This window comes from Saliphagus sp. LR7 (assembly GCF_003344565.1).
Lineage (GTDB): Archaea > Halobacteriota > Halobacteria > Halobacteriales > Natrialbaceae > Saliphagus > Saliphagus infecundisoli.
Map to the genome: position 1 here is coordinate 110878 of NZ_QPND01000007.1, position 103515 is coordinate 214392.

A 103515-nucleotide genomic window follows, 5' to 3' on the forward strand; every position below is an offset into this window, starting at 1 on the left:
CGTGTTCGCGCTCAAAGCCGGCCTCGTCCCCTTCCAGTTCTGGATCCCCTCGGCCTACCGGGCGGCGCCGCCGCCGATCACCGCCCTCCTCGCGGGCGCGACGAAGAAGGTCGGGATCTACGCGATCATCCGGCTCTCCTTTACCGTCTTCGCCGGCGCCGACGTCCCCGTCTCGCTCTCGGTCCCCGGCACCGACCTCGGGATCGCGGGTGCCTCCCCGCTCGCGTTCGTCGGCCCCGTCCTGTTCGCGATGGCCGCGGCGAGCATCGCCGTCGGGGGGCTGGGCGCGATCGGCCGGCCCTCGATCGAGGGCGTCTTCGCGTACTCCAGCATCGGCCAGGTCGGCTTCATCGCGCTCCCGGTCGCGCTCGCGGCCGCGGCCACGAGCGAGCAGTTCCGCCGGCTCGCGGTGCTCGCGGCGCTGGTCTACGCGCTCAACCACGCGCTGGCGAAGGCGCTGCTCTTTCTCGCGGCGGGCGCCGTCAGGTCGGCGACCGGAACGATCGCCTTCGACGATCTGGGGGGGCTTGCCGAGCGCGCGCCCGCGCTGTCGATCGCGGTCTTCGTCGGCTCGCTTGCGCTGGTCGGGATGCCCCCGCTGTCGGGCTTTTTCGGGAAGTTCCTCGTCTTCGAGGCGGCGATCCGAGCGGAGGCCGGCGGCGCCCTCGTCGTCCTGCTCGCGGGTTCGCTGCTGACGATCGCCTACGCGACCCGGGTCTGGAACCGCGGCTTCTGGGGCGCCCCATCGACGGCGGTCACTGACGCCCGGATGGACCGGGTCCAGGTCGCCGCGGTCGTCGCGCTCGCGGCCGGCGTCCTCGCGGTCGGGATCGGCTTCGATCCCGTCTACGAGTTCGCCGAGGTCGCCGCCGAGGCCGCCCTCGACGCCGAGGGGTACGCCGAGGCGGTCGATCCGGGGGGTGAGGCGGCGTGAGCGTCCAGGTTCGGACCTGGCCGGTCGCGGGCTGGATCTTCGCGATCCTCTGGATGTTCGTTCGGGGCACCACCCTCGCCCCGATGGCCCTCCTCGGCCAGCTCCTCCTCGGGCTCGCGGTCGGGCTCCCGATCGCCTACCTTTTCCGGCGGCTCTACCCCCGCTGGATCGGGCTCGGGCGGGCCGGGGTGGTGCCGGCGGCGGGACGGTACCTCCTCGACTTCCTCCGGGAGGTGGTGCGTTCGAACGTCGACGTCGCCTACCGCGTGCTCGCGCCGTCGCTCCCGATGGAGCCCGAGGTCATCCTGATCCCGCTTCGCGTCGAGTCCGCCCCCGCGATCACGCTGCTCGCCAACAGCATCACGGTCACGCCGGGGACGATAACCCTGGACTACGCCGAGGAGGCGAACGCGCTGTACGTCCACGTCGTCGACGGCCGCGACCCCGACGGAATCGTCGATCCTATCAGGCGCTGGGAGGACTACGCACTCGAGATGTTCGACGAGGAGGCGTCGTCGTCGGAGCCGGCCCCCGAGATCGTCGTCAGCGGCGGCGACCGGTGGGGCGAGCGGAGTCGCGGAGACCAGGTCGGCCGCGAGAGCCCGGGCGACCCGGGACACGACGGGGGTGACGGGCGTGACGGCGAGTAGCGACCCCGCCGTCCTCCTGGTCGCGATCGACGCGGCGCTGGTCGTCGTCGGTGCGCTCTGTGTCCTCTGTAGCTACCGGGTCATCCGCGGGCCGACGGTCGCCGACCGCGTGGTCGCCCTCGACGCCATCGCGACGAACGTCGTCGCCATCGCCGTCCTCTTTGCGCTCCGGACCGACCGGGGGCTGTTCGTCACGATCAGCCTCGTGCTCGCGATCATCGGCTTCATCGCGACCGTCGCGGTCGCCAAGTTCGTCGATCGCGGGGAGGTGATCCAGTGATCCGGGCCGCCCTCCTCGTCGCCCTGATCGTCGTCGGGGTTTTCTTCCTCACCGTCGGCACGATCGGCCTGCTCCGGTTTCCGAACGTCTACAACCGGATGCACGCGACGAGCAAGCCCACGACGCTCGGCACCGCCGCCGTCTTCCTCGCCGCCGTCGTCGAGTTCGGTCCCGGCAGCGAGGGGCTGACGGCGCTCGTCGGCATCCTCTTTCTGTTCTTGACGGTGCCGACTGGCGCCCACATGATCGCCCGCTCGGCCGAACGGGTCGGCGTCCCCTTCGTCGGGAGCGTTACCTGGCCCGACGAGTCGGCACTTGGGCGCGAGGGCTCGGAGACCGACTCGAACCCCGGTCAGGACGAAAGCGACTGAGAATACGGGCGACTACTCGTCGGCCAGGTCGCCGACCGCGGCGACGGCGGCCTCAATCACGCCCTCGCGCTCGCCGACGAGGAAGGCGACGTAGCCGTCGGGGCCGCCGACGACCCGGACGCCACCCTCGGGGACCGCCGACTCGATCGCCGCGCCCAGTGCGCGGACGTCCACGGGGTCTGTGCTCCGGACGTGGAGTTCGTCCTCGTCGACGCCGATCGTGACCGTCTCCTCGCCGTGCTCCTCGCGTTCGACTCGCGAGAGGGCGTCGAGTAGAAGGCCCGTCGGCGGGAAGTCGAAGCGGTGGGTGTAGGCGTCGGTGTCGAGGACGGTGACCGGAACCCCCTCGGCCTCGCGGCGATCGACGTTCGAGCGGACGGTCTCGAGTTCGTCGCCCAGCTTGTCGCGGAACTGCTCGGAGATGTGGCCCGCGAGCCCGCTCCCGCCGTCGAACAGCAGGTCGGCAATGAGTTCGCGCTTGTCGCTGTAGGACTGGTAGTGTGCCTCCAGAGCGATCGCCTCCCGGCGCTCCGAGCGGGCGGTATCGTCGTAGCCCGCCTCGCTCGCGAGGTCGGCGTACGCCTCGGGGACCCCCTCCCAGTAGCTGATCGCGGGGAGGTGTGCGAGGTCCTCGCGGGCGTCGTCGTTGACGTGGGCAGCGACGTTCGCCGCGAGGGCGGTCGTCGTGATCTCGGCGTCGCCCTCGGCGGCCTCCGAGAAGGCCGGACCGACCGCGACGGAGACGGCCTCGGCGACGGCGCCGTCGCCCCGGCCGTCGTCGATCACGAGCCGGTCGGCGCCGTAGTTCTCGAGGAGCTCGTAGCCGTCGGCGGACTCCGCGGTGCTGCCGGCGTCGGCGAGCACCACGAGGGGGAGCTGTTCGCCGTGGCGGTCGCGGGCCTCGAGCATCGAGGTCGCGTCGCCGGTCGCGGCGTCCATGTCGTAGACCGCGTCGTCGAGCGGGCGCCGCTCGAAGTAGTGGTACTCGGCGTCCTCGCGGGCGTGTTTTGCCCGGATTAGCGGGAGGATCGCCCGTTCCAGGCCGGCGCCGGCGACGTAGCCGTCGGCGGTCGCCGTGTGGCGGACGACGATCGGCCGGGCCTCCATCACCGCCCGGCGAATCGCGGTCGCGGCCTCGACGACTTCCTCTTCGAGGTCGGCGACGGCGTCGTGGTCGGCCAGCAGGGAGACGGCGGCGGGCCGGGCCTCCCGTTCGACGGCCTCGACGAGGCGGTCGGCGACGGTCTCGCGGTCCTCGCCCGAGAGGGGCTCCAAGCGTTCGGTCTCGACCTGGAGGTCGCCGTGGTGGCGCTCGACCTCGCCCTCCAGAGCGACGATCTCGTCGACGTCGACGTCGGGGTAGGCACGGACGCCGGCCTCCTCGAAGGCCGCACACTCGACGGCGCCGGTCTCGTCGCGGAGTTCGAAGACGGTCGGGCCGGAGGTCTGGCGGACGCTCGTGATCTCGCCTTCGAGCCGGACGATCGCGCCGACCTGGTCCGCCAGCGAGTCGACCGTGGTCGGATTGAGCGTCGGCTCGCCGTCCTCGTCGGTCGGATACCCCTCGGCCTCGGGATCGCTCTCGGGCGGGGTCTCGGTCGGCTCGCTCTCGACGTCGACTGCCTCCTCGGGCGTGGCCGCGGTCTCGACTTCCGTGCCGCCGTTTGCGACGGGGTCGTCCGGCCCCGACGTCGGGTCGCCGGCCGCGGGCGAGTCGGCGTGGGTCGTGGGTTCCTCGTCTTCCTCCTCGCTCCCGTCGTCCTCGGGGAGGCGGTCGCCGTCGGGGGCATCGATCACCGTCCCGCGGAACTCGCGGTCGTCCTGGCGGATCGACCAGCCGAGGTCGACGTTGCCGTTGTCCCGGACGTCCAACACCTGGACGTAGACGCTGTCTCCGGGCTCCCAGTCCAAGCTCTCGAGTCGTTGCTTCAGTTCGCTTCGGTGCAACAGGCCCGTGACGTGGTCACCGACGTCGACGAAGACGCCGAAGTCGGCGTAGCCGTCGACCGTCCCCCGGTAGTAGCGCTCGGGGGTGAGCTGTGACGCCGAGGTCCCTTCGAACTCGAAGGCGACGTCCTCCTGATGGCTCGTACAGACCACGCCCTCGACGGACGTGCCGCAGATGATACAGTTACCCATATAGTTCGTCCAAGCAGGTTCGGCCTAAAACGGTTGTCGAAACGCGCCCGCGACGAACGCCGACGCCGACGTTTATAACGCCGCCCTCGAATCGACCGCCATGGAGGTCTTACTCGTCGCCGACGACCTCACCGGGGCCGTAGACGCCGGTCACGGCTTCGCCCGGCGGGGCCACCGGACCGTCGTCGCCGTCTCCGAGCGCGACATCGCTCCCGACGCCGACGATCCCGCCGTCCTCGCCGTGAACACCGATAGCCGCTACGCGGAGGACGACGACGCCCGGGAGGCCGTCGCCCGCGCCCTCGGCGGCCGGGAGGCCCTGGTCGTCTACAAGAAGGTGGATTCGACGCTCCGGGGCAACGTCGCGAGCGAGGTAGAAGCCGCCATCGAGGCGTCGGACGCCGATCTCGCGGTCGTCGCGCCCGCCTTTCCGGCCGCCGGCCGGACGACCCGCGAGGGGATTCACCGGGTCGAGGGCCGCCGGCTCTCGGAAACCGGGTACGCGGACGACGCGAACCCGCCCGGAAGCGACCGGCTCCCCGCGCTCTTCGAGCAGGCCCGGTACCCGGTCGAGCACGTCCCCCTCGAGACGGTCGCGGAAGGCGTCGGCGCGATCCACGAGGTTCTCGAGTCTTCCGGCGAGGGGCCCCGGATCGCCACCTTCGACGCCGCGGACGACGGCCACCTCGCGACGATCGCACGGGCGGGTGGGGAACTCGGCGAGCGGGTCCTCTACGTCGGCAGCGGCGGGTTGGCGGCTCATATCGCGGTTCCAGAACGGGGAGTCGGCGTCGCGGGGGGCGCGGTCGGATCGCCGGACGGATCGGGCGTCCTCGCGGTCGTCGGCAGCGTCGCCGACGCCACGCTCGCGGGGATCGAGCGGGTTCCCGACTCGACGGTGATCGAACTCGACGGGGAGGAGCTGGTCGCCGAACCCGAGCGGGTGGGCCGCGCGGCGGGCGAGCGCGCGGCCGCCCGCCTCGCCCGCGGCGAGCACGCGCTCGTCACCGCCGCGCGGTCGCGCGCCGACGTCGCCGCGACCCGCGATGCGGGAGCGAGGGCAGGCCACGACGAGAACGAGGTCGCGGCGCGGGTCCGGCGCGCGCTCGCGGCCGCGGCGGGCGTCGCGCTCGCGGAAGGCCGACCCTCCGGCCTCTTTCTCACCGGGGGCGACGTCGCACTCGCTGTCTGCGAGGAGGTCGGGATCGACGCGATCCGGCTCTCGGGCGAGGCGGTCGCCGAGGGCGTTCCGTGCGGGCGGGTCGCGGGCGGACCGCTCTCGGGGACGCCACTGGTGACGAAGGCGGGCGGGTTCGGCGGGGAATCGACAATCGTTACGGTCCTGGGACGTCTCGATGGGGGCAGTTGACATGGATCGCTACACCGTCGCCCTGACGATGGGCGACCCGGCCGGAGTCGGCAGCGAGGTGATCGTAACGGCCTGGCCCGAACTCTTCGAGGACGGCCGAACGATGCCCCTGGTCGTCGGGGACGCGGGCGTCCTCCGGGCAGCAGTCGAGAACTGCGGGGTCTCCCCCGAGATCGTTCCGGTCGATCGTCCCGCAGAGGCGGCCGACGTCGGAGGACCCGACACGGTCCCCGTCATCGACCTCGCGAACGTCGACGGGCTCGAGTACGGCGTCGTCCGCGAGGCCTACGGCCGGGCGAGTCTGGACTACGTCGAGCGTGCGATCGACCTCGCGCTCGCGGGCGAGATCGACGCGATGACGACCGCGCCGATCAACAAACAGGCCACGCGGCTCGCGGGCAGCGACCACGCCGGCCACACCGGGATGCTCGCCGACCGAACCGACACCGACTCCTACGCGATGCTGCTGATCGAGGGCGATCTTCGGGTGAGCCACGTCACCACCCACGTCCCGCTCGCGGAGGCCTGCGAGCTGGTCACTCGAGAGTCGGTTCTCGAGACGATTCGGGTCACCGACGAGGCCCTTCGGGAACTGGGGATCGCCGAACCCGGGATCGCGGTCGCGGGGCTGAACCCTCACGCGAGCGACGGCGGCCTCCTGGGGGAGACCGAACGCGAGGAGATCGAGCCCGCCGTCGCGGACGCCCGCCAAGAGAGAATCGCGGTTGAGGGCCCGAAGTCACCCGACACCGTCTACCCTGCGGCCGCGGGCGGCGCCTACGACTGCGTCGTCTCGATGTACCACGACCAGGGCCACATCCCGATCAAGATGCTCGGGTTCGCCGAGGGCGGGCAGGTGTCGGGCGTGAACGTCACGATCGGGCTCCCGATCGTCCGGACGAGCGTCGATCACGGCACCGCCTTCGACATCGCCGGCGAGGGGATCGCCTCCGACCGGAGCCTCCGGCAGGCAGTCTCCGTCGCGACCGAGATGGCGGCGAGCCGCGCGGACGGTCCGGATGGTACTGACGGAACCGATGCGAGAGGTGGACCGAAGTGACCGAGATCCCCTTCGAGGTCCCCGACGCCGGGGCGTTGCGAGCGGCGACCGACGCGACGGTCGGGGACCTCCCCCGGGTCGCGTCCGTCACCCGACACCGCGACCACGACGAGGTTGAGGACGTCGAGCGGGCGACCCGCGAGGCCGTCGGCGACATCGGCGGGTTGGAGGACCTCCCTCCGGGATCGGAGGTCGGGATCACCGCGGGGAGCCGCGGCATCTCCGACATGCCGACGATACTCGAGACGGCGGTCTCGGAACTCCGGTCGATGGAACTCGAGCCCGTGATCCTCGCGGCGATGGGAAGCCACGGCGGCGCCACCGCGGAGGGTCAACGCGAGACGCTCGCAGCGCTCGGGATCACTTCTAGTACCGTGGGCTGTGAGATCCGATCCTCGATGGCCGTCGATCGTGTCGGCGACGATAGTTTGGGACGGCCGGTGTACGCCGCCCGCGACGCCCGGGAAGTGGACGCCGTCGTCCTCGCCAACAGGGTCAAGCCCCACACCGACTTCTCTGGACCGGTCGAGAGCGGCCTCTGCAAGATGGCGGTCATCGGCCTCGGTAAACACCGCGGCGCAGAGTCGCTTCACAACGCCGGACTCGCCGCCGACTTCTCGAGCGTGATCCGGGAACGAGCGGAACTGCTCGTAGAGGAACTCCCGATCATCGGCGGGATCGCCCTCGTCGAGAACGCCCGCCACCGGGCCGCCCACGTCGAGGGGATCGACGCCGGCCGAATCCTCGAGCGAGAACCCGAACTCCTCGAGACGGCCAGAGAAACGCTCGCGACCCTTCCCGTAACCGACCTCGACCTCCTGGTCGTAGACGAGATCGGCAAGGAGATCTCGGGGACGGGAATGGACACGAACGTGCTCGGTCGGACCTACTTCCACGGCGAGGACGAACCCGACGAGCCGTCGATCGCGCGGGTGTACGCCCGATCCGTGACGCCGGCCTCCCACGGCAACGCCCTCGGGATGGGCCTGGCGGACTTCGTGCATCGAGACGTCGTCGCCGACCTCGCGGTCGAGGACATGTACGTCAACGTCGTCACCAGCGGCGAGCCCCGCCGGGCGAAGCTCCCGTTCGTCGTCCCCGACGACGCGACGGCACTCCTGGTTGCCCCCTCGACGACCGGCGTCGCCGACCCCGGCGAACTCCGGTTCGCGCGGATCCGAAACACCCTGGAACCTGACGACCTCGTCGTTTCGGAGCCGGTCACCCGCGAGCTCGAGGACAGGCCCGACGTCACCGTAGGGAAACTCCGCCCGATCGAGTTCTCGGAGGGCCGACTGGAGACGGCGCCGTACGACTGATAGGGTCGGTTACAACGATGTACCGTTCGGTCGCAGTACCGTGTTGTGATCGACGGTGCAATGACTTGTAACCGACCCTATGACGTCCCGATCCGCTCGGCTCTCGGTATGCCGGCAGTAGCCCTTTGGCCGCGTCGTCCGAACTCCGCCCATGACCCTGACCGTCACCGTCGCGGACGTCCACCGGATGACCCCGGACGTCACACAGTTCCGGCTCGTCGCCGACGACCACACCTTCGAGTACGAGCCCGGCCAGCATACCGCGATCCATTTCGAGGACGATGGCGAGGATGTCGAACGTCCCTACACGGCGGCCACTCTACCGGGAACGAATCAGCTCGTCCTGGCGATCAAACGCTACGACGACGGCACCGCCTCGGTCTACATGCACGACCGCGAGCCCGGCGACGAGATCGAGATCGAGGAGGTCTCGGGCAACCTCCACGTCCGCGACCTGGATCGGGACGCGGCCTTCCTCGCGACCGGCACCGGGATCACCCCGATCTACCCGATGCTCAGACAGTACGCCAGAGAGGGTGGCGGGACGGCCCGGCTGGTCTTCGGCGAGCGCGATCAGGAACACCTGATCTTCCGGGAGAGCCTGGATCAGATTCGGGCCGAGCACCCGAACCTCTCGGTCGAGTACGTCCTCTCCGACCGCGAGGACGACCGGGCCTGGAACGGTCGGACGGGCCACGTTCAGGACCACCTCCCGGAGGCCATCGAGGGCCTAGACGATCCCGCCTGCTACGTGTGTGGCGTCCCCGAGATGGTCGTCGAGACCGAAGAGCTCCTCGACGAGGAGGGGATCGACGACGACCCGATCTACACCGAGGGCTGGGAGCGAGACGCCGCCGAGGACTGATCCTCACTCGTCGTTGCCGTCGAACACCGGCGACCCCGCCTCGAGTTCCGCGAGCCCCTCCCGGATCTGCCTCGCCTCGTCGGGAAAGAGCGCGACCTCGACTGCGTTTCCCTCGCCGTCCTCGAAGGCGAGTTTGACGCGCTTGTCGCCGAACTCCCGCGCTTCGGCGCTCTCGACCCCGAACAGCTTCGCGGTCGCGGCCTTCGTCGCCGGCCCGACGTTCTTGAACGCGCCCTCGTCGATCTCTACCATGAACCGGTCGATGTCGATGGTGAACACGCCGGCCCTTCGGCGGGACAGGGTAAAAGCTGGGGCAGTCGTCTGAGAATCCGAACCGAGGCCTCGGCTCGTCAGCCATCTCGGGCGCGTTCGACGACTCTCCGGTGGACCGATCTCTCACTCCCGGTGCGGTGTGTCACATTGGTAACGGCTTCTAGTCGTCTTCCGCGCTCCACGTTTCAAGCAGTCGCCGCGTGGACGGATACAGCCGTTCGTCGGCTGGTGGGGTGGCGAACCATGCCGCTCCGTTCAGTTCGCCGGGTTGGATCGCGATCGAGCCGTCCTCGTAGTCGGCGTGAAAGAACACCCGGAGCACGTGGAGGCGCTCGTCGTACTCCTCGCAGGTCGCGATCTCGTGGCGCATGTGGCCGATCCCCGACGGAGAGATGGACATGCCGACCTCCTCGGAGACCTCGCGAACGACGGTTGACTCCATGGTTTCGTCGTCCTCCCGTCCGCCACCGGGGACGCCCCACTTGGACCCGCCTCGCCCGACGATCAGGAGGACCCGCTCCTGCTCGGTCCCGTCGACCGCCATCGACTCCGTGAGCGGCGGGAGTTGATCGGGCGTCCGTCGGACGAGGGCGTACGCGCTACCGATGTACCCGTCGCGGGACATCTCGAGCCACTCCGCGAACTCGCCGTCGCTCGGCGTGTCGTGGCGCTCGTACACCGGCGCATCGCCGAAACGGTCCAACAGCCGATCGCGCCGGCGTTCGACCTCGTCGCGGTTGATATCCCGATAACCCATATCACCTACCTCCGGCCAGGCCGACAAAACGCTTCGGAGACCCATCGCGTCGGCGCCAGCTACCGGACGACTCCCTACGCGAGCGGGACGGATCGGCGGCTGGTCGGCCGACGTTCGATCGAAAGCGGGGTAACGGTCGGATCCGGAGGCGTACTCGACTGCGCTTTCGTATCGTCGTCTCGTCCTGCCGGGTTACGCTTTAGTAGCCCACGACTGTACCACCGCCCGCTATGGAGCTCACCTGGCACGGCCACTCGACGGTCGCGGTCTCGGTCGGCGACACCCGCTTGCTGATCGACCCCTTTTTCGACAACCCGCAGACGGACGTAGAGCCAGCCGAGGTCGAGGAGCCCGACTACGTCCTCCTCACACACGGCCACGCCGACCACGTCGGAAGCGCGGGGGCGTTTGCCGACGCGACGCTCGTCGCGGTGCCCGAACTCGCCGCCTACGCCCAGGAGGAGTACGGCTTCGAGGAGGTCGTCGGCGGGATGGGGATGAACCTTGGGGGCACCGTCGAGTGTGGCGACGCCTACGTCACGATGCATCGTGCGGACCACACGAACGGCATCGAGACCGACTACGAGTATTCGGCGGGCCCGCCCGCCGGCTTCGTGATTAGCGACACGAAGCCCACCCAGGTTTCGGACGACGAATCGACGACGTTCTACCACGCCGGCGACACCGGGCTGATGACCGAGATGCGCGAGGTGATCGGTCCCTACCTCGAGCCCGACGCCGCCGCCATCCCGATCGGCGACCACTTCACGATGGGGCCGATGCAGGCCGCGATCGCGGTGGACTGGCTCGACGTCGATCACGTCCTTCCGATCCACTACGACACGTTCCCGCCCATCGAACAGGACCCCGCCGATTTCGAACGGGAGGTCGAGGCCGCCGGCAGCGACGCCGAGGTCCACGCGCTTTCGGGCGACGAAGGTCTCGAGATCTAGAAGGGCAGCGCCGCCACGAGTCGCGCGACCAGGCCCTCCTCGTCCCCCTCGTTGCCCCCATCCGAGAGCTCCCAGTCAGCCTTTTCGGCCGCTTCGGTGACGCGAACGAACTCCCAGCCGGTGTGGCCGGCGACCCGTTGGTGTTCGTCGGACGTGCCCACGAGGACGTACCGGGGGGTGTCGGCGGCCGCACGGACGTCCTGGGCGGCGAGCCAGATATCCCGGTCGCCGAGGTCGAAGTCCTGGCGGAGGTCGTGGGTTTCGACGACGGCGGCGACCTCCTCGGTGTGATTCCCCAGCACGCCGACGTAGTGGGTCCATGTTGCCGCGTCCTCGAACGCTGCCCGTGGGTCTTCGAGCCGGGAGACGGCCGAAGGGGTGACCGCGAGGGTCACGTCGCCCGGTCCCGGGTCGGCCGAGCCGTCGATGCTCATCGCCCCGTTCTTGGGGACCCTCCCGGATAACCGCTGTCCCACAGCGGAAACGTTTACCCGCCGGGCGTCGACGGTGGGGACGCAATGACGAAGGAAGTGACCACCGTCTCCGAGGAGGGGTTCAGCGCGACGAACGAGATCCGCGACTTCGACGTCGAGATCGACGCCGAGGGCGAGTCGGCTCCCGACACCCTCGAAAGCCTGCTCGCCGCCTACGGCTCGTGTTACGTTCCCGCGCTCAGAGTCGGCGGCCAGCAACGCGGCGTCGACGACCTCGGGCGCGTCGAGATCGACGTTTCGGGCGATCTCAACGACGACGACAAGCTCGAGTCGGTCGCCTTCGACATCCGGGTCGAGAGCGACGTCGACGACGAGACCGGCGAGGAAGTGATCGAACGCGCGTTCGAGCTCTGCAAGGTCCACGACGCCCTCAAAGAGAGCCTCCACGCCGACGCCTCCATCGAGGGCGGCGCCTTCTAAACGCGGGGTTTCGTTCGGCCGTTTCGATGACCGGTTTCGCCGTCGAACGCGTGGACCGAGCCACCGGCGGGCGCTCGAGGGAAATCCTGATACCGCCGCTCCTCCAAGCGACCGTATGTCAGAGAGTGACTGGACCGACCGGATCGTCGGCGAGCGGATGACCGTCGACCGGGAGTTCACCTCGCGGATCGCCGGCTCGCGGTTTTCGAACCAGGAGTGGAGCCTGATCATGACCGCGACGGAGTTCGAGATCGAGAACGCCGACGACCCCGAGGCCGCCCGGATCGTCGCCAACACCGAGAAGGTCGAGCAGATCCTTCCGGAACTCGAGAACGTCCGCTCGCAGGTCGGCGCGATGGGTGGGGCCACAGGTCCTGAGGGCGGGGACGACCGGGGGTCGGGCGGCGGGATCGTTGACTCGCTCAAGGGTGCCCTCGGGATGGGCGGCGGAGGTGGCGGTTCGGACGCAGAACGGGAGGCCGCCGAGGAACTCACTCGAGAGTACGCCGAGGCGCTGCAGTCCGAACTCGAGTCGAAGGGGCGTTGGGAGTCGGTGCGGACGGCCGCCACCGAGTAGCCGCCCGCGGTCGCCGGCTACTCGCTGCCGGCGTGAAACAGCGTGAACTCGCCCGCCTCGTAGATATTTATCAATTCGTTTATTAGCTCGTCGTATGACTCGTCGTCGACCCGAAGGGCGTCGAGCCGTTCGACCGTCTCCTCTGCGAGTTCGATCTCGGTCGTGGGCATGGGGGGAACCGTAGGTCACGAACCGGAATAAACCCCAACCGTCGCGCGACCCGAGAAGGTTTATGTCGGCCCGTCCAGGTGGCGGTATGGCAAGCGAAGACGTCGAGACGATTGCGGTCAGCATCGAAACCGACGAGGGCAGCGACGAGATCGCCGTCCCCGCGACGCTCGTCGACCTGCTCGCCGAGGAGGGCCAGGGGTCCGCGGAGGCCGTCGCCGACGTCACCCTGCTTTCCTTTGCGAGCCGCGCCCATCATCTCGCCCACCACGGGGAGGCAGACGACCCCGACCTCGAGGCCGCCGAGGGCGAGATCATGGACCGATTCGAGGACCGGTTCGGCGTCACGTTCGGCGAGGCGACGGGCCACCAGCACTGATCGCCAGCCGGCGGTGAGGGGCAGGCGATTACCGGGGTAACGCAAATACCGGCCCACCCCATAACGGGGGCGTGAACGAGACGGAGAGCCGCGGTGGAACCGATCGACGGGCGATCGGGCGGCGACGGCTGCTCGGCTCCGGGCTCGCTCTCGCGGCGGGCGCCACGTTCGTCGAGGGGATCGACGACTACGTCGACGACGAGTTCGGGACGATCACCTACGCGTTCGCCCGCCCAGACGGCGCACCCGAGCGGGGGGCGCTGGAACCGCGGACGAGGGAGGTCTCTCCCCGCTGGCACGCGAGCGTGGAGCTTGCGCTTTCGGCCCGGGACCGGATCGTCGAGGCCGCCCTCGACCCGATCATCGACGCGGCGGTCGTCCCGGGGGAGTACGGCGAGGCGACGGCGTCGCTCGACGTCACCGCGACTGAGGCCGTCGGCGAGGCCCTAGAGGAGCTGGTGGCGCCGGTCGCCGCCGGGAGCGGGGCGGACCTCGCCGTAGACGTTTCGGTGATCGACGAGCTCTCGCCGCGGGTCGAACTCGCCGACGGCGGCGGGACGCCTGCGGGCTACCAGCTCCGGGAGCTCTCTCCCGAGGGCATCCCCGGCGGCGTTCTCTGTGTGACGGAGGTGGGCTCGGGAACGCTCTCTCCGGCGGTGATCGACGCCGACAGCGGCGAGCGCTTCTTCGCGACGTCAAACCACGTCTACGGCTCCGGGGGCGCCCGCGAGCACAGCCACCACGGAGCGGAGTTCGGCGTCCTCCACGGCGACCAGGTGTACCGCATCGGCAGCGTCGGCGAGGGGTATCCCGGGGCGGATCTCGTCCGGGTCGAACCCGAGGGGTGGTACCGTCCGGCCTCCCGGATCGAGCGGGCCGACCCCGCCCAGGTGATCGGCCAGTACACGCGGGTCGGACTCGCCGACCTCGCGGCGAGAGGCGAGCCCCTCACGAAGGTCGGCGCGCTGTCGGGGCGGTCGTCGGGACCGATCCACGGCGTCGGCGCGGTCACCTGTTACGCCGGCGAGGTCTGCAAGCGCGGCCAGTTGAAGTGGGGCGGCGCGGAGGACCTCGCCGACGGCGACAGCGGCTCGGTCAGCTTCCACGAGGACCCCGAGAACCCGGATGCCCTGCTGGTCGCCGGGATCAACAACGCGCGGACCTGGTGGCCCGGCGGCGACTTTACCTGGGGGACCGCGGCCCACCACCTCCGCTCGGAGTACGGACTCCACTTCTAGAGGCGTTCGGAGGTCGTCCCGCTCGCGTTCGGAACCGTCCTCCGCCGCCAGGGCGTAAACCGAAGATTGATTTCAGTTTACGAGAGAGGGCGGGTATGGAAACCGAAACGGAAGGGGTCGATCTCGTCGAGGGGCGGGTCGTCAGGCAGTTCGCGCGCGCGGCGCTGCTGGCGGCGCTGATGGGCGCGACGGCGATCGTCGCGATCCCGATCGCCGGGATCCCGGGGACGCTCCAGCCGCTGATCGTCTTTCTCGCCGGGATCTATCTGGGACCGTACTGGGGAGCCACGTCGATGGGGCTCTATCTGGCGGCGGGGATCGCCGGCGCACCCGTCTTTGCGGGCTGGGCCGCCGGCCCGGGCGTCGTCGTCGGCCCGACCGGCGGTTTTCTCGTCACGTTCCCGGTCGCCGCGTTCCTGATCGGGTACGCGATCCACCGCGGGGGCGACCTGCGGGACCCGGCGGAACTCTCCCCGCTTTACCTGGGAGGCGTGTTGCTCGTCGCCACTGCCGTGCTCTATGCGGTCGGGGTATCGTGGTACGCCTGGGTCGTCGGGATCGAACTGGGCGAGGCCGCCCTCGCGGTCGCGGCCCCGCTGATCCCGGGTGATCTCGTCAAGATCGTCGTCGCGGTCGCGATTGCTCGATCCGGCCGGATCGACACCGTCTGAGATGATCGAGTTCCGGAACGTCACTCACCGGTTCGGCGACGTGACCGCCATAGCGGGACTCTCGCTCACCCTGGGCGACGGCGAGTTCGTCGTGCTCGCGGGGACGAACGGGAGCGGGAAGACCACTCTTCTGGGCCACTGCAACGGCCTCCTGGTTCCCGACGAGGGACGGGTGCTCGTCGACGGCCACGACGTCGCCGACGAGCCCGTGGCCGTCCGCCGGCGCGTCGGGATGGTCTTTCAGCATCCCCGCGACCAGTTCGTCGCCGCGACCGTCGGCGAGGACGTCGCCTTCGGCCCCGCGAACCTCGGCCACCCCCGCGAGGAGATAGATCGGCGAGTCGAGCGCGCGCTCGCCGCGGTCGGGATGGGGAGTCGAACCGAGGAGGCGATCGAGGCCCTGTCGGGGGGCGAACAGTCGAGAGTCGCCATCGCGGGCGCGCTCGCGATGGAGCCGACCCACCTCGTCCTTGACGAACCGTTCGCCGGCCTCGACGAGCCCGCACGACGGTCGGTGCTCGCCCGTCTCGAGGAGCTCTCGGCTTCGGGAACCGCGATCCTCGTCGCGACCCACGACCTCCGGGACGTCCTCGAGCTCGCCGATCGCGTCGTCGGGATGTCCGAGGGAGCGGTCGTCCTCGACCGTGCGCCGGCCGACGGGCTCGGGGATCTCGACGGGATCGGCGTCCGGGTTCCCGGATGCTGAGCTACGCGCCCGGCGACTCGATCGCCCACCGGCTCGACCCGCGCTCGAAGCTCGCGGTCCAGGCGGGTTTCGCGGCGGCCGCGCTCGCCCACACCTCGCCGGCCGGACTGGCCGCGCTCACCGCCGTCGCTACGGGGATCGGGGCCGTTTCGGGACTCTCCTTCCGGCGGACGGCCGCCGCGCTTCGCTACCCGGCCGCCCTGCTCGCTGCGGGGCCGCTGATCGCAGCGCTCGCCGTCGGCCCGCCCTGGATCGACCCCGCCGCGGCCGTCGAGCCGGCGCTGGGGGCCTACCGGGTCCTGCTCGTGCTCGTCGTGAGCGGGGCCTACGTCCGGACGACCCCGGTCTCGGAGTCGCGGGCGGCGATCCAGCGGGCGATTCCCGGAAAACCCGGCCAGCTTCTCGGCGTGGGGATCGCGCTCGTCTTCCGGTTCCTGCCGGTGATCCGGGCGGACCTGCGGCGGATCCAACGGGCCTCCGCCGCCCGGCTGGGCACCGAACGCGGGGCCGTCGAGCGGGCGACGACGGTCGGGGTCCTCGGGCTCGAGCGGACCTTCCGCCGGGCCGACCGACTCTCGCTCGCGCTCGAGGCGCGGTGTTTCTCCTGGGAGCCGACGCTTCCGGCGCTCTCGCTTTCGCGGCGGGACCTCCCGGCGCTGGCAATCGCCGCGATTCTGGCCCTCTCGGCGCTCCTACGCGGCGCCCGAGCCGTAGGTCTCCTCTAGGTACTCGACGATGTCGCTGCTCTCGGGCATCCCCTCGACGCCGTGGGCTTCGTCAGTGAGTACGGGGACGCCGGTCTGGCCGCTTACCTCCTCGACCTGCTCGCGCTCGCCGTGTGCGCGGGGGACCTCGATCGAGTCGTACTCGAGGTCGAGTTCCTCCAACTTGGACCTGACTTTCGCACAGAACGGACAGCCGGGGAGCTCGTAGAACGTGATCTCAGCCATCGGCGGGCGTAGGAGGTCGGGCCGTATGAGCCCACCGGTCGCGCCGACGGGGCGTTCGTCAGCCGGGTCTGACTCGGAGCCCCGCGTTTCTTTGTCCCTGCCGACGACTGCCCGCCATGACCGACTCCGACCGGACCCGCGCACACGTGTTCGTCTCCGGGACCGTACAGGGCGTCTACTTCCGTGCGACGACCCGCGACGCCGCCCGCGAGGCGGGCGTCTCCGGCTGGGTTCGAAACCTCGCGGACGGCCGCGTCGAGGCCGTCTTCGAGGGTCCCGAGGAGGGTGTCGACTCGATGGTCGAGTTCTGTCACGAGGGCAGCCCGGCCGCCGACGTCTCCGACGTGGCGGTCGAGTACGGCGACCCCGAGGGGGAGTCGGGGTTCGAGATCCGGCGGTAGTCAGGGGGAATCGAGGGTCGGTTCCCCGTCCGCGTCGTCCCCTCCGTCGGTGGCGTCGTACTCGCCGAGCCACGGCGGTTCCTCCGTGTGGGCCCACGTCGCCCAGTCGGCCTTCTCGCCGGCGTAGTACGCCCGGTAGGCCGAGACGGTGTCACCCTCGCGACGGTACTCGTCGGGCATCGCCTGGGACCGGGCCGTCGGCTCCTCGCCCGGAAAATCGATCCCCGTACCGTCGATCCGGGCGATGACCTCCCAGGAGGCGTAATTGCCGTCCTTGTCGTAGCGTTTGACGAACTCCGCGTTCAGCGCCTCGGCGTGGGCGCGAAGCCGGAGCCAGTTCGCCCGCGACTCGCTCGCCCAGCGGGTGATCGGGTGGCCGGTGTGGGTCGGCGCGTAGAGGAAGTCGGCGTCGGCGCCGTTCTCGCGGGCCGCGGTACAGAGCACCTGGGCGGCATCGAGAAGCAGCTTGTTGACGTGCTCGTCGCAGTGATAGCGCGCGGCGAGCCGGGGGTCCTCGTCGAGCCAGAAGACGTTCATGGCCGAGGTAGGTGTCCGGGCCGGTTTGCACTTTCGTCCACAATCTTCAACGCCTCGCCGGCCGAACCCCTCGCCATGATCACCGGCGAACGGATGGGTGCCGTAGACGAGAACGCCGCCGCGCTGGGCGTGGCGCGAAAGCAGCTGATGGAATCGAGCGGGAACGCCATCGCGCGTGTCGTCCGCGAGGTCGCCGATCCCGGTTCCAGGATACTGATCGTCGCAGGCCGGGGCAACAACGGCGGCGACGCGTTCGTGGCGGCGCGCTTTCTCGACGATTACGACACCACGACGCTACTTCTGGGCCGTGAGGACGCCATTGGCACCGGCATCGCCCGCGAGAACTGGGAGGTCCTCGGCGAGGCGGGCTACGACCGCCGGGAGGTGACCGACTCCCGGGCCCTGGAACTGCCCGACGCCGACGTGGTCGTCGACGCGATGCTCGGCACCGGGATCTCGGGAGAACTCCGCGAGCCGGCGGCGACGGCGGCGAGGGAGATCAATGCGGCCGACGCGACGGTCGTCTCCGTGGACGTCCCGTCGGGGTTCGACGCCGACGAGGGCGAGAGCGCCGACAACGGCGTCGAGGCCGATCACGTGGTGACGTTCCACGAGGAGAAACCGGGTCTGGCGGAGCTCTCCGCCGAACTCACGGTCGCCGACATCGGCATTCCGGCGGCCGCGGAACGCGTTCTCGGACCCGGTGACCTCGCGCTCGCCCGCCCCGATACCCGCGAGGGCCGGGCGTTCGTGATCGGCGGCGGCCCCTACACCGGCGCACCGGCGCTCGCCGCCCAGGCCGCCCTCCGGTCGGGCGTGGAACTTGCCTTCGTCGCTGCTCCCGATATCGTCGCCGGCGAGATCCAGGGCTACGCCGAGGATCTCATCGTCCAGCCCTACGACGGCGACCGGCTGACCCCCGACCGGGCCGAGGAGCTGGTCGAGACCGCCGAGGGGTACGACGACGTCATCGTGCTGGGGCCGGGGCTCGGAAACGCCGAGGAGACCCTCGAAGGAGCCCGAGTCTTCCTCGAGTCCTACACGGGCCCGATGGTCGTCGACGCCGACGCGCTGTCGATCGTTCCGGACGTCGAGACCGAGGCGACGCTTCTGTGTACCCCCAACCGGGCGGAACTCGCTGAGATGGGGGGCCCCGAGGTGACGGATCTGCGGGAGGCGACCGACGAGATCGAGGCGTTTGCCGACGACCTCGGCCACACAGTCCTCGCGAAGGGGGTCGACGACGTGGTCTCCGACGGCGAGCGCACCCGGGTCGCCCGGGTCGGAGTCCCCGGAATGGCCGTCGGCGGCACCGGCGATCTGCTCGCGGGGATCTCCGCGGCCCTTCTGGAGCACGCCGAGCCCTTCGAGGCCGGCGCGGCCGCGGCCTACGTCAACGGTCGGGCCGGCGAGGTCGTCGCGAGCGAGCAGGGCGACGAGAGCGGACTCGGGATCTACGCCTCGGACCTGCTCGAGGAGATTCCGCGGGTGATCCGGGGCGAGGCCGGCCGGGTGAGCGGCGATGACTGAGAACGAGGACGCCGAGGACCTGACCCACACCACGAGGGAGGGCGACGTCCAGATGGTCGACGTCGGGGACAAACCCGACAGCGAACGACGGGCCGTCGCCGCCGGCGAGATCTCCCTTCGAGAGTCGACGGTCGGGGCGATCCGGGCCGACGAGGTGGGCAAGGGCGACGTGCTGGCGACCGCCCGGATCGGCGCGATCCAGGCGGTCAAACACACCTGGGAGACGATTCCGATGTGTCATGGGATTCCGATCACGAACGTCGAGGTCGGCTTCGAGCTCCGCGAGGACCGGATCGACTGCGAGGTGGCAGTCGAGACCACTGGCAAGACGGGCTGTGAGATGGAAGCGTTGGAAGGGGTGACGACGGGGCTGAACGTCGTCTGGGACATGGTGAAGGCGATCGAGAAAGAGGACGAGGGCGGGTATCCCGAGACGGAGATCGGCAACGTTCGGGTACTCGACAAGGAAAAGCGGGCGCTCGAGTAGCTCCCGATCGGGTCTGCCGTCCCGAGGATGGTGTGATCGACGATCGGAATCCCGGTTAAATCGTTTCGCGACGTCTACGAAGAAAACTATTTCCCGTCGGCGGTCGTCTGTCGGTCCGAGTGATGGTGTCGGAACCGCTACTCGTCCTCGGGGTCGCGGTGATCGGATCGCTCGTACTCGCCGGACTCTGTCTCTGCTATGCGGTCGCGGCGGACGCGAACGCCCGGGACGCGAACGGGCGCCTCTGGGGGGTGTTCGTCCTCGTACTCGGTCCGGTTGCCGTTCCCGCGTATCTGAACCACCGGCGGGACCTTCCAGGCCGGGCCGAGACCGCGGATCGCCTCGAGCGGACTGCGGGATCGGTCGGCATCGGCGTCGGTATCGCGGCTCTGGTCGGTGGCGTCGTCTCGCCGCCGGACCCGTTCACGATCGCCCTCTACACGGCCCCGCTGATCGTCGTCTCCGTTCCTCTCGCGTTCGCGTGCTGCTACGATCCCGGCTGGCGGGCGCTCGTCCCGAATCGTTTCGCGGAGTAATGCGTTTTAGAGGTCCATCCCGCCGTTGACGTCGATCACTTCGCCGGTGACGTAGGATGAGTCCTCGCTCGCGAGAAAGCCCACGACGGCGGCGACGTCCTCGACCTCGGCGAGCCGTTCGAGGGGGATCTCGGCGACGATCCGCTCGAGGACCGTCTCGGGGACGCTCTCCAACATATCGGTCTTCGTAAACCCCGGCGCGACGCAGTTGGCCGTCGAACTCCCCTGGGCGAGCTCGAGGGCGATCGTTCGAGTGAACCCGAAGAGGCCGCTCTTGGCGGCGGCGTAGTTGGCCTGGCCGAAGTTGCCCTGCTTGCCGACGACGCTCGAGATGTTGATGAGCCGGCCTTCGGGCGCGTTCCAGACGTCGTCGTAAAAGACCTGGGTGCAGTGAAAGGTGCCCCCGAGGTTGACCTCGAGGACGCTCTCCCACTCCTCGGGGCTCATCTCGACGAACTGGGTGTCGGCGGTCATCCCGGCGTTGTTGACGAGCACGTCCGCGGGGCCAAAGGCCTCGTGACACCGCTCGCGCATCGCCTCGACGGCCTCCCGGTCGGTGACGTCGGCCCGGGCCGCGATCGCCCGTCCCCCGTGGTCCTCGATCGCTTCGACGGCCTCGCGGGCGGCTTCCTCGGAGCTCCGGTAGTTGACCACGACGTTCGCGCCCTTCCGGCCGAGGTGTTCGGCGATCCCCCGTCCGATGCCTCGTGCCGATCCGGTGACGACGCAGGTTCGCCCCTCCATGAAAGACCGTAACGAACTCCGACGGTAAATAACGAGGTGGCGTCTCGCGGGACGTGAGCCCCCCCCGATCGGCGCGGTCAGCGGTCGCCGGCGCGATCGATCCACTTCTGGAGCCCGCTCGGCGAGATTCCGGTCTCGGCGGCGAGGTCGGCGGCGTCCGCGTTCGCGAGGCCCTCGACGGTCGTGATACCCGCCTCCGAGAGTCGCCGTGCATAGGCGGATCCGATGCCCGAGATCGCGGTTAGCTCCTTGCCCTCGTCGACGGCTTCGCCGTCCCCGAGATCGGCGTCTTCGTCGCCATCGCCGATTCCGTTCTCGCCGTCCAGATCGTCGGCTCCGGTCTCGTCACCAGCGACGTCCTCGGCGAGACCGGCGTCGACCTCCTCGGGTTCGGGCGCGTCGGGTTCGGCGTCGGTCTCGCTTTTCGAACGCTCCTCGAACCAGTCACAGACCTCGGGCCAGAGTTCGGCGTGGGAACGCGAGGAGACCGACATCCCGATGTGGCCCGTCGCGAACTCCATGACCTCAGTGTCGTCGCTCGGGATCGCCTCGTTGAACGGTTTGGAGGCTCCCGGCGGCACCAGGTGGTCGTACTCGGCGACGATCTGGAGCACCGGCATCTCGATGTTGTCGAGGTCGACGCGCTCGCCGCCCAGAGACAGGTCGCCGTCGATCAACCTGTTCTCCTGGTAGATGTCGGCGATGAACTGCTCGTAGGTCGCGCCCGCGACGTCGATCCCCTCGTCGAGCCAGCGCTCCATGCGCGCGAAGTTCTCGACGAACTCCTCGTCCTCGACGTTGTCGTAGAAGCGGACGTACTTCGTCACGTTGTTCGCGACGGGATCCATCAGCGCGAACCCCACGTCCAGAAACTCCGCGGGGACGTTGTCGAAGGTGTCGGTGACGACCCCGGGCTCGTAGTAGTCCTCGGCGCCCCAGAGCTCGAGGACGCCGCCGTCGCCGGCGAAACAGAGACCGGCGGCCATCAGCCCCAGGTTGCGGACCTTTTCGGGGTAGAGCGCGGCGTACATCGCCGCCATCGTCCCGCCCATGCAGTAGCCCAGCAGATTGATCGCGTCCTGGTCCGAGCGGTCGCGGACGACGTCGGCGCAGTTGTCGATGTAGCGGGTGACGTAGTCCTCCAGGGTGAGCGAGCGGTCGAGTTTGGAGGGCTCGCCCCAGTCGATCATGTAGACGTCGAACCCCGCCTCGAGCAGGCGCCGGACGACCGAGCGGTCGGGCTGGAGGTCCAGAATGTAGGGCTTGTTGATCAGCGCGTAGACGATCAGAATCGGGACGTCGTGTTGCTCCTCGGTTTGGGCCTCGTAGTGGAGCAGCCGGAGCTTGTTCTCCTCGTAGACGACCTCGCTCGGCGTCTGCCCCACTTCGGCGTCGCCGAGAGTCTCGGCGCGGTCGGGCGCGACGCCCGCCTTCTCGGCCATCTCGGCGGCGCCCTCCCAGGCCTGGCGCTGCATGTCGAGACCGACCGTGAACGGGTTCTTCATTCGAGTTCCTCGAGAACTCGATCGAGTTTCTCCTCGACCGCGTGCTGGCGCCGCTCGAGTTCGACGAGGCGGTCGCCGACCTCCGTCACCCCGCTCTCGGTGGCGAAACCGAGCGTCGAGAGCGTGCTCTCGGCGGCCTCCTCGGCGTCCTGTTGGGCTTCCATGAGGTCGCCGACGGTCTCGCCGGTCATCCGGGCGAAGGCGGTCGTCGACATGACCTCCTTGAACGCGTCGTTTGCGGTGTCGAGCCAGATGTCCCGGAACTCCTCCATCTCGACCTCTTCGCCCTCTAACTGGTCGTTCATCCGTTCGACCATCCGCTCGGAGGCGTCCATCCAGGCCTCGTAGGCACGAGCATAGCCCTGGACGCCCTCGCTCATCTCGGCGTCGTCGGTCGTCGCTTCGACGGTCTCGGCCCAGCTCTCGACGAAGCGGGCCTGTGCCTCCATGTTCTCCTCGACGGAGTCCATGAACTGCTCGTTCCACTGTTCGACGAACGCGTTCCAGTTCGCGGGTTCCGTGGGTGTCTCTGTCATGAGTAATGGTTGTGTCGCGTATGAAATAAAGCTGTGTGGCTGGGTGGGAGAGCCGGGGGACCCGGCGGTCGAGTTCGATTACGCCGAGGCGTCGAACTCCTCGCCTGCGTCCTCGACGGCGTCGGCCATCCCGCTGACGCTCTCCTCGACGTTCTCGTGGGCGTCGAGGTAGGCGTCGAACGAGGAGTCGACGGCCTCGGCGTAGGTGTCGGCGACGCCGTCGTAGGCGGCTCCCGACTCCTCGACCATATCGGCCATCGCGGCGAGGGACTCGAGCTGGCTCTCGCTTGCGGTCTCGACGCCCTCCTCGACGACCGCCCGGAGCTCGTCGGTATCGACGGCGCCCTCGGGGAAGGCCGCTTCGAGGGCGTCGAAGTAGGCGCCGACGGCGCCGGTCGTGAGCTCGGCGTTTTGCTCGGTGAGCCGCTCGGAGGCGGCCAGCATCTCGCCGGCGGCGTCGAAGGAGGCCCGCTGGGCCTCGATCGTGTCGTGGGTCAGTTTCCGGCTCTGCTCGACGGCGGTGCGCTGGGCGTCGAAGACTGCGGTGAGTGGGTCGTTGGTCATGGTAGTAGGGTTGGGTGTGGGTCGTATCGGGTCGTTACTGTTCTCCGTCCTCGTCGTCGCGCGAGCGTTTGACGGGGACGACGATGGTCTGGACGATGTCTCCCTCCTCGATGTCGAGGGCCTCGCGTTCGGGTTCGGGAACGCTGATCCGGCCGCCGCTCTGGACGCGTGCCTTGAACGTCGCAGTCGAGGTCGACAGCGGGTTGGTCATCGGATTGACCCCCGAGCTCTCGGTCGGGGAACTCGCCTCGAGGAACTGCCGGAACAGCTCCTGTTGGGACTGGGCGACCTGCTCGCTCGCGTCCTGCATCTCCGCCATCTGCTCGGAGAACAGCGCAGGCAACCACGGCGGCTGGGAGTCGTCCGTCATCACTCCTACCGAACGGCCCCGAGACAATAAATGTTTCCGTCTGACACCATCTGATACCGTCTGATGGCGATAAATGTCTGATTCGGGTTTCAACCCCCGATCGGGGCGTCTGGGGGTTCGATTGGGGACCACACCCGATCGAATCCGGCTGATCGCCCCCATCAAAGGAGTCATAACCGTCTCGTCCATACTCCGGAGGTATGAGCGGAAACGAGGCCGGCGAGAACGCGTTCGCGGCGATGACCGAGGCGTGGACGACGATGGCGAGTAGCTTCTTCCAGGGCGCGACCGCCGCGAACCGGGCGGCGGCCTCCGCGATGTTTCCTCCGGGGGCAAACGGGGACGGAGAGTCAGGGCTCGTAGGCACGAATGGCGACGACACGGTCGCCCCCTCGGTCGACTCCCTCTCGTACGAGCGCCTCGACTGGACGTTCGAGCGCACCGCCGACGACCCCGCTGACCTGGGGGTCGGCGACAGCGTCACCTTCGAGAAGAGCCTCGTCGACGAGGACGTCCGCGCGTTCGCGCGCGCCAGCGGCGACACGAACCGCCTCCACCTCGACGACGAGTTCGCCCGGACCACCCGTTTCGGCGGCCGGATCGTCCACGGCACCCTCGCCTCGGGGCTCATCAGCGCCGCCCTCGCACGCCTCCCCGGGTTGACGATCTACCTCTCTCAAGACCTTGAGTTCCGGGGGCCCGTCGGGGTCGGCGACCGGGTGTCGGCCCGCGTCGAGGTCGTCGAGGAGTTGGGCGACGGGAAGTTCCGCCTCGAGACGACGGTCGAAGACGAGAGCGCGGGCGAGACGGCGGTGGCGGGCGAGGCCGTCGTCCTGATCGACGACCTCCCCGGGGCCGGCGACTGACCCCGACCACCATGACGCGCTTCGGAACCGCGGGCATCCGCGGCCCCGCCGAGGAGACGGTGACGCCCGAACTCGCCCTCGCCGTCGGGCAGGCCGCCGGCGCACCCGGCGAGACGGTCGTCCTGGGGCGAGACGGCCGGGAGACCGGCCCCGCGCTGGCCGCGGCGATGGAGGCCGGCCTCGAGAGCGCGGGCAGTGACGTCCGACGGCTCGGCACCCTGCCGACGCCCGCGCTCGCGTTCGCTTCGCGGGGACGGCGGGGCGTGATGCTCACCGCGAGCCACAACCCGCCTGCCGACAACGGGATCAAACTGTTCGAGGACGGCGTCGAGTACGACCGCGCGGCCGAAGAGCGGATCGAGTCGCGCCTGGAATCTGGCCCCGGGACCGCGACCTGGGACGAGTGGGGTCGCGGGGAGCGAGTCGAGATCCTTCCGGACTATCGCCGGGGCGTCGCCGACTACGTCCACGACCGGTTCGGCGAGGATCCCCTCGAGGGGCTGTCGGTCGCCGTCGACTGTGGCAACGGCGTCGGCGCGCTCGCGACCCCGCAGGTGCTCGACCGGCTGGGCGCGGAGGTGACCGCGCTCAACGCGACCGTCGACGGGAGCTTTCCCGCCAGGGAGAGCAAACCGACCAGGGAGGCCCTGTCGGACTTTCGAGGGTTCCTCGCCGACGGCGACCGCGACCTCGGGCTCGCCCACGACGGCGACGCCGACCGGCTGGTCGTCTGCGATCCGGACGGGGAGGTCGTCGCCGAGGACACCGTCCTCGCGGTCCTCGCGCATCACTACGTCCGGAGATCGGCCGCCGCCGACCCGGTCGTCGTCACGACGCCGAACACCTCGAAACGGATCGACGAGCGCGTCGCGGAGGCGGGAGGCCGGGTCGAGCGGGTCCGGCTGGGCGCGCTCCACGAGGGGATCGCAGAGAGCGAGGCCACCCCGGTGTTCGCGGGCGAGCCCTGGAAACACGTCCACCTCCCCTTCGGCGGCTGGATCGACGCGGTCGTCGGAGCGGGCGTCGTGAGCGCCCTCGCCGCCGACGCCGGCGGGGTCGACGCGCTTCGTGCACCGGTCACAGAGCGCCCGATCCGCAAGGAGAGCGTCCGCTGTCCCGATCCCGCGAAGGGACCGGTCATGGCGCGTCTCGCCGAGGACCTCCTCGACGCGTTCCCGGGGGCCACCGTCGAGACGGGGTACGGCATCCGTCTGGAGTTTCCCGACGACGCCTGGCTTCTGGTCAGGACGAGCGGCACGGAGCCCGTCGTCCGGCTGTACGCCGAGAGCGAATCGATCGAGGAACTGCTGGCCGACGCCCGCGAGGTCGTCGAGCGCGTCGTCGAGGACGCCGGTTGACCGAACGTGTTGAAACGGTGGGGGAAACCGGATCTTTTAACCCGATGACCCGAGATGGTCGGCTATCATGGCAACGGACAGGCGCGCGTTCTTGACCGGCGTCGGGACGATCGGAATCGCGACGACCGCGGGATGCGTCGGCGGGTTCGGCGAGGAGGGGAACGGAGAGGACGGTGGAAACGAGAGCCAGGGCGGCAGTGGAAACGAGAGCGGGAACGATAGCGACAACGGCGACGGGGGCGGGAGCGCCAACGTCGGGATGGTGTACGCCACCGGCGGGCTCGGCGACAACTCCTTCAACGACATGGCCCAGCAGGGGTTGCTCGACGCCGAAGAGGAGTTCGGCGTCTCCTACTCGGAGGCCGAACCGGAGTCCAACGGCGAGTTCGAGGGCGCCCAGCGGGACTTCGCGGAGGGCGACTACGACCTGGTGAGCTGTATCGGGTTCGCACAGGAGGAGGCCCTCACGAGCAACGCGAGCGAGTACGGGGACCAGAACTTCATGATCGTCGACGCCGAGGTCGACGCCGACAACGTCCGGAGCTACGTCTTCGGCGAACCCGAGGGCTCGTTCCAGGTGGGCCATCTCGCGGGGCTGCTCACGGACATGGAGTTCGAGGCCGGGGCGGGCTCGACGAACCCCGAGGAGTCGGTCGTCGGCTTCGTCGGCGGCGTCGAGTCGCCGCTGATCGAGTCGTTCCAGGCCGGCTTCGAGGCGGGAGTCGACCACGCCGACACCGGCGCAGAGGTCGTCTCGAGCTACGTCGGGGAGTTCAACGACACCGCCGGCGGCCAGGAGACCGCCCGCTCGATGTTCGAAGGCCAGGGTGCCGACATCGTCTACCACGCCGCGGGTGCGACCGGCGTCGGCGTCTTCCAGGCCGCCCAGGATCAGGGCCGGTTCGCGATCGGGGTCGACGCCGACCAGTCGGTCACCGAGTCGGACTACGCCGACGTCATCCTCGCGAGCATGGTCAAACGCGTCGACAGCGCGGTGTACACCGCGATCGAGTCGGTCGTCGACGACGCCTTCGCGGGCGGCGAGACCGAGGTCCTGGGGCTCGAGCAGGACGGCGTCGAGGCGGTCTACGGCCAGGAGATCGGCGGCGAGATCCCCGACGAGGTCGTCGAGGCCGTCGACTCCTCCCGTCAGGCGATCATCGACGGCGAGATCGAGGTCCCCGACACGCTCGAGTAGCGCATGAGCGAGTCGGAGGGAGATACGGTAGCGGGACGGTCGGCAGGCGAGAGCGACCTCGGGGTCCATCTGGACGGGATCACCAAGCGGTTCTCGGACGTGGTCGCGAACGACGACGTCGATCTCCGCGTCGAGCGGGGGTCCGTCCACGCCCTGCTGGGCGAGAACGGCGCCGGAAAGACGACGCTGATGAACCTCCTCTACGGGCTCTACGAGCCCGACGAGGGCCGCGTCGTCGTCGATGGCCGGGAACGCGGGTTCGACCGGCCGCGCGACGCCATCGACGCCGGAATCGGGATGATTCACCAGCACTTCATGCTCGTGGACACGATGACCGTCGCGGAGAACGTCGCGCTCGGCAACGAGCCCCGCAAATGGTTCGGGCTCGCGGTCGACCGCGCGCGCATCGACCGCGAGATCCGCGACCTCTGTGACCGGTACGGCTTTTCCGTCGATCCAGACGCGCGGATCGGGGACGTGAGCGTCGGCGTCCGCCAGCGCGTCGAGATCATCAAGGCGCTCTATCGCGGCGCGGACGTATTGATCCTGGACGAGCCGACGGCCGTGCTCACCCCCCAGGAGGTCGAGGACCTCTACGACGTCTTGGCGGAGCTGACCGCCCAGGGAAAGACGATCATCTTCATCACCCACAAGCTGGGCGAGGCGACTCACGCGGCAGACGCGATCACCGTCCTCCGGGACGGCGAGTCGGTCGGAACCGTAGACCCCGAGGGAACGAGCCGGGCGGAACTCGCCGAACTCATGGTCGGACGGGAGGTGTTGCTGGAGGCCGAGACGGAGCCCGTCGAGACCGGCGAGACGGTCCTCTCGGTTTCGGACCTCTCGGTGATCGACGACCGCGACGTTCCCGTCGTCTCGGGGATCGACCTCGACGTGCGGGCCGGCGAGGTCGTCGGGATCGCCGGCGTCGACGGCAACGGCCAGGCCGAACTGGTCGAGGCGGTCGCCGGCCTTCGCACGCCCGACGCGGGGACGGTTCGCTTTTCGGGTCGCGACGTCACCGACTGGTCGCGCCGGAAGCGCATCGAGTCGGGGATGGCCTACGTCCCCGAGGACCGTCAGGAGCGCGGACTCGTCATGCCCTTCGACCTCGTCGAGAACGCCGTCCTCGGGAGCCAGCGGGGCCCGGCGTTCGCGGGCGACGGCCGGATCGACTGGGCGGCGGTCCGCGATCACGCCGAGGACGTGGTCGGGACCTACGACGTCCGGCCCGCCACGACCGACGCCGAGGCGGCCGACCTCTCGGGGGGCAATCAACAGAAGTTCGTCGTCGGCCGGGAACTCGAGCGCGACCCCGACCTCCTCGTCGCGACCCACCCGACTCGCGGGGTCGACATCGGCTCGACGGAGTTCGTCCACGACCGTCTGCTCGAGCTCCGCCGCGATGGGGTCGCGACCCTGCTGGTCTCCTCGAACTTGGAGGAGGTCCGGTCGCTCTCGGATCGGCTGGCGGTGATCTACGAGGGGGAGTTCGTCGACGTGGTCGATCCCGACGCCGTCACCGAGGAGGAACTCGGCCTGCTGATGGCCGGCGAGCACCCCGAGGGGACGACCGAGTCAGAGACCGAACCCCCGGTCGGGGGCGAGGGGGGTGACGAGCGATGAGGGATCGGATCGAGGGGCTGATCGGGCGTCTCGTCCGCGCGTCGATCGTCGAGCGGGTCGCCATCGCGGCCGCCGCCCTGGTCGCCGCGGTCGTCGTCGGCGGCGTCCTCGTCTTCGTCTCCGGGGGCTTTGCCTCGTGTGCGAGCGGGCTGGACCTGGCGGGCTGGACGTTCTGTTACAACCCGATGCAGGTCTACTACGAGCTGTTCCTCGGCGCGCTCGGCCATCCCCTCGAGGGCGGCTGGCACGTCCACAACTTCAGCCTCGCGACGACGCTCCGGGAGACGACGCTGCTCGCCTTCGCCGGGCTCTCTGTCGCCGTCGCCTTCCGAGCGGGGCTGTTCAACATCGGCACCCAGGGACAGCTCGTCGTCGGGGGCCTGCTGACGGCGGTGACCGTCCTCTTCGCCGCCCGGTTCGTCCCCGGCGGCGCCGTCGGAACCCTCGTACTCGTTCCTCTCGGCGTGCTGGCGGGCGCGGTCGGCGGCGGGTTCTACGGCGCGATCCCCGGCGCACTGAAGGCCTACGGCGGCGCAAACGAGGTGATCACGACGATCATGCTCAACTTCGTTGCGGTCGGAGTCACTTCGACGCTTTTGTCCTGGCGGTTTCAGGACCCCGAGAGCGCGAACCCCCAGACCCGCGCCGTCCCCGAGTACGCCGAGATCCCCACGATCCCCGTGATCGGCTACAGCCCCCGGCTGGACTTCTCGCTTCTCGCCCTCGGGTTCGCCGTCGCGTTGATGGTCGGGCTCGCCTGGATGCTCGCCCGGACCTCCTTCGGCTACGAGCTCCGGGTCAGCGGGGTCCAGCCGGAGGCGGCCCGCTACGGCGGCGTCGCCGAGAAACGCATGACCGTCGCGAGCATGACTCTCTCGGGCGCCCTCGGGGGGATCGCCGGCGCGTTTTGGGTCCTGATGCAACACGGCCGCTGGCTCGAGAACGTCCCCTCGCTGGGGTTCGACGGGATCGCCGTCTCGATCCTCGCGGGGAACAATCCGCTGGGCGTCGGCGCAGCCGCCTTCCTCTTCGGCGTGCTCTCGAGCGGCGGCCGGTCGATCAACACCGCGACGGACGTTCCCCCCGAACTGGTCGGCGTCGTCTCGGGGCTGATCATCCTGTTCGTCGCGATGCCGGAGTTCTTCCGGATGATCGGCCGGCAGTTCCTCGACGTCGACGAGAAACCCGCCCGCGGAACCGGGGGTGGGGCCGATGAGTGACCTCCTCTCGCGTCGGAGCGCCGCCGTCGCCCTCGCGGTCCTCGCGGCGATCACGATTGCGGCCGGGCTCGCCTTTCCCGACTCGTGGCTGGGGACCGTCCTTTCCGTGCTGGCCAGCCCGGGCACACACACCGCGATGCTCCGGCTCGCCGTCCCGATCGCGCTCGCGGCCATCGGAGGGATCTTCGCCGAGAAGAGCGGCGTCATCAACATCGGGCTCGAGGGCCTGCTGATCGTCTCCGCGTTCTCGGCGATCCTCGTCACCTTCCGGCTGGGTGCCGGCGAGTCGACCGCGTTGCTTTCGAACCACTGGTGGGGGTTCGCGGTCGGCGTGATCGTGAGCACGCTGTTCGCCCTGCTCTTTGCGGTCGTCTGCATCGAGTTCGAGGCCGACCAGATCATCGCCGGGCTGGCGGTCTGGCTGATCGCGCTCGGGCTCGCGCCGTTTGCCTCCCGGATCGTCTTCGACAGCCCGAACACCGGCAACGTCGGCACGTTCGATGCCGTCACCGTTCCCGTGCTCTCGGAGATCCCCGTCCTGGGCTACCTGCTGTTCGACACCGGCCCGGACGTCTACGTGATGCTCATCGCGGCGGTCGCGGGCTGGTACCTGCTGGCCAGGACCCGCTTCGGACGCTGGGTCGAGGCCAGCGGCGAGAACCCGAAGGCCCTCGATACGGCGGGCGTCGACGTCCGGAAGGTCCGCTACGCCGCCGTCTTGCTCTCGGGGATCTTCGCCGGCCTCGGCGGCGCCGGCTTCGCGCTCGGCCAGCTTGGCACCTTTGCGGGCGGCGGCGAGACCGACATCGGGGGCCGGGGCTTTATCGCCATCGCGACCTACCTCTTTGCGAACTACCATCCCATCGGCGCGCTCGCCGGCTCCTTTCTCTTTGCGGGCCTGGATGCCGTCCAGATCCGGCTGCAGACCTACGGCTACGCCGTCCCGACCGAGCTCATCCGGACGATCCCCTACGTTACCGTGATCGCCGTCCTCGTCCTCTTCGGGAAGACGCGGCTCCCGGAGGCGGCCGGCGAGCCCTACGATCCCGACGAGGACTGAGACGGTCGGAGACGAGTCAGTGCACCGTCGATCGCAATGCGGTGTGCGATCAAACGGTAAATCGTCGTCTCCGACGGTATGACGAACCGATGCACCGATGGGCCTGGGGATCGACCTCCGCCTATGACCGATCGCCAGGACCTGATCGAGGCCGCCCGCGAGATCCAGACCGAAGCCCACGTCCCCTACTCGGAGTACCGCGTCGGCGCCGCCATAGAGACCGAAGACGGCGAGGTCTACACGGGCTGCAACATCGAGAACGCCAACTACAGCAACAGCTTGCACGCGGAGGAGGTCGCCATCGGAAAGGCGATCGCCGACGGCCACCGCGACTTCTCCCGGATCGTCGTCAGCTCCTCGCGGCGGGACGGCGTCACCCCCTGTGGGATGTGTCGCCAGACGCTCGCGGAGTTCTGTGGCGAGGAGTTTCCGGTGTTCTGTGACGCGGACGGCGAGGTCGAGGCGTACACCCTCGGCGAGCTCCTCCCGGCGGCGATCAGCGAGGAGACCTTGGAGTAGCGACGACCGCGAGCGACCGCCACACCTATCCCCCGCTCCCCGAAACGAGGGCCATGCTCGAGCGCCTCCGGAAGCGGGTCCGCGGCAACGGCGAGCCGGTCGTCGGCCTCTTCGTCGACGGGCCGAACGTCCTCCGCGAGGAGTTCGACGTCGATCTCGACGACGTTCGCGAGGCCGGGACCGGCTTCGGTCGCCTCGGCGTCTGCCGGCTCTACCTGAACGAACACGCCACCCCGGGACTGATCCAGGCCGCCGAGGCGAGGGGGTTCGAGGTCGTCGTCACCAGCGGCGACGTCGACGTCCGCCTCGCGGTCGACGCGACCGCCCTCGCCGACGCTATCGACGTCCTCGCGGTCGTCTCACGGGATACGGACTTCAAACCAGTCGTCGAGCACGCCGGCCGGAACGGGCTCCGGACGGTCGCGATCGCCCCCGGGTCCTATGGAGGGTCGGACGCGCTCCCGAACGCCGCCGACGAGTCGATGAGCCTCGAGGACTAGATCCCCTTCTCGGTGATCTCTAAGTCGTAGGTGCCGCTGCCCGACCAGGCGTCGACCATCACGTACAGCGGTTCCTGGCTGGGGTCGTCGACGACGATCTCCTCGTTGCTACCCCAGTTGTACGACCGGTGATCGTAGCTCGCGGTCGTCGGACAGCCCCCGCCCTCGTTGGCGTAGAGGTCGAAGGTCGCGTCCGAGGGCCCCTGGAGGTCGACGACGACCTGGCAGGTGTCCGCGAGCTCCCACTCGTAGGACCAGCAGTCGGAGCCGCCGCTCGAGAGCGACTGATCGGAGATGGCGGTCGTCGTTCGGGCGTCACCACAGGTACCCCCGCCCCCGCCGCCTCCGCCGCCACCGCCGTCGCCGGGTTCGGTGCCGACCGCGGCCTCGGCGTCGACGCGACCCGAACCCTGTTCGTCGGCCGAGAGGCCGACGTCCTCGGCGGTGTTCTTCAGATGCATCCGGGTGTCGGCGGTGTCCGTTCCCCACTGCGAGATCGCGAGTCCGGCGACGCCGGCGACGACCGGCGAGGCCATCGAGGTCCCCGAGAGCTGGTCGTAGTCGTCCCAGGGTATCGTCGAGAGCACGTTACTGCCGGGCGCACAGAGTTCGATCTCCTCGCCGACGTTCGAGTAGGCCGCGAGCGAGCCGTCGGGGTCGAGCGCCGAGACGGCCAGACACTCGTCGTAGGCCGCGGGGTAGGAGACGCTCGCCCCGTAGTCGTTGCCCGCGGCGGCGACGACGAGCGAGCCCTGGTTCTGGGCGTAGGAGACGGCGTTTTGCATCGTGGTCGTCGAACCGCCGCCACCCAGCGAGAGGTTGACCACGTCGGCGCCCTGGTCGGCCGACCACGTGATCGCGTCGGCGATGTCCGACAGCGAGCCGCCGCCGCTCTCGTCCAACGCGCGCGCCGAGAGCAGCGAGCAATCGCTGATCCCGGCGTGGCCGGTCCCGTTGTCGGTGCCGCCCGCGGCGATCCCGCCGACGTGGGTGCCGTGGTTCTCGTCTTGCTGGACGGGATAGGGGTCGGCGTCGCCGCCCGCGAAGTCCCGACCGTAGTTCGAGACGCTGCCGTCCACGTTCCCCTCGAGGTCGGCGTGGTCGTACTGGATCCCCTGGTCGACCACCGATATCGTCACGTCGGAATCACCCAGGGTGGCGTCCCAGGCGCCCTCACAGCCCACCATCTCCGGGGCGTACTGGTCGCCGTAGCGGGGATCGTTCGGGGTGAAAAGCGCCTCGAACGTGACGTTCGGTTCGGCGTACCGGACGTGCTCTTTCCGGGTGATCGTGTTTACAAAGTTCTCGCGTGCGCGGTTGGGGGTGTGGCTCGGGAACTTCACCGCGACGTAGCCGATCCGGTCGTTCGAGCCGACGACCTTCGCTCTCCCGGGAACGTGACGACGGACCGATCCCTCGAGATCGGAGACGGCGCCCTTGGCGACGCCGACGAGGATCTCGTCTTTCTTCGGCCCCGCTCCCCGCCCAGGGGTCGCGACGGTGAGCCCCGAGAACAGCCCGCCAGCGCCGGCGGCGCCGAGGAGTTTCAGCGCGGTTCGCCTGTCGACTGCCGGAGTGTCATCGTCTGGCATGACGTACCGTCCCGAAGTAGTTACCAACGGGAATTACTTTCGGTATTCGGAGAGTGTACGACGGGGTGGTAGGTCGCGTGCCACTGTCGGTGCCGTCGCCCGTCTGCGTGTCCGGCACGAACCGCCGGACTTCTATCGCTCCGATCCGAACGTCCGTCGATGACCGACCCCGATACGCCCGTTCTGGACAACCACCTCCATCTCGACCCCGACAACGGGCGGGGGCTCGCCGCCGTCGACGACTTCCGGCGGATGGGCGGGACCCACCTGATCGTGGTGAACAAACCGTCCTGGCATCTGGGCCAGGACGTCGAGGGAGGCGAGGAGTTCCGGCCCGTCTTCGATCGCACCCTCGATGTCGTCGCGGAAGCCGCCGACCGGCTCCCGGGAACCGCGTGGCCCGTCCTGGGCGTCCATCCCGGACTCGTGACCCGGCTAGTCGACGACCGGGGGCTCTCCCCCGAGCGCGCGGGCGACCTCATGATCGAGGGTCTCGAGCTCGCGGCCGACTACGTCGCGGAGGGGGAGGCTCTCGGGTTGAAGTCCGGGCGACCCCACTACGACGTTCCGGAGGCGGTGTGGGAGGCGTCCAACCGGGTCATGCGCCGGGCGTTCTCCCTCGGCGCCGACCTCGACTGTGCCGTCCAGCTCCACACTGAGGAAAGCGAGGACCTCACCGTGGTCGCGGGCTGGGCCGAAGAGACGGGGCTTCCGGCCCACCGCGTCGTCAAACACTACGCCAGCGGCCGTCTGGCGGGCCCGACCCCGAGCGTCATGTCCGAGAAGGATTGGCTCCAGGAGGCCGCCGAGCGCGGCGACCCCTTCCTGATGGAGACCGACTTCGTCGACGACCCCGACCGGCCCGGCGCGGTGCTCGGGCCAAAAACGGTCCCTCGACGGGTCGACTGGCTCGAGGCGGAGGGGCACGCCGAGGCGATCCGGACTGCCCACGTCGAGACGCCTCGACTGGTGTACGGGGTCGACACCGAGGCCACCCTCGATCCGGGGGGTGAGAACGGATGACCCGGCCCGATCGGTTGCATGGGTATTTTTATAGCCACCTTCCCTCTTGCGGACCAACAACTCTCCGTCACGTATGAGTCCCCCACAGTACACGCTCGCCTTCAAACCCGCAATCGGCCTCTACGGGCAACACGACCCGAGCTCCGTCCTCTTCGAGGATGGGGTCCCCGTCTTCGGGATCGAGGAGGAGCGCCTGACGCGTCAGAAACACGCCGTCGAGACGTTCCCCCGGCTGGCGATCGAGGCCTGCCTCGACTACCGCGGGCTCGAGCTCTCCGAGGTCGACCGCGTCCTCCTTCCCTACGACCCGAGCCTCCGCTCGCGCATCCGCTCGCACTATCTCGGCGACGCGCTCCGGGCGCCCGGGATCGCCCGGAAGCTCTCCGCTCTGGAACGGACCCTGGTCGCCGAGATCCGGGGGAACTTCCTGCCGACCCGGGAGATCGAGACCAAACTCGCGGAGATCGGTACCCCGGTCCCCGAGGTCGAAACACGCTCCCATCACCTCTGTCACGCCGCAAGCGCCTTCCACCCCTCCGGCTTTTCGGAGGCCGCGGTGTTGACGATCGACGCGAAAGGTGAGTACGACTCGACGGTCGTCTGGCACGGCTCAGATCGGGGCCTGAAACGGCTGCGAACGTACGACCACCCCAACAGCCTCGGACTGTTCTTCGCGATCGTCACCGAGTTCCTGGGCTACCGGATGTTCAACGGCGAGGGGAAGGTGATGGGACTGGCCCCCTACGGCCGGGAGAACCCCGGGATCGAGCGCGCGCTCCGCGGGCTGGTCGACCTCGGGGTCGATTACGACGTGACGCCGCTGACCCGGCGCTGGGGGACGGGCTACGGCGTCAACGTCCTGGAGGATATTTTCGACCGGTCGCGGACCGAGACCCCCGGCGAGTTCGACCAGTGGGAGAAAGATCTCGCGTACACCGCCCAGAAGCTCTTGGAGGAGACGGTCGTCGAGATCGCCGAGGACGCCGTCTCGAAGACGGGCGCCTCGAACGTGGCGCTCTCGGGCGGGGTCGCCCTGAACTGCAAGCTCAACAAGCGGATCCGGGAGTCCCCCGCCGTCGAGTCGACGTTCGTCCAGCCCGTCGCCAACGACGCGGGCCTCGCGCTGGGTGCCGGCTGGGTCGACCAACACCCCTCGGAGGTCGAGCGCCAGTCGACGGTCTACCTCGGTCCCGCCTACGACGACGACCAGATCGAACGACGTCTCCGGACCAACAAGATCCCCTACGCCACCCCCGACGACGTAGAGGGCTACGTCGCCTCCCGGCTCGCCGAGGGTGCGCTGGTTGGCTGGTTCCAGGGCCGTATGGAGATGGGTCCTCGGGCCCTGGGCGCCAGAAGCATCCTCGCCGACCCCCGTTCGATCGAGTCCAGGGATCGGGTCAACGAGTTCGTCAAACACCGCGAGGAGTGGCGTCCGTTCGCCCCCTCGATGAAAGAGGAGGCCGCCCCAGACTACCTCGTCGATGGTGCGCCCTCCCCCTTCATGATCGACACGTTCGACGTCCGCCCGGAGAAAGTAGAGGACCTCGCCGCGGTCGTCCACCCCGCCGACGACACGACCCGGCCCCAGACCGTCCGGGAGGACCAGCATCCCCGCTACTACCGCCTGCTCTCCGCGTTCGAGGAGATCACCGGGGTGCCGGTCGTGCTCAACACCTCCTTCAACGACCACGGCGAGCCGATCGTCAACACGCCCACCGAGGCGATCAAGGACTTCTACGGGATGGGCCTGGACGCCCTCGTCCTCGGCGACTACGTCCTCGAGAAGGACCCCGCCCGGTTCGACTCGATGGAGGAGTTGGCCGACTCCGCGACCGTTCCCGACGTCGCGCAGTCGGCTTCGGAGGGTCGATCCCCCGTCATCTCGGGGTCCTGAGCTCCCCGGAGCGGACGCTGGGAAACTCGCAGTTCGATGGCGCTGTGGAGACCGCCCGAACCGTTCGGGAGCGAGAGACGGCCACACTCCGGCGACGGGAGGTCGCCGCGGCAAGCGGGACGTCCCGTTGCTGGTTCTGGGACGTTTATAACCCTCCGTGCGAACACCGACACGATGGAGGCCGTTCTGTGGTACGTGCTCACGGGGACGCGGGGCGGGCCCAACCGCCTCCGGATCCTCGATGCGCTCGACGCGAAGCCACGGAACGCGAACCAGCTCGCCGAGGCCCTCGAGCTCGATTACAAGACGGTCCGCCACCACCTGGACGTGCTCGTCGAGAACGGGATCCTGCGGACGAGCGGCGACGACTACGGCGCCGTCTACCTCCCGACCGAGCGGGCGAACCACAACTGGGACACCGTCGAGGAGATCATGGAGTCAATGGACGAACTATGAACGGATTTGGGACAGCGTATATCCCCACGGGATTGCAAGGAGGGGTTGGATGTCGATCTGGATAGACGCGGCACGGCTCTCGACGGCCGTCAACGTCCTCATCCTCCTCGCGCTGAGTTACATCTGGGCGCGAAACTACCTCCGGATCCGCTCGAAACACGTCATGGGGCTGCTGATCTTCGCCCTGCTCTTGCTCGCCGAGAACGCCCTCGCGTTCTACTACTACCTCATCCATGAGGACCTCTCGGCCTGGTTCGCCACCGGCGTCCCGGTCATCGCCTGGCGCGCGATGTTGATCCTCCACGTCCTCGAGACGGCCGCGCTCGCCTTCCTGCTGTGGGTCACCTGGGAGTAATCACGGACGTCTCGATCCCCCGTTCGTCTCTCGCCGTCGATGGTACGTGTAGGAAGGGGTCGCCCGTTGTGGGCCCAAATTGGGTGAGAGTTCGGTAAATCTTCATACGTGTTTCGGGGGTCCGTTCTGATGCGCTTCGAGCGCACCACCATGACCGACGAGAGATCCACGAACGACGACACAGCACAGTCACGGTTCAACAGCTCCTCGCGGCGGCGCTTCCTCGGCACGTCGGCGCTGCTCGGCGCGGGCGCACTCGCCGCGACGGCGCCGGCGTCGGCGACCACCCTGACCTCCATGGACGGCCACGACGGAAGCGAGGGGACCGACGACGGCCCCTCGGACGCCGACATCCTGAACTTCGCGCGAACGCTCGAGTTCCTCGAGGCCCGCTTCTACCGGGAGGGCCTCGATACGATCGGCGAGCACGACCTCCACTGCTCGGAGCCCCTCCGGATGATCGGCGGCCCGATCCAGGACGACGCCTACGGGGAGCTCCGGGTCATCCAGGCCCACGAGGAGGCCCACGTCGAGGCCCTCGGGGACGCGATCGAGGGACTGGGCGGCGAGCCGGTCGCCGAACCCGAGTTCGACTTCGGGACGGCGACCGAGGACCCCGTGGAGTTCCTCGCGACCGCCGCGACCCTCGAGACCACCGGCGTCGCCGCCTACGCCGGCGCGGCCCCGCTGATCGAGAACGCCGAGTTGATCCCCTCCGCACTGGGCATCCACAGCGTCGAGGCCCGCCACAGCTCGTTCCTGAACGTGCTCAACGGCGAGAGCGGGTTCCCCGAGGCCGTCGACCAGCCGCTGACGATGGACGAGGTCCTCGAACGCGCCGGTCCCTTCATCGTCGAATAACCCTCGTCGAGCCGTTTTCACCCCCGCTGGCGCCCTACCCGGTTCGAGCGGTCCCGTTCTCTAGCTGCCGTGGCACCCCTCAATCATGCACCGAGGACGATCCCCGAGACGCCGAGGAAGACGAGCATCCCGCAGACGTCGACGACGTTCGTGACGATCGGGATCGTGGTGTCGTCGGGGTCGATCCCGAGGCGGTAGGAGGCGTAGGTCGTCGCCAGACTGAAGACGATGGCGATGACGGCGACCGACATCCCGCTGGCGAGCGAGATGACGAGCAGGGTCGGGAGGGGCAGTCCGAAGCCGAAGGCGGCGCCGACGGCGTAGGCGCCGACCGCCAGCGCCGTAAAGACCGTCGCCGCGAGCGCGAGGATCGCACCGACGTTGGCCCACAGAACCCGGTCTGTGGGAGAGATCTCGGTCGTCCCCAGGTGAAAGCGGGTCGTGAGTCGCGCCGAGAGGATCGCCCCCAGGTTGCCCCCCGTCCCGATCATCGTCGGCACCATCACCGCGAGGATGCCGTACTCCGCGAGCAGCGCCTCGGCGTCCTCCAGGGTGATCCCCGCGGCGAGGACGACGGTCGAGAGCACGACGAGCAACGGGAACATGGTTCGGACGATGTGTCGGGCGTCCCAGCTTCCCAGCGCCCCCTTCGGGACGGCCATCAGGCGATCACCTCGACGATCAGGACCGACAACAGCAGGAAGACCATCCCGAACACGTCACCCAGGGTGGTGACGATCGGCCCCACGAGGTTGTCGGGGTCGTAGCCGCGTTCGTAGCCCACGAAGATCAGCGCCAGGAGTCCGCCGATCAGCACGACCGAGGTCAATACCCCCGAGAGAAGCATGATGGCGACGAACTCGGCGAGGGCCGCCGACTCCCAGCCCAGTACGAAGAGCGCGATCCGGGTGAGCACGGCGATGACGACCGAGATCCCGACGGCGTTGACGAAGGAGGCGACGACCGCGTTGACCAGCCGCTCGTCCCAGGCGAACCGCGGCTCGATCAGGCCCTGGTGGAGCCCGCTGGAGATCCGTCCGCCGAGGGCGCCGTAGACGTTCCCCCGGGTGGCCAGGAAGACGGGCACCATCACGAGGAGTCCGGGAAACCGCGCGACGCTCTCGACGACTTCCTCTAGGACCACGCCCGAGAAGAGCCCGCCACAGAGCGCGACCAGCAGGACCGGGAGCGCCTCGCGGTAGATCGACCAGAGCTCCGTCCGGGCGTCCATACCGCTTGCTTCCCGACTCCGGTGTTAAATCTGGCGGGACCCCTGCGGAGAACGGATACGGGGAGCAGTCTCAGATCGGGCCCGACCCCGGGCTCTCGCGGTAGGAGCCGAGCAGTTCCTCCAGGATGATACACTCCTGGTCGGTCGGGTCGTAGTGGGTATCGATGAAGCGCTCGGCGGCCTCGTAGTCGCTCCGGAGGCCGTGTTTCCGGACGGTAATGACGGCGTCGAGAAAGAAGGTGCCGCCGTCGGTACCGAACGCGACTTCGGGGTCGGCGCTGTCGATGTCGAGTTCGGACTTGATCTCGTCGTAGTTGAACGTCTCGGGCTCGTGATCGGAATCGATGAGGGTCAGGACGTACTCCGCGGAGAACCGGTAGAACTCCGACTTGCTCTCGAACATACCGTCTTCGACGAGGCCGTCGATCCGGTCGACGACCGCGTCGGGATATCTGACGGTATCCTTCGCCATACCCTCACTATCTCGGGCCGAGATAATGATTGTTTCGGCATCTCGTCGCGGGGAGAAACGTCTGACGTACGGTTCGTGACGGAGTCGGGTCCGTCGGCGGATCCCGTTCTCGGCGGCGACCCATCGGAGAGACGAACATCGGATCACTCACCGGTTTCGCCACAACAGTGCGCCGGCCGGGATTTGAACCACCTGAAGACGGTCGCGCTCGTTGCACTCGCGCGCTGCGTCTTCCGTCCTTCAAATCTCCGTCGTTTCGCATACACGCCTCTCACGTTCGTTCGAGACGGTATGCGCCGGCCGGGATTTGAACCCGGGCCATGAGCTTGGAAGGCTCAGGTCCTACCACTAGACCACCGGCGCGCGCCGTCGCGGTCGCCCGCCACGGAACAGCCATCCCTTTTCGTCGTTCGCTTAAGGGCGTTTCTGTTCCGGTGTGACGACCGCATAACAGTTCCCCTTCGCGGTCCAGACCTCCTCGACGGCGAGGCTACTCTCCGCGAGATCCGCTTCGAACTCCGCGGGCGCGTAGATGTGGTAGAACCGATCGACGACGGTGCCATCGGGGAGCGTCCAGTCGACGGTCGTGTCGAACCCTTCCTCGCCGGCTTCGTCTCCCCTCTCGTTCGCGAACTTGTCGTGGGTCGTCGCCCAGACGCTCACCAGGGCCCGGCCACCGGGGGCGAGGGCCCGCGCGAGTTCGTCCAAACTCGCGATCCTGGCTGCCCGGCTCGGCAGATGGTGGAGGGTCGCGACGTAGGTAGCGAGGTTCACTGCTCTCGAGGCGATCGGGAGGGCGCTCGCGTCGGCCTGGATCGGGTCGATACCGAACCCGCGCTCGCCGGCCCGGTCGCGGCCGGCCTCGAGCAGCCCGCGGCTGAGGTCGACGGCGAGGACGCGGTCGGCCCGCTCGGCAAGGAGTTCGGCGTGGCGGCAGTTGCCACAGCCGAGATCGAGGCCGGCTCCGGCGGGGTCGGCGTCGGCGACGAACGTCTCGACTTCGGGCCAGGGGTGTTCGCGCGTCGCGGCGAAGTGGGTCGCGATCCGGTCGTAGGTCGCACGGACGTCGTCGCGCCCCTCGTTCATGGTCGATCCAGGAGAGCGACGTCCTAAAGGATTCCCGCCCGCCGGCGATGGCGGGCGTTACGTTCATACCGTGGGAGGCCTAACTGGGAGACAGGTAATGAGGCGCGAGCACTTCACGCTTGAGGTCAGCAACGTCGGCTGGATCGACGCCGGCGGCGAACCCCGAAAACCGACCGTATCGATCGATTTCACTGGTCCGGAGTCGATGCTCCGCGAGCGCCTCACCGGAGCCGACGGCGAACCCCTGGAGGCCGGCCAGACCGACGTCTCGCTTCGACTCCAGGGCTCGCTTGGCACGGAGACGACCGGCGTCGTCAGCGTCACCAACCGCGTCACCGGTGACTTCGTCCTCGAACTCAACGAGGAGGCCGAGGACGTCCTTTCCTTTATCCGTGCGGCCCGGGGCTACGGCGAGACGGCGACCGACGACGACGGCCGGTACGTCGTCGAGATCGCCGCCGACGGCGAGGCGTTCGCCACCTACGACAAACGGACCTTCCTCGTCTACGACGACGAGGGGAATTTGTTGCGCCAGCACAGCCTCATCCCCAGCGGTGTCGAACTCTAGGGCTTATCACTCGGCCGACCCACCTTCGGGTATGCACACCCACATCGTCCCGGTCGGCTTCGACTACGACCGGCTGATCGCGCCCCTGGTTCGCGATCAGGCAGACGTCGATCGCGTTATTCTCTTAGAGGGCGCCGTCGGCAGCGAGGCAAACGTCGAGTACTCGAGGCATCTCTCTCGAAAGCTCGAGAACGACTTCGAGAACCTGCTCGGCGCGACCACCGAACGGTTCGTCCTGGAGGACGTCTACGACTACGACGACGCCTTCGAGCAGGCCTACGGGCTCATCACCGCCGAACTCGACCGGGGCAACGAGGTCTGGGTCAACGTCGCCGCGATGCCCCGGACGGTGAGCTTCGCCTTCGCGACCGCCGCGAACTCCCTGATGGTCGAACGCGAGGACGAACGCGAGGCGATCCACACCTACTACACCGCCCCCGAGAAGTATCTGGAGACCGAACTCGCCGAGGAGCTACGCACCCAGGCGGCCCTCCTAGAGGAACTCCTCGCGGAGGACGACACGGGCGATACGGGCGACGACCCCGCCGTCGGCAACGGCCGGGTCGAAGACCGACTCGAGAGCGCGCGAGACCTGCTCGCGGAGTTCGACGAGCGCGGGACGACGATCGGCGCCAAGGAGATCGACGGGAGCCACATCGTCGAGCTGCCGGTCGCCTCCTTCTCGAACGTCAAACCGTTCGAGGAGTTCATCCTCTACAAGCTGGGCGAGGACGGCGAGTTCGACTCGGTGTCGGAACTCGCCGAAGCGCTCGCCCGGGAGTTGAACGAGGAGTACACCGACAGCTTCCGCTCGAAGGTGATCTACAACGTGGATCGCCTGGGCCCCGGGGGGAAGGGCTACATCGAGCGCGAGGAACACGGAAAGTCCTACCGGACCCGCCTCTCGCGGATCGGCGAGCTATGGGTGCGGGCGCACTCCGACTCCGAGTCGGCTCCCGAAAGCGAGCGCGACTGACTCGCCCGACCGACCGGTTCCCGAAACCAGCGCTATTCTCCCGACCTCATCCGCACCAGAACCCGCTCGCGGACGACCAGCAGGCAGGGCAGAACGGTCAGACAGGCGACGAACGCGAAGACGATGCTCAGTCCCGTGACGAGCCCGAAGCGCTGGAGCGGCGGCGCGAGCGCCAGCGCCAGCACGCCGAAGCCCGCTGCGGTCGTGAGCGCACTTCCCAGTAGGGCGCCGCCGGTTCCGGTGATCGTCGCGGCGAGTGCGTCCTCGAGCGAGTCACGATCCTCCCGTTCCGAGACGAACCGCTCGCCGACGTGGATGCTGTAATCGACTCCGAGCCCGATCGCGAGGCTCGTGATGACGGCGGTCTCGCTGTTGAAGGGGAGCTCGAGGAGCGCCATCGCCCCGAGTAGCCAGGCGAGGGCGGCGACGACCGGCGCGAGCGTGATCGCTCCCAGGGTGAGCGTGTGGTGGCGCACCCAGTAGAGGACCGTGAGGAAGGCGAGGATGACGACCAGCGTCACCGCGAACGCCTGGACGAGCGTTTCCAGCAGGGCGTCCTGAATCACCGCGGTCGTCACGGGACCGCCGGCGGCCGTCGCCGTCACCGGCGCGTCCGATTCGATCGCTGCAGCGAGCGCGCGGGTGTCCTCGGCGACGGCCTGGGCGGGCGCGTCGCCCCGAACGGAGACCAGCAGGCGAGCCGATTCGTAGCCGCCGCCGTCCGTTCGCTCGATGACGGTCGAAGCCCGGTCGGCATCGACCTCGAAGAGGACGTCGTAGAGCCCCGCGACGTCCTCGTCGGGGAGGCCGTCGCCGTCCGCGTCGCGTTCGTCAAGGGCAGCAGCGACCGACTCGTTGTCGCCTGCGATTCCCCGGACGACCCTCGCCGGGCTCTCGATCGCGGGAGTGCCGTCGGCCCGGAGGGCGATCGTCTCGCCCTCCGCGGCGGCCGTCGCGTCGTCGATCGCGGCGAGCGCGGCGGGGTCGGTGACGTCCCCGCGTATCAGTACCTGTGACTGGCTTCCCTCCCCGCGCTCGCGGAAGTTGTCGCCCAGGTATTCGGCGTCGTCACTGATGGTGTAGGTGTCGGGCGCGAGCGGTCCCGGCAGGGATTTGGCCCACTCGGGGGCGTCCTCCGGGAGGAAGTCGGCCTGGTTGAACTCCGTGTCGATGCCCGTCGCGCCGTAGGCGCCGCCGGCAGCGAGCAGGAGCGCCACTAAAACGACTGCGAGTGGTGCCCGGCGGACGCCCGCGACGACGCCCGACAGCGCCCGGCCGACGAGGCCGCCCCCGACACCGAACGGCGGTTTCGCGCGGTCGCGGCCGAAGCGTCCCTCGAGGACCGAATCGACCTCGACTTTCAGTGCGGGGACGAACACGCCGAAGACGACGAACGTCGCGAGGATCCCACCCGCAGAGAGGACGGCGAAGTCCTGGATCGCCGGCAGCGGGCTGACGTAGTTCGAGAGGAAGCCGACGGCCGTCGAGAACGTCGCGGCGGCGAGCGCGAGGGTGACGCCCCCGAGTCCGAGGACCATGCCCCTCGCGGCGCCGATCGATCCGGGGTCGCCCGTCTCCCGTCCCGATCCCCCGTCGAGCATCCCCCGTCTGGCCTCCCGGTAGCGCATCACGACGTGCAACGAGTAGTCGATCGCGAGCCCGATCAACAGGAACGGAACCGCGATCAGAAGCTGGCTCGACGGCACCTCGAGCCAGCCCTGGATGCCCGCGAGCCAGGCGAGCACGAGTGCGATCCCGAGGAAGGCGATCAGCACGTCGGCGACGTCTCGGTAGGTGATCGCGAGGATCGAGAGGACGAGGACGAACGCGACGGGCGTGATGATCGCGAAGCTGTCGCCGACGGCACTCGAACTCGCCGCGTCGGTGATCCCTTGCCCGAAGACGAAGGCGTCCTCGAACCGTTCTTCGACCAGCGACTCGATCTCGACCTGGGCGTCGTACGCGAGTCCGGGGTCCTCGTCGGGGCTGCCGTCGTTTTCCTGAAAGACGAACGTGATCCGGGCATCGGCGTCGGTGGTGCCGGGTTCGTAGTCGGCCGGCAGGAACTCGTAGGGATCGCCCTGGACGTCAGCGTCGGGGTCGAGCACGTCGGCGAGGAGCGCCTCGACCTCCTCCTCGGAGCGGTCCTCGATGGCCTCGACTTGCTCGGCGAGATCGGGGTGGCTCGCGTCGGGCGGACCCTCGCTCTCGGCGGCACGGTCCTCGAAGACCGCGCCCGTCGCGACGACGTTCTCGAGACCGACGAACCCCTCGTCGGTCAGCGTCCCGTTGATCGACTCGTTGGCCCGTGCCTCCTCCTGGAGACGTAAGGAGTCGAGCAGTGACTCGCGGGTGAGGACGTCGCCGTCCTCGTCGCGGACGACGATCTGTGCGACGACCGTGTCGTCGGTGCCGTATCGCTCCTCGATCTCCTCGACGGCCCGGGTCTCCTCGGAATCGACGTCGAACTGGCCGATGCCGCCCTCCTCGCTGTCGCCGACGACCGCTCCCGCGGCGACGGCGAGGGTGACGAGGAGAAGGGCGAGGACGACGAGTTTGCTGTGGCCGACGACGAGCCCTGCATAGCGATCGGCGAGGTTCCCCCTCACGATCGCCGCCTCCCGGCTCTCTCCACTCTGCGTCCGACGTCCCTCCGACTCATACCCTGCCTCGGATCCGAGCCTTCATAGCCGTTCGGATGAAACCGGGTTTTGTATAATCCATACCCGATTATGAATACCGATACCTCGCGCGATCGCGGCATTCTGAGTCCCGCCGATCGTGCCTACCTGCTCGGCGAACGGGAGATGAGCCACGACCAGTCGGCGCGCAACGCCGAGGCGCGGATCCGCCGGCGGATACGGGACGCGATCCTCGACTTCGACCTCCTCCTCCATACCCTGTCCGCGAAGGACCGCCGGCAGGTGTTCGACGAGGTCGCGACCGACCCCGAACTGCTGGACGGACTGCGGGCGATGGTCGCGTTCACCTACGTCGGCACCAAAGAGCAGGGCCTCGACTTCGAGGACGTGCTCGTCCCCGCGGTCAGAAACTCCGAGGAGGCCTACGCCGCCAAACGGTTCGACGCCACCGCCGACGTCGAGGTCACGTTTTCGGTCGAAACCAGCGTCAAAGAAAACATCCGGGAGGTCGCTGCCAGTCTCCAGGCCGGCGAGCCCGTCACCCCCGGCGCGCTGTTCTCGCTGGTCATGCAGGGAGAGTACGACCCCGCGGACCACGACGAGATCACGCTCGTCGGCACCGAGGGGGTCGACGACCAGTTCCTCGCCCGGCTCGCGGAGTACCTCGAGGCCGACCTCGAGCGGGTGAGCGACTCGCGGGCCGTCCTGGGGCGGTGACGGCGGCGACGCGAAAAAGCTAACACGGCGGTCCGCCCAGTAGGAGTATGGACGAGCCCGTCGCGATCGGCGCGAACGGTCACACCACCGTCTTCGTAGGGGCCCCGTAGCCCCACCTCTTCACCGCGATTCGACGGATGTATTGTCGCCGACCGGAACCAGCCACACAACGACCAGTATCACCGATGTACGAGAAACCGTTCCCGACGACACGACAGAACCGACGCCCGCCGCGGGCGGTGAGAGCATGAGCATGGACGACCCCGAACACGAGGACGCTCGCGAAGCCGCTCTCGAGGGCGAGTACAACCCGACCGAAGTCGAGGCGAAGTGGCAAGAGCGGTGGGTCGAAGCCGAGACGTACGCCTACGAGGGCGCAGCCGACCCGAACACGGCGTACGCGATCGACACCCCGCCACCGACGGTCTCGGGGAGCCTGCACATGGGCCACCTCTACGGTCACACGCTCCAGGACTTCGCCGCCCGATTCCAGCGGATGGCAAACGGCGAGGTCCTCTTTCCGTTCGGCTACGACGACAACGGGATCGCCTCCGAGCGGCTGACCGAGGAGGACCTCGATATCCGCCACCAGGAGTACGAACGCCGGGAGTTCCAGCGGCTCTGCCGGGAGGTCTGCGCCGAGTACGAAGCGGAGTTCACCGAGCAGATGCAGGGACTGGGGACCTCGATCGACTGGAGCCACACCTACAAGACGATCGAGCCCCGCGTCCAGCGGATCTCACAGCTCTCCTTTCTGGACCTCTACGAGAAGGGCCGGGAGTACCGAAAGAACGCGCCTGCGATCTGGTGTCCAGAGTGCGAGACGGCGATCTCCCAGGTCGAGACCGAGGACGACGAGCGCGACGCCCATTTCAACGACATCGCGTTCGAACTTACGGGAAACGCGCCCCGCGAGGAGTTCGTCATCTCGACGACCCGACCGGAGCTGATTCCGGCCTGCGTCTCGGTTTTCATCCACCCCGACGACGACGCAAACCAGGATCTCATCGGCGAAACCGCACGGGTCCCGATCTTCGGCCACGAGGTCCCGATCATCGCCGATGACCGCGTGGACACGGAGAAAGGGTCGGGCGTCGTGATGTGCTGTACGTTCGGGGACCGAAACGACATCGAGTGGTACCAGGCTCACGACCTCCCCTTGCGGGTGGCGATCGACGAGACCGCGACGATGACCGACCTCGCGGGCGACTACGAGGGTCTGAGTACGGCGGAGGCGAGAACGGAGATCGTCGAGGACCTCGAGAGCGAGGGCCACCTCCGCGACCGCCGCGAGATCGTCCACGCGGTCGGCGTCCACGAACGGTGTGACACACCTGTCGAGTACCGCGTCTCGAAGCAGTGGTACGTCGAGATCCTCGATCACAAGCAGGAGTACCTCGATGCAGGTGCCGAAATGGAGTGGTACCCCGAGAAGATGTTCTCTCGGTACCGCCACTGGATCGAGGGCCTCGAGTGGGACTGGCTGATCTCGCGCCAGCGCGACTCGGGGATTCCGTTCCCGGTGTGGTACTGTACCGACTGCGACCATCCGGTGATGGCCGAGCGCGAGGACCTCCCGGTCGATCCGCTCTCGGACGAGCCGCCCGTCGATGCCTGTCCGAAGTGCGGGGGCGAGAGCTTCGAGCCCGAGGAGGACGTCTTCGACACTTGGGCGACCTCCTCGCTGACGCCGCTGATCAACGCGGGCTGGGACTGGGACGAGGAGAGTGGAGAGTTCCGAATGGAGCATCCTGAACTCTACCCGTTCGATCTCCGTCCGCAGGGCCACGACATCATTTCGTTCTGGCTCTTTCACACCATCGTCAAGTGCTACGAACACACCGGGGAGGTCCCCTTCGACGCGACGATGATCAACGGCCACGTCTTAGACGAGAATCGAGAGAAGATGTCGAAGTCGGAGGGCAACGTCGTCGATCCCGCCGAGGTCATGGACGAGTACCCCATCGACGCGATCCGCTTCTGGGCGGCGAGCGCCGCCGTCGGCGACGACTTCCCCTACCAGGACCAGGACATCGTCGCCGGCGAGAAGCTCATTCGGAAGCTCTGGAACGCCTCGAAACTGGTCGACGACTTAGCGCCCGCCGATCCCGACGAGCCCGAGGAACTGGAGGCGATCGACCGCTGGCTACTGGCCGAACTCGACGCCGCCGTCGCGGACCTGACCGACCACCTCGAGAGCTACGAGTTCGCGAAGGCCCGAAACCGTCTCAGAACGTTCTTCTGGAACACGTTCTGTGACGACTACCTCGAGATCGCCAAAACGCGCGAGGACAGTGCCTCGACGGGCTACGCGCTCCGGCGAGCCCACCGCACGTTCCTGACGCTGTGGGCGCCCTTCCTCCCCCACGTCACCGAGGAGATCTGGCAGGCGCTGTACGCCTCCGAGGGCGAGCTCGCGGAGACCAGCCTCCACACCGGAGAGTGGCCCAGCCCCCAGGGATACGACGCGGATCTCGCGGCCGGCGAGACGGCGATGGAGGTCGTCTCCGCGCTCCGGCGCTACAAGTCCGAGCGCCAGCTTCCACTGAACGCCGACCTCGAACGGGTCGCGGTCTACGGCCCGATCGAGGGCTTCGAGGGCGTGATCCGGGACGTGATGCACGTTAGCGAACTCGAGGCGCTCGAGGATCCACCGGAGATCACGACCGAGGTCGCCGCGATCGACCTCGACTACTCGAAGGTCGGCCCCGAGTACGGCTCGAAGGTCGGCGAGATCGACGCCGGGATCGAGAGCGGGGAGTACGAGGTTCGCGATGGGACCCTCCGGGTCGCCGGCGAGGAACTCGGCTCCGAACTGTTCGAGGTCGAACGCGAGCGGACCTACTCGGGCGACGGCGAGATGGTCGAGACCGAGTCGGCGGTCGTCGTCGTCTCGGAGTAGCTACGGCCCGTCACCGCGACAGCCGTCCGTGAGGGGGAGTCCGGCGAGTTGGGCGGCCGCGAGCAACACCCGCGCGTTCTCCAGGCCGCTCTCCAAGGCCTCAAGCCGGCGGCCGTGATCAGCGACCGGCACCAGCCGGGCGGTCGTTCCAGAGGGGTCGATCTCGAGGACGGTGTAGGAAGCGGGGTAGGGCCCGAGCGCGGGCAGGGTAAACTCCCGGACGCCGCGGGTCCGAGTCACGGACGGAAAGTGGACGTGGCCGGTACAGACGAGCGGGTCGCCTGGAGCGTCCCGGAGGACGGAGACGAGCGTGTCGGCGTTCTCGAACACCGGCGAGGCCGCATCGACGGGGAACGCCTCGGCGGCCTCGAAGAGAAACGACCGGCTCCCGGGGAGGTCGTGGTGGACGGCGACGAGCGGATCCTCGATATCCGAGAGGCGATCGGCGAGCCAGTCGAGGGTCGATTCCGAGAGCCGGCCCATATAGGAGTCGGTCAGCGAGCCGGGCGTCGAGGCGTTCGAGCTCAGTCCGACGAGATCGACGCCGCCGATCCGCTCGTGGAAGGGGAGCGATCCGGGCGTATACCGGCGTTCGAACTCGCCCAGCGAGAGCTTCGGCTCCGATTCCCCGGCAAAGAGGTCGTGGTTGCCGGGGACCGCGAGGAGGGGGGGCTCGATCTCGGCGAGCAGGCGATCCAGGGCCTCGTACTCCTCGCGGGCCCCCCTCTGGACGAGGTCGCCGACGAAGACGACGGCATCGAGGTCGGCGCCGTTTATCGACTCGACGGCGCGCTCGAGGCGCTCGGCGGTCCGGTGGGAGACCCGCCAGGTGCCGGTCGCCGACGTCGAGAGGTGGAGGTCGGCAAGCAGGGCGATGCGCGTTCTCGAGTCGGCGGTCGGACGGTCGAACCGCCCGAGCAGGGGACCGGAACCCATTACTGGAGACCGACCTGCCGCCGGAACGTAATACTGCCGGCCGTCCCCGTCCGAACGCCGACCGTTCCCCGTGTGTGTAATTACCGTGGCGTATTCGCGGACATGGTAAATATTAAGCGTCGGCATAGCCTACTCGACCGCGATGACCGACTACGTCTCGACCACGCCGGGGTTGTTCCCGCTCCCCGACTGGGCGAAAGAGGACCTCTCGGACCTGAAGGGCCACCAGAAGGGTGACCTGATCGGCGGCGACGAGGACGAGGAGATCGCCGCGGCCTACGAGGAGGCCCGCGGCGAGGTGATCGACCGCCAGCGCGAGGCCGGCATCGACCGGATCGCCGAAGGCCAACTGCGGTGGGACGACATGCTCGCCCATCCCCTCGCGGTCCACGACGCAGTCGAGACCCGCGGGATCGTCCGCTACTACGACAACAACAACTTCTACCGCGAGCCCGTCGTCTCCGGCGATCTCGACTTTTCGGGCGACGTCGCGAGCGAACTCGAGGCCGCGAGCGACCGCGTCGAGGAGGGCCTCCAGGCGGTGCTTCCGGGACCGTACTCGCTCGCGGACCTCGCGACCGACGAGCACTACGGCGACGAGGCGGAGTTCCTCGCCGCGATCGCCGACTTCCTCGCGGGCGAGGCCGAGGCGTTCCCCGACCACGAGACGCTGTTCCTGCTCGAGCCCTCGCTCGTCGAGTCCCCGCCGGAAGACGGCGAGGACGAGCGCGCCAGCGAGGCGATCGACGAGGTCGCCAGCGCGACGGATTCGGAGGTCGTCGTCCAGCCCTACTGGGGCGGCCTAGAGGAGAAGGTCTACGCCCACCTGCTCGATGCCGACGTCGACGCCGTCGGCTTCGACTTCGTCTCCGACCGGGAGGACAACGTCTACAACCTCCAGGAGTACGGCGCGCCCGGCTCGATCTCGCTGGGACTGGCCGACGGCCAGAACACGCTCGTCGAGGAGCCCGAGACGATCCGCGAGCGCGTCGAGTGGATCGACGACCAGCTCCCCGTCTCGGCGTTCGAGACGGTCTATCTCACGACGAACACGGAGACGTTCTACCTGCCGTACGCGAAGTTCGAGGCGAAACTCGAGGCGCTCGGGGAGGCCGCGGAGCTCGCGGAGGTGAAAGCCGCATGACCAACGAGAACCGAGACCAGTTCCGACCCGAGGATCACCCGAACGACCACTTCCTGCTTACGACGGTCGTCGGGAGCTATCCCAAGCCCAAGTGGCTGAATCGTGCGAAGGAACTCTACGAGGACGACGACCACGAGTTCGACGACGAGGACTGGAACGAGGCCACTGACGACGCCGCACGCCTGATCACGGCCGAACACGAGCGGGCGGGCCTGGACGTCGTCGTCGACGGCGAGATGCGCCGGACGGAGATGGTCGAGTTCTTCGCCCACCGGATCGAGGGCTACGAGTTCAACGGCCCCGTGAAGGTCTGGGGACACAACTACTTCGACAAGCCGAGCGTGGTGTCGGAAGTCGAGTACGACGAGTCCTGGCTCGTAGACGAGTACGAGTTCACCGCCGGAGCCGCGACCCGCCCGGTGAAAGTACCCATTACCGGCCCGTACACGCTCGCGAACTGGTCCTTTAACGAGGCCTACAGCGACGAGGAGGCCCTCGCCTACGATCTGGCCGACCTCGTCAACGAGGAGATCGAGAAGTTGGTCGAGGCCGGCGCGCGCTACGTCCAGATCGACGAGCCCGCGCTCGCGACGACCCCCGACGACCACGCCATCGTCGGCGAGTGTCTCGAGCGGATCGTCGACGGCCTCCCCGAGGACGTTCGGGTCGGTCTGCACGTCTGTTATGGCGACTACTCCCGGATCTACCCCGAGATCCTCGAGTTTCCCGTCCAGGAGTTCGACCTCGAACTCGCCAACGGCGACTACGAGCAGTTGGACGTCTTCAAAGACCCCGAGTTCACGAAGGACCTCGCGCTCGGCGTCACCGACGCCCACGTCGCCGAGGTCGAGTCCGTCGAGGAGATCGAGGCAAACATCAGGAAGGGTCTCGAGGTCGTCCCGCCCGAACAGCTGGTGATCTCGCCGGACTGTGGCGTGAAGCTCCTCCCCCGAGAAGTGGCCTACGAGAAGATGGCGAACATGGTCGAAGCCGCCAGAAACGTCGAGGAAGACCTCGACGCGGGCGAGATCGATCTCGGCGAGCGGGCGACGCCGGCCGACGACTGATCTGTCCCGCCGGCGGTCGCGGACAACGGGACCCGCCGCGATGGACCGAGGCGCTTTTGACCGGTCCGGACCGAGGGGAGGAAGAACCGTGTTGTCGGTTGAACTCCACGTCCACTCGTCGCTCTCCTATGACGGCCGGGATCCCGTCGAGCTCATCCTCGAACAGGCCGAAGCCGTCGGGCTCGACGCGATCGCCGTCACCGACCACGACGAGATCGCGGCGAGTCGCGAGGCCGCCGCCCGCGCGCCCGACTACGGGCTGGTCGGGATCCCGGGGATGGAAATCTCGAGCAAGGCGGGCCACGTCCTCGGGCTCGGAATCGAGGAGCCGGTCCCCCCGGGGCTCTCGTATGCGACGACCGTAGAGCGGATCCACGAGGCTGGCGGGATCGCGGTCGTCCCCCATCCCTTCCAGGAGTCACGCCATGGCGTGATGGCCCGGATCACCCGCGACGAGCTGGCGGAGGCGGACGCGATCGAGGTCTACAACTCCAGGCTGCTGACCGGGCGGGCGAACCGCCAGGCCGAACGCTTCGCCCGCGAGTACGGCCTGCCGATGACCGCCGGCAGCGACGCCCACGTGAGCGAGATGGTCGGCCAGGCGGTGACCCGCGTCGGGAGCGACGACCGCGAGAGCGGTGCGATCCTCGAGGCGATCGCCGAGGGGAAGACCTCCGTCGAGGGCAAACGGACGCCCTGGCGGATCAGCTTCCGGCAGGCCGCCGGCGGCGTCAAACGCCGGGTGCGAAGCCGGCTGGCCGAGCTCTCGCGATGACCGCGGGCGGACCGACGGAGCTTCGCGGCGGCGTCCTTCCTCGTATCCCCGGCCCCGACAGCGTCCGGGAGGCCCTCGACCGGACGGACCCCCTTCCCGGCACTGGCGGCTTCGCCGGATCGCTCGACGGCCGTCTCGTCAGGGACGTCCTCGGCCGGCGTCCCCTCTACACCGACGGCGAGGACTGGGCGTTCTCGCCGGCCGACCTCGACGACCCAACCCTCTTTCCGGCCGGAACGATCGACGACGACGGGGGCCGGGAGCAGGTATGGGAGCTTCCCGTTCCCGACCCCGAGAGCGACCACGACCCGGCGCTTGAGGCCGTCGATCGCGCGCTCGCCGAAAGCGTCGCGGACGTCCCAGCGGAGGGGACTGCTGTGGCGTTCTCGGGCGGGGTGGATTCGGCCCTGCTCGCCGCCTTCCTGGACGTCCCTCTCTACGTCGCCGGCTTTCCGGGGAGCCACGACATCGAGGCGGCGCGCTCGGCCGCCGCTGCGATGGGCCGCGAGGGGGAGCTGACGGTCGTCGAACTCACACACGGAGCGCTCGAGCGCGCGCTCCCGAAACTCGTCTCCGCCATCGACCGGGCGAACGCGATGGATCTCGGGATCGCCCTTCCCCTCTATCTGACCGCAGAGCGCGCTCGAGAGGAGGGCCACGACCGGCTCGCCCTCGGCCAGGGCGCCGACGAACTGTTCGGGGGCTACGAGAAGGTCGCGACCCTCGATGGACGTGTGGAGGCGACGACCGTCCGAGGGGCCGTCCGCGAGCAGGTCCTGGGGCTTCCCGACGAGCTTCCCCGGGACGTCCTCGCCGTCGAGGCCGCCGGCGTCCGCCCCGTTGCCCCTTACCTCCACGACCGGGTGATCGGGGCGGCCCTCCGACTGCCCCCGGAACTGCTGGTCGAGGGTGGGGGGGACGGGCGACGGAAGATCGCCCTCCGGCGGGTCGCCTCCCGATACCTTCCCGGGGAGGTCGCCGACAGGCCGAAGAAGGCCCTCCAGTACGGCAGCGACGCCGACCGGGAGTTAGATCGGATCGCCCGACGAGCGGGGTACAAGCGCCGGATCGGGAACCACGTCGAGGCGTTCGTCCGGGCGCGACTCCGCGACGACGGGGCGACGGAGGCCGACGAGTAGCGAGGAAAGCCGACGTTCCGGGGACGGGAGGGCGGTCGAAACCGGGTGAAACGGTCGACTCTCCGGAACCGCGTTCGGATACGCCCACTATAACCAAGTCCGATTCGGTGGTCGGTCGCCCTGCATGGCGAGCAAACAACGGCTCCAGGAGGAATCCGAATCCAGGTATAGAGAGATGGGCGGCGAGGAGATGGTCGGTCCCGCGTTCCTCGCGTCGGTCGCATCGGTCGGGCTCTCGTGGTACTACTTCTTCGTTCGCGGCGACCGCGAGCGGGGGCTGTTCGTCGGGCTCTGGCCGCCGACGATCCTCGCCTTCGCGAGCTACATGAACCAGCGGCGGATGCGCCGCCAGCTCGAAGCGATCACGAACCCCGGAACGAAGATCAAAGACGCCATAGAGGGCGTAATGAAGAGCTGAGTCGGCCGATCACGGGCCCCGTCAGTCTTAAATACCCCCTCGCCGAAAGCCGAATCGGATGCCGAAAGTAGAGATCACGATACCGGAGCACCTCGAGATGCAGATCGCCCAGATGGTCGAACGCGGCGAGTTCGTCAACCGCGAGGAGGCGATCGAGGATCTCCTCTCGACCGGTATCAAGGCCTACAAGACAAGCGGGCCGATGGACGAGGATGAGACCGGCGGCGGGCTCGAGGACGACGGGATGATGGGCCACGACGACGAGTACGTCTTCTGACCGGTCGAAACTCGTCCTCTCAGAACAGGACCCGATAGTAGTACGGGCTGACGAGCCCTTCGATCAGCCCGGCGACCGCGAGCAGGAGTCCGACGCCGACGAGCACCCGGAACGCGCCCTCGAGTTCGTCGGCCAGCCCGTCCCGGCCGAGTCCGCCCCGCCAGGCCTGCCAGCCGACGACCCCGAGACGGATCCCGAGGGCGCCGGCGACGAAGATCGCGGGGATCTCGAGGACCCCGTGGGGCGCGACGAACGCGAGTAGCTCGGCGGGATCGGCCTCGAGGCGACCGTAGATTCCCAGCATCAGCCCGTTGAACCAGATCGAGACGACCGCGGGGACCGCGAGGACGACGCCGCCGAAGGCGGTCGTCAGCGCGACCGTCCAGTTGTTCGCGAAGAACTCGACTGCGGCCCCGAGCGGCCGGTGGCCCTCCAGGCGGGCCGCGATCGAGGCCTCGAGAGTACCCTCGAAGGGGGCGATGGCGACCCATCCCATTCCGAAGCCGGCGAGCCCGGTCGCGACGGCGAGGGCATGGAGTCCCGGACGGCCGCGGACGAAGGCCGCGAGTTCGGCCCATCCCCGGCGGAGCCCGCCGGCGAACTGGCTCGCGAGCGAGCGCTCTGCGGGCGCGGGAATCGCCAGGGGGTCGCGGTAGTCGGCGTACAACCCGGTCTTGATGAGGTCAAGGACGGGGAAGACGAGGAGGGTCCCGACGAGCGGGACGAGCGCCGTCACCGAGACCAGCGAGAGGACGCCGGCGGCGACCGCGGAGCCGACGGCGGCGGCGACCGCGAGGACGTAGTAGAAGACGGCCCCCGAGAGCCGGCGCCGGACGAACCCCGCCGCGTGTCGGACCGACCGGAACGCGCCGACGCCGTCGACGACGACCGCGACGGGGGCAAAGGCGAACAGCGCACGGACGACGAGGACGGCGACCAGCCACAGGAGCCCGCCCAGGAGACCGACGAAGGCCGCGACGATCGGGTCGCCGACACCCGTGACGGTGACCCCGGTGGCGAGCGAGGCGAGCACCCCGACCCCGATCGTGACGCCGATCCAGGCGAGGATCTCCAGCAGGTAGAGCCCGAGGATCGAGAGCCAGTACCGACGGACGCCGGCGATCCCGGCGACGAGCCCGCGCTCGCCCCGCAGCCGGGCGCGACAGGCCGCGAGCCGGCCCGCGGTCACGCCCGCGTACAGCACGACGATCACGGCGACCGTCAGGAGCACGGCGAGGACGAGCACGGCCGTCGTCCCCGGCGTGAAAAGCGGCTCCAGCGCCGAGAACAGGGTTTCGCTCCACTCGGCGACCGCATCGGGATCGTTCGCGGGGGGCTCGGACTCGAGGGCGGCGAGGTCCTCGCGGGCGGTCGCGAGCCGCCCCGAGGCCGCGAGCCGGAGGTAGACGACGGCGAGTCCGAGAAAGGTCACCACCCGACCGATCGTCGGGACCGCCGCGCTGAGAACGTACAACGGGAGGAGATCGGTGGGGCGGTTCCGGAGCGTCCTAGCGGCCGCCGTCACCGACTCGGAGAGGCGCATGGCGGAATATCGCGGCGCTGGTCAGTTAAACGAACCGACCGCTTTCGTCCGGTCGGGGATGGCGGTGGACCGTTCGATCGCGGCGCAGTATGGCGATTGACGGCGCACTGACTCGTCTCCGACCGTATCAGTCGGGAGCCATCCCTTTCGCCCCCAATTCCTCGAGGGCCGCCTCCGACTTCTCGAGAGCGAGGTCCATCCCCGCGAGGACGCTCCCGGCCTTGGTGAACTGGATCTCCCCGTAGACGACGACCTGGATCCGGTTGCCCCAGGGATCGTGGAAGTCGATCCCGTCGGTGTCGAGCCGGGAGACGTCGAGCGCATCGAGGCGGTCCTCGACGGCCCTGCTGTCGTCTACGACGAGGCCGACGTGGCGATGGCCGTCGCGTCCGTCCGCTCCGTCGGTCTCCATCAGCGCCAGGAACTGATCGCCCATGTCGAGGAAGGCGGCGGTCTCCGAGCGCCCCCGAAGCGGGAACTCGAAGATCGAGCCGTAGAACTCTATGGCTTCGTCGACGTCGCCGACCTCGAGGGCAGTGTGGTTGATGCCGACGAGTCTGGCGCGGTCCTCGGCGCTTCCGGTGTCGTCCTCGTCCGTCATACTTCCGGCTTCGGCCTTTGCTCCCAAATGCTAGTGGGTCACCGGCTCCTCGGGCGACCAGTCCGGGGCGACGATGAAGGTGACGTGTTCGTCGTCCCGGAGCTGGTGGCGCTCGGCGGCCTGCTCGGCGAGGCCGCGCTCGCGGTAGGCGATCTCGAGGCCACAGCCGGTACAGACGAGTTTACACGTCGGTGGGGTCATCGTGGGGCGTCGGACGGACGACGGCTCGCGCCCCCATTAGTACGTGTCACGTATACAACTATGTCCGGTCCGGAAGCGGATCGCCGGAGGCGGCGATTGGCCGTAGCCGATCGTTGCACCGAGTATCCGGTCGTTGATACGACCGTCACGCGCTCCCGACAGTTACGAGCCGCGGGGAGTGGGCTTATGATCCTCGGGCGGGTACCGGGTTTCAATGCATAGCGCGCGCGAACGCGTCGAACACGAGCGCTGGCTCGCCGAGATCGCACGGATCGGCGACGGCCTCGACCTCTCCCCCGAGGCGATATCGTGTGCCGAGGACCTCTTTCTCGCGGACGTGCCGGCGGCCGACCGGTCGAAGCGGGTCGCCGCCGCGGCCAGCCTCTACGCCGGCGGGTTGATCGCAGGCGACGGCCGCTCGCAGGGGGAGGTCGCCGACGCCGCTGACGTCTCCCGGCTCTCGATCCAGCAACGCTGGAAGGCGGTCGTCGAACGGGCGGGACTGGAGGCGCCGGGCTGGTAGGACCTCGCTGCCGGGTCGTGTCGGGCACGCCGACCGGCAGGTGTATGACGGGTTTCCAACAACAGTCACGTATGCACCCGGCCCGGTTCGTTTCGTACTGTTTCGTCTATAGCGGCGCGTTGCTGGTAGCGATGCATCTCCTGCTATTCAGCCCGGGTCGCTGGCTCGTCACGATCGGAAACGCCGCGACCGGTCTCATCATCGTGGCAACGGGGGGATACAGGATCGTGTCGGAACGGGGCGAGCAGAGCCCGGAGAAGTACAGTCTGATCACCTACGTCATGGGGGCGTTCGCGCTCCTAGTGACGGCGCTGTTTCTGGTCGCACTTTCGATAGCCTGGTAGGGTCCCGTCGTGTCCGGGAGAGGATTTCCTCCGGACCGGGATCGAATCGGGAGCCGTGCTACCGCCGGTTCAGTACCCGGCCGTGCTCGTCGATCTCGCCGTTGACGATCCGGGTGCTCGAGATGATCTCGCCGTCGGCGGCGCGTTCGTGAGGGACGACGAGGAGTTCGAGGGGGTCGTGGCCCCGCTCGCGCCGGAGGTCGTTGATCCGCAGGCCCCCATCGACGGTTTCGGGGGAGACGATCAGCATGTCAAAGGCGGGTTCGGTCGCGATCCCCGTCGGTTCCTCCAGCGGGCGGATCTCGAACTCCCGGCCGTGCTCGCGGGCGAGGGGCTCGAGCTCGGCCGCGAGGTCGCGTTCGCGCTCGTCGTAGGGACGGATCTCCCGGTCCTCGTGGCGGGTCTTCGGGGCGAGCTCGTCGCTGGTCAGCCCGACGGTCACGTCCCCGTGTTCGAACGCCCGTTCGAACAGCCGGCGGTGGCCGTCGTGGACGGGGTCGAACGTCCCTCCGAGCGCGACGTTCATACCTCTCCCACTGGCGGCGAGCGTATAAAGGGGTCGGCCGACGACTGACTTCGTCGATCGTCGAACACCCCGTTCACATCATTTTTGTACCTCGGTTCTGTGGGTCCAATATGGGACTCGACGAGGACGCCCTCGACTACCACCGAACCGAACCGCCAGGGAAGCTAGAGATTTCCACGACGAAACCGACGAACACCCAGCGGGACCTCTCGCTTGCGTACTCGCCGGGCGTCGCCGCGCCCTGTATGGAGATCCACGAGGACGAAACCGAAGCCTACAGCTACACCGCGAAGGGGAATTTAGTGGGCGTGGTCTCGAACGGCTCGGCGGTGCTGGGACTGGGCGACATCGGCGCCCAGGCCGGAAAGCCCGTCATGGAGGGCAAGGGAGTGCTGTTCAAACGGTTCGCCGACATCGACGTCTTCGACATCGAACTCGACGAGGCCGACCCCAACCGGTTCGCCGACGCCGTCAAGATGATGGAGCCGACGTTCGGCGGGATCAATCTCGAGGACATCAAGGCCCCCGAGTGTTTCACGATCGAGGAACGCCTGCGCGAGGAGATGGACATTCCCGTCTTCCACGACGACCAGCACGGCACCGCGATCATTAGCGGGGCCGCCCTCGTAAACGCCGCCGACGTCGCCGGCAAGGACCTGGCGGACCTCGAGATCGTCTTCTCGGGGGCGGGCGCGAGCGCGCTCGCGACGGCGCGCTTTTACGTCTCGCTGGGCGCCCGTCCCGAGAACATCCTCATGCTCGACTCCTCGGGGATCATCACCGAGGAGCGCGCCCGTCAGGGCGACGTCAACGAGTACAAACGGGAGTTCGCCCGCGACGTTCCCGGTGGAGATCTCGCGGACGCGATGCGGGGAGCGGACGTCTTCGTGGGGCTGTCGGTGGGCGGGATCGTCAGCAAGGAGATGGTCCGATCGATGGCCGAGGACCCGATCGTCTTCGCGATGGCCAACCCCGACCCCGAGATCGGCTACGAGGAGGCCAAGGCCGCCCGCGAGGACACGGTCATCATGGCCACCGGCCGCTCGGACTACCCCAACCAGGTCAACAACGTCCTCGGATTCCCCTTCATTTTCCGGGGCGCACTCGACGTCCGGGCCAGCGAAATCAACGAGGCGATGAAGGTCGCTGCCGCACGCGCACTCGCCGACCTCGCCCGCCGGGACGTCCCCGACGCGGTCGTCAAAGCCTACGGCGACCAGCCGATCCAGTACGGCCCCGACTACATCATCCCGAAACCCGTCGACCCCCGGGTGCTGTTCGAGGTCGCCCCTGCGGTCGCAGAGGCGGCCATCGAGAGCGGCGCCGCCCGCGCCGACCTCGAGGCCGACGAGTACGAAGAACGGCTCGAGGCCCGCCTCGGGAAGTCCCGGGAGATGATGCGGGTCGTCCTCAACAAAGCGAAAAGCGAGCCAAAGCGGGTCGCGCTCGCGGAGGGCGACGACGAGAAGATGATTCGGGCGGCCTACCAGCTCGAAGAACAGGGGATCGCCGAGCCGGTACTGATCGGCGAGGAAGACGGGATCAAGCGGACCGCCGCCAACCTCGGGCTCGATTTCCAGCCCGCGGTCGCCGACCCGACGACCGGCGAGTACGACGCCTACACGGACCGACTCTACGAACTCCGCCGCCGCAAGGGGATCACCCGCTCCGAGGCCGAGGAGCTCGTCGCCCGCGACACCAACTACTTCGGGAGCGTGATGGTCGAGCAGGGTGACGCCGACGCCCTGCTGACGGGGCTGACCCATCACTATCCGTCGGCGCTCCGGCCACCCCTGCAGGTGATCGGGACGGCGCCCGACGTCGATTACGCCGCCGGCGTCTACATGCTCACCTTCAAGAACCAGGTGATCTTCGTCGCCGACGCGACGGTCAACCAGAGCCCCGACGAGGACGTCCTCACGGAGGTCACCAAACAAACCGGGAAGCTCGCCCGCCGGTTCAACGTCGAGCCACGGGCCGCGCTCCTCTCGTACTCGGACTTCGGTAGCGTCGACAACGAGGGCACCCGCAAACCCAGGAAGGCCGCGAAGGCCCTCCAGGACGACCCGGAGGTCGACTTCCCGGTCGACGGCGAGATGCAGGCCGACACCGCCGTCGTCGAGGACATTCTCAATGGAACGTACGAGTTCTCCGAACTCGAGGAGGCCGCGAACGTGCTCGTCTTTCCCAACTTGGAGGCGGGCAACATCGGCTACAAGCTCCTCCAGCGTCTCGGCGGTGCGGAGGCGATCGGCCCGATGCTCGTCGGGATGGACAGGCCGGTTCACGTCCTCCAGCGCGGCGACGAAGTAAAGGACATCGTCAACCTGGCGAGCGTTGCCGTCGTCGACGCCCAGTAGGGAGGATCCGGGAGGGACGGCCGCCCCCGGAGCACTTATTGCGTTCATCTCGCTACACACGATGTGGAGTCCCCGTTCGACGTCCTCCGAATCGCTCCCGACGCCGACGACGCCGAAATAGAGCGGGCCTACCGGGAGCGGGTCAAGGAGGCCCACCCCGACCACGGCGGCAGCGCCGATGAGTTCCAGCGGGTCAGGGCGGCCTACGAGGCCGCCGCCGCCGACGCGCTCGCCGATCCCGCGGACTACGCCTCCGAGGACGACCCCGATCCCGCCGAGCCCGACGAGGAAACGTACCGGATCGAGTATCTGAACTACGAACGCCTCGCCGACCGGGGGTGGGGTCTTACCGACGCGGACCTCTTCGAGAAGGCCTCGATGGCCGACTTCCCCGCGGGCGACTACGGCCGCTTCCTCGCCGACCCCCACGAGACGCTGCTGGAAGCCGCCGAGGACCGTGGCTTTTCCTGGCCGTATGCCTGTCGGGGTGGCGCCTGTGCGAACTGTGCGGTCGCGGTGATCGACGGCGAGATGACGACGCCCGTCGACCACATCCTCCCCGAGGAGATGACCGATCGGGGGATCCGGCTCTCGTGTGTCGGCGAGCCGATCACCGAGGATATGCGGGTCGTCTACAACGTCAAGCATCTGCCCGAACTCGACGACCTCCGCTTGCCGCCCCGCCCCTTCGAGGGGGCGGCGGTCGATTGATCCGGTCTCCCGGTGGCCCGTCCGGGCCTCGTGGTCCACGGTGGGTGCGCTTTCGGACGGAACCGGAGATCAGTCGGTAGCGCCCTCCTCGGCCCGGTTTTTCTTCTTCGGGACGGCGAGCCTAGAGAAAGGCCTTTCACGCGGCCGGTGTAGGTGGGCGTATGAGCAACCCCCCTACCGAGTTCTACTCGGAAGAACGCTGGCAGAACTGGATCGGCCGCATCGACGACGAGGAGATCGACCCCGAGGACGAGGACTCCGCGCGACTCCTCTTGAACCTCCAGGACGACACCGCGATCGCGATCGCGAAGATCGTCTCGGCGTACGACGACGGCGACCTGAGCGAGGAGGAGGCCTTAGAAGAGATCGGGGACGTCCGCGAGATCGTCCTCGCGGAAGTCGAGATCGACGACGAGGAGAAAGTGATGCTCGTCGACGGCGTCCAGACGAGCCTCGTCTGCGTCTTCATCGCCGCAGAGGAGTACGTCGCGGGCGGCCCCGCCGAGGAGGCGAGCGTCGAGGAGTACCTCCGGGCGGCCGCGAACGCCGAGGCCGAGGAGGATCTGGACTCGGCGCTTGGCTACGCCGCACAGGCCGGCACGCTCGTCATCGACGGCGAGAACCTGGACATCTCGGTCGCCGAGGATCTGGAGTACGGCCTCGTCACCGAGTGGATCAACGGACTCGACAGCCTCCAGAGCGCGATGAGCGATCCGGAACTGATCGAGGAAGACGAGGAGTAAGCCGGCAGGGGGACTCTCAGGAGATCGGGCCCACGAGAGCCGTTCGGATCGACACGCGTCGAAACGCGGAACGACACTACCTTGTAGCCACGCCCGCACGTAATGGGCATGAACACCGTCGGTATCGACGCCGTCGAGATCTGGACGGGGAACCTGCGTCTGGATCTCCCGGACACCTTCGCTCCCCAGAAGGGCGAGGACCCAGAGAAGTACACGAAGGGACTGGGGCTGAACGCCTCTTCGTTCCCGGACAGCTACGAGGACATCGTCACGATGGCCGCGAACGCCGCCTACCGGCTGATGGATCGCAAGGGACTCGAACCCGAGGACATCGGTCGGATCGACGTCGCCACCGAGAGCGCCTTCGACAACTCGAAGCCGGTCTCGACGTACGTCGCGGGCTGTCTCGAGCAGGTGTACGGCCAGGACTTCCACCACGCCAACAAGGGCGAGCGGAAGTTCGCCTGCATCGCGGGCACCCAGAGCCTCGACGACGCCTACAACTGGATCAAGGCGGGCCGGAATCGGGGCCGAGGTGCCCTGGTGATCGCGACCGACACCGCCCTCTACGCGCGGGGCGACGCCGGCGAGGCGACCCAGGGCGCGGGCGCGGTCGCGATGTACATCACCGAGGACCCCTCGCTGGTCGAACTCTCGACCGAACAGGGCTACGGGAGCGCCGACGAGACCGACTTCCTCAAGCCCAACCAGCAGTTCCCCTCAGTCGACGGCAAACGCTCGGTCCAGGTCTACCTCGCGCGGATGCGCGAGGCGCTGACCGACTACGAATCCGTCGCCGGCGACATCCACCCCGACGACATCGCCTACGTCCCCTTCCACACCCCGTTCCCGGGAATGGTCCGGAAGGCCGGCCTGCTGGCCTACCGCCACGTCACCCGCGACACCGAGATCGAGGAGGAACTCGCGGCCGAGATCGGCCGCCAGCCCCGCCGCGAGGCGTTCGACGACGAGGACGCGTATCGGGAGGCCGTCCGGGAGTACATGGACGCGCTGAAGGAGACCGACCGCTACCGGGAGTGGTACGCCGAGACCATCGACCCGACGCTAACCATCTCCCGGGAGGTCGGCAACTGGTACACCGGCTCGGTCCACGTCGCCCGTGCGAGCGCGCTCAAACACGCCCTCGAGGACGGCCGGGACCTCGCGGGCGAGTCGCTGTACGTCGGCTCCTACGGCAGCGGCGCCCAGGCCGAGATCCACGAGGAGACCGTCGTCGAGGGCTGGGAGGCAGAGATCGAGGCGCTGAACGTGGACGCCCAGCTCGCCGACCGCCACGACCTCACCTGGGAGGAGTACGAGCGGATCCACGACGCCCACAACCACGACGTCGACAGCGACGTCGAACCGCTGACGACCCCCGAGGACGAGTTCGCCTTCGACGGCTGGGGGCCGATGGGCGAGCGCCAGTACCGGTTCGTCGAGTAGCGCCGAGGGGCCCGCGAGCCAGAGAGGTGCGTTCTTAACCCCGCCCTCCCAACGGGAACCCAACGTGTCCCGGGAGACGCCCGCGTTCGGACGGGGATCGAGCGAAGACGGCCGGGACGGGAGTTTTGCTACCATGTACGGATCACACGAGACGGGGAGTCCGTACGCTCCCCACACGGACGAGAACGCCGCGGCGATGCTCGAGACCATCGGGGCGGAGTCGATCGGGGAGCTGTTCGACATTCCCGAGTCGGTCCGGTTCGACGGCGAGTTCGGCATCGACGCCCGCACGGAGCACGAGACGCGCCGGCTCGTCGAGGGGATCCTCGCACGAAACGACGACCAGGTCGAACTGCTCGGGCGGGGCCACTACGGCTACTACGTCCCCTCGCTGGTCGACCACCTCGCCGACCGCTCGGAGTTTCTGACCTCCTACACCCAGTACCAGCCCGAGACCTCCCAGGGCTTCCTCCAGGCACTGTTCGAGTACCAGTCGCTGCTGGTCGAGTTGACGGGCCTGGGGGTCGCGAACTGCTCGATGTACGACGCCGCGACGGCCCTGGGCGAGGCCGCCACCCTCGCGGATCGGGCCCGGTCCGTCTCGGGAACCCGCGTGCTCGTTCCCGATATCCTTCGGGAGGGCCGGCGGGAGACGTTGCAAAACTACGTCGCCGGTACCGATCTGGCGATCGAGGAGTATCCCACCCGGGAATCGACGGTCGACCTCGCGGGGCTCGAAGAGCGGGTCGACGACGACTGCGTGATGGTGTACGCCGAGACGCCCACCGTTCGAGGCGCGGTCGAGGAACGGCTAGAGGAGGTCGGCGACCTCGCGAGCGGGGCGGGCGCGCTGTTCGTCCTCGGCTCGGATCCCGTCGCGCTCTCGCTTCTCCAGCGGCCCGCTGACGTCGGCGCCGACGTCGTCGTCGGCGACGCCTCGGTTCTGGGACTCGGAACGAGCTACGGGATGGGTCTGGGGCTCTTCGCCACTCGCGAGAAACACCTCCGGCAGGTGCCCGGCCGACTCGTCGGCGCGAGCGAGGATTCGCGCGACCGGCGGGCGTACACGCTGACGCTCCAGACACGCGAACAGCACATCCGCCGGGAGCGTGCGACGAGCAATATCTGTACGAACCAGGCGTGGGTCGCGCTCCGATCGGCGATCCACGCCGCCGGTTTGGGCCCCGACGGACTCGCCGAACTCGCCGCCCGCGGCGTCAGGCGCGCCGAGAGCGTCGCCGAGCGAGTGGACGGAATCGACGGGCTGACGGCGCCGGTCGACGACCGGCGGCTGTTCCGGGAGTTCGTCGTTCGGACGGAGCGGGACGCGGACGCTCTCCGGGCGGATCTCGGCGACCGAGGGTTCGCGGTCCACGCGCTCTCGGCCGACGAGATCCAGTGTTGTGTCGCGGGCGCGACCGACGGGGAGATCGACGGCTTTCTCGCGGCTCTGGAGGAGGTGACCCGATGAGATACGACCAGGCCCGGTGGACCCGAAACGGCGAGTACGAACCCCTCCTTGCCGAGAAGGACCTGACGCGGGTCGAGATCCGCGATACGGAGGGCGAAACGGGTGAGGAGAGCGGGAGCGCCGAGGGCGACGTGACGACTGTCGAGTCGCCGCTGCCCGACGAGTTGACCCGCGACGAGCTCGCTCTCCCGGGGCTCTCGGAACCGGAACTCGCACGCCACTACACCCGGCTCTCCCAGATGACCTACGCGATCACGACCGGCCCCTACCCCCTGGGGTCGTGTACGATGAAGTACAACCCGACGTTCACCGAGGACGTCGCCGCCCTGCCAGACGCGGCGGTCCATCCAGACCGGCCCGCGGAGTCCGTTCAGGGCACCCTCGAACTCTGCTACCGACTCCAGGACTACCTCGCGCGGATCGGCGGGATGGACGCGGTGACGCTCCAGCCGCCGGCAGGCGCGGCAGGCGAGTTCGTCGGGATCCGGGTCGCGTCGGCATACCACGAGGCAAACGGCGACGAGCGGTCGGAGGTCATCGTCCCCGAGAGCGCTCACGGGACGAACTTCGCGACCGCGGCTCTGGGGGGGTACGACGTCGTCTCGCTGCCGAGCGACGAGGCGGGCCGGGTGGATCTCGGCGCGCTCGAGGCCGCGCTCTCGGAGGAGACTGCCGCCCTGATGCTCACCAACCCGAACACGCTCGGCCTCTTCGAGCGCGACATCGAGGAGATCGCCCGTATGGTCCACGAGGTCGGCGGTCTGCTCTACTACGACGGGGCGAACCTGAACGCCCTCCTCGGACGGGCGCGACCGGGCGACATGGGCTTCGACGTGATGCACTACAACGTCCACAAGACCTTTGCGACGCCCCACGGCGGCGGCGGCCCCGGCGCCGGTCCGGTCGGCGTGTCCGAGGAACTCGCGTCCTTCCTCCCGGCGCCGCGGGTTCGGGAGGCCGGGGGCGAGAGTGCGGACCCGGAGGGGGAGCCGACGTACGAGCGGTTCGATCCCCCCGAGACGATCGGGAAGGTCCACGGCTACGAGGGCAACTGGCTCGTGCTCCTGAAGGCCTTCGCCTACATCGCCCGGCTGGGCGACGAGGGGCTCGCGGACGCGAGCGCGAAGGCGGTCCTCAACGCGAACTACCTCGCCGAGCGAATCGAGTACGAGGTGCCCTACGGTCCGTTCCACCACGAGTTCGTCGCCAGCGCGGGCGACCAGGACGCCGCCGACGTCGCCAAACGGATGCTCGACTACGGCGTCCACCCGCCGACGACGAAGTGGCCCGAGATCGTCGGCGAGGCGCTGATGACCGAGCCGACGGAAGTCGAGAGCAAAGCCAGTCTGGATCAGCTCGCCGAGGCGTTCAATACGGTCGCGAGCGAGGCAACCGAGACGCTCGAGACCGCCCCCGAACGAACCGCGGCGGGGCGGATCGACCAGACCACGGCGGCGCGGACCCCTCGACTCTCCTGGCACGCATTAGGGGAGTAATCTACTCGAGTCCGGGCGGCAGCGCCGACTCGACGCCCTGCTCGGCGGCGAGTTCCCGAAGTCCGTCGGCGACGGTGGGCTCGATCGGGATCCCCTCCTCGCGGCGCCGGTTCGTGGTTCGGTGTTCGGGCTCGCCCGGGAGGAGCACCTCCTCGTCGCCGATCGGCTCGGCCAAGCGGAGGTGGGCCGCGAGCCCCTCGACGCGGTCGGCGACCGCCTCCGCGGTCGTGAAGTGAGCGGGATCGATCGCGAGGAAGGCACCGCCGTTGCCGGTCCACTCCTGGCGCTCTTCGCTTGCGACGGGACCGTCGCCGACGATCCCCGCGAACAGCTCCGCCATCGTCGAGAGACCGAAGCCCTTGTACCCCGTCTCGCGCCCGCCGAGCGGGAGGAGCGCGCCGGTTCCGTCCTCGAACTCGGCGGCGCGGGTGACCGGATCACCCGAGGGGGTGGTCGTCCACGTCTCGGGGAGCTCCTCGCCGGAGCCGTCGCGTTCGATGATCTTGCCGTGGGCGACCTGGCTCGTCGCGGCGTCGAAGACGAGATCGAAGGGGAGCGCGCCGAACGTCGGCACGGCGAACGTGAGCGGGTTCGTCCCCAGGCGACGGTCGGCGCTTCCCGCCGGGGCGACCCGCTGGGAGCCCCCCTGGAGGTTGACCCAGGAGGCAAACAGCAGCCCCTCGCTCGCGACCCGCTCGGCCCACTCGCCGATCCGACCGAGGTGGCCCGAGTCGCGGATCCCGACGATGGCGACGCCCTCCGCGCGGGCGCCCTCGACGAGCAGGGAGACCGCCCGCTCGCCGGTGAGCTGCCCGAAGGCGGCGCCACCGACGAGCTGGTCGAACGGGCCGGCCGATCGGTGGGTCGGTTCCGCCTCGGGATCGACCGCGCCGTCGGCGACGATCCCCGCGTAGTAATCGAGTCTGACGACCCCGTGGGAGCCGTGGCCCGCGAGGTCGGCATCGACCAGGGAGTCGGCGACCGCCCGGGCGGTCCTCTCGGGCGCGCCGAGGGAACCGATCGACTCGCGGGCGAACTCCGTCAACGCGTCCGCGTCTACGGTTGGCATCGGGTCGCCGGAGGAAGCGGACGATAATAGATCCGGCGGCCCGGCACTCCGGCCGAGGCGCTACGCGGTACTCGAGTCGATGCCGTTGATCCGGACGAAACCGTACTCGCAGTCCGGACAGTGCCACTTGACTTTCTCGCCCAGGTGTAGCGTCGTGCTGGCTGCGCGGTAGAACGTCCGTTCTTCCCCACAGTCCGGGCAGGCGTGATCGAGTTCGAGGCTCATGGTCGTGATCGTTCGTGGAGGAGGTTTAACGTACTGGTTTGGCCGACCAGCCGGTATAAGTGGAGCGCGCGCCTCGGTTCGTGCATGACGATCTACACCGGCCGCGGCGACGAGGGGGAGACCGATCTCCGTGACATGACCCGGGTCTCGAAGGCCAGCCCGCGGATCGAGACCTACGGGACGGTCGACGAACTCAACGCCCTAGTCGGTACCGTCCGCCCGACGGGCCACGACGCTATCGACGACTATCTCGAGCGGATCCAGAACCACCTCCACGTCGTTCAGGCGGAGTTCGCCAATCCCGATCCCGAAGAGGGCGACCCGACCATCGGCGAGGAGCGTGTCGAAACGCTCGAGGAGTGGATCGACGACTGCAACGAGGAGCTCGAGCCCCTCCAGTCCTTTATTCTGCCGACGGGAAGCGAGGCCGGGGCGGCGCTCCACCACGCCCGGACGGTCTGTCGGCGGGCCGAGCGCCGCGCGGTGGCGCTGGCCGACGAGGAGCCGGTTCGAGCGGAGCCGATCCGATACCTGAACCGGCTGTCGGACGCGCTCTTTACGTTCGCGCGTCTGGTCAACCGCCGCGAGGGCGAGCGCGAGGAGGAGCCCTCATACTGAGGCGAGCGTCCGGCGGACGACTCCGGGATCGACGAGCCCGCTCCCGACCGCGAGGACCGCCCAGACCGCTCCGCCGAGGGCGACGGCGCTCGCGAGCGTGATCGGCCCCGAGATCATCGGTGCCACGAGCGTCACCGCGATGGCCATCGCGAGCGTGATCGCGCCGATCGTGACGACTGAGTGGGCGATCTCCCTGACGGGGAGGGAGAGTTCGGCGTGGACGATCCGGAGGTTGATCGCGACGTAGATCGTGTGGGTCACGACGGTCGCGGCGGCGGCGCCGACGATCCCGACCGTCGGGATCAAGAGGAGGTTGAGAACGAAGTTCGCGACCGAGGTCGCCCCCTTCGCGATCGCGCGCGAGCGGGCCCGCCCGAGGTAGTCGAGCCCGTCGCTCGTGACGTTCGTAATCGCCTGGAGGACGACGAATGCGGCGAGCACCCGCAGGACGGGCACCGCGTCCGCGTAGTCGGCACCGACGACGAGGGAGACGAACGGGCCGGCGACGATCGCCAGTCCGGTCGCCGCCGGGACGTAGAGCAGGAGGGTGTGTTCCAAGGCCGTCCGGTACAGCGTCCGGATCTCGGCGACGTCGCCGGCGGCTTTCCCCTCACCGAAGTTCGGCGAGAGCGCGAACCCGAGCGAGTCCGCGGGCGCGAGCGCGAAGTCGGTGATCTGCTTTGCGAGGGTGTAGAAGGCGACCGCGGCGGGATTGAGAATGGCGCCGACGAGGACGATGTCGATCTGTTTGTCGAGGACGTTCGCGCTCCGGGTCGCGGTCAGCGGGACGCTGTACTCCAGCAGGCGCCGGGGGAGCCCGGGCTCGAACCGGGGTGCGGCCTCGTGGGTCCGGTAGAACTTGACGTACAGGACCCCGAGGCCGATGGCCGCGCCGACCGCCGCGCCCGCGACGTAACCGAGGAAGGCCCCGAGCGCGCCCAGCCCCGCCGCGGCGAGCGCGATGGCGACCGCCGTCCGAACCACTGCCGTCCCCGACTGGACGGCTGCGCTGTACTCGAGGCGATTGAACCCCTGAAGGGCGACCTGGGAGAACCCCGCAAAGGAGTTCGCGACGACGTAGACGGCGCCGACGGCGAAGAAGGGCGCGACGGAGGGCTCTCCCAGCGCCGCCGCGAGGGGGTCGTGGGCCACAAGGAGCGCGCCGGCGACGACGGCGAGGACGACCAGCTTGTAGGAGACCGTCGCTCGAAGCAGGTGGGGGATCTGGCCCGGATCCCGGGTGCGATACTCCGCGAGGTAGCGCGCGGCGGCCTTCCCGATCCCGAGGTCGGCCGCGAGCTGGACGACGCTCAGAATTCCGATCACCCAGAAAAGCGAGCCGTAGGCGTCGGGCGAGAGGAGGTAGCGTGCGAGGACGAGCATGAGCACTGCCGTCGAGCCCATGTAGATCGCCCGGGCGAGAAGCGTCGCCGTGAACCCGCGGACGATGTGGCTCCGTGTTGCGGTCATGGATGGCGGTGTCGAGGCCGGCCGCCGCTGGGCGGACGTCGGCGCTCGACTCCGGAGTCGCCCGACCCGCGGTTCGTTATTGACCCCCTTCGCCGGGACACGGGGCGGTTACCCGATCACAGCTTCGGGAGCCCTGCGTCGGGGCTCTCTGAGTCCAGTCCACGTCGTACGGTTCCGTATCGTACGGCGCCGCGTCGTACCGGCGGCTCGCCGGCGGCGAACGGACGGGGAGTACGCCCGACCTACAGGTAGGACGCGTCCCAGCGGGTCGCCTTCCGGCGGTTGCCACACGCGTTACACTGGATCCGGCCCATCGCGTCCATCGCGTTGTCCAGCGAGTCGCAGTTGCCACAGAACCAGCCGTAGCGATCCTCGCCCTCTTCCTCCTCGTAGGCGGTGTAAAACGGTGCCTCCGAGCCCCGCGCGGGTTCGCCGTAGCTGACGTAGATCGTCTCGCCGTCGTCCTCGACGGCCTCCAGGGCGCGCCAGCCGCCCTCCTCGATGCCCGACTCGGCTTCGACGAAGACGTTCTCCGTGTAGCTCTCGCCGCCGATCTCGACCTCGAGGGTTCCCGCCCGCTCGAACCCGTTCTCGGCGTAGAACTCGTTGCCGAACTCGTTGTCCTCGAGGACGGTCGCCCGGATGCCTTCGGCGCCGTCCTCGATGAGGCGCTCTCTGGTCCGGGCGAGCAGCCGGACGCCGGTGCCGCCGCCCCGGGCCTCGGGATCGACGTGGATCCAGCGGATCCGGCCCTCCGTCTGGCCCTCGCCGACGAACTCGCTCTGGGAGAACGCGATCGGTTCGCCGTCCTCCTCGGCGACGAGCACGAGGAAGTCCTCGCTTTCGAGTTCGTCGCCGAACGCCTCGCCGTACCAGTTCTCGACGGCGTCGTCGATCGTCTCCGCCGCCAGGAAGTGGGTGTACGACTCCCGGAGGGAGTTGCCGGCGATCGATCTGATCCCTTCGACGTCCTCGTCGGTCGCTTCGCGAACGTTCATGGGGTCGAGTTGGACGGCCCCTTACAAAGAGTATGTGCATGGCCGGCGGTCGTCGTGCGATTCCGCGCCGCGGGTGGGCAAGTTTATCCCTCTGTCGGTGCAGGCTCGGCTATGAGCGACACGTCGGACTCGGCGGCCGCCGCCGACCCTGCTGGCGAGCCCGAGCCCTTCACCTACAACGGAGGGCGGGTCGATCCCGGCGAATCGGCGAACGTCCGTTACGGGATCAGCGAGACCTACCTCGGCGATCCCGTCCGAATTCCGGTCACCATCGTCAACGGCGCCCGGCCCGGTCCCACGGTGTTCCTGTCGGCGGCGAGCCACGGCGACGAGTTGAACGGGGTCGAGGTCGTCCGCGAGGTGGCCCACGACTGGGACCACTCCGTGCTCTGTGGCACGCTCGTCTGTCTGCCGGTGATGAACGTCCCCGGCTTTCTCGCCCAGCAACGGTACCTCCCGATCTACGACCGGGACCTGAACCGGTCTTTTCCCGGTCGGTCGGACTCGACGAGCGCCAACCGGATGGCCCACCGGATCTTCACCAACTTCATCGAACCCTGTGACGTCGGGCTCGACTTTCACACCTCGACACGCGGACGAACCAACATGCTCCACGTCCGGGCGGACATGGACGACCCGGAGGTCGCCCGCCTCGCGAAGGCGTTCAGTTCGAACGTCGTCATCGACGGCGAGGGCGCCGACGGCACCCTCCGCCGGGAGGCGACCGAGGAGGGGGTCCAGACGATCACGATCGAGATGGGCGAGGCCCATCGGTTCCAGCGCCGCCTGATCGAGCGCGCCCTGACCGGCGTCGCGAGCGTTCTCGCGGAGTTCGGCCTCCACCGCGAGTCGTCGGTCCACTGGCCCGGCTGGCGGACGGTAATCGACGACGAGAACGACAAGACCTGGCTCCGGGCCGACGCGGGCGGCATCGTCGACATGAAGTTCGAGAGCGGCGACCTCGTCTACGAGGGCGACGTCATCTGTGCGATCACCAACCCGTTCAAGGAAGACGAGGACGTCGAACGCGTCGAGGCCCCCTTCACCGGCCTCGTCGTCGGCATCTTAGAGAACCCCGTCGTCTATCCGGGGAACCCGCTGTGTCACCTCGTCGGACTGAGCGAGGACACCCGGAAGGCCTTCGAGCGCGACCTCGAGGCGGGCCGGCGCTTCGTCGACCGTTTCGACCAATAGGGTCGACGGACCGTCACCCCACCGCCGGCAACTCCGGGAGGGCGACAAAAGTAACTTCTATACCTCCGGGGTCCAACGCTCGACACGAGAGTATGAGCCAGTCTTACAATCGCGGCCTCGTCGAGGACTTCGGCCGGTGGCGGGAGTTCTCCGCGGGGATGTGGGCGTGGATCTTTCATAAGTTCACCGGGTGGATGCTGATCGGCTACCTGTTTACCCACATCGCCGTCCTGAGTAGCGCGCTGACGGGGCCCGACGCCTACACCGGGACGATCCAGGGCCTGGAGAGCCTCTTTCTCATACGGGTCCTTGAGGTCGGCCTCCTCGCCGTCGCCGTCTTTCACATCCTGAACGGGCTGCGGCTCCTGATGGTCGATCTGGGTATCGGGCTCGAGAGCCAGGACAGGAGCTTCTACGCCTCGCTGGTGATCACCGGCGCGATCACCGTCGCGAGCGTGCCGACGTTCCTCCAGGGGGTGGGGATCTGATGGCCGAGCGCTACTCCTCGTTTACGCCCGGTGGCACCGGCTGGCTCCTCCAGCGGATCACCGCGGCCTTCCTGGTCGTGGTGCTCGCGTTCCACTTCTTTCTCCTCCACTTCGTCAACCACGCCGCCGAGATCACGTTCGCCGGTACCCAGGCCCGTATGGAGACCGTCGGCTACTTCGTCACGATGGTCCTCTTCCTGATCACCGCCGCCTTCCACGGCGTCAACGGGGTCTACAACGCCCTCGTCAACCAGGGCCTCGAAGGAACGCCGAAGAAGGTCGTCCTCGCGGTGCTTACGATAGCAGGGCTAGCGCTCGTCGCACAGGGAATCTACGTCGCGGTCGCCATGGCCGGGTGGATCTAACATGAGTACACAACAGGAATCCGTCGAGAGCGAGCCGGAGGAACCGGAGAGCCAGGAGGTCCCCGAGGACCAGGAGATGAGCGGGCTGGCCTCGCCCCAGCAGGAACGCCTGCAGCGAAAGCAGGCGGCCTTAGAGGAGCGCGAACGGGCCGAGTCAGACCACGACATGGACGACGACCGGGTTCACCTCAAGGTGTTCCGGTACGACCCCGAGGTCGAAGGAAAGCAGGAACCGCGCTTCGACGACTTCCACGTCCCCTTCGAGCGCGGGATGACCGTCCTCGACGCCCTGATCTACGCCAGAGACGAGTTCGACTCCTCGCTTACGTTCCGACACTCCTGTCGACAGGCGATCTGTGGCTCGGACGCCTTCTTCATCAACGGCCGCCAGCGTCTGGGCTGTAAGACACAGATCGCCGATCTCGACCAGCCGGTCCGCGTCGAACCGCTTCCCCACCAGGAGGCGGTCAAGGACCTGGTCGTCGAGATGGAACACTTCTACGACCAGATGCACGCCGTCGAGCCCTACTTCCAGGACGAGGAGACGCCCGACGCGAGCGAACTCGACGAACAGCGCCAGTCCCGGGAGAACCGGGAGAAGGTCAAGATGTCCACACGGTGTATCTGGTGTGGCGCCTGTATGTCCTCGTGTAACATCGCTGCGGGGGACAACGAGTATCTCGGGCCGGCGGCGATCAACAAGGCCTACCGCTTCGCGATGGACGACCGCGAGGACGAGGAGATCAAGGAACACCGGCTCCGAATCTTAGAGCAGGAACACGGCGTCTGGCGGTGTCAGACCCAGTTCTCCTGTACGGAGGTCTGCCCGAAGGACATCCCGCTGACCGAGCACATCCAGGAACTCAAGCGGGAGGCAGTGAAGAAGAACCTGAAGTTCTGGTAACGAGGTATCCACACAATGTACGAACACGACGTCATCGTGGTCGGCGCCGGCGGCGCCGGCCTCAGAGCCGCGATCGGTGCCCACGAGGCGGGCGCGGACGTGGCGATGGTATCGAAGCTCCACCCGGTGCGCAGCCACACCGGCGCCGCGGAGGGCGGGATCAACGCGGCCCTCCGAGAGGGCGACGACTGGGAACTCCACGCCTACGACACGATGAAGGGCTCGGACTACCTGGGCGACGCCCCCGCGATCGAGACCCTGGCCCAGGACGCCCCCGAGGACACGATCCGGCTCGAACACTGGGGGATGCCGTTCTCGCGGGAGGACGACGGCCGGGTCTCCCAGCGGCCCTTCGGCGGCCTCTCCTTCCCGCGGACGACCTACGCGGGCGCGGAGACGGGCCACCACCTGTTGCACACGCTGTACGAACAGGTCGTCAAACGGGGCATCCAGGTGTACGACGAGTGGTACGTGATGAACCTCGCGGTCTCGGGCGAGGCCGACCCCAACGACCGGAGCTGTCACGGCGTCGTCGCCTACGACGTCCAGTCGGGCGGCGTCGAGGGCTTTCGCGCCCGCGACGGCGTCATCCTCGCCACCGGCGGACCGGGACAGGCGTTCGATCACACCACCAACGCCGTCTCCTGTACGGGCGACGGCAACGCGATGGCCTATCGCGCGGGCGTCCCGATGGAGGACATGGAGTTCGTCCAGTTTCACCCGACGACGCTCCCCTCGACGGGCGTCCTCATCAGCGAGGGGGTCCGCGGCGAGGGCGGAATTCTGTACAACGAGGGCGGCGAGCGGTTCATGTTCGAACGCGGCTACGCGAACAACGACGGCGAACTCGCCTCCCGTGACGTCGTCTCGCGGGCGGAGCTGACGGAGGTAAACGAGGGCCGGGGAATCGAGGACGAGTACGTCCACCTCGACATGCGCCACCTCGGCTCCGAGCGCATCCTCGACCGCCTCGAGAACATCCTCCACCTCGCCGAGGACTTCGAGGGCGTCGACGGCCTCGTCGAGCCGATGCCGGTCAAACCCGGCCAGCACTACGAGATGGGCGGGATTGAAACCGACGAGAACGGCCAGACCTGTATCGACGGCCTCTACGCGGCCGGCGAGTGTGCCTGCGTCTCGGTCCACGGCGCGAACCGACTGGGCGGCAATGCCCTGCCCGAACTCGTCGTCTTCGGCAAGCGCGCGGGTCGCCACGCCGCCGGCGAGGATCTCGGGACTCCCGAGATCGAGACGGGCTACGGCGACGACGTCGAGGACGAGGGGATGGAGCTCCCCGTCACCCCCGGCGAGGCCGGCCTGCCCGAGCGAGGGTCCGGCGAGGCCGTCGCCGACGGCGCCGGCGCGGTCGCGGACGCCGAAGGACTCGTCGAACGAGCCGTCGATCGCGAGCGCGAGCGCGTCGAGCGCCTGATGGGGAGAGACGACGGGGTTCAACACGCCGAGATCCGCGCGAAACTCCAGCAGGCGATGACCGCCGACGTCAACGTCTTCCGGAACCGCGAGGGGGTAGAGCGTGCCTTGGAGACCATCCGGGAGTGTCGGGAGGAGTACCGGGACGTCTACGTGGACGACCCCTCCCGCACCTTCAACACCGACCTCCAGCAGACCATCGAGACGCGGAACCTGATCGACGTCGCCGAGACGATCGCGCTCGGCGCGCTCGTCCGTAACGAGTTCCGGGGCGCTCACTGGCGCCAGGAGAACCAGGAGCGCGACGACGACGAGTGGCTCAAACACACGCTGATCTCCTGGAACGGCGGCAAACCCTCGATCTGGTACCGTCCGGTCATCCTCGAGGGTCAGGACAAGACCTACGAGCCCAAGACCCGCAGCTACTGAGACGCCCGTTTTCCCGTTCTTTCGCTGGCCTCGTCCGCGGGGACCTCCGGGACTCGTCGTTCGGACTCCGGTTTCGGTGTCGCGAACCGGCCCCTCAGTGACTGGAACGATCATGATACACGACGATCGCCGGACGCGACGGTGGGGAAAACTCCGTCCGTGAGCCAGGAACGCGGCGAAACCGACTGTGAGACCCGATTCCCGTGGCCGTTATTACGTCGATTGTCGATGGTAGGTTTTAATATCGTCGAAGAAATTGGTGGGTGTATGGCCTCAGTCACGACGCGGATGGATCTGACCGTGCCCGACGACTTGGAGTCGGCGCGAGCGAAGCTCATCTACCAGTATCTGGCGGTCACCGGCGGGGCGACGGCGGACGACGTCTGTGAGACCCTTCACGTCGACAAGGGGTCCGTGCTCTCGATCGTCTCGACGCTGCGCGAGCGGGGGTACGTCCGGAACGAGAACGGCTTCTACTCGGTCTGATTTTCGAGGAATCGCTCGAGGACGAGGTCGGCCAGCAGGGAGCCGACCATCAGCGGGACGACGAGGTAGCCGAAGGCGTGTAAGGTGACCAGCGTCGCCCACTGGGAGGTGGGGTCGGTCGGCGGCCAGAGGCGCGGAACGACCTCCACCAAGAACCCCCGCGTCAGCCAGACGAGAACGAGGAGGGCGGCGACCGAACACGCGAGCCGGAGCCCCAGGCCGTAGCGGTTCCAGTCGGCGCCGGGACTCGCGGACCCCCTGCCGGGCTCGGGCCACTCCCGTTCGTCCTCGTCCTTGCGGTCGGCCACGCTCCTCAGAGCTCGATGCGCTCGACGAGCTGGTCGCGCTCCTCGTTCGTGTTGACCGCGACGATTCGGATCGCCTCCTCGAGCCCCGAGTCCCGGAGCTTCGCCTTCAGGAGGTTGTCGACCTGGTAGACGCCGGCGGCGTTGGTCATCGCGATCTCGACCATCACGGGCCGACCCTCGCCCTCGTGCAGGGAGACGGACTCGATCGCCTGGCTCGAGAGGGTGTTGATCCCGCGCCCGCCCTGTTCGTAGGGGATCCGCGAGCGCCCCCGTTCCATGTCGAGGGCGTCGGCGATCCGGATGACGCCCGCCTCCGTGGTGAGCGGCGTCTCCTCGGTGTGGTGACAGAGGATCGCGTGGAGGGTCTCGCCTTTCATCCGGACGGTCTCGGCGACGTCGTAGAACTCGGGGAGGATTCGGTCCAGAACGTCCGCCGCGAGCGGGATCGAGTAGTAGGCGTGGCTGTCGCGGTGGACGACGTGGCCGATGTCGTGGAGGGTCGCCGCGAGGGCGACGATGACGGCCTCGTCTTCCTCCGCTAGCCCCTGCTCGCGGGCGCCGTTGAAGTCGACGTTGCCGGCCTTCAGAAGGTCGTAGAGACACAGCGCCCGGTTGCGAACGATGGAGATGTGTTTGGCGCCGTGGTCGTTGTAGCGCATCCGGTCGACGGCGTTTACGTTTTGGGCCTCGAGATAGGTCCGGATCTCCTCGTCGGCGTCGAGGAAGTCGAGGACGTCGTTCAGTTTCTCGTCGGGAAAGTTGTGGTCCTCGTTGGGGTTGTAGACGGTGTCCGGTGACTCAGTGGCTTCTGTCTCACTCATGGGTTCTTCGTCCTTGGAGCGTCGTACAAAAAAGGACTCCGCCGCTACGCCGTGTTCGCGACCGCGTCCTCGACCTCGTCGTAGTCGGGTTCGACACCCGGATCGTCGCTGACCCACGAGTAGGTGATCTCGCCGTCGCCGTCGATGACGAACACCGAGCGCTTGGCGACGCCGTGGACCCCGAGGTCCTCGAAGTCCATCCGGACGTCGTAGTCGTCGATGATCTCCCGGTCGAAGTCGCTCACGATGTCGAAGGTGAGCCCGTTTCGCTCCCGAAAGGCGTTCTGTGCGAACGGGGAGTCGACGCTGACGCCGTAGACCGTCGCGTCGAACTCCGAAAACGCCGAGAGTCGGTCCTGGAACGTACACATCTCGTCGGTACAGACGCTCGAGAACGCCCCGGGGAAAAAGGCGAGGACGATCGGTGCCTCGTCCAGCCGGTCCGAGAGGGTGATCGACTCGATGTCGCCGGTTGAAAGCGGAGCCGTGAAGTCGGGGGCGGTGTCGCCTTGTCGTACCATCGGTCCCGGCTTACTATCACGAGAAAAAGACGGTTTCGCTTGCGGCCGGATAGACGATCGTACCACCACATTGAAGGGGTAGTCGGCGACGTTCGCCCGAAGAGGTGTGAGCGGACCCCTGGCGGGCGAACGCGGTTGACCCGATGGAGCAAAAAGGTTATAATTGCCACCGGACAACGGCCGTATAGAGATGGTAACCGAAATCGCACCGCTGTTCGTCCCCATGCCTGGGGGACCGGAACTGGTAATCATCCTCTTCATCGCCATCCTGCTCTTCGGGGCGAACAAGATCCCGAAGCTTGCACGGTCGACCGGCGAGGCCATGGGCGAGTTCCAGAAGGGGAGAGAAAAGGTCGAAACCGAACTCGAGGAGATGCGCGAGATGGGCTCTCTGGAGACCGACGACGACGAGTTCGGAACCTCGAGTACGGGTACCGACACCACCACCGCTGACACGACCACCGATACCACGACGACCACGACGGAAACCGGCGGTGCCGGCGCCGACCCGAACGCGGGGACCGGAACCGACTCCGGACCTGGCGAGACCGACAGCGGGTTCGAGCGCGAGACCGAAACGGACACCGACCGCCGATAGATCGACGACTCGTTTTGACGGGGCGTGTGGCCTAGCGGAGAGGGCAGAAGGTTCCTAACCTTCTGATCGCGGGTTCGAATCCCGTCACGCCCGCTTGCCGGCGAGCGACAGCGAGCCGTGCAAGCGACACGAGAGATTCGAATCAGGGAGGTCGCGCGCAGCGACGCGAGCACGTCCGACCGTGGTTCGAATCCCGTCACGCCCGTTCGACTTCGCTGCGCTCGTCTCACGGGCGCGATGCGTCCGCTCACTCCCGTCACGCCCGCTTGTTCGCGAGCGACACAGTGAACACCGACTGGCGAGTTCGAGACGGACGAAGGTTCGACGGGTTCTGCGAGAGTCCGCGAGCGCCGTAGTCGACGATCACTAACTGGAGGGACGATCCGTCGCCAACGGATCTCCGGCGGTATCGAACCTCTCCGATCGGTGTTAACTCGACTGCCGAGACAGTAATTAACACTGACAACGACAGGCCATAAACTAAAAGAAGGATGACGACGGATAACCGTCGAGCGAGTTCGAATTGGTTTTGGTTATGGCTATTCGATCGGCGGTTGACAGATCGGGCGGAGAGCATCGGCGGTGGAGCACCGGCACGGACGGGCGGTGGAGATGACCGGGCCGAACGGGGAGGGAGGTTCGGATGGCGACTGAGGGCACCGGCGAGGCGTTCGCCCTCGAGGAGTCACCCGACTTCGAGGACGGCATCGGGGAAGCCCTCGAGTGGGCCGGCAGGGCGGGGTCGGCGGCCTCGCGGGTCGTCGACGAGCGCACCGTAAACGTCCGGGAGGACTTCGAGGAGGACGAGTTCTTCTCGACGTCGGCGGGGACGACGACGGTCGCCAACCGGTACGACCTCGAGCGGGCAGTTCCCTTCGAGAAGAAACGTCACTTCCGGGAGGTCGAGCGCTACTGGGTGAACAAACCCTACGCCTTCATCGTCGTCTTCCATTCCGAGAAGGAAAACGAGAAGAAGTATTACGCCGTCGAGCCCCACCTAAACGACCTCGAACGCGAGGTCCAGGAGTTTCTCACCGGGAAGCTTCGGACCGCGATCAAGTACTCCGAGGAGGGCGCCGAGCACGCGGGCGACGAGGAGGGGCGCAAGGAAGTGATCGAGGCCGAGACCCGGCGGCTGTTGAAACGCTACGACCTCTTCGAGGAGTCGGGGTCGCCGTCGTGGTTCGGGATCCCCCGCCGGATCAGGCGGCTGCTCGGCCGGGAGCCCGAGGCGGATCCCGACCTCGAGGGGATCACCGCCAGACCCGAGCCGGTCCTCCTCGCGGAGGATTCGGACACGCTGACGGAGTACCAGGTCGAGAAGCTGCTGTACGTCCTCAAGCGGAACTTCATCGGCTACGAGCGAATCGACCCGATCAAACACGACATCAACGTCGAGGACATCTCGTGTGACGGTTACGACTCGCCGGTCTTCGTCTATCACTCGTCGTACGAACAGATCATCTCGAACGTCTTCCACGGCGAGGAGGAGTTGGACGACTTCGTCGTCAAGCTCGCCCAGCGCTCGGGCAAGGGGATCAGCAAGCGTCTGCCCCAGGTCGACGCCACCCTCCCCGACGGCTCGCGGGCCCAGCTCACCCTCGGGCGAGAGGTGTCCGACCACGGAACCAACTACACGATCCGGCAGTTCAAGGACGTCCCCTTCACGCCGATCGATCTCATCAACTGGAACACCTTCTCCTTAGAGGAGATGGCCTTTCTCTGGCTCGCCATCGAGAACAACAAGAGCCTCATCTTCGCGGGCGGCACTGCCTCGGGGAAGACGACCTCGCTGAACGCCGTCTCGCTGTTTATCCCCTCGAACACGAAAATCGTCTCGATCGAGGACACCCGGGAGGTCGAACTCCCCCAGCGAAACTGGGTCGCAAGCGTCACCCGGCCCTCGTTCAACGACGACGCGAAAGGCGACGTCGACGAGTTCGACCTGCTCGAGGCCGCCCTCCGACAACGCCCCGATTACATCGTGATGGGCGAGATCCGCGGCGAGGAAGGGAGAACGCTGTTCCAGGTGATGTCGACGGGCCACACGACCTACACCACGTTCCACGCCGACTCCGTCGACGAGGTACTCAAACGCTTCACGACTGATCCGATCAACGTCTCGAAGACGATGTTCACCGCCCTCGACCTCGTCTCGGTCCAGACCCAGACCAGAGTCCAGGGGACGAAGGTCCGCCGGAACAAGGCCCTGACCGAGATCAACCACTACGAGGCCGAAAACGACGAGATCAACGTCCAGGACGTCTACCAGTGGCAGGCAGAAACCGACGAGTACCTCAAGATGGGCGACTCGAACACCCTGCAGGCGATCCAGTTCGACCGGGGCTGGAGCCGCGAGAAGCTGGAGGGCGAGCTGTTCGAACGAAAGGTCATCCTCGCCTACCTCATCGAGAAGGAGCTGAACACCTACGCCGAGGTTGCCGCGACGGTCCAGGCCTTTATCAACGACCCGGAGACGATCCTGGCGCTGATCGCCAACGGTCGCCTCGAGGACAGCCTCGCGGACCTCCGGGAGATGGAGAGCGTGTTGATCGACGTCGATCCGAGCAAGGAGGCGCTGGTCCCCAGGCCCGATCCCACCGACGAGACCGCCGAACTCGCGGCGGAGATCCTCGAGCGGGCGGAGACCGAAGTGCTCTCTGCGTATCGCGGGACCGCTTCCGGCGGGCTGGCGAGCGCGCTCGGCGGGGTCGAGCCGGGCCAGTCGATGACGTTTACGGACGGGCCGGGTGCGACCGGGGCCGGCGGGGTCCAGGCGGACGCCGACGCGGCCCCCGCCGCGGAGCGGGCTCCGGTCGACGGACGCGAGGACATCGAGGGCGACGAGGACGCCCCGGTCGCGGACGCCGACGGCGGGATCGATCTCGAGACACCCTCGTGGGCCGAGGAGGGAGCGGCGGCCGACGCCAGCGTTGGGGATCCGGACGATGGGGACACCGGGCTCGAGACCGGGTTCGACTGGGACGAGCAGCCGGATGAGGACGGCGGGTTCGGAACCGCTGACGCCGCCTCCGGCTTCGGCGACGACGCCGACCCGGAGGCCGACGAATGAGTGTCGGGACGGGCGACTCCGGGAGCGGGCTTCACGGCGGCTCGGACCGCCTCGGCGAGCTCTTCTACCCGCTGTACGACCGCCTGTTCGACGACGACAGCAAACTCGTCGTCGACATCGAGCGGAAGCTGGCCCAGGCCCGGATGGCCGACACCGTCGAACTCTACCTCTCGCGGGCGCTCGGACTCGGCGTCATCAGTGGCGTTGCGCTCTGGATCGGCGGACTGACGCTCGGCTACCTGTTGTTCGCGACGGGACTGGTGCGGCTCACGCCGATGATCACCGTCTCGATCCCCAACGAGACGGTCGTGGAGTTCCTCAACACGGTCTACATTCCCGGGCTCATCGTCTCGACGGGTCTCGTCTTCGGCACGATCGGCTTCCTGATCGGTTTTTCGGTCCTGCTGATCTTTCCCTACTCGCGGGCGGCCTCCAGGAAACGGGAGATCAACATGCTGCTTACGGACTCGGTGTCGTTCATGTACGCGCTGTCGGTCGGCGGCCTCAATCAGCTCGAGATCATCGAGGCGATGGCCCAGGCCGACGACACCTACGGTGCGGTCGCCGAGGAGTTCCGGAGCATCGTCCAGGAGACGGAATACTTCGACGTCGACTACCGCACCGCGATCCGCAAGCAGTCGATGGAGACGCCGAGCGACGAGCTCTCGCAGTTTCTCACAGACATGCTCGCGATCGTCAACAGCGGCGGGAACATGGAGGGCTTCCTCGAGGACAAAAAGGAGAAGCACATGCGAACGGCCAAGCAGCAACAGGAGATGACCCTCGAGACCTTAGAGCTGTTCGGGGAGATGTACATGACGCTCTCGCTGTTTCCTCTCCTCCTGATCATCATCATGGTCATCATGCAGATGGTCCCCGATGCGAACGTCGACGACCGGATGCTCTACCTGACGATCTACGGGCTGATCCCGCTGACCGGCGCGGGCTTTCTCGTGCTCGTCTCGACGGTCAAACACGACGAGCCCGGCGACGGCTACCTCACCGCGTCGACCGACGACAAGCGTGTCGAGAGCGCCCGAAACCAGGGCCTTCGGAACCTCGGGCTGGTCGAGGAGTACACCGGCGAGTACAGCGTCTTCGACCGGATCAAGCGAAACGAGGGGACCCACGAGACGATCGCCCTCCTCCGGCGGCCCCACCACCTGTTCAAGCAGAGCCCGCTGCTGACGCTTGCGCTTACCGTGCCTGCCTCGCTTTCGGTGATCGGGGTCGCGTTCGTCTCGGACGCGGCGCCGACCTCCTGGGACGCGATGATCGCCTACCCGATCTGGGGGACCCTGCTCTACCTCTACGTCCCGCTCTACGTGATCGGGCTCCCGCTCGCGGTCTTTCGGGAGTGGAACGTCCGCTCGCGGACCGCGGTCATCGGCTCGCTGTCCGACGACCTCCGGAAGCTCTCGAGTGCCAACGATACCGGGCTGACGCTGCTGGAGTCGCTCGATTCGGTCGCCCGGACGACCAACGGGAAGCTCGCCCGGGAGTTCGAGACAGTCCACGCGAAGGTCAACTACGGGATGAGCCTCACGGGTGCGTTGGTGGAGTTCAACAACGCCTACCACATTCCCCGCCTCGCCCGGACCGTCAAGCTCATCACGAAGGCCCAGGAGGCCTCGAACCAGATCTCCGACGTCCTCCGGACGGCCGCCCAGGCAAGCGAGAACCACGACGACATCGAGCGCGAGCGCCGTTCGCGGACGTTGATGCAGGTCGTCATCATCATCATGACGTTCCTGACGCTGCTGGCGGTGATCGCCATCCTCAAAACGCAGTTCATCGACACCGTCGCCGGGCTCGAGACGGGCGTCGAGAGCGGTGGCGCCGAGGACGTCGATACGGGCGGTGCGGGCGTCGCGGACGCCAACCTCGCGGGCAACATCGACACCGACCTGCTCTCCCTGCTCTTTTTCCACGCGGTGACCCTCCAGGCGGTCCTCTCGGGGCTCATCTGTGGGTACATGCGGGACGCGGACGTCCTGAGCGGGCTGAAGTATGTCATCGTCCTGTCAACCATCGCGCTCGGCACCTGGGCGCTGGTGGTCTGAGATGCGGGAGAATCTACCGAGAGGGCCGCGGACCGAGCGCGCCCAGACGACCCAGGACTTCGTCATCGGGATCGGGATCTTCCTGCTCGCGGTCGCGTTCGTCTTCAGCTTTCTGCCCTCGCTGCTCTCGCCGTACGCGCCAGCAGTCGACGGCGGCGACGCCGCCCAGGCCGATCGGGTTGCAGGGGAGGTGCTCGAGACGGTCGAAGGCAACGGGACACAGGAGGTGAACGTCACGGCGTTCAACGAGACGTACGGAAGCACCGGAAGCGACGATCTGGCGGCGCAACTCGGCCTCAGATCTAGCGGCAGCGCGATCGATCGAGTCAACATCTCGATCGAGACGTTGAATCCGTCGAAGGAGACGTCTAATCGGACGATCATCGGAGGCGGCGACACGTACGAGGGAAGTCCAAGAGCGAGTTCGGCCCGGATCGTGCGTGTTACTGATCTTGAAGAAGACTGTGACCCCGCGTGTCGGTTGGTGGTGCGCGTATGGTGAGCGACGATCGGGGCCAGGCCTACACCCTGGAGGGGTTCGTCGGCGCGATCGTGTTGCTGATGGCGGTGTTGCTCGCCGTCCAGTCGGTCGTCGTCTCGCCGTCGGCGGGGGGAGACGTCGATCGATCGGTCCAGACCCAACTCCAGGGCGAGGCCCGGGACGCGCTCGTCGTCGCCGGAGCCGAGGGCGACCTCTCGCACGTCGTTCGGTATTGGAATCCGGCTGAAGAGGAATACAACGCATCGAACGTAAGCGAGTCCGCTCGAGGTTACTATACGGCGGATCGATTCGCTGATCGTTCGTATATGAGTGCGACGTCTGCCAACGAGTTCGGGTTTGGCGAACTACTCGACAAGCGGTTCGAGGAAGCTGCCCGCAGTTATAACGTCGAACTCGTCTATCAGAACAGCGAGGACGAAACCGAGAGTTTCTACCTGGTCTACCAGGGCTCGCCCGACTCGAGCGGGGTCAGTGCGAGCCACACAGTCACGCTCACGGACGATCAGGAGCTGACCGCACCGGGAACGACGAAAACGCTTCGGGAAGGCGGGAACGAAAGTAATGGATCGTATCGGATTCCGGACGTAGACGAGGAGAGCCGGCTGTACAACGTCGTGGAGGTGCGGCTGGTCGTATGGTAGGGCGCCCCACTGCCCGAGGAGAGCGCGCACAGCTGATCCTCGTCGGCGCGATCGCGCTGGCCTTCCTGATCTTCGGGATCGTCGTCGTGTTCAATAGCGCCATCTACAGTCAGGCAGCCGGCCAGGATGGGACCGTCGAACGGGCCGGCGAGCCGCCCGTGGTCGAGACCGAGGTCGAGGAAGGCGTCCGCAGCGTCGTCAGGTCCGTCAACGCCGATCGGAACACGACCATCGAGCGAAACGACTCGAACGGGTCCACCAACGGGAGCGAAGGAGGGAACGAGACGGAGAACGGAAGCAACGGGGCCGTCTCCCAGTCGGAGAACACGAGCGAGACCGTAGAGCAGGTTGACGGGAACCTGACCGCGTTCGAGGGCCACTACCGGAACGCGACGGCTGCAAGCCGACCGGTACTCGCGAACGTGACCCTCTCGGCGAACGACAGTAACGTCGGGACGATCGTCCACCAAGACGAGTTCGAGGATCTGGCCGGCAACGAGAGTCGATTAGTACTCAATGGAACCAGTGAACCGTACGATGTAGAGCGGTTCGAGCTTACGCTGAACGCAAGCGAGTTCGAGGGGCTGACCGTCGAACTCGGTACTCAGGACGATGTCGAGTTCGGTCGAAATGCCGAGAACGTCACCGTCAGTATGGGTTCCAACGAGTGTGAACTCGACCCCGCAGCCGGGGTTGACGAGAACTCGACAGTAACGATCGATCTCTTGGGTGGGGAGACCGACGAAGGGTGTCTGGACGATCTCGGATTCGAGGAAGAGGTGACCTCAGTCACCTTTGCGAACGGAACCGGCGCGATCGGAACGTTCGAACTGGTCGTCGACGCCGAGGAGATCGACAGCGAGTTCGCGTTCGGACCGGCGGTTCTCTCGGTCAAGGCGGACCTTACCTACGAGTCGGACGAACTCACCTACGTTCGAGAGAGGGAAATCGACGTCTACGGTGATGAGCCGTGACCGGGCCGAGAGGACTTCGCGGGGACGACCGAGGGGTCTCGGTCGCGCTTTCGCACGTGCTCACGATGGGGATCACGGCGGTTCTGATCGCGGGCCTGCTCATGGGCGCCAGCGCCATGCTCGACGGCCAGAGCGAGCGCGGCGCCGAACGCTCGCTCGAGACCATCGGCGAGCGAGTGGCGAGCGAGGTGGCGAGCGTGGATCGGCTCGCTCGGGAGGACCCGCGACCGGGAACCGTGGAACTCCGAGTCGATCACCCCGACGAGGTCTCGGGGAGAACGTATTCGGTCGGACTTAGCGAGAGCGACTGTGGGACCTTGATCCAGAGCGCGTGTGTCGTCCTGTCCGCTCCGGGTGCGCGTACGACGGTCCAGGTACCGCTCGCGATCGACACCAGCATTGCCTCGGAAAGCGCCCAGGGTGGGGAAATGAGAATCATCTACGACGGCAACGAGATCCGCCTGGAGAGTGGTTACGGATGATCGCCGGACAGGACGAGGACCGCGGCGTGAGCGAGGTCGTCGGGTTCATCCTCGTCTTCGCGGTCGTCATCATTTCCGTCGGACTGCTCTATACGACCGCGTTCCAGTCCATGCACTCCTACCAGGAGGGCGAGCAGGTCAAGTCGGCAGCCCAGGGGATGGAGGCGCTCGCGTCGAACTTCAACGACGTTCTTCGACAAGGGGGAACCGATCAGCGTTCGGGAGAACTCACGCTTCGGGATGGGACCGTTCGGACGGACGGGTCCGGCGGCTCGCTTACGGTCGATATCGACAGCGACGGATATGACGAGACGGTTTCTCTCGGCAAGCTAACGTACCAGTACGGCTCGAGCACGATCGCCTACGAGGGCGGTGGCGTCTTCCAAGGCGTCGAGGATGAGCCAGATAGGAGCGCCGTGACGAGCCAGCCGGCCCTGGCGTGTGGGGACGACAGGGCGGTCGTCTCAGTCCTCTCCCTCGATGGGGATGAACGATCGATCCAGGCGAGCGGCACCCAACGGTTCACTCTCGTCGAACAATCTGTCGAATCCCGGACGTTCACGGGGGTGAATGGCGTTTCTCTCGCAGTAAGCGGCTCCGCTCACCAGGGCGGGTGGGACGCAGCGCTAGATCGGAACGGCTGGAATAATGGGAGCTGTACCGCTTCGACGGTTGTCGTTCGAATCGTCCGGGCGACCGTCGAGTTCTAAGCCCGACTCGCAATCACCGCATTCCGGGGGGTGGACCGTCGTCGCCGTCCTCGAGTTCGACGTCCAGCCCCATCTCCTCTCTGCGTTCCCGGAGGCGTTTGACCTTCAGGTAGGTGACGCCGAGGGCGCTCCCGCCGAGGACGGCGACGATCCCGACGAGCCCCGCGAAGAGGTAGATGTCCCGGTCGAGGAAGTATCGGACCGAGATCGTCGAGTCGAGGTCCTCCCAGGTGATCCGCTCGCGATTATCCACGATCTCGCGCTCGTAGCCGCCGGGGCTGACGTCGCCGAAAAAGAAGTTGTCCGTCCGCTGGCCCCTGGGGAGGGTCACCTCGTAGGAGCCCGAGACGTAGGCCGGAAGCGAGAAGGTCTTGGCGCCGGCCTCGCCCGTAAAGGCGAGGGTCCCGTTGCCGTCGGGGACCGAGACGTCGGTGCTCGAGCGGTCCTGGTCGACGTCGATCTCCGAGCCGGTCAGTTCGGTGCCGTTGGGGTGCCAGTAGCGGACGGCCCTGATCTCTAAGGGGTCGTCGGCGTACAGCCCCGAGCGGGACAGCGAGAGGTCGTCGGTGTCGTTCAGGTCGTAGACCGCCCGGAACTCGCCGCCCTCGACGTCGATGGCGACGTCGGCGCCGCTCTCCCGGAGGTCGCCGTACTCCCCGCTTTCGTCGAGCGTGTCGTCGTCGATCCCGCCAAAGATCGCCGAACAGCCGGCGGTGGCGACCATGAGAGAGACCAGTGCGAGGGCGGTCGCGAGACGGAGGCGCCGTCCCATCTCAGGGGACGACACACCGGAGTTCGGCGGGCAGGTACTCCCCGACGCTGGCGAGCAGCCCCGGTGGGTCCGTCCCCGGCGTGCAGACGACGCTCTGTTCGAGCAGTCCGAGCCGTTCGACCGTGACGTAGTCCTGGGCGTGGCCCGCCCGGTTCAACGTCGCCCGGACCTCCGCGCGGGTCGCGCTGTTGACGTTGAGTCGGCCGTCGCCCCGGGTCCACTCGTAGAGGCGGTCGCGTTCGGCCTCGGCGAGGCGGCCCTCTCCGTCGCCGTCGTAGACGAAGCGCATGGGGAGATGTTGGACGAGACCGAACCGATCGCGGATCTGGGAGGGCGACCCCGGACCCAACTCGATCCCGTCGGCGGGGATCCGAACGTCGCTCCCGGCGTCGAGGACGAACCCCTCCTCGTCCCAGGACTCGAGCGTGCCGACGTGGACCTCCTCCGCCTCGAGGTCGGGAAGAATCTCGCCGAACTCCTCGCGGAGGACGTTCCGGGCGACGACGCTGTCCTCGCCGTCGATCGTCACCGAGGGGAAGTCGTCGTGGCGGATACCGACCTCGTAGGTGACCTCTAAGTCGCCGACGGCGTTTCCGACCAGCGATCGAAGCGAGTCGAGCGCGCGCTCGCGGGCGTCGCCCTCGACGTAGAGCTTCGTTGCGAGGACGACCATCAGGCTTCGATGTCCAGGTTGAGTTCGTCCTCCAACGAGTCGAGCCGGTCGTCCATCGAGTCGATGAGCCGGTCGTTGTCCATCGACTCCAGGGGGGAGCCACACTCGGGGCACTCGAAGCCGAAGTCCATGGCCTCGCCGAACTCGAACCTGATCGAACAGATCTCACAGAGGTAGAACTCGTGGTTGCGTTCGTACTCCCGGCGCTCATCCAGGGCGTCGTGGAGGCGATACATCTCCTCCTCTAGGTTCTCGGGAATGTTGTCGTACTCGAACGTCCAGAGGTAGGTGAGCCAGCCCGAGTCCTCGTCGCGCAGGCGTCGGTAGCTCGCCAGGTCGTTCTCGTAGAGGATGAACAGCGACCGGCGGACGTCGTTCAGTTCGAGGTCCAACTCCTCGGCGAGTTCCTCGTCGGTGACCTCGCCGTCGGGCGGGGCGGCCGCGACGGGCATTCCCGTGGGGCCGACCAGCTCGTGGAGATACTTCTGGATCACCGGATCCTCGAGGAGGTCCTCAAAAGCCATTGCCCACTCTTGTGGGATCCGGCCATTAAGTCTTTTGAGAGCGCCCCTGGGCGGGACTTCGTCGACTCCGCAGCGGCCGCTGGCCCGACTCGCCGGTAGTTTCAATAAACCCACACCAGTAGTTCGAGGCGTGATGCGATCGCGGGTCGTCTCGCTGATCGAACGGGCCGACGCCGTCGCCGCCAGCGCGGTCTGTCTCCTGGTCGCGATTTCCTACGTGGCCGCCGGCGTGGGGGGCTGGTCACTGGCACCGATTTCCTCGGTCCTGACGACGTTTCCGGCGATCAGATGGATCGTAGACCGGACCGGGATGGGCGAGGGCGACGCACGGGTCCTGCTCGGCGGGGCCTGCGCGGCGACCGCGGCCGGCGGCGCCGCCGCGGGAGGGAGGGCCACGATCGGCCTCGCCCTCGGTGCGGTCGGCTGCTGGATCGCCATAGACGGGCTCTACGAGCGCGTCCACGGTGACGACGCGGCCCGCACTACCGGATGGATGGGCGTCCTGACGGGCCCCCATCGGCGCGTGATCGAGTCTCTCCAGGACGCCCGTCGTCCGCTGACGGCCACGGAACTCGCCGACCGAACGGGACTCGAGGGTACCGAACTCGAGGCGACCCTCGAAGCCGTCTCGAGGACCGACCGGGTCGATCGGATCGGCAACGGATACGCCGTCGAGGAGGGCACATTCGGCACGAGCGCGTTCGTCTCGAGGGCTCTCCGGGGCGTCGGGCGTCGCCTCGCTCGGCCCCTGGGGCTGTTCGGCTCCGCCGACCGAACCGCAGGTCGCTGAGCTGACTGATTGGGACGCTTCGGTCCTGTCGACACGTTAATGGTTCTCTGGAATGATGATCGGGCATGGCGGAGTCGATCGTCGCGGCGGCCAGGGACCGAATGCCCCTCTCGGAGATCGTCGGGGCCGTCGCCATCGCCGTCGTGCTCTCCAGCCTCGGCTACGAGGAGATGGCCATCGTACCCCTACTCGGGGTCGTTCTCGGACCCATCGCGACCCGGGCGTTCGACGCGCTCGATCTCGGCTTGACGAGCCTCAGGATCCTCTTCGGTATCTTCGTCGCCGTCGCCGGAGCATCGACCCTCTCCGACGGCGGCGAAAGCGTCTGGCTCGGCGCCGTCCTCCTAGTGGCCGGAAGCTGGCTCGTCCTCGACACCCTCTACGAGTACCGCCACGGCGAACCGACCGAACCGGTGTCCGTGGAGAAAGAGGAGGACGAGCCCTCCATGGCCGAGATGCAGGCGCTCGGAACCCACGGACGGTGGGTCCTTGAGACCCTCCGGGAGGCCGATCGGCCGCTCACGGCCGGCGAGATCCGGCCCCGGACGGGGCTGACCGAGGACGAACTCGCGGACGTCCTCGAGATCCTCGAGGGCAATGGGACGGTCGAACCGATGGGCACCGGCTACGTCATCGACGAGTCGGCAATGGGACTGACCGGGTTCGTCCGGAGCATCGGCGGCCGGCTCCTCCGGCCGGTCCGGCTGTTCGGTCCCTCGTAGGGGATCACGAGCCGCCGGACGCGAAGGTTCCCCGCTGCTGTCATGCGTCTTCACTCGGACCCGGTGCGGCTCGAGTTGACGACGACGAGGAGGCTGCTCGCGCCCATCAGTACCGCGGCGACGAGCGGGTTGACGAGCCCCGCGACGGCAAGCGGGATCGCAAGCAGGTTGTAGCCGACCGCCCAGCCGAGGTTCTGGCGGATCCGTCGGCGGGTCGTCCGCGAAGTCTCGAACACGCCAGGGAGGGCCCCGAGGTCATCGTCGAGCACGACGACGTCGGCCGCCTCCATCGCGACGTCCGTGCCGCCCTCGAGGGCGATGCCCATGTCGGCCCGGGCGAGGGCGGGCGCGTCGTTGGTCCCGTCGCCGACCATCGTCGTCGTCCCCTCGGACCGGAGCCGGCGGACGATCGCCTCCTTCGACTCGGGACGGACGCCCGCGAACACCTCGTCGACGGCCGGGTGGTCGTCCAGCCAGCGGGTCGCGCGCTCGTCGTCGCCGGTGAGCACGACGATCCGCCGGCCCTCGGCCGACAGCGCGTCGACGACCTCCGCCCAGTTCTCGCGAGGGTCGTCCCGGAGGGCGACGACGCCGACGACGGCGCCGTCACGGCCGACGACGGTCGGGTGAAAGCCGCGCTCCCGGGTCGTCTCGATCGCGTCGGCGAACCGGTCGGGGATCTCCCAGCCCGCCGACCGGACGGCCTCGGGGTGGCCCACGCGGACCTTTCGCCCGTCCACGGTCGCCGAGACGGCCCGTCGCTCGCGGTCGAAGTCCTCGACGGTCTGCTCGAGACCCCCGTCGGCGGCTTCGACGATCGCCTCGGCGATCGGGTGGTTCGAGCGCTCCTCGACCGCGGCGGCGAGGGCGAGCACCCGGTCGTCGTCGGCAGTGACGTCCTCGACTGCCATCTCGCCGGTCGTCAGCGTCCCCGTCTTGTCGAAGACGACGACCTCCGAGTCCGTGATCCGTTCGAGGACGGTCGGTGAGAGCACGATCGTCCGGTCGTCGGCCGCCCGGGCGCTGCCGGCCGCGAGCGAGAGCGGCGTGGCAATCCCCAACGAACACGGACAGGAGACGACGAGCACGGAGAGCCCGATCATGAGCGACTCGGCGGTCCCGAGACCGGCGGCGAGCCAGAGCGCCGTCGCGCCCGCCGCCACCGCGAGTACCAGCGGGACGAACGCCACGGCGAAGACGTTGGCGAGGCGCTGGGCGCCGACGTTCGTGCTCTGGACGTTCCACAGCAGTTCCACGAGTCGATCCATCGTGCTCGAGGCGTCCTCGCCGACCTCGACGACGACCGAGCCCTCGAGAAGGGTCGCGCCGCCGACGACGGCCTCGCCGGGAGCGACTGACCGCGGCACCGACTCGCCCGTGAGCAACGCCTCGTCGGCCGTCGCGGTCCCCTCGACGACGGTGCCGTCGAAGGGGATCCGGTCGCCGGCGTTGACGCGGATCCGGTCGCGGGGGCCACACTCCGCGCGGTCGGCCGACGCGAACGAGCCGTCGGCTCCCTGCTTCCGGACGGTCGTCTCGTGGGCTGCCGCGAGGTCCGCGTGGGTACCGACGGCCCGGCGCTTCACCCGCGACTCGAGGTGGTTTCCGACGGTGACGACGACGAGCACCAGCACCGCGACGTCGAAGTAGACGTGGCGCGAGCCGACGACGAACGCCGCCATCGAGTAGGCGTACGCCGCGAGCACGGCGATGGCGACGAGGAGATCGACGTTCGGCCGGCGCACGGCGAGGCCGACGTACGCGCCCCGGAGGATCGGGTAGCCCAGCCCGAGGACGATCAGCGTGCTCCAGACGGCAAGCGGGACGAACACCATCGTCCGGATCGTCTGCCCGTAGAGAAACGACTCCGGGTAAATCCCGAGGTAGGTCGGGTAGACGAACAGCAGGTACGGCGCCATCACGGGCATCGAAAGCAGGACGGCCAGGGCGACACGGTAGCGCTCGAACACCGACCCGCTCTCGCTCCTCGCCTCGCCGGGCTCGCTGGCACGATAACCGACGCCACTCACGGCGCCGGGCAGGTCCGCGCGGTCGATCGTCTCCGGATCGTACGTCAGCCGGATCATCTCCGTCGCGTAGCTCACCCGCGCGTCCTCGACGCCCTTGACGTCGGTCGCCGTCGCCTCGAGGAACGCCTCGCAGGTCGTACAGTGCATTCCCTCGACCGAGAGGAAGGCGGTCTCGAGGTCGTCGTCCGTCACGGCCGGATCGACGGGTTCCTCGGCCGATTCCGGCTCCGCGAGGAGAGCGGGGTCGTCGGGGTCGTCGGCGTCCTCGACGAGACGGTGGACCTCGAGACAGCCCCGACAGCAGAACTCGCCGTCGACTCCCTCCTCGCGAACCGACCGAGAGCCCGTGGGGAGGTCACACAGGGTGCAGGTCGTCATGGGGATCGTGATCTCGGGTAGAGCCCGCCGTCCCAAAGACGTTCTGGCGACCCATTAGGCGACCGACCCGACGTACAGCGTGACGACGAGGAAGAGCCAGACCGCGTCGACGAAGTGCCAGTACATCGAGGTCGTCGCGACGGCGGTGTGGCGCTCGGCCGAGAACTGCCCGCGGCCCGCGCGGACGAGGACGATGGCGAGCAGGATTACGCCGAGTGCGACGTGGAGCCCGTGGAGGCCCGTCAGCGCGAAGAAGGCGCTCCCGAAGACGTCCGTGAGGGCGGCTCCCTCGACGACCAGCAGTTCGTAGTACTCGAGGAGTTGGCCGCCGACGAAGACGACGCCGAGCACGACCGTCGCCCCGAGAAACGCCAGAAACCGCCGCCGGTGGCCTCCCCGGATCGACTCGTGGGCGACGTGGAGGGTGACGCTGCTCGCGACCAGGACGGCTGTGTTGATCGCGACGAGCGAGGAGAGCAGGTGGGGGAGCTCGCCGGGCGGCCACGGGCCGGTCCGGACGAAAAAGAAGTAGACGAACCCGGCGGCGAACGTCATCACGTCGGTCGCCAGAAACAGGACCATCCCCCACCGGAGGTCCAGTCCGTCGCCCGCGGCCCCCTTCCAGTAGCGCGCGACGAAGCCGTGGTAGGTCCAGCCGTAGAGGCTTGCGAGGAAGATCCCGACGCCGCCGACGAGCAGGACCGACGGGAGCGCGGGGCCGACGATCGCGTCCTCGCCCCGCGCCAGCAGCGCGAGCGCGGCGCCGGCGTACAGCCCCGCGGCCCCGACGGCGGTAGCCAGGGGCCACCAGCTCGCCTCGCCGAACCCGCGGGGCCAGTCGGCGGGCGCGGGCGCGTGGTGATCGCTCTCGCTCGACTCGTCGGCAGAGCCCATGAGGGGGCTACGATCGCGCCCGGCAAAAACCCCGCCTCTCGGACGAGCGTTTCATTGCCCTCCGGATGGAAGTCGGCCCGATGGGAGACGAGCCGACGAAGTCGAGCCCGTGGCCGATCGTCGCCGCCGTCGGGATCGCCGCGACAGAGGCCGGCGTCCTGTTCGGAGTCGTGCCGGTCGCCGTCGGCGGCGTGCTCGCGTTCGGCTCGAGCGTCGCCGGGATGGCCCGCGAGGTCGGCTACGCGACGGACCGGTGGCGGCCGCTCCGTCTCGTGGGTGCCGCGATCGCCGTCGTCGCCGCGGCCGCCTGGCTCGGCGTCGCGCCGTCGCCGACCCCCGGCGGACTCGCCGATGCGGCCCGGACCGATGGGATCGCCGTCCGGGCGGCCATCGTCTTCGGATCGGCGGTACTACTGGTGGCCGTCGGCGCCGTCGGTCCGCTCGTCGCCGGGAGCGCCGGAGGCGATCGCGGGCGGTAGCGCCCTCACAGCGCTACGACGGCGAACCCGATGACGAAGACGGACGCGGCGGCGCCGGCCAGGAGCAATCCGAGCGACACCTTGCGGGACACGTCCGTCCCTCCGGCCGGGCCCCACTAAAACGGATCGCCGCGGGCGGGTGGCTACCGTAGCCACCCCCCGGAGCGGGCGACCGAACCGGGCCCGACAGTTATTACCCGGACGCCCGTAGGCACGGGCGATGAGTCAGGGCGACGAGGCCTCCCCGAACCCGGAGACCCCGGACGCTCCCTTCGACCGGGAGTCGGACCTCGATGCGGAGATCGACATCACCCCCAGAGTCGTGCTCGCAGCCTTCGCCGGCGGCGCGGCGGGACTGCTGGCCATGGTCCCGGTCCTGTTCGCGTTGCCCGCCTTCCTCCAGCTGTTCCGGGCGGACTCGCTCGTCGACCTCGCGGAACTCGGCCGGGTGCTCGGCCTCGAACCGAGCCTCCTGCTCGGACTCGTGGTGTTCGTCGGCGGCGGGACGGTTGCCCTGCCCCTGCTGTTCGTGGTGGGCGGCGCCTTCCTCCCGCCGCGGGAGCCCCGGGCGGTCCGCGGGCTCACCTTCGCGACGATCATGTGGACCGGGTTCGTCATCGCGTTCTGGCCGGGCGAGTACGCCGGCGCCATCTTCCTTGGCCTCTCGCTTGGCGCCCACTGGGTCTACGGCTACGTGCTCGGGACGACCATGGAGCGCTTCGCCTACATCCCCCAGCACGCCGTCTGAGCAGGGTTACTCGGGTTCCTCCGGGTCGGTCGCTTCCTCGGATGGTTCGGATTCGGCTCCCGTATGGTCGTCCGGGAGGGGTCGTTCGGCCCGGCGTTTTTCGATCCGGTCCTCGAACCACTGCCACTCCCGGGTGAACTGGCCCGTCTCCTTCAGGTTCCAGACGTCGGCGTCCTCGACGATCGGCCCCACGCGGATCGACTGGACCAGATTGACGAGCCAGAGGACGACGCTGACGCCGATGACGAACGCGCCGATCGAGGCGACCTGGTTCAGGCCGACGAACTCGGCGGGGTAGGCGGCGTACCGTCGGGGCATGCCCATGTAACCAAGCACCAACAGCGGGACGAACGTGACGAACGCGCCGACGATCAGGAGCGTGGCCTGGGCCCGGGCGAGTCGCTGATTGTACATCCGGCCGGTGATCAGCGGGAACCAGTAGTAGCTCGCGGCGATCATCGCCAGCGGGATGATGCCGACGACGATGAGGTGGAAGTGGCCCACGACGTAGTGGGTGTCGTGGAGCACGAGATCGACGGGGACCGCCGCGAGGAAGACGCCCGTGATCCCGCCGATCACGAACGTGCTCATCGCGCCGACGATACAGATCATCGGCGCGGAAAGTTCGAGACTGCCGTTCCACATCGTCGCGATCCAGTTGAACTCCTTGATCGCACTCGGGATGGCGATCGCGAGCGAGACGGCCATGAAGCTCGCACGCAGGCGCGGGTCCATCCCGGTCGCGAACATGTGGTGGGCCCAGACGCCGAAGGACATGACGCCGATGGCGATCGTCGAGTAGACGATAAAGCGAAAGCCAAAGAGCCGGCGGCCACAGAACTTCGGCAGGATGAGGCTGATGAGCCCGAACGCCGGCAGGACGAGGATGTAGACCTCGGGGTGGCCGAAGAACCAGAACAGGTGCTGCCAGAGCATCGGCCCGCCGCCCTCGATCGCGAAGAACGTCGTCCCGAAGTTCCGATCGAGCAGGAGGAGGATCACGGTACTCCCCAGCAGCGGGAACGCGAGCAGGATCAGCCCGCTCGTGACGAGCATGTTCCACGAGAAGATGTCGAGTTCGTCCCAGCCCAGGTCGTCGGGCCGTTCGGTGACGATGGTGACGATGAAGTTGATCGCCGCCATCGTCGTGGCGATCCCGCTCAGGTGGAGTCCCAGCAGCGTCACGTCGATCTGGGGGTTGGCCATCTCCGTCGAGAGCGGAGTGTACATCGTCCATCCCATCGAGACGGGCTCGAGCGCGAGCAAGGCGCCGACCCCGATCGGGAGCACGCCCAGGACGGCTCCGAGCACGTCCGAGATCAGTCCGCCTCGAACCAGCACCAGCGACGGCGGGAGCAGCCAGAACGCGACCGCGTTGATCCGCGGGAACGCCATGTCGTCGGCGTCGAGAAGTAACGGCAGCATGTAGTTCCCGATCCCGGTGAACACGGGCGTCACGAAGAAAAACAGCATCGTCAGCCCGTGGGTCGTAAACACCGCGTTGTACGTCTCGACGTTCCAGACGACGGTCTCGGGCACGAGCAACTCCGTGCGCATCATCATCGCGTCGGTCGCGCCCCACAGCCCCGCGGCCGTCCCGAACAGGATGTACAGCAGCCCGATGTCCTTGTGATCGACGGTCGTGAGCCACCGGAGGACGCCGGACGGTTTCTCCCTCCTCGTCAGTCCCACCGTCGGCGAGATGACGCCGCCGTCGGCGTACCACGCCGGTGGCGGGTCCCGCTGGACGCGCAGGTAGGCCGCGAGCCCGCCCAGTAGCGCCACGGCGAGGACAATTCCGGGAACCGCTCCGATCATCGATCCCCCTCCACGACCCCGTTGCGGTCGCCGCGGCACCGCAGTGCCGTCGCAGTCGGTCGATCGGGATCTCGTCTCATCGTGTCCCTCCAGGTGTCGGTCGGTCCGCGGACGACTCGAGCAGTCGGCCGTACACTGCGCCCAGCGTGAAGCCGTACAGCCAGTGGGCGAACAGCGTGTAGACGCCGAAAAAGACCAGGAGCGGGCCCCCGATGTCGCCTCTGCCCGTGATCACGAACGGGATCCAGAGGATCGTGCCGAATACCACGCCGCGGGCGGCGGGATCCGGACCGCGCGGGAGGTAGCGTTCGAGCGCGAGAAAGAGGAGGGGCCAGGCGACCACGCCGGCCGCGGCGAACACGACGAAGCCCAGGACCGGATCGCCCGGCAGGCCGATGAAGCGTGCGACGACGTCGAACAGCTCCATCGTCGAGCGCGTCTCGACGTCGAGCAACAGGAGCATCACGGACATGACGGCGGTCCCGGCGACGCCGCCGGCGACGGCGCTCGGTGCCCGGTTCATGGCTCGTCCCCGCCGGACGATTCGTTCGTGGCATCGGTCGCCGACTCGTTGCCCGCCTCGCCCGCCCGCTGGTCCTCGAGCCACGCCTCGTACTCGTCCTCGCTCACGACCTCGACCGTCGAGAGCATCCCGGAGTGGCCCACGCCACAGAGTTCGGCACAGTAGAGGCGGTACTCCCCGGTCCCGGTGAGTTCCGTCCGGAGCAGGTTGGTCTCCCCCGGGATGGCGTCCTGTTTCAGTCCCAACTCGGGGACGTGGACGGAGTGGACGACGTCCTCGGCGGTGATGGACAGGTAGATCGAACGGTTCTCCGGGAGCACCAGCGTCTCGTTGGTCGCCACGCCCGCGTCGGGATACTCGAAGGCGTACTCCCACTGTTCGGCGGTGACGTCGACCTCGACTGCGTCGTCGGGAACATCGCCCGACTCCCCGTCGATCGTCGAGACCGACGGATGTGCCAGCGCGTGAAACGACGCGGTCCCGACGAACAGCAGGACGAGCGCGGTCGCGACCGTCCACGTGATCTCGAGCTGTCGGTTCTCGCGGGTCGGCCGTGGCTCGTCGTTGCCCCGGAACCGCCAGAGCGTGTAGATCAGGATGATCTCGACGAGGACGGCGATCGGGACGGCCATGTAGAGCAACTGCCGGTTGAGCCGCCGGATGAGCTGGTCGGTGACGGAACTCGCGGCGACCGTCGACGGTGTCGCTGCGAGGACCACCGAGAGCAGGACCACGACGGCGACGACACCACGGCGTACCCGCGTCATCTATCAATCGGGTACGATCACTCCTCGCATAAACGTTTGTCCGACGACGGCCGGGGGTCCCGACGGCTGCCGTGGGATCGTTTATTACGCTCCCGGTCGAACGCACGCCCGTGCTCGAGTGGCTCTCTCGGGAGACCGTCGTCGATATCTCGATCAACGGGGCGCCGCTTTTCATCCTCGCGTACTTCGCGGTCCTCATCGAGGTGGCCTCTCCCTGGTCGTTCGACCCGTTGCCGGTCGTGCTCACCCACACGCTGACGCTCTTTCCGCTGGTCGTGCTCGTGTTCGCGACGTACTACGCGGCTCGCGCGATCGAGCGCGACGCCGCCCGCTCGGCCCCGACGAGGGACTCGACCGACGACCCGCCGGAGGGCACCGACCGATGAGCTTGCCCTCGATCTACACGCCCGAGGGCGCGTTCGCGTACATGCTCGTCGTCATCGGGCTCGCGCTCGTCACCGCCGTCGTCTACCTGCTTTCGTTTGCCGGCGCGACTGTTCCGTTCTGAGACGGTCGGCGGACCGCCGGCGCACCGTCGGTCACAACCCGCGGGTCCTCCCCCGGCATATCGGTTCCCCCGAGCGTACGACCGCGGCCGTTCCGCTGGCAGAACGGGTCGCCACTGCGACCCGCCGGGGGCGGCGGTTCGGACGTTCGGTTTCCGGGGGCGGGCTACCGGCCGTCACTTCCGCGGTCCGTGTCCCCCGCGTCGTCCGCCGGCTCGACCCGCTTTCCCGTCGACCGCGGGATCACTCGCCGGTCGGCCTCCTCCCACTCGCGCTCGAGTTCTTCGCCCTCGAACAGCCGGTCTAAAAAGACCGCGAGCCCCGCGACCTCGGAGTGGGGCTGGTTCGTGACGCCGACGTTCCAGTCGGCGGCCTCGTAGACGTCGAAGGGGACCTTCTCGGCGCCGACGACCACCAGGATGGGTGCCTCGCGGTGGGCCGTCCGGATCTCCGCTTCGACGGTCTGGACCTCCTGGCCGTACATCGTGAGGTGAACCACGCGTCCGTCCCAGTCCCGGACGAGCCCGTAGGGGGAGTCGGTCAGCTCCGCCTCGAAGGGGCCGCCGAACCGCTCGGTGATGTCGCGGACCGTCTCGCGGCTCTGGGTCGCGTTCTCGGGGAGGATCACCCTGTCGGCACCGAGCGCGCGGGCGGTGAGCCCGACGTGGGTCGTCATCCGGTCGTCCCGGCCCGGACGATGACCCAGCCGGAGAACGGCGACCTCGGGCGAGCCGTGCATACGCGAGGTTGCGCGCTCGGCCATATGTGGGTTCGGATCCGGGGCCGTTGCCGGCCCCGTCCCGGCGGTAGCTTTTTGATCGAACCGACTCGACGTCCGGGCGTGATCGGTCCGTGACGACTCTCCGGGAGCGACTCGAGACGGTCCGCGAGCAGCGTTGGGGGATGGCTGCGGATCTGGCGTTCGCGGTCGTCTGGGTGACGATGGTCGAGATCCTCTTTACGGTCGCCGACGGCCCGACGTGGGCATACTATGCCTGTATGTTCGCCGGGGTCGTCGCGTACTTCGGGTTCGTCTGGAACACCGAACTCGCGGTCGGCTGGCGACGCGAGTAGACGGTTTCGGCGACCGGTCGGTCCCAGTCCACCGCGACGTCGGTCGGACGAACCCGACCGGGGGCTACTCTCCGCGGGCGTCGACGACCAGCACCGGGACGCGGGTCGATCTGAGCGTCCGTTCGGTGACGCTGCCCAGTAGCGCTCGCCTGATTCCCGACCGGCCCTGTGAGCCCATCACGACGAGGTCGATGTCGTTGTCCTCGACGTACTCCGCGATCATCGCGTGGGGTTTGCCCGCCGAGACGTGCTCGACGGCGACGATGCCCCGCTCGCTCGCGCGGTCGGCGACGTAGCCGGTGGCCGACTCGGCGCGCTCTCGTACGTCGTCCATTCGGTCGTACTGGCCCTGTTCGATGCGGTCTAGCTGTTCGGCGCCGAGACTCAGACTCATCGAGTCGGTGTCGACCACGTACAGCGCGTGGACCTCGGCGCCACAGGTCTCCGCCGTGTCGAGGGCGTGATCGATCGCCTTCTCGGCCGTTTCGCTGCCGTCGGTGGGAACGAGTATCCTGTCGTACATGGGTCAGTCGTCCGCGGGGGTCTCGCCCCCGTCGGCGACGACGTCCTCGGCGGTCTGTTGCTGGCCCATCGGTTCGGGGCTGTGGCACTGCCGGACGATACGTTTGGTCTCGAGGGGCGGCTCGTCGGTGGCCGCCGAGACGACGATGGTGACGGCGAAGACGACCGGGACGGCGATCAGCGCCGAGCCGATCGCGGGGAGCCACTGCGCCAGCGCCGGCGCGAGCGGGGCCTCGAGCCCGCCGACATAGGCCGGTAACACCTCGTTTATCATCGCCAGCGACCAGATTCCGAGACCGGTGAGCATACCGGCGAGGGCACCCTGGCGGTTCGTGTTCTCCCACCACATCCCGAGGAAGAACATGGGAAAGAGGACGGCGCCGGCCAGCGCGAACGCGTAGGAGACCAGCGCGGCGATCGGCGCCGCGGGGTCGAGCGCGGCGAGCGTCGTCAACACGCCCAAAAGGACGATGCTCAGGCGCCCGACGAGGACCTGCTGGCGCTGGGTCGCGTCGGGGTTGACGATGTTCGTGTAGATGTCGTGGGAGACCGCCGACGAGCCGGCGATGAAGAGGCCGGCGGTCGTCGCGATCGCCGCCGCGATCCCGCCCGCGGCGACGAGCCCGACGAACCAGTCGGGAAGTTGTGCGAACTGTGCCGCCAACACGACGATCACGTCGCTCGCCTCCGTGCTCATGCCGGGATCGCCGTACACCGCGCCGATCTCCTGGCCGTAGAGGTCGGTGCCGAACGCCGCAAACGCCGGAGCGCTCCAGTAGAGCAGACAGATGAAAAAGAGCCCCCAGACCGTAGACCAGCGAGCGGTCCGCTCGTTCTCGACCGTGTAGAACCGCACGAGGACGTGGGGCAGGCCGCAGGTGCCGACGATCAGCGAGAACGTCGTCGCGATCCAGAGGTAGTAGCTCTCGTTGACGAACGGTTCGGAGAACTCGCTGCTCAGATCGTTGATCAGGGCGCCGTACTCGAGTTGGGGCAGGACCGTCGAGTAGCCCTGGGTCCAGCCGACGACCAGCAGGCCGACGAGGAAAGCCGAGATGAGGATGACGTACTGGACGGCCATGTTCTTGGTCGCGCCGAGCATCCCCGACAGCGTGAGGTAGCCGACGGTGATCGACATCATGATGACGACCATCGCCTGGTAGCCCGAGAGGCCGAGGAACCCGAGGTCGCCGAAGATGTAGAGACCGACCAGCCCCATCCCGCGGGCCTGTCCGATCGCGTAGACGAACCCGATGAGGAAGGTCGTAAGCGCCGCGATCGCGCGTGCGCTCTCGGAGTTGAAGCGATCGCCGACGAAGTCCGGCGCGGTGTACTTGCCGAACCGCCGGAGCTGTGCGGCCAGGAAGATCAGCAGGATGAAGTAGCCCGTCGTCCAGCCGACGACGAACACCAGGCCGTAAAAGCCCGAGAGGGCGATCGAGGCGGCCATCCCGAGGTACGACGCCGCCGACATCCAGTTGGCGCCGATCGCCATCCCGTTTTCTAAGTTGCCGATCGACCGCCCGGCGACCCACATGTTCTCCGTGTCGGCGACCCGAAAGACGAACCCGATGGCCAGAAAGAGGAGCAACATCCCGATCACCAGCGCGGCCGGCACCGTCTTGAACGAGATGTCCATCCCCTCCGGGAGCAGTTCGGACTGCAGGACGACGGTCGGGAGCCCTGCCCCGGTCATTCGTCGCTCCCTCCGTCGGCGGCCGCCGCCCGGTCGGGGCTATCGGCCGTGCCGGCCGCGTGTTCGATGCCGTATTTCTCGTCCAAGGCGTCGCGCCTGCGGGCGTACCAAAACGAGAGGAGCAGCGCCGCAGTCGGCGCGCCGAAGGCCACCAGGAAGTAGTGTAAGGGGAATCCGAGCACCGGCATCTCGGTCGTCATCGGGCCGGGCGCGAGCCGCGTCGCCGTCACCGGACCGAAGATGGCCAGCGCCCAGACGGCGAAGCCGACCCAAACCACCCGGAGGTGGTCGCGCATGAACCGCGTGCTCGGCCGCAAGATGTTCACTTCCGAGTTGAGGTAGTCGGTGTCCCGATGCGCCTGTGCCGGTCGGCCGGCGACGCCGCCGTCGGGCCGCGGATCGTCTGCGGCCGGCGAGCGGTCGTCGTCGTCCGGATCTCGTGAGCTAGCGTCTACCATGTGTTTTCGTTGAAGTCGTTCTCGTTGCGATAGCGACACTCAATCGCCCCGGACCTGTGCAGCGATGTCGTCGACGACGTCGGGGTTGCGCAGGGTGGAGGTATCCCCGAGTTCGTCGCCGCTGGCGAGGTCCTCGAGGAGTCGGCGCATGATCTTGCCCGAGCGGGTTTTGGGGAGTTCGGGTGTGAAGATCACTTCTTCGGGGCGGGCGATGGGGCCGATGGCCTCTTCGACGCCTTCGACGATGCGCTCGCGGAGGTCGTCGCTTCCCTCGTAGTCGTCCTCGACGATGACGTAGGCGTAGACGGCTTCGCCCTTGATGTCGTGGTCGCCGCCGACGACGGCGGCCTCGGCGACGCCCTCGGTGCCGACGATGGCGCTTTCGATCTCCATCGTGCCCAGGCGGTGGCCCGAAACGTTGATGACGTCGTCGACGCGCCCGAGGATGGTGATATACCCATCCGAGTCGATCTTGGCGCCGTCCTCGGGGAAGTAGACCCAGTCGTCGGCGTCGGGATCCGAATACTCGCGCCAGTACTCCTCGAGGAAGCGCTCGTCGTTGTTGTAGAGCGTTCGCAACATCCCCGGCCAGGGGTTGTCGACCGTGAGGTAGCCCGCGTCACCCGCCTCTACCTCCTCGCCGCCCGAATCGACGATCCGGGCGTCGATCCCCGGCAGTGGCGGGCCCGCCGATCCCGGCTTCATCTCGCCGATGCCCGGGAGGGTGGTGATCATCATGCCACCGGTTTCGGTCTGCCACCAGGTATCGACGATTGGGCACTCCTCGCCACCGATATGGGTGTAGTACCACTTCCAAGCACGAGGATTGATCGGCTCGCCCACGGTGCCCAACAACCGGAGCGACGAAAGGTCGTGTTCTTCGGGGTAGTCCTGGCCCCACTTCATGAACGCCCGGATCGCCGTCGGAGCCGTATAGAAGATGTCGACGCCATAGGTTTCGACGAGCTCCCACAGTCGGTCCTTCTCGGGATAGTCGGGCGTGCCCTCGTACATTACGCTCGTCGTCCCCAACGCGAGCGGACCGTAGACGATGTACGAATGCCCGGTGATCCAGCCGATGTCCGCGGCACACCAGTACGTATCGTCGGGTTCGACGTCCAACACGGCATGGGACGTCCAGG

General features: G+C 68.0%; 115 protein-coding genes, 2 tRNA genes and 1 pseudogene (1 of these 118 only partly in view). 74 read left to right on the plus strand and 44 right to left on the minus strand.

What is annotated here, in order from left to right; genetic code table 11:
- The 4 genes in view from DVH23_RS11570 to mnhG are tightly spaced (each overlapping or abutting the next) and all read left to right on the plus strand, a layout consistent with a single transcriptional unit that may run on beyond the window.
- On the plus strand, nt 1–934 hold the 3' portion of the coding sequence (locus DVH23_RS11570; RefSeq protein ID WP_114577592.1) for a complex I subunit 5 family protein. 671 nt of this gene lie to the left of the window's left edge; 934 of the gene's 1605 nt are visible here — the last part of the coding sequence; the start codon falls outside the window, past its left edge; the stop codon is at nt 932–934.
- Entirely contained in the window at nt 931–1584 is a 654-nt protein-coding gene (locus tag DVH23_RS11575) for a Na+/H+ antiporter subunit E (protein ID WP_255565242.1), read from the plus strand. Before DVH23_RS11570 ends, DVH23_RS11575 begins: the two co-directional genes overlap by 4 nt.
- On the plus strand, nt 1571–1864 hold the full coding sequence (locus DVH23_RS11580) for a monovalent cation/H+ antiporter complex subunit F (protein WP_114577593.1): 294 nt from the start codon (nt 1571–1573) through the stop codon (nt 1862–1864). The genes DVH23_RS11575 and DVH23_RS11580 overlap by 14 nt, the downstream gene beginning before the upstream one ends.
- The gene (mnhG, locus tag DVH23_RS11585) at nt 1861–2235 is read left to right on the plus strand and encodes a monovalent cation/H(+) antiporter subunit G (protein WP_114577594.1); all 375 of its coding nucleotides are present in this window, start codon (nt 1861–1863) and stop codon (nt 2233–2235) included. The genes DVH23_RS11580 and mnhG overlap by 4 nt, the downstream gene beginning before the upstream one ends.
- Nucleotides 2236–2247: 12 nt before the next feature.
- Here mnhG and DVH23_RS11590 read toward each other — a convergent pair whose 3' ends face one another.
- On the minus strand, nt 2248–4374 hold the full coding sequence (locus DVH23_RS11590) for a DHH family phosphoesterase (RefSeq protein ID WP_114577595.1): 2127 nt from the start codon (nt 4372–4374) through the stop codon (nt 2248–2250).
- Nucleotides 4375–4474: 100 nt separating this feature from the next.
- On the opposite strand from DVH23_RS11590, the gene DVH23_RS11595 reads away from it, so the two are divergent.
- The 4 genes from DVH23_RS11595 to DVH23_RS11610 all read left to right on the plus strand — a co-directional run bounded on the left by DVH23_RS11595 (nt 4475) and on the right by DVH23_RS11610 (nt 8987).
- The gene (locus tag DVH23_RS11595) at nt 4475–5743 is read left to right on the plus strand and encodes a four-carbon acid sugar kinase family protein (protein ID WP_114577596.1); all 1269 of its coding nucleotides are present in this window, start codon (nt 4475–4477) and stop codon (nt 5741–5743) included.
- Nucleotides 5730–6803, plus strand: coding sequence for a 4-hydroxythreonine-4-phosphate dehydrogenase PdxA (gene pdxA, locus DVH23_RS11600; protein WP_198667914.1), 1074 nt, complete (start codon nt 5730–5732; stop codon nt 6801–6803). Before DVH23_RS11595 ends, pdxA begins: the two co-directional genes overlap by 14 nt.
- A gap of 5 nt (nt 6804–6808) precedes the next feature.
- A complete protein-coding gene (locus DVH23_RS11605) occupies nt 6809–8122 on the plus strand; it encodes a lactate racemase domain-containing protein (RefSeq protein WP_114577699.1) in 1314 nt (437 codons plus the stop codon).
- Between the two features lie 151 nt (nt 8123–8273).
- Nucleotides 8274–8987, plus strand: a complete 714-nt coding sequence (locus DVH23_RS11610; protein ID WP_114577598.1) for a ferredoxin--NADP reductase — start codon at nt 8274–8276, stop codon at nt 8985–8987.
- A 3-nt stretch (nt 8988–8990) separates the two neighbouring features.
- On the opposite strand, the gene DVH23_RS11615 is transcribed toward DVH23_RS11610, so the two are convergent.
- Both DVH23_RS11615 and DVH23_RS11620 read right to left on the minus strand, forming a co-directional pair.
- Complete coding sequence (locus DVH23_RS11615) at nt 8991–9266, minus strand: hypothetical protein (RefSeq protein ID WP_114577599.1); 276 nt, start codon at nt 9264–9266, stop codon at nt 8991–8993.
- Nucleotides 9267–9420: 154 nt separating this feature from the next.
- On the minus strand, nt 9421–10017 hold the full coding sequence (locus tag DVH23_RS11620) for an NUDIX hydrolase (RefSeq protein WP_114577600.1): 597 nt from the start codon (nt 10015–10017) through the stop codon (nt 9421–9423).
- A gap of 230 nt (nt 10018–10247) precedes the next feature.
- Between DVH23_RS11620 and DVH23_RS11625 the strand changes: the two genes are divergently transcribed.
- Nucleotides 10248–10970: a metal-dependent hydrolase gene (locus DVH23_RS11625; RefSeq protein ID WP_114577601.1), complete on the plus strand. Its 723-nt coding sequence runs from the start codon at nt 10248–10250 to the stop codon at nt 10968–10970.
- Here DVH23_RS11625 and DVH23_RS11630 read toward each other — a convergent pair.
- Nucleotides 10967–11404: a hypothetical protein gene (locus DVH23_RS11630; RefSeq protein WP_114577602.1), complete on the minus strand. Its 438-nt coding sequence runs from the start codon at nt 11402–11404 to the stop codon at nt 10967–10969. The two genes, DVH23_RS11625 and DVH23_RS11630, sit on opposite strands and share 4 nt — an antisense overlap.
- Nucleotides 11405–11488: 84 nt before the next feature.
- Here DVH23_RS11630 and DVH23_RS11635 point away from each other — a divergent pair, with 84 nt between their 5' ends.
- Both DVH23_RS11635 and DVH23_RS11640 read left to right on the plus strand, forming a co-directional pair.
- Nucleotides 11489–11884, plus strand: coding sequence for an OsmC family protein (locus DVH23_RS11635; RefSeq protein ID WP_114577603.1), 396 nt, complete (start codon nt 11489–11491; stop codon nt 11882–11884).
- Between the two features lie 115 nt (nt 11885–11999).
- On the plus strand, nt 12000–12461 hold the full coding sequence (locus DVH23_RS11640) for a DUF5799 family protein (RefSeq protein WP_114577604.1): 462 nt from the start codon (nt 12000–12002) through the stop codon (nt 12459–12461).
- Nucleotides 12462–12478: 17 nt separating this feature from the next.
- Here the strand turns inward: DVH23_RS11640 and DVH23_RS24245 are convergent, their stop codons facing one another.
- Nucleotides 12479–12631, minus strand: a complete 153-nt coding sequence (locus DVH23_RS24245) for a hypothetical protein (protein ID WP_198667915.1) — start codon at nt 12629–12631, stop codon at nt 12479–12481.
- 86 nt (nt 12632–12717) lie between these two features.
- Here DVH23_RS24245 and DVH23_RS11645 point away from each other — a divergent pair, with 86 nt between their 5' ends.
- The 5 genes from DVH23_RS11645 to DVH23_RS11665 all read left to right on the plus strand — a co-directional run bounded on the left by DVH23_RS11645 (nt 12718) and on the right by DVH23_RS11665 (nt 16348).
- Nucleotides 12718–13008 carry a hypothetical protein gene (locus tag DVH23_RS11645; RefSeq protein WP_114577605.1) on the plus strand — a complete coding sequence of 97 codons (291 nt, stop codon included), beginning with the start codon at nt 12718–12720 and terminating at the stop codon, nt 13006–13008.
- A gap of 71 nt (nt 13009–13079) precedes the next feature.
- A complete protein-coding gene (locus DVH23_RS11650; RefSeq protein ID WP_114577606.1) occupies nt 13080–14246 on the plus strand; it encodes a hypothetical protein in 1167 nt (388 codons plus the stop codon).
- 95 nt (nt 14247–14341) lie between these two features.
- Complete coding sequence (locus DVH23_RS11655) at nt 14342–14917, plus strand: biotin transporter BioY (protein ID WP_114577607.1); 576 nt, start codon at nt 14342–14344, stop codon at nt 14915–14917.
- A gap of 1 nt (nt 14918) precedes the next feature.
- Nucleotides 14919–15623, plus strand: a complete 705-nt coding sequence (locus DVH23_RS11660) for an energy-coupling factor ABC transporter ATP-binding protein (RefSeq protein WP_114577608.1) — start codon at nt 14919–14921, stop codon at nt 15621–15623.
- Complete coding sequence (locus tag DVH23_RS11665; protein ID WP_114577609.1) at nt 15617–16348, plus strand: energy-coupling factor transporter transmembrane protein EcfT; 732 nt, start codon at nt 15617–15619, stop codon at nt 16346–16348. The genes DVH23_RS11660 and DVH23_RS11665 overlap by 7 nt, the downstream gene beginning before the upstream one ends.
- On the opposite strand, the gene DVH23_RS11670 is transcribed toward DVH23_RS11665, so the two are convergent.
- Nucleotides 16316–16573 (minus strand): glutathione S-transferase N-terminal domain-containing protein, encoded by a 258-nt coding sequence (locus DVH23_RS11670; RefSeq protein WP_114577610.1) that lies wholly within the window; start codon nt 16571–16573, stop codon nt 16316–16318. The genes DVH23_RS11665 and DVH23_RS11670 overlap by 33 nt on opposite strands.
- A 116-nt stretch (nt 16574–16689) precedes the next feature.
- Here DVH23_RS11670 and DVH23_RS11675 point away from each other — a divergent pair, with 116 nt between their 5' ends.
- Nucleotides 16690–16974 (plus strand): acylphosphatase, encoded by a 285-nt coding sequence (locus DVH23_RS11675; RefSeq protein WP_114577611.1) that lies wholly within the window; start codon nt 16690–16692, stop codon nt 16972–16974.
- On the opposite strand, the gene DVH23_RS11680 is transcribed toward DVH23_RS11675, so the two are convergent.
- Nucleotides 16975–17511 carry a hypothetical protein gene (locus DVH23_RS11680; RefSeq protein ID WP_114577612.1) on the minus strand — a complete coding sequence of 179 codons (537 nt, stop codon included), beginning with the start codon at nt 17509–17511 and terminating at the stop codon, nt 16975–16977. It abuts the gene before it with no gap.
- Nucleotides 17512–17586: 75 nt separating this feature from the next.
- Here DVH23_RS11680 and DVH23_RS11685 point away from each other — a divergent pair, with 75 nt between their 5' ends.
- The 3 genes from DVH23_RS11685 (at nt 17587) to DVH23_RS11695 (ending at nt 20064) form a co-directional block, all read left to right on the plus strand.
- On the plus strand, nt 17587–19041 hold the full coding sequence (locus DVH23_RS11685) for an NAD(P)H-hydrate epimerase (RefSeq protein ID WP_114577613.1): 1455 nt from the start codon (nt 17587–17589) through the stop codon (nt 19039–19041).
- Nucleotides 19034–19528, plus strand: a complete 495-nt coding sequence (moaC, locus tag DVH23_RS11690; protein ID WP_114577614.1) for a cyclic pyranopterin monophosphate synthase MoaC — start codon at nt 19034–19036, stop codon at nt 19526–19528. The genes DVH23_RS11685 and moaC overlap by 8 nt, the downstream gene beginning before the upstream one ends.
- A gap of 122 nt (nt 19529–19650) precedes the next feature.
- On the plus strand, nt 19651–20064 hold the full coding sequence (locus DVH23_RS11695) for a hypothetical protein (protein WP_114577615.1): 414 nt from the start codon (nt 19651–19653) through the stop codon (nt 20062–20064).
- Between the two features lie 6 nt (nt 20065–20070).
- On the opposite strand, the gene DVH23_RS11700 is transcribed toward DVH23_RS11695, so the two are convergent.
- The 5 genes from DVH23_RS11700 to DVH23_RS11720 all read right to left on the minus strand — a co-directional run bounded on the left by DVH23_RS11700 (nt 20071) and on the right by DVH23_RS11720 (nt 23783).
- Nucleotides 20071–20808 (minus strand): beta-ketoacyl-ACP reductase, encoded by a 738-nt coding sequence (locus tag DVH23_RS11700; RefSeq protein ID WP_114577616.1) that lies wholly within the window; start codon nt 20806–20808, stop codon nt 20071–20073.
- A 77-nt stretch (nt 20809–20885) separates the two neighbouring features.
- Nucleotides 20886–22313 carry a class III poly(R)-hydroxyalkanoic acid synthase subunit PhaC gene (gene phaC / locus DVH23_RS11705; protein ID WP_114577617.1) on the minus strand — a complete coding sequence of 476 codons (1428 nt, stop codon included), beginning with the start codon at nt 22311–22313 and terminating at the stop codon, nt 20886–20888.
- Nucleotides 22310–22849 carry a poly(R)-hydroxyalkanoic acid synthase subunit PhaE gene (locus tag DVH23_RS11710; protein WP_114577618.1) on the minus strand — a complete coding sequence of 180 codons (540 nt, stop codon included), beginning with the start codon at nt 22847–22849 and terminating at the stop codon, nt 22310–22312. The genes phaC and DVH23_RS11710 overlap by 4 nt, the downstream gene beginning before the upstream one ends.
- 78 nt (nt 22850–22927) lie before the next feature.
- Nucleotides 22928–23413: a hypothetical protein gene (locus DVH23_RS11715; RefSeq protein WP_114577619.1), complete on the minus strand. Its 486-nt coding sequence runs from the start codon at nt 23411–23413 to the stop codon at nt 22928–22930.
- A gap of 34 nt (nt 23414–23447) precedes the next feature.
- On the minus strand, nt 23448–23783 hold the full coding sequence (locus tag DVH23_RS11720; RefSeq protein ID WP_114577620.1) for an AbrB/MazE/SpoVT family DNA-binding domain-containing protein: 336 nt from the start codon (nt 23781–23783) through the stop codon (nt 23448–23450).
- Nucleotides 23784–23983: 200 nt separating this feature from the next.
- Between DVH23_RS11720 and DVH23_RS11725 the strand changes: the two genes are divergently transcribed.
- The 8 genes from DVH23_RS11725 (at nt 23984) to DVH23_RS11760 (ending at nt 32130) form a co-directional block, all read left to right on the plus strand.
- Nucleotides 23984–24649 (plus strand): MaoC family dehydratase, encoded by a 666-nt coding sequence (locus DVH23_RS11725; RefSeq protein ID WP_114577621.1) that lies wholly within the window; start codon nt 23984–23986, stop codon nt 24647–24649.
- Between the two features lie 11 nt (nt 24650–24660).
- Entirely contained in the window at nt 24661–26007 is a 1347-nt protein-coding gene (locus DVH23_RS11730) for a phosphomannomutase (protein ID WP_114577622.1), read from the plus strand.
- Between the two features lie 67 nt (nt 26008–26074).
- A complete protein-coding gene (locus DVH23_RS11735; RefSeq protein ID WP_114577623.1) occupies nt 26075–27205 on the plus strand; it encodes a BMP family protein in 1131 nt (376 codons plus the stop codon).
- A gap of 3 nt (nt 27206–27208) precedes the next feature.
- Nucleotides 27209–28831 (plus strand): ABC transporter ATP-binding protein, encoded by a 1623-nt coding sequence (locus DVH23_RS11740; RefSeq protein ID WP_114577624.1) that lies wholly within the window; start codon nt 27209–27211, stop codon nt 28829–28831.
- Nucleotides 28828–30051 (plus strand): ABC transporter permease, encoded by a 1224-nt coding sequence (locus DVH23_RS11745; RefSeq protein WP_114577625.1) that lies wholly within the window; start codon nt 28828–28830, stop codon nt 30049–30051. The genes DVH23_RS11740 and DVH23_RS11745 overlap by 4 nt, the downstream gene beginning before the upstream one ends.
- A complete protein-coding gene (locus DVH23_RS11750) occupies nt 30044–31111 on the plus strand; it encodes an ABC transporter permease (RefSeq protein WP_114577626.1) in 1068 nt (355 codons plus the stop codon). Before DVH23_RS11745 ends, DVH23_RS11750 begins: the two co-directional genes overlap by 8 nt.
- Nucleotides 31112–31234: 123 nt before the next feature.
- Nucleotides 31235–31630, plus strand: a complete 396-nt coding sequence (gene cdd, locus DVH23_RS11755; protein WP_232833751.1) for a cytidine deaminase — start codon at nt 31235–31237, stop codon at nt 31628–31630.
- 53 nt (nt 31631–31683) lie between these two features.
- Nucleotides 31684–32130, plus strand: a complete 447-nt coding sequence (locus DVH23_RS11760) for an NYN domain-containing protein (RefSeq protein ID WP_114577628.1) — start codon at nt 31684–31686, stop codon at nt 32128–32130.
- Here DVH23_RS11760 and DVH23_RS11765 read toward each other — a convergent pair.
- On the minus strand, nt 32127–33722 hold the full coding sequence (locus DVH23_RS11765) for a S8 family peptidase (RefSeq protein ID WP_114577629.1): 1596 nt from the start codon (nt 33720–33722) through the stop codon (nt 32127–32129). The two genes, DVH23_RS11760 and DVH23_RS11765, sit on opposite strands and share 4 nt — an antisense overlap.
- Before the next feature lie 159 nt (nt 33723–33881).
- Here DVH23_RS11765 and DVH23_RS11770 point away from each other — a divergent pair, with 159 nt between their 5' ends.
- The 5 genes from DVH23_RS11770 (at nt 33882) to DVH23_RS11790 (ending at nt 38314) form a co-directional block, all read left to right on the plus strand.
- Nucleotides 33882–34745: a TatD family hydrolase gene (locus DVH23_RS11770; protein ID WP_114577630.1), complete on the plus strand. Its 864-nt coding sequence runs from the start codon at nt 33882–33884 to the stop codon at nt 34743–34745.
- 73 nt (nt 34746–34818) lie between these two features.
- Complete coding sequence (locus tag DVH23_RS11775; protein ID WP_114577631.1) at nt 34819–36642, plus strand: carbamoyltransferase C-terminal domain-containing protein; 1824 nt, start codon at nt 34819–34821, stop codon at nt 36640–36642.
- Between the two features lie 174 nt (nt 36643–36816).
- Nucleotides 36817–37098, plus strand: coding sequence for a winged helix-turn-helix domain-containing protein (locus DVH23_RS11780; RefSeq protein ID WP_114577632.1), 282 nt, complete (start codon nt 36817–36819; stop codon nt 37096–37098).
- Between the two features lie 49 nt (nt 37099–37147).
- Nucleotides 37148–37453, plus strand: a complete 306-nt coding sequence (locus DVH23_RS11785; RefSeq protein WP_114577633.1) for a hypothetical protein — start codon at nt 37148–37150, stop codon at nt 37451–37453.
- Between the two features lie 150 nt (nt 37454–37603).
- Entirely contained in the window at nt 37604–38314 is a 711-nt protein-coding gene (locus DVH23_RS11790) for a ferritin-like domain-containing protein (protein ID WP_114577700.1), read from the plus strand.
- Nucleotides 38315–38397: 83 nt separating this feature from the next.
- On the opposite strand, the gene DVH23_RS11795 is transcribed toward DVH23_RS11790, so the two are convergent.
- The 5 genes from DVH23_RS11795 to DVH23_RS11815 all read right to left on the minus strand — a co-directional run bounded on the left by DVH23_RS11795 (nt 38398) and on the right by DVH23_RS11815 (nt 41103).
- Nucleotides 38398–38976, minus strand: coding sequence for a magnesium transporter (locus DVH23_RS11795; protein ID WP_114577634.1), 579 nt, complete (start codon nt 38974–38976; stop codon nt 38398–38400).
- Complete coding sequence (locus DVH23_RS11800) at nt 38976–39545, minus strand: magnesium transporter (RefSeq protein WP_114577635.1); 570 nt, start codon at nt 39543–39545, stop codon at nt 38976–38978. Before DVH23_RS11800 ends, DVH23_RS11795 begins: the two co-directional genes overlap by 1 nt.
- Before the next feature lie 70 nt (nt 39546–39615).
- Nucleotides 39616–40017, minus strand: a complete 402-nt coding sequence (locus DVH23_RS11805) for a CopG family transcriptional regulator (RefSeq protein WP_114577636.1) — start codon at nt 40015–40017, stop codon at nt 39616–39618.
- Nucleotides 40018–40309: 292 nt separating this feature from the next.
- Nucleotides 40310–40380, minus strand: a tRNA-Gly gene (locus DVH23_RS11810).
- A 51-nt stretch (nt 40381–40431) separates the two neighbouring features.
- The gene (locus DVH23_RS11815) at nt 40432–41103 is read right to left on the minus strand and encodes a class I SAM-dependent methyltransferase (RefSeq protein WP_114577637.1); all 672 of its coding nucleotides are present in this window, start codon (nt 41101–41103) and stop codon (nt 40432–40434) included.
- A 97-nt stretch (nt 41104–41200) separates the two neighbouring features.
- Here DVH23_RS11815 and DVH23_RS11820 point away from each other — a divergent pair, with 97 nt between their 5' ends.
- Nucleotides 41201–41671 carry a DUF5793 family protein gene (locus DVH23_RS11820; protein WP_114577638.1) on the plus strand — a complete coding sequence of 157 codons (471 nt, stop codon included), beginning with the start codon at nt 41201–41203 and terminating at the stop codon, nt 41669–41671.
- 31 nt (nt 41672–41702) lie between these two features.
- Entirely contained in the window at nt 41703–42647 is a 945-nt protein-coding gene (locus DVH23_RS11825) for a DUF6293 family protein (protein ID WP_114577639.1), read from the plus strand.
- Nucleotides 42648–42679: 32 nt separating this feature from the next.
- Here the strand turns inward: DVH23_RS11825 and DVH23_RS11830 are convergent, their stop codons facing one another.
- Nucleotides 42680–45256 (minus strand): RND family transporter, encoded by a 2577-nt coding sequence (locus tag DVH23_RS11830; protein WP_114577640.1) that lies wholly within the window; start codon nt 45254–45256, stop codon nt 42680–42682.
- Between the two features lie 123 nt (nt 45257–45379).
- On the opposite strand from DVH23_RS11830, the gene DVH23_RS11835 reads away from it, so the two are divergent.
- Together DVH23_RS11835 and DVH23_RS11840 are read left to right on the plus strand one after the other, a co-directional pair.
- Nucleotides 45380–46006: a hypothetical protein gene (locus DVH23_RS11835; RefSeq protein WP_114577641.1), complete on the plus strand. Its 627-nt coding sequence runs from the start codon at nt 45380–45382 to the stop codon at nt 46004–46006.
- A gap of 253 nt (nt 46007–46259) precedes the next feature.
- Nucleotides 46260–48908 (plus strand): valine--tRNA ligase, encoded by a 2649-nt coding sequence (locus DVH23_RS11840; RefSeq protein WP_394342631.1) that lies wholly within the window; start codon nt 46260–46262, stop codon nt 48906–48908.
- Here DVH23_RS11840 and DVH23_RS11845 read toward each other — a convergent pair whose 3' ends face one another.
- Nucleotides 48909–49844 (minus strand): metallophosphoesterase, encoded by a 936-nt coding sequence (locus DVH23_RS11845; RefSeq protein ID WP_157972396.1) that lies wholly within the window; start codon nt 49842–49844, stop codon nt 48909–48911.
- A 142-nt stretch (nt 49845–49986) separates the two neighbouring features.
- Here DVH23_RS11845 and DVH23_RS11850 point away from each other — a divergent pair, with 142 nt between their 5' ends.
- From DVH23_RS11850 to DVH23_RS11875, 6 genes are all read left to right on the plus strand, one after another.
- The gene (locus DVH23_RS11850; RefSeq protein WP_114577643.1) at nt 49987–50988 is read left to right on the plus strand and encodes a 5-methyltetrahydropteroyltriglutamate--homocysteine methyltransferase; all 1002 of its coding nucleotides are present in this window, start codon (nt 49987–49989) and stop codon (nt 50986–50988) included.
- Entirely contained in the window at nt 50985–52055 is a 1071-nt protein-coding gene (locus tag DVH23_RS11855) for a methionine synthase (RefSeq protein WP_114577644.1), read from the plus strand. The genes DVH23_RS11850 and DVH23_RS11855 overlap by 4 nt, the downstream gene beginning before the upstream one ends.
- Before the next feature lie 88 nt (nt 52056–52143).
- The gene (locus DVH23_RS11860; RefSeq protein WP_114577645.1) at nt 52144–52830 is read left to right on the plus strand and encodes a PHP domain-containing protein; all 687 of its coding nucleotides are present in this window, start codon (nt 52144–52146) and stop codon (nt 52828–52830) included.
- The gene (locus DVH23_RS11865; protein WP_114577646.1) at nt 52827–53969 is read left to right on the plus strand and encodes an asparagine synthase C-terminal domain-containing protein; all 1143 of its coding nucleotides are present in this window, start codon (nt 52827–52829) and stop codon (nt 53967–53969) included. Before DVH23_RS11860 ends, DVH23_RS11865 begins: the two co-directional genes overlap by 4 nt.
- 124 nt (nt 53970–54093) lie before the next feature.
- Entirely contained in the window at nt 54094–54387 is a 294-nt protein-coding gene (locus tag DVH23_RS11870) for a hypothetical protein (protein WP_114577647.1), read from the plus strand.
- A 58-nt stretch (nt 54388–54445) separates the two neighbouring features.
- Entirely contained in the window at nt 54446–54664 is a 219-nt protein-coding gene (locus DVH23_RS11875) for a ribbon-helix-helix domain-containing protein (RefSeq protein ID WP_092903388.1), read from the plus strand.
- Nucleotides 54665–54683: 19 nt separating this feature from the next.
- On the opposite strand, the gene DVH23_RS11880 is transcribed toward DVH23_RS11875, so the two are convergent.
- The 3 genes from DVH23_RS11880 to DVH23_RS24250 form a co-directional block, all read right to left on the minus strand.
- Nucleotides 54684–56207, minus strand: a complete 1524-nt coding sequence (locus DVH23_RS11880; protein ID WP_114577648.1) for a stage II sporulation protein M — start codon at nt 56205–56207, stop codon at nt 54684–54686.
- A 127-nt stretch (nt 56208–56334) separates the two neighbouring features.
- Nucleotides 56335–56808: a VOC family protein gene (locus DVH23_RS11885; RefSeq protein WP_114577649.1), complete on the minus strand. Its 474-nt coding sequence runs from the start codon at nt 56806–56808 to the stop codon at nt 56335–56337.
- A 30-nt stretch (nt 56809–56838) separates the two neighbouring features.
- The gene (locus DVH23_RS24250; RefSeq protein WP_198667917.1) at nt 56839–57009 is read right to left on the minus strand and encodes a hypothetical protein; all 171 of its coding nucleotides are present in this window, start codon (nt 57007–57009) and stop codon (nt 56839–56841) included.
- A gap of 214 nt (nt 57010–57223) precedes the next feature.
- On the opposite strand from DVH23_RS24250, the gene DVH23_RS11890 reads away from it, so the two are divergent.
- Nucleotides 57224–57532: a transcription initiation factor IIB family protein gene (locus DVH23_RS11890; RefSeq protein WP_114577650.1), complete on the plus strand. Its 309-nt coding sequence runs from the start codon at nt 57224–57226 to the stop codon at nt 57530–57532.
- A gap of 71 nt (nt 57533–57603) precedes the next feature.
- The gene (locus DVH23_RS11895) at nt 57604–57876 is read left to right on the plus strand and encodes a hypothetical protein (protein WP_114577651.1); all 273 of its coding nucleotides are present in this window, start codon (nt 57604–57606) and stop codon (nt 57874–57876) included.
- 58 nt (nt 57877–57934) lie between these two features.
- Here DVH23_RS11895 and DVH23_RS11900 read toward each other — a convergent pair whose 3' ends face one another.
- Entirely contained in the window at nt 57935–58402 is a 468-nt protein-coding gene (locus tag DVH23_RS11900) for a phosphopantetheine adenylyltransferase (RefSeq protein WP_114577652.1), read from the minus strand.
- Nucleotides 58403–58512: 110 nt separating this feature from the next.
- On the opposite strand from DVH23_RS11900, the gene DVH23_RS11905 reads away from it, so the two are divergent.
- The 6 genes from DVH23_RS11905 (at nt 58513) to gcvPB (ending at nt 66629) form a co-directional block, all read left to right on the plus strand.
- Nucleotides 58513–60762, plus strand: a complete 2250-nt coding sequence (locus tag DVH23_RS11905) for an NADP-dependent malic enzyme (protein WP_114577653.1) — start codon at nt 58513–58515, stop codon at nt 60760–60762.
- A gap of 63 nt (nt 60763–60825) precedes the next feature.
- Nucleotides 60826–61473 carry a ferredoxin Fer gene (gene fer, locus DVH23_RS11910; protein WP_114577654.1) on the plus strand — a complete coding sequence of 216 codons (648 nt, stop codon included), beginning with the start codon at nt 60826–60828 and terminating at the stop codon, nt 61471–61473.
- 161 nt (nt 61474–61634) lie between these two features.
- Nucleotides 61635–62216, plus strand: coding sequence for a DUF2150 family protein (locus DVH23_RS11915; protein ID WP_114577655.1), 582 nt, complete (start codon nt 61635–61637; stop codon nt 62214–62216).
- Nucleotides 62217–62324: 108 nt separating this feature from the next.
- On the plus strand, nt 62325–63662 hold the full coding sequence (gene hmgB, locus DVH23_RS11920) for a hydroxymethylglutaryl-CoA synthase (RefSeq protein WP_114577702.1): 1338 nt from the start codon (nt 62325–62327) through the stop codon (nt 63660–63662).
- Between the two features lie 133 nt (nt 63663–63795).
- Nucleotides 63796–65133 (plus strand): aminomethyl-transferring glycine dehydrogenase subunit GcvPA, encoded by a 1338-nt coding sequence (gcvPA, locus tag DVH23_RS11925; protein WP_114577703.1) that lies wholly within the window; start codon nt 63796–63798, stop codon nt 65131–65133.
- Nucleotides 65130–66629: an aminomethyl-transferring glycine dehydrogenase subunit GcvPB gene (gene gcvPB, locus DVH23_RS11930; RefSeq protein ID WP_114577656.1), complete on the plus strand. Its 1500-nt coding sequence runs from the start codon at nt 65130–65132 to the stop codon at nt 66627–66629. The genes gcvPA and gcvPB overlap by 4 nt, the downstream gene beginning before the upstream one ends.
- A gap of 1 nt (nt 66630) precedes the next feature.
- Here gcvPB and DVH23_RS11935 read toward each other — a convergent pair whose 3' ends face one another.
- Together DVH23_RS11935 and DVH23_RS24255 are read right to left on the minus strand one after the other, a co-directional pair.
- Entirely contained in the window at nt 66631–67698 is a 1068-nt protein-coding gene (locus DVH23_RS11935; RefSeq protein ID WP_114577657.1) for an Ldh family oxidoreductase, read from the minus strand.
- A gap of 60 nt (nt 67699–67758) precedes the next feature.
- Nucleotides 67759–67923, minus strand: a complete 165-nt coding sequence (locus tag DVH23_RS24255; protein WP_198667918.1) for a hypothetical protein — start codon at nt 67921–67923, stop codon at nt 67759–67761.
- 84 nt (nt 67924–68007) lie between these two features.
- Between DVH23_RS24255 and DVH23_RS11940 the strand changes: the two genes are divergently transcribed.
- On the plus strand, nt 68008–68541 hold the full coding sequence (locus DVH23_RS11940) for a cob(I)yrinic acid a,c-diamide adenosyltransferase (RefSeq protein WP_114577658.1): 534 nt from the start codon (nt 68008–68010) through the stop codon (nt 68539–68541).
- On the opposite strand, the gene DVH23_RS11945 is transcribed toward DVH23_RS11940, so the two are convergent.
- Both DVH23_RS11945 and DVH23_RS11950 read right to left on the minus strand, forming a co-directional pair.
- Nucleotides 68533–70011 carry a flippase gene (locus tag DVH23_RS11945; protein WP_114577659.1) on the minus strand — a complete coding sequence of 493 codons (1479 nt, stop codon included), beginning with the start codon at nt 70009–70011 and terminating at the stop codon, nt 68533–68535. The two genes, DVH23_RS11940 and DVH23_RS11945, sit on opposite strands and share 9 nt — an antisense overlap.
- A 242-nt stretch (nt 70012–70253) precedes the next feature.
- Nucleotides 70254–71009, minus strand: coding sequence for a GNAT family N-acetyltransferase (locus tag DVH23_RS11950; RefSeq protein ID WP_114577660.1), 756 nt, complete (start codon nt 71007–71009; stop codon nt 70254–70256).
- A 111-nt stretch (nt 71010–71120) separates the two neighbouring features.
- Here DVH23_RS11950 and DVH23_RS11955 point away from each other — a divergent pair, with 111 nt between their 5' ends.
- The 6 genes from DVH23_RS11955 (at nt 71121) to DVH23_RS11980 (ending at nt 76306) form a co-directional block, all read left to right on the plus strand.
- Nucleotides 71121–72203 carry a succinylglutamate desuccinylase/aspartoacylase family protein gene (locus tag DVH23_RS11955; protein ID WP_114577661.1) on the plus strand — a complete coding sequence of 361 codons (1083 nt, stop codon included), beginning with the start codon at nt 71121–71123 and terminating at the stop codon, nt 72201–72203.
- 92 nt (nt 72204–72295) lie between these two features.
- Nucleotides 72296–72691, plus strand: coding sequence for a succinate dehydrogenase, cytochrome b556 subunit (gene sdhC, locus DVH23_RS11960; RefSeq protein WP_114577662.1), 396 nt, complete (start codon nt 72296–72298; stop codon nt 72689–72691).
- On the plus strand, nt 72691–73056 hold the full coding sequence (locus tag DVH23_RS11965) for a succinate dehydrogenase hydrophobic membrane anchor subunit (protein WP_114577663.1): 366 nt from the start codon (nt 72691–72693) through the stop codon (nt 73054–73056). Before sdhC ends, DVH23_RS11965 begins: the two co-directional genes overlap by 1 nt.
- A 1-nt stretch (nt 73057) precedes the next feature.
- The gene (locus DVH23_RS11970) at nt 73058–73960 is read left to right on the plus strand and encodes a succinate dehydrogenase/fumarate reductase iron-sulfur subunit (RefSeq protein WP_114577664.1); all 903 of its coding nucleotides are present in this window, start codon (nt 73058–73060) and stop codon (nt 73958–73960) included.
- 15 nt (nt 73961–73975) lie between these two features.
- On the plus strand, nt 73976–75820 hold the full coding sequence (locus tag DVH23_RS11975; protein WP_114577665.1) for an FAD-binding protein: 1845 nt from the start codon (nt 73976–73978) through the stop codon (nt 75818–75820).
- A 267-nt stretch (nt 75821–76087) separates the two neighbouring features.
- On the plus strand, nt 76088–76306 hold the full coding sequence (locus DVH23_RS11980; protein ID WP_114577666.1) for a helix-turn-helix domain-containing protein: 219 nt from the start codon (nt 76088–76090) through the stop codon (nt 76304–76306).
- Here DVH23_RS11980 and DVH23_RS11985 read toward each other — a convergent pair.
- The 3 genes from DVH23_RS11985 to DVH23_RS11995 are packed head-to-tail and all read right to left on the minus strand — an operon-like array spanning nt 76294 to nt 77956.
- Nucleotides 76294–76614, minus strand: coding sequence for a hypothetical protein (locus DVH23_RS11985; RefSeq protein WP_114577667.1), 321 nt, complete (start codon nt 76612–76614; stop codon nt 76294–76296). The genes DVH23_RS11980 and DVH23_RS11985 overlap by 13 nt on opposite strands.
- A gap of 5 nt (nt 76615–76619) precedes the next feature.
- Nucleotides 76620–77435, minus strand: a complete 816-nt coding sequence (locus tag DVH23_RS11990; RefSeq protein WP_114577668.1) for an HD domain-containing protein — start codon at nt 77433–77435, stop codon at nt 76620–76622.
- 44 nt (nt 77436–77479) lie between these two features.
- Nucleotides 77480–77956: a redoxin domain-containing protein gene (locus DVH23_RS11995; RefSeq protein WP_114577669.1), complete on the minus strand. Its 477-nt coding sequence runs from the start codon at nt 77954–77956 to the stop codon at nt 77480–77482.
- 190 nt (nt 77957–78146) lie between these two features.
- Here DVH23_RS11995 and DVH23_RS12000 point away from each other — a divergent pair.
- From DVH23_RS12000 to DVH23_RS12040, 9 genes and pseudogenes are all read left to right on the plus strand, one after another.
- Nucleotides 78147–78443, plus strand: a pseudogene (locus DVH23_RS12000) (twin-arginine translocase TatA/TatE family subunit); the annotation flags it as partial.
- 131 nt (nt 78444–78574) lie between these two features.
- Nucleotides 78575–78647: transfer RNA gene (locus tag DVH23_RS12005), tRNA-Arg, on the plus strand.
- Nucleotides 78648–79197: 550 nt separating this feature from the next.
- Nucleotides 79198–81627 (plus strand): type II/IV secretion system ATPase subunit, encoded by a 2430-nt coding sequence (locus DVH23_RS12010; protein WP_232833752.1) that lies wholly within the window; start codon nt 79198–79200, stop codon nt 81625–81627.
- On the plus strand, nt 81624–83690 hold the full coding sequence (locus DVH23_RS12015) for a type II secretion system F family protein (RefSeq protein ID WP_114577670.1): 2067 nt from the start codon (nt 81624–81626) through the stop codon (nt 83688–83690). Before DVH23_RS12010 ends, DVH23_RS12015 begins: the two co-directional genes overlap by 4 nt.
- 1 nt (nt 83691) lies before the next feature.
- The gene (locus tag DVH23_RS12020; RefSeq protein WP_114577671.1) at nt 83692–84192 is read left to right on the plus strand and encodes a hypothetical protein; all 501 of its coding nucleotides are present in this window, start codon (nt 83692–83694) and stop codon (nt 84190–84192) included.
- The gene (locus DVH23_RS12025) at nt 84186–84833 is read left to right on the plus strand and encodes a hypothetical protein (RefSeq protein WP_114577672.1); all 648 of its coding nucleotides are present in this window, start codon (nt 84186–84188) and stop codon (nt 84831–84833) included. Before DVH23_RS12020 ends, DVH23_RS12025 begins: the two co-directional genes overlap by 7 nt.
- Nucleotides 84827–85807, plus strand: coding sequence for a hypothetical protein (locus DVH23_RS12030; RefSeq protein ID WP_114577673.1), 981 nt, complete (start codon nt 84827–84829; stop codon nt 85805–85807). Before DVH23_RS12025 ends, DVH23_RS12030 begins: the two co-directional genes overlap by 7 nt.
- On the plus strand, nt 85804–86289 hold the full coding sequence (locus DVH23_RS12035; RefSeq protein WP_114577674.1) for a hypothetical protein: 486 nt from the start codon (nt 85804–85806) through the stop codon (nt 86287–86289). Before DVH23_RS12030 ends, DVH23_RS12035 begins: the two co-directional genes overlap by 4 nt.
- Entirely contained in the window at nt 86286–86999 is a 714-nt protein-coding gene (locus DVH23_RS12040) for an archaellin/type IV pilin N-terminal domain-containing protein (protein WP_114577675.1), read from the plus strand. The genes DVH23_RS12035 and DVH23_RS12040 overlap by 4 nt, the downstream gene beginning before the upstream one ends.
- Before the next feature lie 13 nt (nt 87000–87012).
- Here DVH23_RS12040 and DVH23_RS12045 read toward each other — a convergent pair whose 3' ends face one another.
- The 3 genes from DVH23_RS12045 to DVH23_RS12055 are packed head-to-tail and all read right to left on the minus strand — an operon-like array spanning nt 87013 to nt 88968.
- The gene (locus DVH23_RS12045; protein ID WP_114577676.1) at nt 87013–87771 is read right to left on the minus strand and encodes a DUF5803 family protein; all 759 of its coding nucleotides are present in this window, start codon (nt 87769–87771) and stop codon (nt 87013–87015) included.
- Between the two features lies 1 nt (nt 87772).
- Nucleotides 87773–88444 (minus strand): DUF2110 family protein, encoded by a 672-nt coding sequence (locus DVH23_RS12050; protein ID WP_114577677.1) that lies wholly within the window; start codon nt 88442–88444, stop codon nt 87773–87775.
- Nucleotides 88444–88968, minus strand: a complete 525-nt coding sequence (locus DVH23_RS12055) for a transcription factor (protein WP_114577678.1) — start codon at nt 88966–88968, stop codon at nt 88444–88446. Before DVH23_RS12055 ends, DVH23_RS12050 begins: the two co-directional genes overlap by 1 nt.
- Before the next feature lie 133 nt (nt 88969–89101).
- Here DVH23_RS12055 and DVH23_RS12060 point away from each other — a divergent pair, with 133 nt between their 5' ends.
- Both DVH23_RS12060 and DVH23_RS12065 read left to right on the plus strand, forming a co-directional pair.
- Complete coding sequence (locus tag DVH23_RS12060; protein WP_114577679.1) at nt 89102–89758, plus strand: hypothetical protein; 657 nt, start codon at nt 89102–89104, stop codon at nt 89756–89758.
- A 65-nt stretch (nt 89759–89823) separates the two neighbouring features.
- Entirely contained in the window at nt 89824–90480 is a 657-nt protein-coding gene (locus DVH23_RS12065) for a hypothetical protein (protein ID WP_114577680.1), read from the plus strand.
- Between the two features lie 50 nt (nt 90481–90530).
- Here the strand turns inward: DVH23_RS12065 and DVH23_RS12070 are convergent, their stop codons facing one another.
- Together DVH23_RS12070 and DVH23_RS12075 are read right to left on the minus strand one after the other, a co-directional pair.
- The gene (locus tag DVH23_RS12070; protein WP_114577681.1) at nt 90531–92888 is read right to left on the minus strand and encodes a cation-translocating P-type ATPase; all 2358 of its coding nucleotides are present in this window, start codon (nt 92886–92888) and stop codon (nt 90531–90533) included.
- 54 nt (nt 92889–92942) lie between these two features.
- On the minus strand, nt 92943–93782 hold the full coding sequence (locus tag DVH23_RS12075) for a heme-copper oxidase subunit III (protein WP_114577682.1): 840 nt from the start codon (nt 93780–93782) through the stop codon (nt 92943–92945).
- 80 nt (nt 93783–93862) lie between these two features.
- Between DVH23_RS12075 and DVH23_RS12080 the strand changes: the two genes are divergently transcribed.
- Both DVH23_RS12080 and DVH23_RS12085 read left to right on the plus strand, forming a co-directional pair.
- Nucleotides 93863–94261, plus strand: a complete 399-nt coding sequence (locus DVH23_RS12080) for a cox cluster protein (protein ID WP_114577704.1) — start codon at nt 93863–93865, stop codon at nt 94259–94261.
- A gap of 220 nt (nt 94262–94481) precedes the next feature.
- Nucleotides 94482–95009 (plus strand): DUF6789 family protein, encoded by a 528-nt coding sequence (locus tag DVH23_RS12085; RefSeq protein ID WP_114577683.1) that lies wholly within the window; start codon nt 94482–94484, stop codon nt 95007–95009.
- A 6-nt stretch (nt 95010–95015) separates the two neighbouring features.
- Here the strand turns inward: DVH23_RS12085 and DVH23_RS12090 are convergent, their stop codons facing one another.
- The 3 genes from DVH23_RS12090 to coxB form a co-directional block, all read right to left on the minus strand.
- A complete protein-coding gene (locus DVH23_RS12090) occupies nt 95016–96827 on the minus strand; it encodes a cbb3-type cytochrome c oxidase subunit I (protein ID WP_114577684.1) in 1812 nt (603 codons plus the stop codon).
- Nucleotides 96828–96903: 76 nt separating this feature from the next.
- Complete coding sequence (locus DVH23_RS12095) at nt 96904–97350, minus strand: DUF6789 family protein (RefSeq protein WP_114577685.1); 447 nt, start codon at nt 97348–97350, stop codon at nt 96904–96906.
- On the minus strand, nt 97347–98117 hold the full coding sequence (gene coxB / locus DVH23_RS12100) for a cytochrome c oxidase subunit II (protein ID WP_114577686.1): 771 nt from the start codon (nt 98115–98117) through the stop codon (nt 97347–97349). The genes DVH23_RS12095 and coxB overlap by 4 nt, the downstream gene beginning before the upstream one ends.
- 71 nt (nt 98118–98188) lie before the next feature.
- Here coxB and DVH23_RS12105 point away from each other — a divergent pair, with 71 nt between their 5' ends.
- Both DVH23_RS12105 and DVH23_RS25025 read left to right on the plus strand, forming a co-directional pair.
- On the plus strand, nt 98189–98503 hold the full coding sequence (locus DVH23_RS12105) for a DUF6684 family protein (protein WP_232833753.1): 315 nt from the start codon (nt 98189–98191) through the stop codon (nt 98501–98503).
- Nucleotides 98500–98625 carry a hypothetical protein gene (locus DVH23_RS25025; RefSeq protein WP_255565244.1) on the plus strand — a complete coding sequence of 42 codons (126 nt, stop codon included), beginning with the start codon at nt 98500–98502 and terminating at the stop codon, nt 98623–98625. The genes DVH23_RS12105 and DVH23_RS25025 overlap by 4 nt, the downstream gene beginning before the upstream one ends.
- 164 nt (nt 98626–98789) lie before the next feature.
- On the opposite strand, the gene DVH23_RS12110 is transcribed toward DVH23_RS25025, so the two are convergent.
- Entirely contained in the window at nt 98790–99362 is a 573-nt protein-coding gene (locus tag DVH23_RS12110) for a tRNA (cytidine(56)-2'-O)-methyltransferase (RefSeq protein WP_114577688.1), read from the minus strand.
- A 113-nt stretch (nt 99363–99475) separates the two neighbouring features.
- Between DVH23_RS12110 and DVH23_RS12115 the strand changes: the two genes are divergently transcribed.
- The gene (locus tag DVH23_RS12115; RefSeq protein WP_114577689.1) at nt 99476–99697 is read left to right on the plus strand and encodes a hypothetical protein; all 222 of its coding nucleotides are present in this window, start codon (nt 99476–99478) and stop codon (nt 99695–99697) included.
- A gap of 64 nt (nt 99698–99761) precedes the next feature.
- Here the strand turns inward: DVH23_RS12115 and DVH23_RS12120 are convergent, their stop codons facing one another.
- From DVH23_RS12120 to DVH23_RS12135, 4 genes are all read right to left on the minus strand, one after another.
- A complete protein-coding gene (locus DVH23_RS12120; protein ID WP_114577690.1) occupies nt 99762–100220 on the minus strand; it encodes a universal stress protein in 459 nt (152 codons plus the stop codon).
- Nucleotides 100221–100223: 3 nt separating this feature from the next.
- Nucleotides 100224–101915, minus strand: coding sequence for a VC_2705 family sodium/solute symporter (locus DVH23_RS12125; protein ID WP_114577691.1), 1692 nt, complete (start codon nt 101913–101915; stop codon nt 100224–100226).
- Nucleotides 101912–102373: a DUF4212 domain-containing protein gene (locus DVH23_RS12130; RefSeq protein ID WP_114577692.1), complete on the minus strand. Its 462-nt coding sequence runs from the start codon at nt 102371–102373 to the stop codon at nt 101912–101914. The genes DVH23_RS12125 and DVH23_RS12130 overlap by 4 nt, the downstream gene beginning before the upstream one ends.
- Before the next feature lie 39 nt (nt 102374–102412).
- Nucleotides 102413–103515: AMP-binding protein (locus DVH23_RS12135; RefSeq protein ID WP_157972397.1), on the minus strand; the 1103-nt coding region annotated here is incomplete at its 5' end.

What these genes read in the sequence shown, in the direction of transcription:
- DVH23_RS11660 (WP_114577608.1), top strand. Translation starts at nt 14,919, where the DNA reads ATGATCGAGTTCCGGAACGTCACTCACCGGTTCGGCGACGTGACCGCC.
- DVH23_RS11835 (WP_114577641.1), top strand. Translation starts at nt 45,380, where the DNA reads ATGAATACCGATACCTCGCGCGATCGCGGCATTCTGAGTCCCGCCGAT.
- DVH23_RS11675 (WP_114577611.1), top strand. Translation starts at nt 16,690, where the DNA reads ATGACCGACTCCGACCGGACCCGCGCACACGTGTTCGTCTCCGGGACC.
- moaC (WP_114577614.1), top strand. Translation starts at nt 19,034, where the DNA reads ATGACTGAGAACGAGGACGCCGAGGACCTGACCCACACCACGAGGGAG.
- DVH23_RS11785 (WP_114577633.1), top strand. Translation starts at nt 37,148, where the DNA reads ATGTCGATCTGGATAGACGCGGCACGGCTCTCGACGGCCGTCAACGTC.
- DVH23_RS24255 (WP_198667918.1), bottom strand. Translation starts at nt 67,923, where the DNA reads ATGAGCCTCGAACTCGATCACGCCTGCCCGGACTGTGGGGAAGAACGG.
- gcvPA (WP_114577703.1), top strand. Translation starts at nt 63,796, where the DNA reads ATGTACGGATCACACGAGACGGGGAGTCCGTACGCTCCCCACACGGAC.
- DVH23_RS11825 (WP_114577639.1), top strand. Translation starts at nt 41,703, where the DNA reads ATGCACACCCACATCGTCCCGGTCGGCTTCGACTACGACCGGCTGATC.
- DVH23_RS11620 (WP_114577600.1), bottom strand. Translation starts at nt 10,017, where the DNA reads ATGGGTTATCGGGATATCAACCGCGACGAGGTCGAACGCCGGCGCGAT.
- DVH23_RS11635 (WP_114577603.1), top strand. Translation starts at nt 11,489, where the DNA reads ATGACGAAGGAAGTGACCACCGTCTCCGAGGAGGGGTTCAGCGCGACG.
- DVH23_RS12130 (WP_114577692.1), bottom strand. Translation starts at nt 102,373, where the DNA reads ATGGTAGACGCTAGCTCACGAGATCCGGACGACGACGACCGCTCGCCG.
- DVH23_RS25025 (WP_255565244.1), top strand. Translation starts at nt 98,500, where the DNA reads ATGAGCTTGCCCTCGATCTACACGCCCGAGGGCGCGTTCGCGTACATG.
- DVH23_RS11590 (WP_114577595.1), bottom strand. Translation starts at nt 4,374, where the DNA reads ATGGGTAACTGTATCATCTGCGGCACGTCCGTCGAGGGCGTGGTCTGT.
- DVH23_RS11855 (WP_114577644.1), top strand. Translation starts at nt 50,985, where the DNA reads ATGACCAACGAGAACCGAGACCAGTTCCGACCCGAGGATCACCCGAAC.
- DVH23_RS12095 (WP_114577685.1), bottom strand. Translation starts at nt 97,350, where the DNA reads ATGAACCGGGCACCGAGCGCCGTCGCCGGCGGCGTCGCCGGGACCGCC.
- DVH23_RS12110 (WP_114577688.1), bottom strand. Translation starts at nt 99,362, where the DNA reads ATGCACGGCTCGCCCGAGGTCGCCGTTCTCCGGCTGGGTCATCGTCCG.
- DVH23_RS11945 (WP_114577659.1), bottom strand. Translation starts at nt 70,011, where the DNA reads ATGACCGCAACACGGAGCCACATCGTCCGCGGGTTCACGGCGACGCTT.
- DVH23_RS11625 (WP_114577601.1), top strand. Translation starts at nt 10,248, where the DNA reads ATGGAGCTCACCTGGCACGGCCACTCGACGGTCGCGGTCTCGGTCGGC.
- DVH23_RS11870 (WP_114577647.1), top strand. Translation starts at nt 54,094, where the DNA reads ATGGCGAGCAAACAACGGCTCCAGGAGGAATCCGAATCCAGGTATAGA.
- DVH23_RS11790 (WP_114577700.1), top strand. Translation starts at nt 37,604, where the DNA reads ATGACCGACGAGAGATCCACGAACGACGACACAGCACAGTCACGGTTC.
- DVH23_RS11645 (WP_114577605.1), top strand. Translation starts at nt 12,718, where the DNA reads ATGGCAAGCGAAGACGTCGAGACGATTGCGGTCAGCATCGAAACCGAC.
- DVH23_RS11845 (WP_157972396.1), bottom strand. Translation starts at nt 49,844, where the DNA reads ATGGGTTCCGGTCCCCTGCTCGGGCGGTTCGACCGTCCGACCGCCGAC.
- DVH23_RS11915 (WP_114577655.1), top strand. Translation starts at nt 61,635, where the DNA reads ATGAGCAACCCCCCTACCGAGTTCTACTCGGAAGAACGCTGGCAGAAC.
- DVH23_RS11710 (WP_114577618.1), bottom strand. Translation starts at nt 22,849, where the DNA reads ATGACAGAGACACCCACGGAACCCGCGAACTGGAACGCGTTCGTCGAA.
- DVH23_RS12120 (WP_114577690.1), bottom strand. Translation starts at nt 100,220, where the DNA reads ATGTACGACAGGATACTCGTTCCCACCGACGGCAGCGAAACGGCCGAG.
- DVH23_RS11760 (WP_114577628.1), top strand. Translation starts at nt 31,684, where the DNA reads ATGCTCGAGCGCCTCCGGAAGCGGGTCCGCGGCAACGGCGAGCCGGTC.
- DVH23_RS11715 (WP_114577619.1), bottom strand. Translation starts at nt 23,413, where the DNA reads ATGACCAACGACCCACTCACCGCAGTCTTCGACGCCCAGCGCACCGCC.
- DVH23_RS12090 (WP_114577684.1), bottom strand. Translation starts at nt 96,827, where the DNA reads ATGATCGGAGCGGTTCCCGGAATTGTCCTCGCCGTGGCGCTACTGGGC.
- DVH23_RS11820 (WP_114577638.1), top strand. Translation starts at nt 41,201, where the DNA reads ATGAGGCGCGAGCACTTCACGCTTGAGGTCAGCAACGTCGGCTGGATC.
- DVH23_RS12125 (WP_114577691.1), bottom strand. Translation starts at nt 101,915, where the DNA reads ATGACCGGGGCAGGGCTCCCGACCGTCGTCCTGCAGTCCGAACTGCTC.
- DVH23_RS11740 (WP_114577624.1), top strand. Translation starts at nt 27,209, where the DNA reads ATGAGCGAGTCGGAGGGAGATACGGTAGCGGGACGGTCGGCAGGCGAG.
- coxB (WP_114577686.1), bottom strand. Translation starts at nt 98,117, where the DNA reads ATGACGCGGGTACGCCGTGGTGTCGTCGCCGTCGTGGTCCTGCTCTCG.
- DVH23_RS11950 (WP_114577660.1), bottom strand. Translation starts at nt 71,009, where the DNA reads ATGAACGTTCGCGAAGCGACCGACGAGGACGTCGAAGGGATCAGATCG.
- DVH23_RS12050 (WP_114577677.1), bottom strand. Translation starts at nt 88,444, where the DNA reads ATGGTCGTCCTCGCAACGAAGCTCTACGTCGAGGGCGACGCCCGCGAG.
- DVH23_RS11895 (WP_114577651.1), top strand. Translation starts at nt 57,604, where the DNA reads ATGCACCCGGCCCGGTTCGTTTCGTACTGTTTCGTCTATAGCGGCGCG.
- DVH23_RS11730 (WP_114577622.1), top strand. Translation starts at nt 24,661, where the DNA reads ATGACGCGCTTCGGAACCGCGGGCATCCGCGGCCCCGCCGAGGAGACG.
- DVH23_RS11775 (WP_114577631.1), top strand. Translation starts at nt 34,819, where the DNA reads ATGAGTCCCCCACAGTACACGCTCGCCTTCAAACCCGCAATCGGCCTC.
- DVH23_RS11850 (WP_114577643.1), top strand. Translation starts at nt 49,987, where the DNA reads ATGACCGACTACGTCTCGACCACGCCGGGGTTGTTCCCGCTCCCCGAC.
- DVH23_RS11655 (WP_114577607.1), top strand. Translation starts at nt 14,342, where the DNA reads ATGGAAACCGAAACGGAAGGGGTCGATCTCGTCGAGGGGCGGGTCGTC.
- DVH23_RS12030 (WP_114577673.1), top strand. Translation starts at nt 84,827, where the DNA reads ATGGTAGGGCGCCCCACTGCCCGAGGAGAGCGCGCACAGCTGATCCTC.
- DVH23_RS11640 (WP_114577604.1), top strand. Translation starts at nt 12,000, where the DNA reads ATGTCAGAGAGTGACTGGACCGACCGGATCGTCGGCGAGCGGATGACC.
- DVH23_RS12045 (WP_114577676.1), bottom strand. Translation starts at nt 87,771, where the DNA reads ATGGGACGGCGCCTCCGTCTCGCGACCGCCCTCGCACTGGTCTCTCTC.
- DVH23_RS11670 (WP_114577610.1), bottom strand. Translation starts at nt 16,573, where the DNA reads ATGGCTGAGATCACGTTCTACGAGCTCCCCGGCTGTCCGTTCTGTGCG.
- DVH23_RS12075 (WP_114577682.1), bottom strand. Translation starts at nt 93,782, where the DNA reads ATGGGCTCTGCCGACGAGTCGAGCGAGAGCGATCACCACGCGCCCGCG.
- DVH23_RS11875 (WP_092903388.1), top strand. Translation starts at nt 54,446, where the DNA reads ATGCCGAAAGTAGAGATCACGATACCGGAGCACCTCGAGATGCAGATC.
- DVH23_RS11745 (WP_114577625.1), top strand. Translation starts at nt 28,828, where the DNA reads ATGAGGGATCGGATCGAGGGGCTGATCGGGCGTCTCGTCCGCGCGTCG.
- DVH23_RS11750 (WP_114577626.1), top strand. Translation starts at nt 30,044, where the DNA reads ATGAGTGACCTCCTCTCGCGTCGGAGCGCCGCCGTCGCCCTCGCGGTC.
- DVH23_RS11865 (WP_114577646.1), top strand. Translation starts at nt 52,827, where the DNA reads ATGACCGCGGGCGGACCGACGGAGCTTCGCGGCGGCGTCCTTCCTCGT.
- DVH23_RS11735 (WP_114577623.1), top strand. Translation starts at nt 26,075, where the DNA reads ATGGCAACGGACAGGCGCGCGTTCTTGACCGGCGTCGGGACGATCGGA.
- DVH23_RS12040 (WP_114577675.1), top strand. Translation starts at nt 86,286, where the DNA reads ATGATCGCCGGACAGGACGAGGACCGCGGCGTGAGCGAGGTCGTCGGG.
- DVH23_RS11880 (WP_114577648.1), bottom strand. Translation starts at nt 56,207, where the DNA reads ATGCGCCTCTCCGAGTCGGTGACGGCGGCCGCTAGGACGCTCCGGAAC.
- DVH23_RS11965 (WP_114577663.1), top strand. Translation starts at nt 72,691, where the DNA reads ATGGCCGAGCGCTACTCCTCGTTTACGCCCGGTGGCACCGGCTGGCTC.
- DVH23_RS11990 (WP_114577668.1), bottom strand. Translation starts at nt 77,435, where the DNA reads ATGAGTGAGACAGAAGCCACTGAGTCACCGGACACCGTCTACAACCCC.
- DVH23_RS11905 (WP_114577653.1), top strand. Translation starts at nt 58,513, where the DNA reads ATGGGACTCGACGAGGACGCCCTCGACTACCACCGAACCGAACCGCCA.
- DVH23_RS24250 (WP_198667917.1), bottom strand. Translation starts at nt 57,009, where the DNA reads ATGACCCCACCGACGTGTAAACTCGTCTGTACCGGCTGTGGCCTCGAG.
- DVH23_RS12055 (WP_114577678.1), bottom strand. Translation starts at nt 88,968, where the DNA reads ATGGCTTTTGAGGACCTCCTCGAGGATCCGGTGATCCAGAAGTATCTC.
- DVH23_RS11595 (WP_114577596.1), top strand. Translation starts at nt 4,475, where the DNA reads ATGGAGGTCTTACTCGTCGCCGACGACCTCACCGGGGCCGTAGACGCC.
- phaC (WP_114577617.1), bottom strand. Translation starts at nt 22,313, where the DNA reads ATGAAGAACCCGTTCACGGTCGGTCTCGACATGCAGCGCCAGGCCTGG.
- DVH23_RS11700 (WP_114577616.1), bottom strand. Translation starts at nt 20,808, where the DNA reads ATGGAGGGGCGAACCTGCGTCGTCACCGGATCGGCACGAGGCATCGGA.
- DVH23_RS11805 (WP_114577636.1), bottom strand. Translation starts at nt 40,017, where the DNA reads ATGGCGAAGGATACCGTCAGATATCCCGACGCGGTCGTCGACCGGATC.
- DVH23_RS11970 (WP_114577664.1), top strand. Translation starts at nt 73,058, where the DNA reads ATGAGTACACAACAGGAATCCGTCGAGAGCGAGCCGGAGGAACCGGAG.
- DVH23_RS11685 (WP_114577613.1), top strand. Translation starts at nt 17,587, where the DNA reads ATGATCACCGGCGAACGGATGGGTGCCGTAGACGAGAACGCCGCCGCG.
- DVH23_RS11840 (WP_394342631.1), top strand. Translation starts at nt 46,260, where the DNA reads ATGGACGACCCCGAACACGAGGACGCTCGCGAAGCCGCTCTCGAGGGC.
- DVH23_RS11800 (WP_114577635.1), bottom strand. Translation starts at nt 39,545, where the DNA reads ATGGACGCCCGGACGGAGCTCTGGTCGATCTACCGCGAGGCGCTCCCG.
- DVH23_RS11630 (WP_114577602.1), bottom strand. Translation starts at nt 11,404, where the DNA reads ATGAGCATCGACGGCTCGGCCGACCCGGGACCGGGCGACGTGACCCTC.
- DVH23_RS11955 (WP_114577661.1), top strand. Translation starts at nt 71,121, where the DNA reads ATGAGCGACACGTCGGACTCGGCGGCCGCCGCCGACCCTGCTGGCGAG.
- sdhC (WP_114577662.1), top strand. Translation starts at nt 72,296, where the DNA reads ATGAGCCAGTCTTACAATCGCGGCCTCGTCGAGGACTTCGGCCGGTGG.
- DVH23_RS12080 (WP_114577704.1), top strand. Translation starts at nt 93,863, where the DNA reads ATGGGAGACGAGCCGACGAAGTCGAGCCCGTGGCCGATCGTCGCCGCC.
- DVH23_RS11725 (WP_114577621.1), top strand. Translation starts at nt 23,984, where the DNA reads ATGAGCGGAAACGAGGCCGGCGAGAACGCGTTCGCGGCGATGACCGAG.
- DVH23_RS11900 (WP_114577652.1), bottom strand. Translation starts at nt 58,402, where the DNA reads ATGAACGTCGCGCTCGGAGGGACGTTCGACCCCGTCCACGACGGCCAC.
- DVH23_RS12065 (WP_114577680.1), top strand. Translation starts at nt 89,824, where the DNA reads ATGGCGGAGTCGATCGTCGCGGCGGCCAGGGACCGAATGCCCCTCTCG.
- DVH23_RS11665 (WP_114577609.1), top strand. Translation starts at nt 15,617, where the DNA reads ATGCTGAGCTACGCGCCCGGCGACTCGATCGCCCACCGGCTCGACCCG.
- DVH23_RS11680 (WP_114577612.1), bottom strand. Translation starts at nt 17,511, where the DNA reads ATGAACGTCTTCTGGCTCGACGAGGACCCCCGGCTCGCCGCGCGCTAT.
- DVH23_RS12015 (WP_114577670.1), top strand. Translation starts at nt 81,624, where the DNA reads ATGAGTGTCGGGACGGGCGACTCCGGGAGCGGGCTTCACGGCGGCTCG.
- DVH23_RS11980 (WP_114577666.1), top strand. Translation starts at nt 76,088, where the DNA reads ATGGCCTCAGTCACGACGCGGATGGATCTGACCGTGCCCGACGACTTG.
- gcvPB (WP_114577656.1), top strand. Translation starts at nt 65,130, where the DNA reads ATGAGATACGACCAGGCCCGGTGGACCCGAAACGGCGAGTACGAACCC.
- DVH23_RS11780 (WP_114577632.1), top strand. Translation starts at nt 36,817, where the DNA reads ATGGAGGCCGTTCTGTGGTACGTGCTCACGGGGACGCGGGGCGGGCCC.
- DVH23_RS12060 (WP_114577679.1), top strand. Translation starts at nt 89,102, where the DNA reads ATGCGATCGCGGGTCGTCTCGCTGATCGAACGGGCCGACGCCGTCGCC.
- DVH23_RS11815 (WP_114577637.1), bottom strand. Translation starts at nt 41,103, where the DNA reads ATGAACGAGGGGCGCGACGACGTCCGTGCGACCTACGACCGGATCGCG.
- DVH23_RS11720 (WP_114577620.1), bottom strand. Translation starts at nt 23,783, where the DNA reads ATGACGGACGACTCCCAGCCGCCGTGGTTGCCTGCGCTGTTCTCCGAG.
- DVH23_RS12010 (WP_232833752.1), top strand. Translation starts at nt 79,198, where the DNA reads ATGGCGACTGAGGGCACCGGCGAGGCGTTCGCCCTCGAGGAGTCACCC.
- DVH23_RS11770 (WP_114577630.1), top strand. Translation starts at nt 33,882, where the DNA reads ATGACCGACCCCGATACGCCCGTTCTGGACAACCACCTCCATCTCGAC.
- DVH23_RS11795 (WP_114577634.1), bottom strand. Translation starts at nt 38,976, where the DNA reads ATGGCCGTCCCGAAGGGGGCGCTGGGAAGCTGGGACGCCCGACACATC.
- DVH23_RS24245 (WP_198667915.1), bottom strand. Translation starts at nt 12,631, where the DNA reads ATGCCCACGACCGAGATCGAACTCGCAGAGGAGACGGTCGAACGGCTC.
- DVH23_RS12020 (WP_114577671.1), top strand. Translation starts at nt 83,692, where the DNA reads ATGCGGGAGAATCTACCGAGAGGGCCGCGGACCGAGCGCGCCCAGACG.
- DVH23_RS11975 (WP_114577665.1), top strand. Translation starts at nt 73,976, where the DNA reads ATGTACGAACACGACGTCATCGTGGTCGGCGCCGGCGGCGCCGGCCTC.
- DVH23_RS11610 (WP_114577598.1), top strand. Translation starts at nt 8,274, where the DNA reads ATGACCCTGACCGTCACCGTCGCGGACGTCCACCGGATGACCCCGGAC.
- DVH23_RS11885 (WP_114577649.1), bottom strand. Translation starts at nt 56,808, where the DNA reads ATGACGGACGAGGACGACACCGGAAGCGCCGAGGACCGCGCCAGACTC.
- pdxA (WP_198667914.1), top strand. Translation starts at nt 5,730, where the DNA reads ATGGGGGCAGTTGACATGGATCGCTACACCGTCGCCCTGACGATGGGC.
- DVH23_RS11940 (WP_114577658.1), top strand. Translation starts at nt 68,008, where the DNA reads ATGACGATCTACACCGGCCGCGGCGACGAGGGGGAGACCGATCTCCGT.
- DVH23_RS12085 (WP_114577683.1), top strand. Translation starts at nt 94,482, where the DNA reads ATGAGTCAGGGCGACGAGGCCTCCCCGAACCCGGAGACCCCGGACGCT.
- hmgB (WP_114577702.1), top strand. Translation starts at nt 62,325, where the DNA reads ATGAACACCGTCGGTATCGACGCCGTCGAGATCTGGACGGGGAACCTG.
- DVH23_RS11890 (WP_114577650.1), top strand. Translation starts at nt 57,224, where the DNA reads ATGCATAGCGCGCGCGAACGCGTCGAACACGAGCGCTGGCTCGCCGAG.
- DVH23_RS11695 (WP_114577615.1), top strand. Translation starts at nt 19,651, where the DNA reads ATGGTGTCGGAACCGCTACTCGTCCTCGGGGTCGCGGTGATCGGATCG.
- cdd (WP_232833751.1), top strand. Translation starts at nt 31,235, where the DNA reads ATGACCGATCGCCAGGACCTGATCGAGGCCGCCCGCGAGATCCAGACC.
- DVH23_RS11765 (WP_114577629.1), bottom strand. Translation starts at nt 33,722, where the DNA reads ATGCCAGACGATGACACTCCGGCAGTCGACAGGCGAACCGCGCTGAAA.
- DVH23_RS12070 (WP_114577681.1), bottom strand. Translation starts at nt 92,888, where the DNA reads ATGACGACCTGCACCCTGTGTGACCTCCCCACGGGCTCTCGGTCGGTT.
- DVH23_RS12025 (WP_114577672.1), top strand. Translation starts at nt 84,186, where the DNA reads ATGGTGAGCGACGATCGGGGCCAGGCCTACACCCTGGAGGGGTTCGTC.
- DVH23_RS11995 (WP_114577669.1), bottom strand. Translation starts at nt 77,956, where the DNA reads ATGGTACGACAAGGCGACACCGCCCCCGACTTCACGGCTCCGCTTTCA.
- DVH23_RS11935 (WP_114577657.1), bottom strand. Translation starts at nt 67,698, where the DNA reads ATGCCAACCGTAGACGCGGACGCGTTGACGGAGTTCGCCCGCGAGTCG.